The 112,531-nt window shown below is 43.6% G+C and carries 129 protein-coding genes, 4 tRNA genes and 2 riboswitches (2 of these 135 only partly in view); of the genes, 49 read left to right on the top strand and 84 right to left on the bottom strand.

The window, feature by feature from the left end:
* Positions 1 to 257, bottom strand: partial view of an aspartate-semialdehyde dehydrogenase gene (asd, locus tag BSR11_RS06955; RefSeq protein WP_072669712.1) — the 5' end (the start) only. The gene continues 859 nt to the left of window position 1, outside the view; only the first 257 of its 1,116 coding nucleotides appear in the window; the start codon lies at positions 255 to 257; its stop codon lies beyond the left edge, outside the window.
* Between the two features lie 387 nt (positions 258 to 644).
* On the opposite strand from asd, the gene nhaC reads away from it, so the two are divergent.
* Entirely contained in the window at positions 645 to 2,087 is a 1,443-nt protein-coding gene (gene nhaC / locus BSR11_RS06960) for a Na+/H+ antiporter NhaC (RefSeq protein WP_072669713.1), read from the top strand.
* A gap of 115 nt (positions 2,088 to 2,202) precedes the next feature.
* Here nhaC and yejK read toward each other — a convergent pair whose 3' ends face one another.
* Entirely contained in the window at positions 2,203 to 3,204 is a 1,002-nt protein-coding gene (gene yejK, locus BSR11_RS06965; protein ID WP_072669714.1) for a nucleoid-associated protein YejK, read from the bottom strand.
* An 84-nt stretch (positions 3,205 to 3,288) separates the two neighbouring features.
* Between yejK and BSR11_RS06970 the strand changes: the two genes are divergently transcribed.
* The 3 genes from BSR11_RS06970 to BSR11_RS06980 all read left to right on the top strand — a co-directional run bounded on the left by BSR11_RS06970 (position 3,289) and on the right by BSR11_RS06980 (position 5,475).
* On the top strand, positions 3,289 to 3,504 hold the full coding sequence (locus BSR11_RS06970) for a YejL family protein (RefSeq protein ID WP_072669715.1): 216 nt from the start codon (positions 3,289 to 3,291) through the stop codon (positions 3,502 to 3,504).
* Positions 3,505 to 3,536: 32 nt separating this feature from the next.
* Positions 3,537 to 5,336 carry a DUF3413 domain-containing protein gene (locus BSR11_RS06975; RefSeq protein ID WP_072669716.1) on the top strand — a complete coding sequence of 600 codons (1,800 nt, stop codon included), beginning with the start codon at positions 3,537 to 3,539 and terminating at the stop codon, positions 5,334 to 5,336.
* Positions 5,337 to 5,398: 62 nt separating this feature from the next.
* Positions 5,399 to 5,475: transfer RNA gene (locus tag BSR11_RS06980), tRNA-Pro, on the top strand.
* Positions 5,476 to 5,569: 94 nt separating this feature from the next.
* On the opposite strand, the gene BSR11_RS06985 is transcribed toward BSR11_RS06980, so the two are convergent.
* The 7 genes from BSR11_RS06985 to BSR11_RS07010 are packed head-to-tail and all read right to left on the bottom strand — an operon-like array spanning position 5,570 to position 12,685.
* Positions 5,570 to 5,833, bottom strand: a complete 264-nt coding sequence (locus tag BSR11_RS06985; protein WP_072669717.1) for a phage tail assembly chaperone — start codon at positions 5,831 to 5,833, stop codon at positions 5,570 to 5,572.
* Positions 5,823 to 6,161, bottom strand: a complete 339-nt coding sequence (locus tag BSR11_RS06990; RefSeq protein WP_072669718.1) for a hypothetical protein — start codon at positions 6,159 to 6,161, stop codon at positions 5,823 to 5,825. Before BSR11_RS06990 ends, BSR11_RS06985 begins: the two co-directional genes overlap by 11 nt.
* A 3-nt stretch (positions 6,162 to 6,164) precedes the next feature.
* Entirely contained in the window at positions 6,165 to 7,145 is a 981-nt protein-coding gene (locus BSR11_RS06995) for a hypothetical protein (protein ID WP_072669719.1), read from the bottom strand.
* Positions 7,138 to 7,293 (bottom strand): hypothetical protein, encoded by a 156-nt coding sequence (locus tag BSR11_RS17280; protein WP_167363650.1) that lies wholly within the window; start codon positions 7,291 to 7,293, stop codon positions 7,138 to 7,140. The genes BSR11_RS06995 and BSR11_RS17280 overlap by 8 nt, the downstream gene beginning before the upstream one ends.
* Positions 7,294 to 7,334: 41 nt before the next feature.
* A complete protein-coding gene (locus BSR11_RS07000; RefSeq protein WP_072669720.1) occupies positions 7,335 to 8,438 on the bottom strand; it encodes a DUF6453 family protein in 1,104 nt (367 codons plus the stop codon).
* A complete protein-coding gene (locus BSR11_RS07005; RefSeq protein ID WP_072669721.1) occupies positions 8,435 to 12,061 on the bottom strand; it encodes a TipJ family phage tail tip protein in 3,627 nt (1,208 codons plus the stop codon). Before BSR11_RS07005 ends, BSR11_RS07000 begins: the two co-directional genes overlap by 4 nt.
* A gap of 18 nt (positions 12,062 to 12,079) precedes the next feature.
* Positions 12,080 to 12,685 (bottom strand): tail assembly protein, encoded by a 606-nt coding sequence (locus tag BSR11_RS07010; protein WP_072669722.1) that lies wholly within the window; start codon positions 12,683 to 12,685, stop codon positions 12,080 to 12,082.
* Between the two features lie 143 nt (positions 12,686 to 12,828).
* Here BSR11_RS07010 and BSR11_RS07015 point away from each other — a divergent pair, with 143 nt between their 5' ends.
* Positions 12,829 to 13,713 (top strand): exonuclease domain-containing protein, encoded by an 885-nt coding sequence (locus BSR11_RS07015; RefSeq protein ID WP_083544886.1) that lies wholly within the window; start codon positions 12,829 to 12,831, stop codon positions 13,711 to 13,713.
* Positions 13,714 to 13,721: 8 nt separating this feature from the next.
* Positions 13,722 to 14,231: a hypothetical protein gene (locus BSR11_RS07020; protein ID WP_072669723.1), complete on the top strand. Its 510-nt coding sequence runs from the start codon at positions 13,722 to 13,724 to the stop codon at positions 14,229 to 14,231.
* Positions 14,232 to 14,243: 12 nt separating this feature from the next.
* On the opposite strand, the gene BSR11_RS07025 is transcribed toward BSR11_RS07020, so the two are convergent.
* The 40 genes from BSR11_RS07025 to BSR11_RS07220 form a co-directional block, all read right to left on the bottom strand.
* Positions 14,244 to 14,975, bottom strand: a complete 732-nt coding sequence (locus BSR11_RS07025; RefSeq protein WP_072669724.1) for a C40 family peptidase — start codon at positions 14,973 to 14,975, stop codon at positions 14,244 to 14,246.
* A gap of 2 nt (positions 14,976 to 14,977) precedes the next feature.
* A complete protein-coding gene (locus BSR11_RS07030; RefSeq protein ID WP_072669725.1) occupies positions 14,978 to 15,724 on the bottom strand; it encodes a phage minor tail protein L in 747 nt (248 codons plus the stop codon).
* Positions 15,725 to 15,734: 10 nt separating this feature from the next.
* On the bottom strand, positions 15,735 to 16,073 hold the full coding sequence (locus tag BSR11_RS07035; RefSeq protein ID WP_072669726.1) for a phage tail protein: 339 nt from the start codon (positions 16,071 to 16,073) through the stop codon (positions 15,735 to 15,737).
* Positions 16,074 to 16,076: 3 nt separating this feature from the next.
* Entirely contained in the window at positions 16,077 to 18,932 is a 2,856-nt protein-coding gene (locus BSR11_RS07040) for a phage tail tape measure protein (RefSeq protein WP_072669727.1), read from the bottom strand.
* A 42-nt stretch (positions 18,933 to 18,974) separates the two neighbouring features.
* A complete protein-coding gene (locus BSR11_RS17285; protein ID WP_167363651.1) occupies positions 18,975 to 19,136 on the bottom strand; it encodes a hypothetical protein in 162 nt (53 codons plus the stop codon).
* 92 nt (positions 19,137 to 19,228) lie between these two features.
* Positions 19,229 to 19,672 carry a phage tail assembly chaperone family protein, TAC gene (locus BSR11_RS07045; protein ID WP_072669728.1) on the bottom strand — a complete coding sequence of 148 codons (444 nt, stop codon included), beginning with the start codon at positions 19,670 to 19,672 and terminating at the stop codon, positions 19,229 to 19,231.
* A 10-nt stretch (positions 19,673 to 19,682) separates the two neighbouring features.
* A complete protein-coding gene (locus tag BSR11_RS07050) occupies positions 19,683 to 20,159 on the bottom strand; it encodes a phage tail tube protein (RefSeq protein ID WP_072669729.1) in 477 nt (158 codons plus the stop codon).
* 103 nt (positions 20,160 to 20,262) lie between these two features.
* Positions 20,263 to 20,631 carry a DUF3168 domain-containing protein gene (locus BSR11_RS07055; RefSeq protein WP_072669730.1) on the bottom strand — a complete coding sequence of 123 codons (369 nt, stop codon included), beginning with the start codon at positions 20,629 to 20,631 and terminating at the stop codon, positions 20,263 to 20,265.
* Positions 20,628 to 21,092 (bottom strand): HK97-gp10 family putative phage morphogenesis protein, encoded by a 465-nt coding sequence (locus tag BSR11_RS07060; protein WP_072669731.1) that lies wholly within the window; start codon positions 21,090 to 21,092, stop codon positions 20,628 to 20,630. The genes BSR11_RS07055 and BSR11_RS07060 overlap by 4 nt, the downstream gene beginning before the upstream one ends.
* Before the next feature lie 29 nt (positions 21,093 to 21,121).
* On the bottom strand, positions 21,122 to 21,484 hold the full coding sequence (locus BSR11_RS07065) for a head-tail adaptor protein (RefSeq protein WP_072669732.1): 363 nt from the start codon (positions 21,482 to 21,484) through the stop codon (positions 21,122 to 21,124).
* Positions 21,484 to 21,777, bottom strand: a complete 294-nt coding sequence (locus tag BSR11_RS07070; protein ID WP_072669733.1) for a head-tail connector protein — start codon at positions 21,775 to 21,777, stop codon at positions 21,484 to 21,486. Before BSR11_RS07070 ends, BSR11_RS07065 begins: the two co-directional genes overlap by 1 nt.
* A 17-nt stretch (positions 21,778 to 21,794) precedes the next feature.
* Positions 21,795 to 22,061 (bottom strand): hypothetical protein, encoded by a 267-nt coding sequence (locus BSR11_RS07075; protein ID WP_072669734.1) that lies wholly within the window; start codon positions 22,059 to 22,061, stop codon positions 21,795 to 21,797.
* 71 nt (positions 22,062 to 22,132) lie between these two features.
* Positions 22,133 to 23,320, bottom strand: a complete 1,188-nt coding sequence (locus BSR11_RS07080; protein WP_072669735.1) for a phage major capsid protein — start codon at positions 23,318 to 23,320, stop codon at positions 22,133 to 22,135.
* A gap of 4 nt (positions 23,321 to 23,324) precedes the next feature.
* A complete protein-coding gene (locus BSR11_RS07085) occupies positions 23,325 to 24,197 on the bottom strand; it encodes a head maturation protease, ClpP-related (protein WP_072669736.1) in 873 nt (290 codons plus the stop codon).
* A gap of 2 nt (positions 24,198 to 24,199) precedes the next feature.
* On the bottom strand, positions 24,200 to 25,507 hold the full coding sequence (locus tag BSR11_RS07090) for a phage portal protein (protein WP_072669737.1): 1,308 nt from the start codon (positions 25,505 to 25,507) through the stop codon (positions 24,200 to 24,202).
* Entirely contained in the window at positions 25,507 to 25,707 is a 201-nt protein-coding gene (locus BSR11_RS07095) for a hypothetical protein (protein ID WP_072669738.1), read from the bottom strand. The genes BSR11_RS07090 and BSR11_RS07095 overlap by 1 nt, the downstream gene beginning before the upstream one ends.
* Entirely contained in the window at positions 25,707 to 27,422 is a 1,716-nt protein-coding gene (locus tag BSR11_RS07100; RefSeq protein WP_072669739.1) for a terminase large subunit, read from the bottom strand. The genes BSR11_RS07095 and BSR11_RS07100 overlap by 1 nt, the downstream gene beginning before the upstream one ends.
* The gene (locus BSR11_RS07105) at positions 27,419 to 27,892 is read right to left on the bottom strand and encodes a phage terminase small subunit P27 family (RefSeq protein WP_072669740.1); all 474 of its coding nucleotides are present in this window, start codon (positions 27,890 to 27,892) and stop codon (positions 27,419 to 27,421) included. Before BSR11_RS07105 ends, BSR11_RS07100 begins: the two co-directional genes overlap by 4 nt.
* A gap of 5 nt (positions 27,893 to 27,897) precedes the next feature.
* Positions 27,898 to 28,257, bottom strand: coding sequence for an HNH endonuclease (locus BSR11_RS07110; RefSeq protein WP_072669741.1), 360 nt, complete (start codon positions 28,255 to 28,257; stop codon positions 27,898 to 27,900).
* Positions 28,257 to 28,586, bottom strand: coding sequence for a hypothetical protein (locus tag BSR11_RS07115; protein WP_167363652.1), 330 nt, complete (start codon positions 28,584 to 28,586; stop codon positions 28,257 to 28,259). The genes BSR11_RS07110 and BSR11_RS07115 overlap by 1 nt, the downstream gene beginning before the upstream one ends.
* A 275-nt stretch (positions 28,587 to 28,861) precedes the next feature.
* Positions 28,862 to 29,065, bottom strand: a complete 204-nt coding sequence (locus BSR11_RS07125) for a hypothetical protein (RefSeq protein ID WP_072669744.1) — start codon at positions 29,063 to 29,065, stop codon at positions 28,862 to 28,864.
* Positions 29,066 to 29,432: 367 nt separating this feature from the next.
* Positions 29,433 to 29,714 carry an Acb2/Tad1 domain-containing protein gene (locus tag BSR11_RS07130; RefSeq protein WP_072669745.1) on the bottom strand — a complete coding sequence of 94 codons (282 nt, stop codon included), beginning with the start codon at positions 29,712 to 29,714 and terminating at the stop codon, positions 29,433 to 29,435.
* A gap of 6 nt (positions 29,715 to 29,720) precedes the next feature.
* Entirely contained in the window at positions 29,721 to 30,215 is a 495-nt protein-coding gene (locus BSR11_RS07135; protein WP_072669746.1) for a lysis protein, read from the bottom strand.
* A 13-nt stretch (positions 30,216 to 30,228) separates the two neighbouring features.
* Positions 30,229 to 30,708: a lysozyme gene (locus BSR11_RS07140; RefSeq protein WP_072669747.1), complete on the bottom strand. Its 480-nt coding sequence runs from the start codon at positions 30,706 to 30,708 to the stop codon at positions 30,229 to 30,231.
* Complete coding sequence (locus BSR11_RS07145) at positions 30,701 to 30,880, bottom strand: hypothetical protein (protein ID WP_233268175.1); 180 nt, start codon at positions 30,878 to 30,880, stop codon at positions 30,701 to 30,703. Before BSR11_RS07145 ends, BSR11_RS07140 begins: the two co-directional genes overlap by 8 nt.
* Before the next feature lie 136 nt (positions 30,881 to 31,016).
* On the bottom strand, positions 31,017 to 31,685 hold the full coding sequence (locus tag BSR11_RS07150) for a hypothetical protein (RefSeq protein ID WP_072669749.1): 669 nt from the start codon (positions 31,683 to 31,685) through the stop codon (positions 31,017 to 31,019).
* A 413-nt stretch (positions 31,686 to 32,098) separates the two neighbouring features.
* Entirely contained in the window at positions 32,099 to 33,109 is a 1,011-nt protein-coding gene (locus BSR11_RS07155) for a DUF968 domain-containing protein (protein WP_072669750.1), read from the bottom strand.
* A complete protein-coding gene (locus tag BSR11_RS07160; protein WP_240004050.1) occupies positions 33,103 to 33,396 on the bottom strand; it encodes a DUF4406 domain-containing protein in 294 nt (97 codons plus the stop codon). Before BSR11_RS07160 ends, BSR11_RS07155 begins: the two co-directional genes overlap by 7 nt.
* The gene (locus tag BSR11_RS07165) at positions 33,397 to 33,648 is read right to left on the bottom strand and encodes a hypothetical protein (protein WP_072669751.1); all 252 of its coding nucleotides are present in this window, start codon (positions 33,646 to 33,648) and stop codon (positions 33,397 to 33,399) included.
* Positions 33,645 to 34,148 (bottom strand): hypothetical protein, encoded by a 504-nt coding sequence (locus tag BSR11_RS07170; protein WP_072669752.1) that lies wholly within the window; start codon positions 34,146 to 34,148, stop codon positions 33,645 to 33,647. Before BSR11_RS07170 ends, BSR11_RS07165 begins: the two co-directional genes overlap by 4 nt.
* On the bottom strand, positions 34,141 to 34,467 hold the full coding sequence (locus BSR11_RS07175) for a hypothetical protein (protein ID WP_072669753.1): 327 nt from the start codon (positions 34,465 to 34,467) through the stop codon (positions 34,141 to 34,143). Before BSR11_RS07175 ends, BSR11_RS07170 begins: the two co-directional genes overlap by 8 nt.
* A complete protein-coding gene (locus BSR11_RS07180) occupies positions 34,467 to 34,673 on the bottom strand; it encodes a hypothetical protein (protein WP_072669754.1) in 207 nt (68 codons plus the stop codon). The genes BSR11_RS07175 and BSR11_RS07180 overlap by 1 nt, the downstream gene beginning before the upstream one ends.
* A 175-nt stretch (positions 34,674 to 34,848) precedes the next feature.
* Positions 34,849 to 35,514, bottom strand: coding sequence for a phage antirepressor KilAC domain-containing protein (locus BSR11_RS07185; RefSeq protein WP_240004051.1), 666 nt, complete (start codon positions 35,512 to 35,514; stop codon positions 34,849 to 34,851).
* Between the two features lie 225 nt (positions 35,515 to 35,739).
* Complete coding sequence (locus tag BSR11_RS07195) at positions 35,740 to 36,432, bottom strand: replication protein P (RefSeq protein WP_072669757.1); 693 nt, start codon at positions 36,430 to 36,432, stop codon at positions 35,740 to 35,742.
* Entirely contained in the window at positions 36,416 to 37,246 is an 831-nt protein-coding gene (locus tag BSR11_RS07200; RefSeq protein WP_072669758.1) for a helix-turn-helix domain-containing protein, read from the bottom strand. Before BSR11_RS07200 ends, BSR11_RS07195 begins: the two co-directional genes overlap by 17 nt.
* Complete coding sequence (locus BSR11_RS07205; RefSeq protein ID WP_072669759.1) at positions 37,243 to 37,527, bottom strand: hypothetical protein; 285 nt, start codon at positions 37,525 to 37,527, stop codon at positions 37,243 to 37,245. Before BSR11_RS07205 ends, BSR11_RS07200 begins: the two co-directional genes overlap by 4 nt.
* Positions 37,528 to 38,166, bottom strand: coding sequence for a DNA N-6-adenine-methyltransferase (locus tag BSR11_RS07210; protein WP_072669760.1), 639 nt, complete (start codon positions 38,164 to 38,166; stop codon positions 37,528 to 37,530).
* Entirely contained in the window at positions 38,166 to 38,291 is a 126-nt protein-coding gene (locus BSR11_RS17520) for a hypothetical protein (RefSeq protein WP_259741280.1), read from the bottom strand. The genes BSR11_RS07210 and BSR11_RS17520 overlap by 1 nt, the downstream gene beginning before the upstream one ends.
* A gap of 14 nt (positions 38,292 to 38,305) precedes the next feature.
* Positions 38,306 to 38,551, bottom strand: coding sequence for a hypothetical protein (locus tag BSR11_RS07215; RefSeq protein WP_072669761.1), 246 nt, complete (start codon positions 38,549 to 38,551; stop codon positions 38,306 to 38,308).
* A gap of 2 nt (positions 38,552 to 38,553) precedes the next feature.
* Positions 38,554 to 39,006, bottom strand: coding sequence for a YmfL family putative regulatory protein (locus BSR11_RS07220; protein WP_072669762.1), 453 nt, complete (start codon positions 39,004 to 39,006; stop codon positions 38,554 to 38,556).
* 292 nt (positions 39,007 to 39,298) lie between these two features.
* Here BSR11_RS07220 and BSR11_RS07230 point away from each other — a divergent pair, with 292 nt between their 5' ends.
* Together BSR11_RS07230 and BSR11_RS07235 are read left to right on the top strand one after the other, a co-directional pair.
* Positions 39,299 to 40,084, top strand: a complete 786-nt coding sequence (locus BSR11_RS07230) for a LexA family transcriptional regulator (protein ID WP_083544894.1) — start codon at positions 39,299 to 39,301, stop codon at positions 40,082 to 40,084.
* 32 nt (positions 40,085 to 40,116) lie between these two features.
* Positions 40,117 to 40,671: an Ail/Lom family outer membrane beta-barrel protein gene (locus BSR11_RS07235; protein WP_072669764.1), complete on the top strand. Its 555-nt coding sequence runs from the start codon at positions 40,117 to 40,119 to the stop codon at positions 40,669 to 40,671.
* A 40-nt stretch (positions 40,672 to 40,711) separates the two neighbouring features.
* On the opposite strand, the gene BSR11_RS07240 is transcribed toward BSR11_RS07235, so the two are convergent.
* A complete protein-coding gene (locus tag BSR11_RS07240) occupies positions 40,712 to 42,043 on the bottom strand; it encodes an IS4 family transposase (RefSeq protein ID WP_072669765.1) in 1,332 nt (443 codons plus the stop codon).
* Positions 42,044 to 43,370: 1,327 nt separating this feature from the next.
* On the opposite strand from BSR11_RS07240, the gene BSR11_RS07245 reads away from it, so the two are divergent.
* The 23 genes from BSR11_RS07245 to BSR11_RS07345 all read left to right on the top strand — a co-directional run bounded on the left by BSR11_RS07245 (position 43,371) and on the right by BSR11_RS07345 (position 56,330).
* Positions 43,371 to 43,817 carry a hypothetical protein gene (locus BSR11_RS07245; protein WP_139299814.1) on the top strand — a complete coding sequence of 149 codons (447 nt, stop codon included), beginning with the start codon at positions 43,371 to 43,373 and terminating at the stop codon, positions 43,815 to 43,817.
* A gap of 310 nt (positions 43,818 to 44,127) precedes the next feature.
* A tRNA-Asn gene (locus tag BSR11_RS07250) sits at positions 44,128 to 44,202 on the top strand.
* 4 nt (positions 44,203 to 44,206) lie between these two features.
* Positions 44,207 to 44,274 (top strand) — tRNA-OTHER (locus BSR11_RS07255).
* Between the two features lie 39 nt (positions 44,275 to 44,313).
* A complete protein-coding gene (locus BSR11_RS07260; protein WP_072669767.1) occupies positions 44,314 to 44,514 on the top strand; it encodes a hypothetical protein in 201 nt (66 codons plus the stop codon).
* Positions 44,482 to 44,566, top strand: a tRNA-OTHER gene (locus tag BSR11_RS17290). The genes BSR11_RS07260 and BSR11_RS17290 overlap by 33 nt, the downstream gene beginning before the upstream one ends.
* 187 nt (positions 44,567 to 44,753) lie before the next feature.
* A complete protein-coding gene (locus tag BSR11_RS07265) occupies positions 44,754 to 45,149 on the top strand; it encodes a YfdP family phage-associated protein (RefSeq protein ID WP_072669768.1) in 396 nt (131 codons plus the stop codon).
* Between the two features lie 61 nt (positions 45,150 to 45,210).
* Positions 45,211 to 46,035 (top strand): DUF2303 family protein, encoded by an 825-nt coding sequence (locus tag BSR11_RS07270; RefSeq protein WP_072669769.1) that lies wholly within the window; start codon positions 45,211 to 45,213, stop codon positions 46,033 to 46,035.
* Between the two features lie 63 nt (positions 46,036 to 46,098).
* Positions 46,099 to 46,830 carry a hypothetical protein gene (locus tag BSR11_RS07275; RefSeq protein WP_072669770.1) on the top strand — a complete coding sequence of 244 codons (732 nt, stop codon included), beginning with the start codon at positions 46,099 to 46,101 and terminating at the stop codon, positions 46,828 to 46,830.
* Between the two features lie 2 nt (positions 46,831 to 46,832).
* The gene (locus BSR11_RS07280; protein ID WP_238116698.1) at positions 46,833 to 47,054 is read left to right on the top strand and encodes a hypothetical protein; all 222 of its coding nucleotides are present in this window, start codon (positions 46,833 to 46,835) and stop codon (positions 47,052 to 47,054) included.
* Positions 47,055 to 47,071: 17 nt separating this feature from the next.
* Positions 47,072 to 47,962: a 3'-5' exonuclease gene (locus BSR11_RS17455; RefSeq protein ID WP_240004052.1), complete on the top strand. Its 891-nt coding sequence runs from the start codon at positions 47,072 to 47,074 to the stop codon at positions 47,960 to 47,962.
* Positions 47,962 to 48,222: a hypothetical protein gene (locus BSR11_RS07290; protein WP_072669771.1), complete on the top strand. Its 261-nt coding sequence runs from the start codon at positions 47,962 to 47,964 to the stop codon at positions 48,220 to 48,222. The genes BSR11_RS17455 and BSR11_RS07290 overlap by 1 nt, the downstream gene beginning before the upstream one ends.
* A gap of 8 nt (positions 48,223 to 48,230) precedes the next feature.
* Positions 48,231 to 48,587, top strand: coding sequence for a DUF7694 domain-containing protein (locus tag BSR11_RS07295; RefSeq protein WP_072669772.1), 357 nt, complete (start codon positions 48,231 to 48,233; stop codon positions 48,585 to 48,587).
* Between the two features lie 39 nt (positions 48,588 to 48,626).
* Positions 48,627 to 50,141, top strand: coding sequence for a DNA cytosine methyltransferase (locus tag BSR11_RS07300; protein WP_083544897.1), 1,515 nt, complete (start codon positions 48,627 to 48,629; stop codon positions 50,139 to 50,141).
* Entirely contained in the window at positions 50,138 to 50,368 is a 231-nt protein-coding gene (locus BSR11_RS07305) for a hypothetical protein (protein ID WP_072669774.1), read from the top strand. The genes BSR11_RS07300 and BSR11_RS07305 overlap by 4 nt, the downstream gene beginning before the upstream one ends.
* Positions 50,355 to 50,543 carry a hypothetical protein gene (locus BSR11_RS17125; RefSeq protein ID WP_139299815.1) on the top strand — a complete coding sequence of 63 codons (189 nt, stop codon included), beginning with the start codon at positions 50,355 to 50,357 and terminating at the stop codon, positions 50,541 to 50,543. Before BSR11_RS07305 ends, BSR11_RS17125 begins: the two co-directional genes overlap by 14 nt.
* Positions 50,533 to 51,177, top strand: coding sequence for a hypothetical protein (locus tag BSR11_RS07310; protein ID WP_072669775.1), 645 nt, complete (start codon positions 50,533 to 50,535; stop codon positions 51,175 to 51,177). The genes BSR11_RS17125 and BSR11_RS07310 overlap by 11 nt, the downstream gene beginning before the upstream one ends.
* A 225-nt stretch (positions 51,178 to 51,402) precedes the next feature.
* Positions 51,403 to 51,654: a hypothetical protein gene (locus BSR11_RS07315; protein WP_072669776.1), complete on the top strand. Its 252-nt coding sequence runs from the start codon at positions 51,403 to 51,405 to the stop codon at positions 51,652 to 51,654.
* A 6-nt stretch (positions 51,655 to 51,660) separates the two neighbouring features.
* On the top strand, positions 51,661 to 51,870 hold the full coding sequence (locus tag BSR11_RS07320) for a hypothetical protein (RefSeq protein ID WP_072669777.1): 210 nt from the start codon (positions 51,661 to 51,663) through the stop codon (positions 51,868 to 51,870).
* The gene (locus BSR11_RS07325) at positions 51,854 to 52,252 is read left to right on the top strand and encodes a hypothetical protein (RefSeq protein ID WP_072669778.1); all 399 of its coding nucleotides are present in this window, start codon (positions 51,854 to 51,856) and stop codon (positions 52,250 to 52,252) included. The genes BSR11_RS07320 and BSR11_RS07325 overlap by 17 nt, the downstream gene beginning before the upstream one ends.
* A gap of 60 nt (positions 52,253 to 52,312) precedes the next feature.
* Positions 52,313 to 52,522 carry a hypothetical protein gene (locus tag BSR11_RS07330; RefSeq protein ID WP_072669779.1) on the top strand — a complete coding sequence of 70 codons (210 nt, stop codon included), beginning with the start codon at positions 52,313 to 52,315 and terminating at the stop codon, positions 52,520 to 52,522.
* A 1-nt stretch (position 52,523) separates the two neighbouring features.
* On the top strand, positions 52,524 to 53,702 hold the full coding sequence (locus tag BSR11_RS07335; protein WP_072669780.1) for a phage integrase Arm DNA-binding domain-containing protein: 1,179 nt from the start codon (positions 52,524 to 52,526) through the stop codon (positions 53,700 to 53,702).
* Between the two features lie 616 nt (positions 53,703 to 54,318).
* On the top strand, positions 54,319 to 54,678 hold the full coding sequence (locus BSR11_RS07340) for a diacylglycerol kinase (protein ID WP_072669781.1): 360 nt from the start codon (positions 54,319 to 54,321) through the stop codon (positions 54,676 to 54,678).
* 2 nt (positions 54,679 to 54,680) lie between these two features.
* Positions 54,681 to 56,330 carry a phosphoethanolamine transferase gene (locus BSR11_RS07345; protein WP_072669782.1) on the top strand — a complete coding sequence of 550 codons (1,650 nt, stop codon included), beginning with the start codon at positions 54,681 to 54,683 and terminating at the stop codon, positions 56,328 to 56,330.
* 130 nt (positions 56,331 to 56,460) lie between these two features.
* Here BSR11_RS07345 and mgtE read toward each other — a convergent pair whose 3' ends face one another.
* Together mgtE and BSR11_RS07355 are read right to left on the bottom strand one after the other, a co-directional pair.
* Entirely contained in the window at positions 56,461 to 57,804 is a 1,344-nt protein-coding gene (gene mgtE, locus BSR11_RS07350; RefSeq protein WP_072670058.1) for a magnesium transporter, read from the bottom strand.
* Between the two features lie 112 nt (positions 57,805 to 57,916).
* A riboswitch (M-box (ykoK) riboswitch) is annotated at positions 57,917 to 58,086 on the bottom strand.
* A gap of 474 nt (positions 58,087 to 58,560) precedes the next feature.
* Positions 58,561 to 59,001 carry a YcgN family cysteine cluster protein gene (locus BSR11_RS07355; protein WP_072669783.1) on the bottom strand — a complete coding sequence of 147 codons (441 nt, stop codon included), beginning with the start codon at positions 58,999 to 59,001 and terminating at the stop codon, positions 58,561 to 58,563.
* 186 nt (positions 59,002 to 59,187) lie between these two features.
* Here BSR11_RS07355 and BSR11_RS07360 point away from each other — a divergent pair, with 186 nt between their 5' ends.
* A complete protein-coding gene (locus tag BSR11_RS07360) occupies positions 59,188 to 59,403 on the top strand; it encodes a YkgJ family cysteine cluster protein (RefSeq protein WP_240004057.1) in 216 nt (71 codons plus the stop codon).
* Between the two features lie 89 nt (positions 59,404 to 59,492).
* Here BSR11_RS07360 and recR read toward each other — a convergent pair whose 3' ends face one another.
* From recR to BSR11_RS07390, 6 genes are all read right to left on the bottom strand, one after another.
* Entirely contained in the window at positions 59,493 to 60,104 is a 612-nt protein-coding gene (gene recR, locus BSR11_RS07365; protein WP_072669784.1) for a recombination mediator RecR, read from the bottom strand.
* Positions 60,105 to 60,122: 18 nt separating this feature from the next.
* Complete coding sequence (locus BSR11_RS07370; RefSeq protein WP_072669785.1) at positions 60,123 to 60,452, bottom strand: YbaB/EbfC family nucleoid-associated protein; 330 nt, start codon at positions 60,450 to 60,452, stop codon at positions 60,123 to 60,125.
* Between the two features lie 74 nt (positions 60,453 to 60,526).
* Entirely contained in the window at positions 60,527 to 62,545 is a 2,019-nt protein-coding gene (gene dnaX / locus BSR11_RS07375; RefSeq protein WP_072669786.1) for a DNA polymerase III subunit gamma/tau, read from the bottom strand.
* 21 nt (positions 62,546 to 62,566) lie between these two features.
* Positions 62,567 to 63,112, bottom strand: coding sequence for an adenine phosphoribosyltransferase (apt, locus tag BSR11_RS07380; protein WP_072669787.1), 546 nt, complete (start codon positions 63,110 to 63,112; stop codon positions 62,567 to 62,569).
* Between the two features lie 137 nt (positions 63,113 to 63,249).
* Complete coding sequence (locus BSR11_RS07385) at positions 63,250 to 63,645, bottom strand: YbaN family protein (protein WP_072669788.1); 396 nt, start codon at positions 63,643 to 63,645, stop codon at positions 63,250 to 63,252.
* A gap of 44 nt (positions 63,646 to 63,689) precedes the next feature.
* On the bottom strand, positions 63,690 to 64,793 hold the full coding sequence (locus BSR11_RS07390) for a response regulator (protein WP_072669789.1): 1,104 nt from the start codon (positions 64,791 to 64,793) through the stop codon (positions 63,690 to 63,692).
* A gap of 459 nt (positions 64,794 to 65,252) precedes the next feature.
* Between BSR11_RS07390 and BSR11_RS07395 the strand changes: the two genes are divergently transcribed.
* Positions 65,253 to 66,128, top strand: a complete 876-nt coding sequence (locus tag BSR11_RS07395) for a LysR family transcriptional regulator (protein ID WP_004394894.1) — start codon at positions 65,253 to 65,255, stop codon at positions 66,126 to 66,128.
* A 76-nt stretch (positions 66,129 to 66,204) separates the two neighbouring features.
* Here BSR11_RS07395 and fadJ read toward each other — a convergent pair whose 3' ends face one another.
* Positions 66,205 to 68,331, bottom strand: a complete 2,127-nt coding sequence (fadJ, locus tag BSR11_RS07400) for a fatty acid oxidation complex subunit alpha FadJ (protein WP_072669790.1) — start codon at positions 68,329 to 68,331, stop codon at positions 66,205 to 66,207.
* Entirely contained in the window at positions 68,331 to 69,638 is a 1,308-nt protein-coding gene (fadI, locus tag BSR11_RS07405; RefSeq protein ID WP_072669791.1) for an acetyl-CoA C-acyltransferase FadI, read from the bottom strand. Before fadI ends, fadJ begins: the two co-directional genes overlap by 1 nt.
* A 623-nt stretch (positions 69,639 to 70,261) precedes the next feature.
* On the opposite strand from fadI, the gene BSR11_RS07410 reads away from it, so the two are divergent.
* The 3 genes from BSR11_RS07410 (at position 70,262) to cobO (ending at position 74,093) form a co-directional block, all read left to right on the top strand.
* Entirely contained in the window at positions 70,262 to 71,518 is a 1,257-nt protein-coding gene (locus BSR11_RS07410; RefSeq protein ID WP_072669792.1) for an outer membrane protein transport protein, read from the top strand.
* Positions 71,519 to 71,816: 298 nt separating this feature from the next.
* Entirely contained in the window at positions 71,817 to 73,115 is a 1,299-nt protein-coding gene (locus BSR11_RS07415; protein ID WP_072669793.1) for an outer membrane protein transport protein, read from the top strand.
* Positions 73,116 to 73,487: 372 nt separating this feature from the next.
* Positions 73,488 to 74,093: a cob(I)yrinic acid a,c-diamide adenosyltransferase gene (gene cobO, locus BSR11_RS07420; RefSeq protein ID WP_004394889.1), complete on the top strand. Its 606-nt coding sequence runs from the start codon at positions 73,488 to 73,490 to the stop codon at positions 74,091 to 74,093.
* 80 nt (positions 74,094 to 74,173) lie between these two features.
* Here the strand turns inward: cobO and BSR11_RS07425 are convergent, their stop codons facing one another.
* From BSR11_RS07425 to apbC, 3 genes are all read right to left on the bottom strand, one after another.
* Positions 74,174 to 76,273, bottom strand: coding sequence for an AsmA family protein (locus BSR11_RS07425; RefSeq protein WP_072669794.1), 2,100 nt, complete (start codon positions 76,271 to 76,273; stop codon positions 74,174 to 74,176).
* A gap of 89 nt (positions 76,274 to 76,362) precedes the next feature.
* Positions 76,363 to 77,004 (bottom strand): uridine kinase, encoded by a 642-nt coding sequence (gene udk, locus BSR11_RS07430; RefSeq protein WP_072669795.1) that lies wholly within the window; start codon positions 77,002 to 77,004, stop codon positions 76,363 to 76,365.
* Between the two features lie 253 nt (positions 77,005 to 77,257).
* Positions 77,258 to 78,334 (bottom strand): iron-sulfur cluster carrier protein ApbC, encoded by a 1,077-nt coding sequence (gene apbC, locus BSR11_RS07435; protein ID WP_072669796.1) that lies wholly within the window; start codon positions 78,332 to 78,334, stop codon positions 77,258 to 77,260.
* A gap of 158 nt (positions 78,335 to 78,492) precedes the next feature.
* Between apbC and metG the strand changes: the two genes are divergently transcribed.
* On the top strand, positions 78,493 to 80,559 hold the full coding sequence (gene metG, locus BSR11_RS07440; protein WP_072669797.1) for a methionine--tRNA ligase: 2,067 nt from the start codon (positions 78,493 to 78,495) through the stop codon (positions 80,557 to 80,559).
* 310 nt (positions 80,560 to 80,869) lie between these two features.
* Positions 80,870 to 81,676 (top strand): hypothetical protein, encoded by an 807-nt coding sequence (locus tag BSR11_RS07445; RefSeq protein WP_072669798.1) that lies wholly within the window; start codon positions 80,870 to 80,872, stop codon positions 81,674 to 81,676.
* Positions 81,677 to 81,761: 85 nt separating this feature from the next.
* On the opposite strand, the gene udp is transcribed toward BSR11_RS07445, so the two are convergent.
* The 8 genes from udp to moaA all read right to left on the bottom strand — a co-directional run bounded on the left by udp (position 81,762) and on the right by moaA (position 88,649).
* The gene (udp, locus tag BSR11_RS07450) at positions 81,762 to 82,523 is read right to left on the bottom strand and encodes a uridine phosphorylase (protein WP_004394883.1); all 762 of its coding nucleotides are present in this window, start codon (positions 82,521 to 82,523) and stop codon (positions 81,762 to 81,764) included.
* A 229-nt stretch (positions 82,524 to 82,752) separates the two neighbouring features.
* Complete coding sequence (locus BSR11_RS07455; RefSeq protein WP_072669799.1) at positions 82,753 to 85,041, bottom strand: zinc/cadmium/mercury/lead-transporting ATPase; 2,289 nt, start codon at positions 85,039 to 85,041, stop codon at positions 82,753 to 82,755.
* 180 nt (positions 85,042 to 85,221) lie between these two features.
* Positions 85,222 to 85,638: a CBS domain-containing protein gene (locus BSR11_RS07460; RefSeq protein ID WP_004394881.1), complete on the bottom strand. Its 417-nt coding sequence runs from the start codon at positions 85,636 to 85,638 to the stop codon at positions 85,222 to 85,224.
* A 283-nt stretch (positions 85,639 to 85,921) separates the two neighbouring features.
* A complete protein-coding gene (moaE, locus tag BSR11_RS07465) occupies positions 85,922 to 86,371 on the bottom strand; it encodes a molybdopterin synthase catalytic subunit MoaE (RefSeq protein ID WP_072669800.1) in 450 nt (149 codons plus the stop codon).
* A 5-nt stretch (positions 86,372 to 86,376) separates the two neighbouring features.
* Complete coding sequence (moaD, locus tag BSR11_RS07470) at positions 86,377 to 86,622, bottom strand: molybdopterin synthase sulfur carrier subunit (protein WP_004394879.1); 246 nt, start codon at positions 86,620 to 86,622, stop codon at positions 86,377 to 86,379.
* A complete protein-coding gene (moaC, locus tag BSR11_RS07475; protein WP_072669801.1) occupies positions 86,619 to 87,098 on the bottom strand; it encodes a cyclic pyranopterin monophosphate synthase MoaC in 480 nt (159 codons plus the stop codon). The genes moaD and moaC overlap by 4 nt, the downstream gene beginning before the upstream one ends.
* A gap of 9 nt (positions 87,099 to 87,107) precedes the next feature.
* Positions 87,108 to 87,620 carry a molybdenum cofactor biosynthesis protein B gene (gene moaB, locus BSR11_RS07480; protein ID WP_004394877.1) on the bottom strand — a complete coding sequence of 171 codons (513 nt, stop codon included), beginning with the start codon at positions 87,618 to 87,620 and terminating at the stop codon, positions 87,108 to 87,110.
* 39 nt (positions 87,621 to 87,659) lie between these two features.
* Entirely contained in the window at positions 87,660 to 88,649 is a 990-nt protein-coding gene (gene moaA / locus BSR11_RS07485) for a GTP 3',8-cyclase MoaA (RefSeq protein ID WP_072669802.1), read from the bottom strand.
* A riboswitch (molybdenum cofactor riboswitch) is annotated at positions 88,638 to 88,791 on the bottom strand. It overlaps the preceding gene by 12 nt.
* Before the next feature lie 180 nt (positions 88,792 to 88,971).
* Here moaA and BSR11_RS07490 point away from each other — a divergent pair.
* Complete coding sequence (locus BSR11_RS07490; RefSeq protein ID WP_072669803.1) at positions 88,972 to 89,862, top strand: YvcK family protein; 891 nt, start codon at positions 88,972 to 88,974, stop codon at positions 89,860 to 89,862.
* A 102-nt stretch (positions 89,863 to 89,964) separates the two neighbouring features.
* Here the strand turns inward: BSR11_RS07490 and BSR11_RS07495 are convergent, their stop codons facing one another.
* Together BSR11_RS07495 and BSR11_RS07500 are read right to left on the bottom strand one after the other, a co-directional pair.
* Positions 89,965 to 90,936, bottom strand: coding sequence for a lytic murein transglycosylase (locus tag BSR11_RS07495; RefSeq protein ID WP_040904182.1), 972 nt, complete (start codon positions 90,934 to 90,936; stop codon positions 89,965 to 89,967).
* 20 nt (positions 90,937 to 90,956) lie between these two features.
* Positions 90,957 to 91,247, bottom strand: coding sequence for a YcgL domain-containing protein (locus BSR11_RS07500; protein WP_072669804.1), 291 nt, complete (start codon positions 91,245 to 91,247; stop codon positions 90,957 to 90,959).
* Positions 91,248 to 91,546: 299 nt separating this feature from the next.
* On the opposite strand from BSR11_RS07500, the gene minC reads away from it, so the two are divergent.
* From minC to minE, 3 genes are read left to right on the top strand one after another with little or no spacing between them, the layout of a single operon-like run.
* Entirely contained in the window at positions 91,547 to 92,209 is a 663-nt protein-coding gene (gene minC / locus BSR11_RS07505) for a septum site-determining protein MinC (protein ID WP_072669805.1), read from the top strand.
* 21 nt (positions 92,210 to 92,230) lie between these two features.
* Positions 92,231 to 93,043 (top strand): septum site-determining protein MinD, encoded by an 813-nt coding sequence (minD, locus tag BSR11_RS07510; RefSeq protein ID WP_072669806.1) that lies wholly within the window; start codon positions 92,231 to 92,233, stop codon positions 93,041 to 93,043.
* Positions 93,044 to 93,049: 6 nt separating this feature from the next.
* Positions 93,050 to 93,313: a cell division topological specificity factor MinE gene (gene minE / locus BSR11_RS07515; RefSeq protein ID WP_004394871.1), complete on the top strand. Its 264-nt coding sequence runs from the start codon at positions 93,050 to 93,052 to the stop codon at positions 93,311 to 93,313.
* 100 nt (positions 93,314 to 93,413) lie between these two features.
* Here minE and rnd read toward each other — a convergent pair whose 3' ends face one another.
* The 8 genes from rnd to BSR11_RS07555 all read right to left on the bottom strand — a co-directional run bounded on the left by rnd (position 93,414) and on the right by BSR11_RS07555 (position 101,218).
* Positions 93,414 to 94,532, bottom strand: a complete 1,119-nt coding sequence (gene rnd, locus BSR11_RS07520; RefSeq protein ID WP_072669807.1) for a ribonuclease D — start codon at positions 94,530 to 94,532, stop codon at positions 93,414 to 93,416.
* Between the two features lie 97 nt (positions 94,533 to 94,629).
* The gene (fadD, locus tag BSR11_RS07525; protein WP_040904178.1) at positions 94,630 to 96,327 is read right to left on the bottom strand and encodes a long-chain-fatty-acid--CoA ligase FadD; all 1,698 of its coding nucleotides are present in this window, start codon (positions 96,325 to 96,327) and stop codon (positions 94,630 to 94,632) included.
* A 110-nt stretch (positions 96,328 to 96,437) separates the two neighbouring features.
* Positions 96,438 to 97,295 carry an alpha/beta hydrolase gene (locus BSR11_RS07530; RefSeq protein WP_072669808.1) on the bottom strand — a complete coding sequence of 286 codons (858 nt, stop codon included), beginning with the start codon at positions 97,293 to 97,295 and terminating at the stop codon, positions 96,438 to 96,440.
* The gene (locus tag BSR11_RS07535; protein ID WP_072669809.1) at positions 97,295 to 97,852 is read right to left on the bottom strand and encodes a Slp family lipoprotein; all 558 of its coding nucleotides are present in this window, start codon (positions 97,850 to 97,852) and stop codon (positions 97,295 to 97,297) included. The genes BSR11_RS07530 and BSR11_RS07535 overlap by 1 nt, the downstream gene beginning before the upstream one ends.
* Before the next feature lie 14 nt (positions 97,853 to 97,866).
* Entirely contained in the window at positions 97,867 to 98,175 is a 309-nt protein-coding gene (locus BSR11_RS07540; protein WP_004394866.1) for a hypothetical protein, read from the bottom strand.
* 89 nt (positions 98,176 to 98,264) lie between these two features.
* Entirely contained in the window at positions 98,265 to 98,975 is a 711-nt protein-coding gene (gene tsaB, locus BSR11_RS07545; RefSeq protein WP_072669810.1) for a tRNA (adenosine(37)-N6)-threonylcarbamoyltransferase complex dimerization subunit type 1 TsaB, read from the bottom strand.
* An 8-nt stretch (positions 98,976 to 98,983) separates the two neighbouring features.
* Complete coding sequence (gene yoaA, locus BSR11_RS07550; RefSeq protein ID WP_072669811.1) at positions 98,984 to 100,912, bottom strand: DNA repair helicase YoaA; 1,929 nt, start codon at positions 100,910 to 100,912, stop codon at positions 98,984 to 98,986.
* A 102-nt stretch (positions 100,913 to 101,014) separates the two neighbouring features.
* A complete protein-coding gene (locus tag BSR11_RS07555) occupies positions 101,015 to 101,218 on the bottom strand; it encodes a hypothetical protein (protein WP_004394863.1) in 204 nt (67 codons plus the stop codon).
* A gap of 185 nt (positions 101,219 to 101,403) precedes the next feature.
* Between BSR11_RS07555 and purU the strand changes: the two genes are divergently transcribed.
* Positions 101,404 to 102,237 (top strand): formyltetrahydrofolate deformylase, encoded by an 834-nt coding sequence (purU, locus tag BSR11_RS07560; RefSeq protein ID WP_072669812.1) that lies wholly within the window; start codon positions 101,404 to 101,406, stop codon positions 102,235 to 102,237.
* Between the two features lie 92 nt (positions 102,238 to 102,329).
* On the opposite strand, the gene BSR11_RS07565 is transcribed toward purU, so the two are convergent.
* Positions 102,330 to 104,333, bottom strand: coding sequence for an NADPH-dependent 2,4-dienoyl-CoA reductase (locus tag BSR11_RS07565; RefSeq protein WP_072669813.1), 2,004 nt, complete (start codon positions 104,331 to 104,333; stop codon positions 102,330 to 102,332).
* 183 nt (positions 104,334 to 104,516) lie between these two features.
* On the opposite strand from BSR11_RS07565, the gene sppA reads away from it, so the two are divergent.
* Together sppA and ansA are read left to right on the top strand one after the other, a co-directional pair.
* Positions 104,517 to 106,367 (top strand): signal peptide peptidase SppA, encoded by a 1,851-nt coding sequence (gene sppA / locus BSR11_RS07570; protein WP_072669814.1) that lies wholly within the window; start codon positions 104,517 to 104,519, stop codon positions 106,365 to 106,367.
* Positions 106,368 to 106,529: 162 nt separating this feature from the next.
* A complete protein-coding gene (ansA, locus tag BSR11_RS07575; protein ID WP_072669815.1) occupies positions 106,530 to 107,543 on the top strand; it encodes an asparaginase in 1,014 nt (337 codons plus the stop codon).
* Positions 107,544 to 107,668: 125 nt separating this feature from the next.
* On the opposite strand, the gene BSR11_RS07580 is transcribed toward ansA, so the two are convergent.
* On the bottom strand, positions 107,669 to 107,953 hold the full coding sequence (locus tag BSR11_RS07580; protein WP_072669816.1) for a YeaC family protein: 285 nt from the start codon (positions 107,951 to 107,953) through the stop codon (positions 107,669 to 107,671).
* Positions 107,954 to 108,070: 117 nt separating this feature from the next.
* Between BSR11_RS07580 and BSR11_RS07585 the strand changes: the two genes are divergently transcribed.
* A complete protein-coding gene (locus BSR11_RS07585) occupies positions 108,071 to 108,895 on the top strand; it encodes a DUF2989 domain-containing protein (RefSeq protein WP_072670059.1) in 825 nt (274 codons plus the stop codon).
* 41 nt (positions 108,896 to 108,936) lie between these two features.
* Here BSR11_RS07585 and msrB read toward each other — a convergent pair whose 3' ends face one another.
* Positions 108,937 to 109,350 carry a peptide-methionine (R)-S-oxide reductase MsrB gene (msrB, locus tag BSR11_RS07590; protein ID WP_072669817.1) on the bottom strand — a complete coding sequence of 138 codons (414 nt, stop codon included), beginning with the start codon at positions 109,348 to 109,350 and terminating at the stop codon, positions 108,937 to 108,939.
* 333 nt (positions 109,351 to 109,683) lie between these two features.
* On the opposite strand from msrB, the gene gap reads away from it, so the two are divergent.
* The 3 genes from gap to rlmA all read left to right on the top strand — a co-directional run.
* Positions 109,684 to 110,679 (top strand): type I glyceraldehyde-3-phosphate dehydrogenase, encoded by a 996-nt coding sequence (gene gap, locus BSR11_RS07595; RefSeq protein WP_004394856.1) that lies wholly within the window; start codon positions 109,684 to 109,686, stop codon positions 110,677 to 110,679.
* A 161-nt stretch (positions 110,680 to 110,840) separates the two neighbouring features.
* Positions 110,841 to 111,722 carry a D-hexose-6-phosphate mutarotase gene (locus BSR11_RS07600; RefSeq protein ID WP_072669818.1) on the top strand — a complete coding sequence of 294 codons (882 nt, stop codon included), beginning with the start codon at positions 110,841 to 110,843 and terminating at the stop codon, positions 111,720 to 111,722.
* Positions 111,723 to 111,807: 85 nt separating this feature from the next.
* Positions 111,808 to 112,531: the 5' portion of a 23S rRNA (guanine(745)-N(1))-methyltransferase gene (gene rlmA / locus BSR11_RS07605; protein WP_072669819.1), read on the top strand. Its footprint extends 95 nt past the window's final position; 724 of the gene's 819 nt are visible here — the first part of the coding sequence; its start codon is at positions 111,808 to 111,810; its stop codon lies beyond the right edge, outside the window.

Genomic DNA, 112,531 nt, shown 5'->3' on the forward strand with positions numbered 1-112,531 from the left:
TGGCGTAAAGCAGGATAAACCTTTTCCGTATAGGCACCGCCCTGACAAGTGATGATGGCATCTAACTGCTTCAAACTATCAATATCATAGGCATCTTGCAGCATTCCAGCGTCTTTCCCCAAGTTAGGGGCTGCAATGCCAATTTGTGACGTACTGTAGAATACTGGCTCAATGACATCGAAGTCTTTTTCTTCGACCATGCGCTGCATTAATACAGAGCCAACCATACCACGCCAACCGACTAAACCTACTCTCATCGCACTACTTCTCCGTGTGTTCAAATAAAAAATCAACTATCGCCCTGCAAAGGCTGTAATAGCATGTCATGTTATCTACTGTGCTTTATCGTCGATTTAAGTTCAAGCCCCGAAAAAGTCTAACTTGGCGTTTTTTAGCGTTTATTAATTAAAACTTCACTTAATCACTCAGATCTTGCAACACAATAATTTCATGCTACAAACTGTTTCATTTCATTAATGTTTCCAAAAAACAACATTTAACACTACAGTAATGTTTTTAACTGATACAAATCACAACAACTCGCTTTAAGTTCGATATGTAACAACATTTCATGTAAAGTCGCAGCCAAATAATAAGGATGCTTACCTCTCCTTGGTAATATCATCGAACTCGAGGTTCTAAACATGACACAAGCCCCCACACGCTTACCCAGTTTGTTGCAAGTTATTGTGGCACTGGGGCTGTTTTTATTATTAGCATTTTCTTTTACCGCTCAACTTGATTTACCCATTCAATTAGCACTTTATATTGGCTGGTTTATCATTATGGGATTAGGAGTTCGCCTAGGACACCAGTATAAAGAGCTGGAAAAAGCCGCGTTAACCGGTATATCTAACGGTTTAGGAGCGGTATTAATTCTGCTTGCCGTCGGCGCTTTAGTCGGTACTTGGATTGCTGGCGGTATTGTACCAACCATTATCTACTATGGCCTACAAGCCATTCACCCTTCTATTTTCCTGCTTGCCACGATGGTGATCTGTTCTTTAACAGCACTGGCTACAGGAACATCTTGGGGAGCGGCAGGCACGGCTGGGATTGCGATGATGGGCATTGGCCAAGGCCTTGGCGTTCCTGCTCCCGTCACCGCTGGCGCAGTATTATCGGGCTGTTATTTTGGCGATAAAATGTCACCACTGTCTGACTCGGTGATTCTAGCGTCTTCGATGTCGAACGTCGAAGTGATGGAACACATTAAAGGTATGCTACCGATTGCTCTGATCAGTTATGTGATTACTGGCATCATGTTTACTCTATTTGGTTTTCATTACGCTGGTAACGTCGATATGTCACAAGTGCAGTCGGTCATCACCGCAATGGAAACCCAGTTTTATATAACCCCTTACTCTTTCATTCCTGTGCTGATCGTTCTTGGTTTACTCGCCTTGCGTATGCCTTCGTTTCCTGTGATTAGCTTTGGTTCATTGTTAGGTATTATCTGGGCAGTCATGATCCAAGAAGTCGATTTCTTACCCGCCTTTAATACTGCTTGGGCTCCATTTAGTATCACATCAGGTGTTGATTTTATTGACTCAATTCTCAACCGAGGCGGTATGTCTTCGATGTTGGGATCCGTTGCAGTGATCATCTTTGGTCTCGGCTTTGGTGGCTTATTGGATAAAGTCGGCGTACTCGAAACGATTGCCAAATTATTTGAGCGCCGCGTCACCAATAGCGGTTCATTAGCAACCAGTACCATTGGTACGGCTTTTATGGGCAACGTATTTGGTTCCGCGATGTATGTTTCACTTATCCTGACACCAAAAATTTGTGCCAAAAATTATGACCGATTAGGCTATCAACGTAAAAATTTGTCACGTAATGCCGAGTTTGGTGGCACGCTAACGTCTGGAATGGTGCCTTGGAGTGATAATGGTATCTATATGGCCAGTATCTTAGGCGTCGCAACCTTATCTTATGCGCCATTCATGTGGCTAAGCTTTGTTTGCATTATTGTCACAATTTTTACCTCTTATATGGGATGGTTTGTCGACAAATGTGAGCCAACTGCGACGGCGAATGAGGTGTTAACTGACGAAGAGGTTGTGGTTCAACATCAATCGGTTTAAGGCTGCTGTCACTAATGCCCCAAAAAAACAAGGAGCACATTATGTGCTCCTTGTTTTTAGCGGTATCGACTGCTCACTCTATCAATACATAAGCAAACCAATACTCATCAGATGGTTAACCCTTTCGGGTTAACTGATCGCGTAAATTTGGTGGCGTACCTTTAATGGTTAATGTATCCGTTTCCGGATCATAAAAGACACGTTCCCCCATTAACAAGCTATCAAAGCTGATGTTCAATCCACCACCAGCCCCTACATACTTGGTGAGTTTGCGTACCGTTGCGCGATCACCAGGAAAGCTTTCTTCCAGTTGGTAACCATGCTCACGAGTAAATTCCAAGAAGCTGGTCCCTTCATGACTGGCAGGTAGCTCACTTGATAACTCTTTAACTTGAACTTCGTCACCGGATTTTATCTGGTCATTACAGTAGTCGTAGACCTGTTTTTTGTAGTTAATCGCTTCTTCTTTTTCAAGTTTGGCATCACTACAAAAATCTTCTACGGCTTGCATCAACACTTGATTTTGCTGTTTCGGATCAAGTCCGACTTCCGCTTGTAAAAAATCCAAGAAAAAATCAGACACTTTACGCCCAACTCGCCCTTTAATATAAGACAGATAGCGATTAGAAGATTTATCCGTTTCAAAGCTCGACAAGTCGACCCGCGCAGCAATATCCATTTTATTGATATCAAGGTAATCGGTAGCGCTGATGTCTAAACCCTCTGTCACTTTTAAGCTTTGATTGAGTGGTAATAAACCAATAAACAAATAGTGAGTCGCTAAAGATTGGTATTCCGCCAACACCAAAATACCTTCGTCAGCAAAAGGATACTTAATCAACTCTTGTTTAAGACGCTCGGCGCTTTGTTGTGAGAAAGTGTAAAAATCTTGTTCTCCTTTTCGCAACGCCTGTAACCAGCGTTGTACATCACTGTCCGCTTTAAAAGAGCCAAAGCCCTTTCCTGCTTTTGCATTAAACACGCGATGTAGCTCAGAAACTAAGTTTTCGGTTGAGGTATCATTATCAAGCGATTGAGTCCGGTAATTAACCATTAACTCATCGTTATCGTTTTTGCATAATTGATGCAAAATGACATTGGAAAGGTGCAAACTCATAGTGAAATAATCATCGTACTGGTTTCAGTTGTCAGGCATAGTAGGTTATCATAAGCCGCTTTTACTATCATCTATAGAGTCTTTATGCCTATTACATCGAAATACAGTAACGAACAAGTTGAAACTATCCTAACCGAAATCGCTGCCGTGCTTGATAAACATAATGCGTCTTCGGAACTTACGTTAATGATTGCTGGTAACATCGCGACTAACGTGCTTAACCAAAATGTGGCATTGGCCCAAAGAAAAGTGATCGCAGAGAAGTTTGCTCAAGCCTTGATCTCTTCTCTAGAAAAATAATTTTACTGACCGAGCGGATAATAGAAAAATTCATGGTAGATAGCGGAAATACATATGGTGAACGAGTCTCACGTCTAGTGAGCTGGGGGCATTGGTTTGCTTTCTTCAATATCATTGCAGCGATGCTGATTGGTACTCGTTACATCACTCAAACACCTTGGCCAGATACTTTTTTGGGGCAACTCTATTTAACCGTCTCTTGGGTCGGCCATTTCAGTTTTCTGGTGTTTGCTCTCTACCTACTGATTCTTTTTCCGCTCACTTTTTTAATCCCATCACGGCGGCTATTTCGTTTTTTTGCGGTCTGCTTTGCCACTTTGGGATTAACCGTATTATTAATCGACACCCAAACTTATCAAACAATCAATTTACACTTAACACCTGTTGTCTGGGAGTTAATGTTCAGCGATGAAAGTACGATTAGCGCCGATCTACAACATCTTTTTGTCGTATTACCACTGATCTTCCTCATACAATTGGCACTCTCTGAATGGGTCTGGCGTAAGCAACGTAAATTGTCCCATAAACGCATTGGTCGCCCAATCGCTGCCGTCTTTTTTTTCAGTTTTATTGCTAGCCATTTAATTTACGTCTGGTCGGACGCTTATTTCTATTCACCAGTCACCAGTCAAAAATCAAATTTCCCTCTTTCTTATCCAATGACAGCAAAGTCATTTATGGAAAAGCATGGCCTATTAGATAGAGACGAATATTTAAAACGACTACAGGAAAGCCAGTACAACGTCGATTTGGTCAGCTACCCATTAGAAAAAATTGAATTTGGTCGTCGCCCTAATCAACTCAATATCTTGGTAGTAAGCGTTGATAACTTACGTGCCGATGTACTGAATGAATCGCTGATGCCAAACACCCATCAGTTTGCGGAAAAGGCATTAACCTTTAGCAATCATTACAGTTCAAGTAATGATATGTATGGTATTTTCGGGCTATTTTATGGATTACCTAGCAGTTATGCAGGTAGCATTAAAGTACAAGGAACTTTACCAGTACTGATTGATGTATTAAAAAATCAAAACTACCAATTTGGTCTATTCAGTAGCGATAACTTCTCTGAGCCTCTGTTTCAAGAATCCGTTTTCCGTGGACTCCCGTTAGTGAAAATACCGTTTGCAGAGACACCAAGCGTTGATCAACAAACGATTAGCCATTGGTCTCAATGGGTACAACAAACTCATTCACCTTGGTTTAGCTTCATTGAACTTACTACGGTTGATAAATTTAATCAGTTGCTCCCACACGATAAACAAGCCACTACAACGGATAGATTTCGTCATAGCTACCATCATTCGGTCACTCAAGCTGATCTTGAGTTAGCGACTTTGTTTGATGAGCTGACAACCTTGGCTTTACTTGATAATACTATTGTGGTGATCACCTCTAACCACGGTACTGAGTTTAATGAAACCAGAAGCAATAGTTGGGGCGCTAACAGCAATTTCAGTCGCTACCAACTTCAGGTGCCCATGGTTATCTATTGGCCTGGTAAGGTACCAGCTATGTTTACTCACCGTACTAGCCACTTAGATTTTTCCGTCACTTTACTGCAAGATTTACTCGGAGTATCGTCTAACCCAAGCGATTTTAGCAGCGGTAAAAACTTGTTTAACGAAAGCAAAAGACGCTGGATTCTAGCTGGAGATACTCGTGAGCTCGCGCTGATTTCTGAGCAACAAACGACGGTCATTGATAAATTTGGCAACTTCAAGCTCTATGATGAACATTATCAAAGACTCACTAACGAGAATCCTACGCTACCCATTTTGATGCAAGGTTTAACCGAATTGCAGCGTTTTTATGCAAAAGATAATTAAATCATGGCGTTAAACATTTTTACACTTGACGCTGTAATCAAAAGCCAGTACATTACGCCCATCGGACTGTAGCGCAGCTTGGTAGCGCACCGTCATGGGGTGTCGGGGGTCGGAGGTTCAAATCCTCTCAGTCCGACCAAATTACCTCAATAAAACCAGCCACTTAAGGCTGGTTTTATTTTATAAAAAATTTGAGGTGGTAAAATGATGGTAAAACTATGGCAAAACATCACTTAGCGATTCATCAAATCCGGCTCAGTGGGTAGCTCAATCCCCCACGGAAAACCCTCCTGATCTGTCACGTCAAGCAAATCACGTCGATACACTGCAAGCACCTGCTTGCTCTCATCCGATAACTCCATCCAGCGAAGTGGATTCATTACGAAGTTATCCAGCTCTCTAAGCTTCATATCTCGCAGTGAACGCACTCGCGCAGCTTCCGACTCATTTCTCTCGCGTTCTAAATCTTCTGCTGTTTTTATATTCTTAAACGTCATTGATATCACCTTCAGTTAAAGACTCCTCTTGTGGCTCAGGTAGCCAGCGAATAGGGCAAGGAACTTCTCCTTGTTCAATTTCGAATGTGTAATCTACCCAGTCAGTAGATTGTTGAGGTTCAGCTTTGCTTGAGTCATAACAGTAGTTAATCGTCACTTCATCACGAGTAACAATACCAATGAATGGGCTTCCTTCTTCCGCCTCTGCTTGGCCTCCGTCAGGAATTTCAGATAAATCATAATCAACCCCATCTATGGTAACTACCAAGCCGTTTACGGATACTTTTGTGTTGTGCCACACTGGGCATGGGTTTAATTTGATTTTCATACTTTAATACCATGGTCCTATAGCTGTTATATCGATTGAAAAAGAATCTTGGGTAGCACCATTTGAGTATGCAGAGTAATTATATGCTGTGGCTGTTCTCGCCCAGACGCTAGCATTGCGCGCACGATTTCCCACGGCATTAGCCGTGACTTTTGGCGGAGAAGCAAAGGGGGCCGGATATGACAGATTTATTCCAATGGCTTTTTGCATTACGCCAGCTGTCGAGCCGTAGACATTAGATTCCTGTTCAGTTGTTGTCACATTAATTGTCGTTAAGCAAATCTGTACGTTAGCTGCAAACCTTAAAAAAACACCGTTTGGTGTTTGACCGTACTGCATCAACCCCCCAGTTGGGATTCCCTCTACTTGAGAGACATTACTCACTGAATTTGTTTGAGAATAAATTAAAATCCACCTACCAAAGGTTATCGTGTCAGTTGAAGTATCTCTACTAACCGTCCTTGTGAATTTGTTCCCATTAATATCCTCTACTAGTACTGAGTAGTTCCAATATGAACCTCCTGTTAGCCTTCCATGTACTTTCATAAACCACCAGTTAGCAGCAGAGGGCGGTTTGTTGGCAGGGTTAAATGAGGAACCATGCTGTATATTGATATATGTAACAGTGTTACTCGCTGGATAAAGAGTTGGATCATTGAAATTATTAAAAGAAACTGGGTTAGTACCCAATCCTGCAAAACCCACAGGGACAAGATGATTGATGTTTATATTGCTAAAGTTCGCGACATGCCTGCTAGCAGCAGTTCCCATTCCTTCCACTGACGCCCTTGCTGTGTTGTCATAGTCGTTAGTAGATAAGCCTTTCCCCGCTTCCGCCGGAACAAACCCACCCTCAATCTCTTCAAGAGCTTCGTTGTACTTAGTAAACGCAGCGCGTGGGCTTTCGCCTCTTCTTTTTTCTCCGTTCGGCCCGTCAGGCTGCGGCGTGTCTAGGTCAACTTTATAGAGTGACAAATCAGGCATCTTGTTTCTCGCTCTCTGGTTGTGGTGGAAGTGCTTTTTCTAATATGTAGTGAAATCGCGCTTGCAGCCCCGCGATCAACTCTGGCGTTAGCCGGTTGCCAGCGTTCGCCATGAGCACATCGGTAATTTCTTGGTTCGGTGTTTTCATAAAAACTCCAGGTATTAAAAAACCCGCCGAAGCGGGTTTGGTTAGAAGTAGTCATCTTCATGGATGTACATTATTGGAGAGTTATTAGAGTTCTCGCCCCAATAACCAAAAAAACCGCCAACAGGTAAGCTGCCTTGCCCTTTCCTTAAAACTCCGCAGGTCAACGATCCATTCGATTTTAGCCAAGTACTTACCGGAAATGGCAACCCACTTAATTTTGATATACCAATTAGCCTAGCTTTTATCATTGGCTTTTTTGTTGAAAAGTCTGGAATCATTTGAGCGTTAGAGTCACCAATTGAGTGCCATCCGGCACTGCCAGGAGGGTTAACTACTGGCGAAGGTGGAGATAAATACCCTCTCGGCATTTCCGGTATGAAGTCTGATCTGAAAGCTACCCCTCCATCATCGCCAAAAAATGCCATGCCGTATTCTGGAACGGACTGAGGCGGATCTCCGAACGCTATTACCTTTACTTCTCCAGATCTTGGGTTCTCTTCAGTGTATGTAAAGTCAACATAATATCTACCACCCGCTCTCATTATCATTACATGCCAAACTCCTTGCGACTGAAAAAGATAGCAGGCTATTGCGTTGAATCCGCTGTCGCTAATATAGACACTGGGAGCCGTTTCGGATGCGGGGATTCCTGTCGACACTGTTAGCTCTTTGCTCGATGTTGATAGCGCTGTTTTAAATCTCACTACGTTTAGCCGAGACGTGTTTGAAAGCGCAACAGAAACACCGCTTCCAGCTAACAATATTCCATAATCGTTTAACGCAGAAGTTACTGGATAGTACGCATATATATTAAATGACACATACTGATTATTCAGAGGCGAGCTTGAATACCCGTACCAAAGCTCTTGAGATATTGATACCAAACTGCCTGAAACTGTTGTTCTTAGCACGTACCCGCTAAATACGGTTCCAAACGAATCTGTATAAGCGATATGTCTTACCGCTGGACCAGCCGGCTGAACGAAAACAAGACATCCAGCAGGTATGTCAAACTCTTGAGTGATTGTTGGGGATGACAAATACTTAACTTGGAATGTCATTGTCCCCTTGTATGACATAGGGAACCATCCACTAGAAATATTAAGGGATTTATCTAGATCATAGATAGACAGACCATAGCTCATATTAGCCTCCCAAGTCTCACCCTAAGCAGTCCGCTTTCATCGTATATGTCAATTCTGTCATTGCTAATATCCATACCGCCGCTGCTTGTCGATGAATTTATTTTTATGTCACCATTTCTAAAGTTCATTCTAAGAATTGGTTCGTTATTTTGGTTTTTTGCATCAGACTCTAACCAATCTGTAAATTTTGCAGATCCGATTGATGCATTACCAATAATCGCCGAATTCAAAAACGCCGTATCGTTAACAGTGTCGAACACAAATGGAGCGTGTATCTCGCCGTTAACTGTGTTTAAGAATCCGATTGTATCGGCCATGACCAAGAATTCAGAGCGAACTTGACCATCCGCACCAATTGACGCGCCGAGCCCAACCCCTGCTTGCACAACTTTACCATCTGCACGAACCTGAGTTTTAACTTGCCAGTTCGCTTTTACAGAGCCGTCTAACTCCGCCAAAGCTTCCGATGTTTGCTGCACGACCGATTCCGCTTCGCCTATCTGAGCAGCAAGGGTTTGGATATCCTGAGCCAATGCAGAGTCCGCATTAGCTCTAGCCGTTTGTTCTGACAATATCGCCGCTGCATTGCCATCGACTTTGGCTGTCAGACCGCTTATATCCTGAGCCAATGCAGAGTCCGCATTAGCTCTAGCCGTTTGTTCTGACAATATCGCCGCTGCATTGCCATCGACTTTGGCTGTCAGACCGCTTATATCCTGAGCCAATGCAGAGTCAGCGTCAGCACGCGCGGTTTGTTCTTCAAGTATCTTAGCCGTGTTATCGTTAACTGTTGTAGAGATCGCGACAATAGACTGAGCTAAAGCCTCATCTCTCGTTACTGATGTTGCGTCCACTCTAGCTATATAAGCTTCGTTATCGCCGACTCTCGATGCTAGTATAAATATCTGCTTCGCTTTGGAGTAGTCCAAGCTGTTGTAAGCTGATGTTATGGTTCTCGTTCCAACAAACGTGTCTTGAGATCCGTCGTCACCTGCATACCAAAGGACATCATCTGGCGCGCTTTCATCGTCCCCCGTCAGATAGCCTATCAAGTTGCTTTCTATTTTGCCGCCAATCTCACCAACAATGCCGCTAGCAACGTCTTCTTGAATTTCTTCAACGAGACCGGGGGCAAGTTCGCCTGAGCCGATTTGCCCTTCTAAATAACTGAGAAGCTCGTTAGCGTCGGTCGATGATTTTCCATACGTCCAATCTGTCCACGGGCCCACGTTGCCGGTTCTGTCTTTTATTCTGGCTCTAAACCAAAATTCAACACCAGACGACAACCCCATCATCAAATGATCGGTAGTTGGATACGCATAACTTCCTAAAGCGATAGCGTTGGTGCCTTGAGCGTTATCTGCATATTCAATTTCAGTGAGAAGCGTATCTTCTGAACCTGAACTAAACCCCCAAGAAAGATAGATTGAAAAAGCTTTACTTGTTGTTGTGAAAATAGCTAAAGCTGGTGGCTCACCTATTTTACCGACAATGTCGGTCAGTGCCGATGACTTGGGGATAGATGCAACATCTGCAGAGTTTATTGCTCTTACTCGTGCTAAATATTGACCAGTGTAAACCCCTTTTATATCAACGCTAAGCTGCCCAGTTCTTGGCAGCTTTATCCACTCGCCAAAATCTTTTCTCCATTCAACTTCATAAGAGACGGCATTTTCAACAGCTGACCATTTAATTGACATGGTTGTTACAGCCATTGTCTGCTCTACATAAACAGACTGTCCTATAGTTACCTGTTCAGGTGGCTCTTGACCGCCTACTGGTATTGCACTGATAGGCCGATCTTCAATCCTTGCACCGGTATCGATGAAATTAAATTTACTCGGGTTATATTCAATGCCAGCAAACTCATATTCAATACTTTCACTATCTGCTTTATTTACCGAAATAATTTGAAATAGCTGGTAAGTTAGTTGATTACTTTCCAGAGTCCACTGTAAAAACTTAATAGGATGACCGCTGTATGAAAGTGACACTGTTACAGAACGACCATTAACAGCATTAATTGTACGAGATTCAGCCTTGCCAGTTGGTAAGTTAATAGCTAACCGGTCACCAATGTTTGCCGTAACATCTCTGTCCAGCGTGATCGTTAATCCATCGTCTGAAACGTCGCTAATTCTGCCGCCAATTTTTACGCCAGAGATAAGATCGTCCGCAACCCCCACGATATCACCGACCATGGGAATTTCACCTTCCATCCCCGTCTTGAAAGATACAGCACGATCGTTATTGTTGGTGTAGATGGCCCATTTTCCGCGCCGCTGAGCTTCTGATTCACGAGTACAGCCAAATGCCGATAGTTCTACGACATTATAACCATAGCGGCGTTGCAATGCGTTGTCGTAAGTCGTCGTAACATCCGACTCGTAGCTATTATCAGGATTGTCATAACTCACTAATGCCCGAGTGTATTTTACTCGCTCATCGCTACCTGAATAAGTAAATGCACCATCAATAACGTTAGCGTTAGTGAAGATGTAATCCATGTCTCTTGGCATATCAGCACGAACCGTCATCTGGCTCTGCATCCAATAAATCATACCGCGATAGATAGACGCGATATCTCGAAGAACCTGCCAAGCCTCAGCTGCTGTTGCGATATAAATATTACATTCGTAGCGGTGTTCGGTGCCGCCTTTGCCATTTGGAACAAGTTGATCACAATATTGAGCAATTCTGTATAACTCATATTTATCGACAAACTGAGGACCAACTTTGTCGCCGATTGAAAAGCGGTTTTCAATAATGATGTCATACGTAACCCATGCAGGGTTATTGCTGTAAGCAATCTTAAACCCACCAGACCAAACACCTGAATAAGTGCGAGTTTCTGGATCGTAATTATCCGGTACACGAATTTTACGCATCTTAGCAAGAGTGCTGATGGTCGGTATATTGCTAAACTGACTAGCGTCAAACTGAATGCCCAACAATGCCGTATTAGGGTAGCGCATTTTGCGGTCAATGACTTCAGTGATCGCTGCAATGTACATCGCGTCTGCAACACGAAGGCTATTTTTGTTTGGCGTTAATCGAGTAACCCTTATTGTCCAGTTATCACCTGCTGGTAGATCAACCCTAATACTTCTTTCGTAGCTGTTAACCGCTCTTCCGGTAACGCTGGGCTCGCTTACTGTAGCGTAACTTCCTCCATCGGTAGAAACTTCAATCCGAAAACTGATTGAATAACCAACCAAGTCGTTATTATCTTTTTGCTCCTGCAGCGCTGGCCAGTGAAAACGGATAATAACTGCTGAGAGCTGGTTATCTGTCAGAGCTTTAGTCCAAGCCGCATCACTGGTTAACTCAACCCCAACTATTGTTTCCGATTCAACTGCAGGGAATCCTTGTATGTACTCTTGATCGACAGTGCCAGGACGGAAGTCCCACTTAACGCCAGGAAAATTACTTGTACCGTTGGCTGAAACTAGTGGAGTTCCATCAAGGAATATTTTCTTTTCATCGACCCCGCCTTCAAACTCCCCTTCTCCAAGCGCCAACAAAATTCGAGCATTCGCAATTGATCTTAAATCGCTCGGGGCTTCGTAAGGAGTTCTTGCCTTTGAATCACCCGCTTTTTTTCCTGAGATAGTCTTATTCATGAATAACTTGACCTTAAGTTAAGCTATATCTTCTGCGTAAATGCCAGCGCTAATCACGGCGCCACCAATAATTCTTTCACCATATCCTATACCAACGATATGGCCTGAAGCGGTGGTATTCACCGCACCACCAAAGGCATAACTTGGCGAATTCTCTGATGCCTCCCTTGCGGAAATTCCTTTTTGTTGGGGAGAGATCATTTGCACAACGCCCCCAATCGTCATTGCTAACCCGACTGAAGCCGCCGTTCCCCAAGCACCAGCACCAGCTGCAAATGCAGCCCCAACACCACCGGTTGCTATTGCTGCTGCAGCAATGATCGCTACACCCAATACCGTTTGTAGAACTCCTGCTCTTTTGCTTCCATCAACCACCGGCACAATACGAACCTCTCTGGTTCCTGCCATTGTGATGTCTTGATCGGTAATGTTTTCTCGGTTTCGAAATATTGCGTAGCGAATACCTTTTTTTGATTGCTGTTTAATAAATTGCTCAAAACCATCTACAGTGTTTTTTAGTGCTGAGAATGCCTCTTTCGTTGTGCCGGAATCTAAGTGATAAGAATGCTGGCGCCCGAATCTCTGCGCTAGAGAACCGGATAATAGAATGGTTGTATATGACATTTTCTAAGGTTCCGTTGTTAAAATTTGGATACAAAAAAAGCCACATAAGCGGCGGAGATCAACTATTTAGTTATCGGTACTATGAACTGACTATTTCATTGGTATAACTTAACAAACCTAGTTGCATAAAATAAGGGACGTTCGTGGGCATTAATGATGTAGTAGTAATTGATGTAGAAACATCAAACCCTAACTTATCCTCTATCTGTCAGATAGGGGCGGTAAAATGGACAAATGGAGAAAAGCTCGAATTATCAAGCCTTATCAATCCAAAAACTTACTTTTCAGAAGTAAATAGTCATATTCATGGGATCAGTGAACATGATGTGGCTAACGCTCCAGATTTCGCTGAGTTTTTACCAACTTTCATTGATTTTGTTGGCGACCGTATCATTGCTTCTTATGGAGCGTTTGATCGCTCTGCGATTAATAAAACACTTGAACTACATGAACAGACCTTGTTGAGTAACCAATGGTTAGATATTTCCACTGTCGTTCGTCGCACGTGGCCAGACAAATACGCCCAAAAGGGTTACTCTCTTAAAAATGTTACTAAAGATCTAGGCCTTAATCTTGATAACCATCACGATGCGCTTGCTGACTCCATAGCCGCTGCTGAGGTGCTTAATGTGGCGGTTTCGCAAAGCAACACTCAAGCAACAGAATGGTGTGAAATTCTTAAGAAAAGAAAGTCTAAATACCATATTGACTACCCAGATTCAGGAACGAAGGCTCCACCACCCAATGAAGATGGGCCACTCTATGGCGAAGTGGTAGTATTTACGGGCGATTTATCTATACCAAGACCACAAGCTAAAATTGCCGCTGCAAATGCAGGCTGTGAAGTTAAAAGCAGCGTTAGTCGCAAAACTACGCTTATTGTTGTGGGCTCTACTAACTTTGCCTTAATTGGTGACAAAGGGAAAAGCAGTAAACAAATCAGAGCGGAAGAACTAGCCGCTCAGGGTTTTCCGATTCGCTTTCTAAGTGAATCAGATTTTATGACAATGTTACACACTGAAAATTAAGGAATATAATGAATAAATATCTCACTATGGCTCTTACTGTCTTACTTTCTGGCTGCACCAATAATGTAATGGAGCCAACTGTAATAGAAAGAATTGACTTCCCTACTCATGAATATGAAGCCTTAGAAAAAGAAGGAACAGGTAAAGTTTCTGGTCAAGTATTCCTTAAAACCAAGGGGGGAGATGTAAAATACGGTGCTGGATCTAAGGTTTGGTTACACCCTAAGACATCATATAGCGATCAATGGTATTCCATCCACCAACAAAATAATTTTAAAGTTTACGGCTACGGATTAAAGACATTAAGTAAACCTGATAGCAGAATTGCTCCTTTTGTCAGAGAAACACAAGCTGATGGTTACGGATACTTCTCGTTCAGTGAAGTGCCCGCTGGGACTTTCTACCTTTCCAGCGGTGTAACATGGGAGATACCAGGAGCTGCGCCTCAGGGAGGTGTGATCATTCAAATCGTCGATGTGGAAAATGACAAAGAAAATAAAGTTATGTTAACTAGATAGCTTAAACGCAATCTAGCGATGTCTGACCACTAATCTGGTGTTTCTTTTCCAGTAGCCACCATAAACTTCTCGCTTGCTTAGCCTTCCGTATAGATGGTGAATAATTTCTCCATTTCCAACATAGACGGCGGCATGGTTTACTCGCTTGCTGCGAATTTGCATAAGAACAACATCCCCAACTTTGAATTCAAAGTTGGCTAAATCATCTGGAGAGCCTGTACTCACAGGCTTAAAACCAGCAGATTTAAAGTTCTCGAGATAAAGCTCTTGATCACCCTCCCACCAGCCATCTTGCCTTTCATAGTCTGGCAGCGTTATTTTCAACTCTTGGCTGTAGTAATCACGAACTAAGGTGTAACAATCCCAGACCCCATGAACGAACTGCCTCCCAATCAATGGAGCTGGTTCACTGCTTGGCGTGAATGCATGCAAATCACCTTCTGGCCAGCTGAATATATACCAATCAGCTTTCGGGTATTCTGAATGCAGACTGTGAGCTTTAGCTAGATCGGTCAAACTTGGATTGCTTGTTGAGTCTGGGTGACTGTGGCAAATACCTAAAATATCCCCCATGAATTCACATGCGCTTAGATCAGCAGGATGAATAATAAAATCATTCTCGGGTTCTGGCGCACTGTTCCTGCACGGAACGTAAACCATATCATTATCTTGCTCGATTAATAATCCACAGCACTCTTTGGGGTACTGCAACTTTGCGTGCTCTATAAAGTCGAACTGCCACATGCTTATTTCCTTATTAATCTCACTGCCGGAAAACCACCATGAGGTAACTGGTTATTTTCGCCAAACCGTAATGCACACCCAGTTAGTGTCCCTGAACATTTATCATTAGCTGGATCATCTGTTGGTTCGTCATTATCAGTAAACATGGCTGAGCCGCTATAGCCGCAGTCTGCGCCGCGATACTGCCCTTTTAGGCACCACTGGCAATATGCAGTCATTTTCCGGCCGATTTGGATACCACCCACATCGGCTGGGCTCGACAACTCAAACGTAACAGCCGTTTTATCTTCCGAGACCTTGCGCCGGATATACCAGATCTCTACGTGCTCTTGTTCAGGATCTGCTTGATCGTTCCCATTTGGAAAATTTTCAGCATCAAGATATTTACTCAGCGTTCTGCGTATTGTCACTTTTGCTTGAGACATGTCTTGATAAGCCAAGCACAGAGCTGTAATAGATCCATCAACATTGGCCACACTTAATGTTGGTGATGAGGGGGATCCATCACTAGTCGCATTTAGCCCCGTTATTTGGCAAGGCCAACTGTAATAACGTTCGCCCCGCCAAATGATCGCCTTAGAAGTCAACGCTTCCCCTGTTGTAAGTGAGACTTGTATTTCTTCTTCGCTATATGGCTCAAGGTGGGATTGAAATCGAAGTATATCAGCGTCAAACTCCGAGCCATCTACCTCAAAAAGTACTATTTCACTGCCAGGTTCTAACGTTTGGATATCCGTTGTTAATGACATTATCGTTACCTTATGGATGAAAAGCTTCAATAAATGTTGCGCTTATTCGGTACATTCCTGCCCCCAGTGGGAGCAAGGAATACTCTTCGACTTTGTAAAGACCAATAGGAGATAGCGGCGGCTTCCATGCAAAGGATTTATACCCTTCGTGATCATCAAAAAACTGTTTGATCGCTCCAGCTTCGGCTTTTCTCTTGGTAAAGCTTAATGGCCAGCTTTGTTGGCGGTTGTTAATTCCATCCCCTGCAGATTGGGTATAACCATCACCAAATTTGGCGCTTCTCACTCTAAAGTTTGTGCTTCCTGTCGCTTCTTTGTCCGCGCAAAAGGTGAATACACTAATTGCCATAAGTTACCTTCCGTTTTGAGCACGCCAAATTAAACCGCCGGGCCTTAACTGCTTGGCAATTTCTTCTCTGGCTCCCATTTTTGCCGAATCTGCATAGGCTTTAGCAATAGACTGCTGATCGATACTTGCGCCGTTATTGCTTTGTGAATCTGGGATATTGATCTCTTGCTGAATAACCACACTGGAAGGGGACGAGACAACTGTATTTATGGCAGGAGCATTTAAACCAACCGCCCCGCCAGAAGAGTAACCTTTTAAGCCTTCTTTGTAGTTAATCACCCCTTTGCGCATGGCTTCAACAATACCAACCCCACCAGCTCGAGAAACATCAGCTTGAGACCAAACAACTTCCCCTTTGTGAACGATACCTGCTGGTTTATTTTTATCTCCGGGCCCTGTATATCCACCGGAACTAAAGCCTATGCTGTCAAATGATGAACCGCCAAAGCCGTTACTTAATCCAGTAGAAGGCGCTGATGCTGCACCAGCTGAAAAAAACGAAACACCAAGACTTAATATTCCGACAGCCGCCTGTTGTGATGCTATTCTCGCCATGTCTTGTAGTATCGATTCCGAAAAGTCTCTAAATGACGCTTTACCATTAACAGAAAATTTATAAATAGAATCTTCCATTGCAGTAAATGCACTAGTAAAAAAACCTTGAGTTATCTTGGCGGCTCTATTTGCTTCGTAAACGTAGTTATCAAATGCGGCTTTGGCTCCATTTTTCCAATTGGACTCTAGCTCATCAAGCTGTTCATAATACTTACGTTGCGCCTCAAGTCTTTCCTCCAAGCTTTGCTCTAATATCTGCTTTTGAGCATCCAGCTCATCGTTTGACATTTTGCCCGCTAAATTGCTTGCCGTGGCTCGTTCAATTTGCTTTGCAATATCATTGCGAATTGCCTGTTCTTCTCTAAGACGTTTTAGTACTTCATCTCCAGCGCCGTAATTTGCTAGTGAGTTTTGGTAATTTTGAACATCGCTGGCTAGTTGAGCCGTTGTTGATGCTTGCATATTCTGAATGCGAATCACTTGCTCTCGAAGCGCTAATTCAGATTCAATGGCAATATTTTTCTTTAATTGTTCTCGAATGGTATCTTCTTCGGCAATCAAGCTTTTTTGCTGAGCGGTAAGAGTTTTCTTCTCTTTTAGATCAACAATCTGTTGCTCAAACTTGACCAATTGTTGCTTTGAAGAAGAGAGTTTGGCATTGGTATTGAGTTGTTCATTAAGTGCTGCCTCTTGCTCTCTTAAGCGCATTAGCATTTGCTGAGCCGCGCTGTCATTAACAGCTTTACTTGAATCTTTGAATTGTTTCTCTATGTATTCAATATCTTTTTTTATTTGTTCTGGGTTTAGAAGTTGACTGTTAGGGTTGGCGACCCTAATAGCTTCAATGCTGGATAAATAATCTTCGACTGCTTTTTTTCTTTTTTCATCAATAGACAAGCCTTCTTGTCTTATCTTATTTACAGATGAAATGCCTAGTTTGGCTTCTGATTCAATCTTGTTTATTCTGGCTTTTCTTTCAGCTTCATCTTTATCAAGCTCTGAAATAATAAGTAGCTCATCGCGTTGCTGCTTTAATCGTTCAAGTCTCTCATTATCGGCTTTTGCCATTTTTTGCAATCGATTTGAGTCGATATAACCAAAATTTACATTTCTACCGCTAAGAATAGAGTCTCTGCCCTTGCTTATTGCTTCTATCTTTTTGATTTCTTGCTCTATTTTCACAAGTTCTTCGGATGAAGTATCTTTTCTTCCTACGTTTAAAACTTCATCCCACGCATCAGCAGCAGCAGATCTTATAGATTTCCACGCTTTTTCTATATAACCAAGATTATCAGTGATCTCACCTGTTCTCTGATCAATGGTATCAGCATATGTTTTTACAGCTAACGAGACCGCTTCTTGTTCTCTGCCCTGCATTTGCAAGGCTGTGATTTGCTCATAAATAGAAGATGTTAAAAAGTTTTGGGCTTTATCTAGTTCAATAATTGCCTTGCCAGGCTCCTCAGAAAGCCTGATAAACTCTGCAATCGTTTCAGATACAGCCTTGCCTGTTGCAGACTCCATTTTTACAGCTGCAAGCGCGACCATTTCTATTTGATTAGCTGAAAAAATAGCACTATTTGCAACTTCAGCGATCGCTTTTGCTGCATTGCGCTGAGTGCCAGAAACCTCATCAAGGCGCTTGGCCATTTGAGATAGTTGATCTGATGTAACACCTGATGCATTGCCAGTTAAAATTATAGCGTTTTTATAACGGTCTGCCTCTGCACTGCCTTGATAGTAAGCAAGAGCCAAAACTCCTGCGGCCGATGCTGCGATAGTAAATGGATTGACAAGCCCAAGTACATACCCTCCCATGGCTTTAGCTGCGAGTCCGATACCGCCGAACATATCTTTAATCTGTCCGCCTTGCTGTAATAATACGGTCAGTGGCTTTTGTCCGCCCTGCAATGAAACTGCGATATCAGTAAACTGAGCTGGCAAACCTCGCATAGCAAATGCCATTTCTTTTGCGGATTTACCATTCTTTCCAAACTCAATAGATGTTTTACCAACTGAATCGCGCATTTCTTTAAGCTTGCCAAGATAAATGTCATAATCATCTTGTCCTATTGTCCCAGCCTTGCGGTGCTTACGAAGCTTTTCCTCCATTTTATCAATACGATCATACTCAGCAACAACAGGGTCAATCTGTGCAACTAACCGAGACAACTCATCTCTTTGTCTTCTTGCTGATTTGTTTAGACGCTCTACAGCTGCTTCAGCCCTGCCGGCACCTTGAGTAAAACTGCCAGTATTCATCACCATATTAACGGTTAAATTACCGAGAGAGCGAGATGACATGAAACGATCTCCAGTTGAGAAAGCCCAGCAGTGCTGGGCCGTTTATTTTTTTTCGGTTTGTTTTGCTACAGCTTTAAGTGCAGCAAAAATATCATGAAGATTTGCTGATTCTTCTGGTATTGAATTATCTTCACTACTTGAGGGGTAAATATTTATATCTTCCGGCTTAAGGTTCGTTTTATTTATCGCTGCAATTAAGAACATCAAGCTTTCAGTCGCATCAGTAATACGTCGCTGATTACATAGTGGTCCGTGTTTAATTCGATAAGACTGCCAGTCGATAACCTCTTTATAAGTTAATTTTTGCTTAGCCTCTTCGACCGTGGTCCCGCCAATTCCAGCGAGGACGAGTTCTTGCCAGAACTCACACTCTGGCTCGATGGCTTTGGGTCTGCCTTATTCCCTAAGCCATTAGCATCGTAAATAGCATTGAGTAATGCCATGGCAAGTGAATCACAGATAGGTCCATGTTCTTCGTTTCCAACGATGTCTTCAACCTTAAAGACTGGTGAACCATATTCATCAACCACACTAGACGAGATCCTAGACGCCATAACAAAAACAGAATCGGTGCCTGATTGACTCTCTTCAATCAGCGTTATAAATGACTTCTTCCGAATATAAACAACGGCCTCATGGAGCTTTTTGTCGTCAGTGATCCATTTGATTTCACGACGTTCTGGTTTGGCTGGCGCAAAAGCACCAGCATTTTTCAACATATCAATACTGAGCTGTTGCATTAATTAATCCTTATTCTTTTGGAATTAAAATAGGGTCGCCAGACACTTGAATGCCTACGGTTGATGCGACCACAGCATTCAATGCAAAGCTAAATGGATAGCTATTCATGAACCCTTCAAAAGCAATCCAACTTCGCGTTGCCGGGAGGGTGAATTCAGCGGCTTCATTCTCTCCGGAAACCGTTGGAGCGATACCTTTACCATCAGACCACCCAATAACCCACTTCAAAGTAACACCTTGGGTTTTTAGTTGGTGTAAGCGAACGTGGCTTGCATCTTTTGGATCGACGTTAATACCAAACGTGGCCGTTCCAGGCGTTGCCATTCCAGATTCATAGGTCCGAGCATCACCTTCTAAACATGATGTTTCGATCTGATCTAAGGTTGAATCAATACCGTCAATTGATGTAACACAGCTTACAGCTAAAAGAGAACCGTCTGCTGGGTCAATCGTATATAGAGATGTGCCTTGTGTCTTTATGGCCATGTTTTGTCTCCAATTGGTGCCGCATAGTGCGGATTTTTTGATGCACAGGAAAAATAAAACCCGACTCATTGGTCGGGTTCTAAATTGCTTTTGTGTATTTTGGTTATCTATCGACTAGCCAATCAACATCAAAACCACTGCGATAGTTCATGGTTTCGCTGTCTCGGTGCTCTCCTCGATAACTAGTTAACATGCAGTAGGGTTCGATGGCATGGCGAATCGCCCCTGCCACCTCTCTAACCGATGATACGGAGTCTCCATATACATCGATTTGAAGTGTGTAATCATCGATATCTGGTCTATTGTCCATATAGTTTTCAGGCTGACCTGTTATGACCTGCCAAACAGCATAAGGCTTTACTGGTGTTTGAGGCGCAAGCCCAAACATATAAAGCCTAACTGGACTGCTTCCAAGTAAAGATGTAACAAGTGGATCTTGGCTGCAAATAAGATGAATAGGGGCGGTGTTCACTTGTATAGTTCCTTGGCGATTTCTCTATCTAATTCATGCATAAGTGTATCGATCGCTTGTTGCCGTTTTTCTGCAAGCGCAGGGCGCAAGAAAGGCTTTGCTCTGCTGTGCTCGGTACCTAACTCGATTAAATGCCAGTGAGGAGTGTTTCCTTTTGCACCTTCGTCAGGGTTCCCTTTAGGAATCCGGCCTTTAAGAGTGGATACGCCTATTCGATACATTAGATCGCCAGTCTGTTTATAATGTCGACTGGCAAATTGAAGTCGGATGTTGTCTCGGATTCTTCGAGCGGTATTTGGGTCATCAACTAAGAGTGCGTTTTCTTTAGCAGCTGCCGCGATCACGTTAGCTGCTTTTCTTAACGCTCTTCGTCCCGCAGCATCACCCACTTCTCGATCTAATCTTGCTAATTTATCTTTAATTTGATCTAGACCGTGTATTGCAAACTCTACATTTTTCATTCAACACCTCTCATGTGTTGATTTGGATATTAAATGCCGCTAGTGCTGACACCTGCTTTACACTTAAATCTCCACTCCTGCCGAGCAGTTTTATCTGTTTCGACTGAAACTATGCCAAATACTTGACCTTCCCATAGTATTCGACACTTATATAAACTTTGTTGGTCATAGGGAAACCAGCGCATGTTAATTCTTGCGTCTACTTCGGCATGTTTAGATGCAGAAGATATCACTTCTCGACCTGCACCCGTTAAAACCTCTGCGGGGATGTTTGGTTTACCAGGTGATAATTCAATATTCACCCAGATGATTGTCATTTCGCCCGTTAGTGGATTTTGTTCCTCTATTGGCTCCTGAATATTTACTGAATGGATTAAGCGATGCGCTAACATTAAACACCCCAGTTAATGCGAAATGGTGTAAGTTTAATTTCTGCACCTTTGCGCAATTTTTCCGCATCATCAGGTGATGCTTGGTAAGAGGCTTGCATGAGCATAATAACCCCAATTTTTAATGATGCTGGAAGTTCGCTCTCACCTTCTGGGATTACGCTAGCTAGAGGCTGATCGATAAACTGCTCCGCTTCCGATTCCGCGCCATCGAGTAACATTTGCAGTTTTTCATCTTCAAAGTCATGAATGACGCTTAGGCATTGCTTGGCGCTTTCAAGGGTAATTATACTCATGGGTTATCTCGTTTAACTTACGACTTTGCTGTCGTTTTTCTTCCGCGCTTTTTGGGTTCAGCTGCTTCTTGTTCTTCTTGAGATGGCTCTTCATCTTTCGAAGGTTCAGCTGCTTCTTGTTCTTCTTGAGATGGCTCTTCGGCGAGATAAACCATTCCTTTCGCGTTAAGCTGCTGATATTCCCATTCAGTAACTTCAAACGGCTCTGAGCTTGGCTTCTTCATTTGATTGGCAAATCGCCCCCAGTAGAAACATTTCTTTGCCTTAACTGTTACTTTTTTCATTTCGATTACTCCAAATAATAAAGGCCGAACTAGCGGCCTTTATGGTTGTTTTGATTAATCATCCCTTGCGATTACGCTTCTTTTAGTTCGCCAGTCACAAACGCTTCAGGGCGATACACCGCGAACGCTAAGCGCTCTTCGGCACGCAGAGTAACCATATTGTTTTCAAAGTCTTTATCGTTTTCTGTCGATACCAGAACTTCGATGTCCATGCGGTCGAAGATCTGTGCAGCAAGGTTAAACGCACCCGTTAAGAAGGCGTTTTGGTTGATGGACTGAGTAGCCACAACAGGTAATCGCCACAAGGTTGGCGTGGTACCGTTTTGTGGGTTACCGATGATGTATTTACCGGTACTGTCTTTCAGCAGTTCGATCGTTGCCCAGTCGGTAGGGTGAAGAACAATGCCAGTTGCTGGGTATTCTGCCAGTGCGGCTTGAAGAATAGCCAAGCGCAGGCGGTCAATGCGCTGCTCTGTGGTCACTTCTGCACCTGCTGGCGCTGCATAAGCGGACGCTTGCGGAATAATGCCATGCAAGTTTGCGCCTGTGCCGTTTCCGTACAATAGCTGACCTTCTTCTTTGATCATCAAGCCGTAACGCGCTCGCGCATCAATGAAGCTGGCTAGAGCGGAAGCGTCATCCAGAATTTGGCGTGATGCCTTCATCAAATGCGCAATGGTTTGCACGCTGGCATTCTCCATTGCGAAGTTGATATCTGAATAGGGTTTTGATGTGTTTTCAGCCACTGGAGCGGCGTTGTTGGTAAAGCCCGTTTCTTTGACGTACTGAACCATGTTGCTGGTTGTGGTTCCTGGTGCTATCAAATCACGAATCGTCATTTGACGCTCTGGAATAGCGATGATTCCCGCTCGGCGATCTGGCGCGACTAAACCGCCGCCTGAACCTGTTGCTGAGGTAATCGCTGAGCGCGGCATTTGGATGCGTGTTTGTCCACGAAAGTTAGATGCAACACCCTCTGCTGATAGTTTTTCAGCTACGATGTTTCCGGCGGAGCGAAATTCTTCTTCGCCGTTTTCTTTTCCGGCGTTAAGCATTTTCTGCTCTGCTTCTTGTAGGCGCGCTTGTAGTTCGCCTTGCTTGGTTAGGATTTCATCCACTGAGGCACGGGTTTGTGCGCTCATTTCGCCAAGGCGAGCAACTTCTTTATTTGCTGCTTCCGCCTGAGCTTTTACTGCATCGCCAATTTTATTAAGGCTAGATTGCAATGTTTCTACTTGTTGTTCTAATGGTGCTGACATGGTTTTAGCTCCGTAGTGATTCAAGAATGTCATTTGCCGCGCTCAAAGAGGCGGAGAGATCGATTTGAGCGACAGCGTTTTGCGTGCCGGTCGTGATAGCGCTAGGCGTATCACCGCCACCAGCGTTATGCGTAGTGGACTTGAGGTTTGAAAAGAGTTCGCGGCGCTTAGCGCGTGGCATGCCTGTTTTGGCGAGTGCCATGTCCATCGCTTTTAGTGCGTTGGCCTGTTTTGATTCCTCATCATTGGTTTCTTTCACTTCGGATGGGTCAATGATCGAAGTGCAAAGCCCAAGCTCTACCGCTTTTTTGCCCCGGATGTAGCTTTCTGCATCCATCATGCGGCTCATTTCTTCTACTGGCTGGCCGCTGGTATCGGCATAGACATCCGCCATTGCTGCATCGAACTCTTCCATGGTGTCTGCCATTTCGCGCAGGAAATGACGATTGCCAGCCAAATAAGTCCAGCAGTTGTGGATCATCAAGAAAGAACTTGTGGCGATTTGGCGGTCATCACTTGCCATGGCGATGATCGAGGCCGCTGAGGCTGCAATGCCGATCACTTTGATGGTGACTTCTTGAGAGTGCTCTTGCAGTCGGTTGTGGATGGCGATGCCTTCCCACATGTCGCCACCTGGTGAGTTGATGTAAACGGTAACCGGCTTGTCACCGATTGAGCGCAATGCTGCATCAATGCGTTTTACAGTGATGCCTTCACCCCACCAATCTTCACCGATCACGCCGTAAATGGTAATGGTGGTTTCAGAGTCGTAACCTTCTGCTCGGATAGCTGGGTTCCACATTTCCAGCGCTTTAGGGCTAATGTCGCTGTGCATTTGGCCTGACTTCATCAGCCAGTTTTTCAGATTAATTGGCATAGCTACTCCTGATTATTGTCAAGCCAACTTTGTAGAGCTGCTCTGGCGGCTTGGCTTGGATTTGATTCGCCAAGCTTATCGAGCGGAACTAGGTTTGATTGCACGGTCAGTTTGTCGGCGTTTCCGCCTTTTCTCGGCAAGTTTTCTTTTTCTCGGCAATCATCTCGGGTGTAGATGCCGTTTTGCGTCATCGAGCTGTAGAAGGACGAACGCGCCGCGCTATCAGCTTTCAGGAACCCTTCCAGTGAGAATTCGCTGTAATAACTGACGCGCTGCTCTGGCGTTAACAGCTTTTTGTTGACACATTGTTGAATGGAGTTAGTAAAGGTGCTGATGCAGAAGGTTAGAAACCAGATTTGCTTTTGTTCTAAACCTGTACCCCAGTTTGAATCTTTGGAGCCGTGAGCCACCATCGCAGGATCCACACCAAACCAGCGGCAAATCTCTTCAATGCTGAATGAACGAGATTCAAGAAGCTGAGCATCCGCTGGAGGGATGCCTATTTTGTCTGCGCTGACGCCTTGCTCTAGAACTGGCGATTGACCCGCATTCAGTGCGCCGGTAATGGTTGCTATATACTTTCTGAACGCGCTGCGTTGTTCTTCTTTCAGTACGCGGTCAACTTTAAAAGCGACCGTTGGCATCAATCCGTTTTTGAAGGTTGAATTTGCGGCATCCTCAGCAGAAAGCGCTGAACCAAAAACGTTCACACCGTAGTTGATCGCCGAAAGGCCGATCCTGCCATCGAGCGTAAATGCAGGTATGTGCAGCATGTTCTTTTTCAGGATTTCGCGGCGTGGTCCCTTCTTCGGTTGATAGTAATAACGCAGCCTGCCCGCGCTATCTTCTTGCAGAGTTATCCGGCTTGGCAGCAAGAAATCAATCGCGATGGGTGTTTTGCCTGACCAGTGAATCTCACAGTAGGCGTTACCCCATAACAACATTGAAGCCACAACCGCTTGCCAGAACTGAAAGGCGGTCATGTCCTCGTTTGGACTGTTGTGAATGATGTCGTAAACGTTAATTTCTTTCGCTGGCTGTCTGCCGCCGTCCGGCATTTTTTTGTAAACGCCAAAGGGCAAACCTGCCACGGAAGTGGAAACTAATCGCACACAAGCCCAAACCGTTGAAAGCTTCATCGCATTGTTGACGTTTACGGTTTTGCCGCTACTGGACTGAAACCCTAAGAACTGCGACCAGAAATCACCATCACTTAAACCAATACTTCTTCCTGCCCAATCTGAGAGCGAGGCGGAAGGGGTTGTGATGGATTGACTAATGACGTCGAAAAATGATTTTTGCTTACTCATTAGTCACCTTTGGGTGGTTGTTTTGTGTTTTGGCCGCTTTGCACCCTAAGCGCACGGCTCATAAAAAGCGACATGGCAAGAAATGCAACGCCTGCCGCCAAGAGTGCATAACCTTTGCCTTGCAATACGTAAACGCCTGAAACCAAGCATGCCAAACCGGCTAGGGCGAAAATTAGGTATGCGATGATTGCGATTTTCATTAGAAAATTGGGTCCATTATTGCGTTCATAAAATCTTCGTCAGAATCACCAGCTGGAACCATGATCCTTCCGACACCCATGATAAGCGTTACCGCGCCGTCGATTTTGTTATCATTACCCTGTTTGATTGGCCTAACCACATCGTCGTTACCGGGTAGGTATTTGCCGATCACGTTTGCCATACACCAAGTCATAATCGGGTTGCCATCGTGATGGAAGCGGCCAGAAGCAATCGCCGCTTCGATTTCTTTCATTGGGTCGCTCATATTGGTGTAGTTCTGGACGATGGTTACTGGCTCCAAGCCTTCATCATCAAGTTGATGCCCTAAGTTTGTTGCGCCAAATGGATCAATGGGAGACGAAAGTACAGGGTTAATTCGATTTGCCTCTTTGGCTTCTTCGAGGATTTCTCGATAGTCCACTTCGGCTCCATCAGTCGCGTAGAGCAGACCTTGGTTTACCCATTTTTGGTATTTTTCAGCCAGCTTCTGGTTATCGTTGTCGAAAACGGTATCTTCTGGAACCCAGAACTTCGGCGCAACGCTGTAGTAATGCCGCTTGCCACCAATATCTCGCCAGAAAATTCGAGACATAGAGTTCATATCGAGTTTTCTTGCTAGGTCAAAACCGAGTACGCAGGGTTGACCTTCGAATTGATCTAAAGTCAGAGTTTCGTCTTTGAGTTTTTCCCACTGAGCCATGTTGAAGAAGCCCGTTTTTGCGGTTACCCAAATTCCCAAGTGCTTGGTTTTGAATTTGTTGGTAAATCGCGGCTGCTTAATCGCTCGCTGCTGCTGGCTGATTAGGTATTCTTTATAAACAGAAACCCCAATGTTGGGGTTTGCTTTGGCAAGAACTTCTGGGTTTTTCCAGTCGTCTTCTTCGTCTATCGTCCATATCCAGCCAAACAGCTCATCACTCGGCACTAGGCCTTCAAGCATTTCAATTACTTCTCGGCGCTTGTCGTAACATGGGCCTTCGATATTTGCGCCTGCCGTGGTAATGATCAGCATTAGCGGCTGTTTACGAGCCCCCATCCCCGTCAGCATGGTTGTGTAAAGATTATCGCTGTCGTGTTCGTGGTATTCGTCAATAAGTGCGCAAGAAGGCGAAGCACCATCACCTGGGTTACCGATGATAGGCTCAAATCGCGCTCCGTCTGATGGCCGGTTAAGATTTGATGCGTTGATCTCAATACCAGCTGCATCAGCAAGCAATGGTGTTCTTTTTACCATCAAGCGAGCTGGCCTAAATACTTCCCATGCTTGCTTTTCGGTTGTTGCACCTGAATAGACCTCAGCGCCAAATTCCCGATCTTGTACAAAGCAGGACAGTCCAATACCTGCTGCTACCGCTGACTTCCCATTTTTTCGATTAACTTCCCAGTACGACTCCAGAAAGCGACGCATCCCATCAGATTTTCTTTTCCAGCCAAATGTCATGGCAATGCCAAACTTCTGCCAAGGCTCTAAAGTTAGAAGCTGGCGTTTAAACGCCCACTCTCCTTTGGTGTGTGGAAGCAACTCAATGAAGTCTATTCTTCGTTGAGCTTCAGATTTATCAAACTTATAGGGATAGTCTTTTTTCTTTGATTTTGCGACGTCATCGAAATGCCTTTGACATGCAAGTTTTACATATCGACAAGCTGGTATTTTTCCGGCCAATACATTTTTGGCAAATCTCTCAGCTTGATCTACTGCAGGGTATCTACTCACAACAGATCCTTAAACTGATTACCCCCTTTTTCTTTATTGCCGCCAATAATTCTTTGCCGGCTTGAGGGGTCTAAGCCAAGCATTCCTCCAAACGAAGACATTTGCTTTATCGCTTCATTTTTAGCGGTAAGTGCTGGATTTTTTACAGGCCCGCCAGTGGCACCAACAACAACCAATCCGAACTCTTTAATGTTTTCTTCACATTTTCTGAATTGATCGTAAGCGGAACAGTAAACCTCAAGATTTTGAATGTCTGTAGCACAAAGGACTTTTTCTTTACAGAGAAGAGGAACAACCGTTTCCCATAATTCTCGACCGTAATCTCCAAGCCATTCTGGACACATTATGTTTGTGACTAAACCAAAGTCTGGTTCGTTTTTGTTTAATGCTCTTTTGCCCGGGTTTCCAGCTAACTCTTTTTTAGCAGTTGGCTTGGCTGGTCTGCCAGATCGCCCTTTTACTCCGGCCATTAAAGCTACCTTTTGGATTCACTCCGAGTTTTCCCTTTGTGGCACTGTTTACAAAGTGATTGCAGGTTTGACTCTGCATCAGTTCCACCACAAGCTTTGTTGATAATGTGGTCTACGTCAGTAGCGGCAGTGATCTCGCCATTTTTTAAGCACTCTTGGCAGAGGTAAGCATCGCGCTTCAGTATTTTTTCTCTCAATATTCGCCACGAATAACCGTAACCACGCTCTGATGAGCTGCCATTTTTGTCCTGCGTTCTTTTCCAACCAACAGCGTGCTCTGCGTGTTCGTCGCAGTATCCGTTTTTGTTTCTTGTGAGAGTGTTACAGGTTTTTAATCGGCAGGGCTTTTGTATTCTCCGTGGCATTACATATGCTCTGGTTCTGTATCATCAAATGATGATGCTAGCTTCTGAGGCTCATCTTCAAGATCAGAATGCTGATCTATTAACTCATCGAGGATGGCTATATTGCTTCCTACTAGATTATTGATAGCTTCTGTTTGCGCTTTGATAGCTTCAACCAATTCTGAAATTGGTTGGTGATACTCTGGTTCGATCGATGAATCAAAAACAAGCGTATCAATGCCTAGATGCTTAACTTGTTTATTTAGGCAACTCTGAAGATCCGCTAACTTTTCCATTGACACTGGATGATTTAGCTTTGCTATCAGCAATGATTTTTCTTGAGCGCTCATAAGCAATTTTGCTCCATTTAATTAACCACTCACGCCGTTTTTGGCAACCTGAACAATTTGAGATCATTTTATAAGTTCCACAGTCACTAGCCCCTTTAAGATTCTGGTATAAACAAAATCAGAACCCTTTTTGATTCTTATGGGGTGAGGGTGATATTTGACAATGCCTTTCTTAGTATCAGCATAAATTACATGATCGATTTTGTTTCCGTTAACGAAGACATAACGTCCACCACGACCATCTGATGGAGTGTGTATATGACTATTGCTTGATTTCATAGCAGCGTTTCTCCGGTGTATTCACTCCAACAGCGCTTTGCTCTTGCCCAACTGCCAAGCATTCTCTTTACGCCGCCGGGCTGACCGATCGACAACACAGATTTTTCGAAATCCAAAGCTAGCGATCTTAACTTGTGATCATCAGGCAAATTATCTGCATCAGCGAGATCAATCATTTTTCTGGCTAGTTCGGTATCCATTCTCGTAAACCTAAGTTATCCACAGGGAGTAAAAATCCGAGCCCAAAAACGACAGGAAAAATTTTCCGATTTAAATTTCATTTTTCGCGGCTGTAAAAATTTACTGGAGGGCGCGGTCTCGGGGGAGGGGGCCACAAGGTTTCGACCCGCCCTCCCCCTTGCGTGATTGTTGCGCTGAGCTCGCATGTGCGAATTAGAGCCGTCAAAAACAAATGAGGCTTGCTTGCACAGTAAAACAAAAAGCGCTCTTAGGGTTTGCCTGAGAGCGCTTGAGCAGCATTAAATATCTATTGAAAATAAACTTATAATGAGTTGCCACGCTTGCGTAGGTGCTTATCTCTTAAGCGGCGCTTGTTTCTTTTCATTGTTAAAAGCTTCCTGGAAGCGCAACGGCGCGAACAAGCCACATCTGTCCAGTCTGCAAATTATCTTTCGCCAATTGCAGACAACGAATTGACTCGAAAGATTGTTGGTAGCTAATCTCGGTTCCAGTTATTTCAAATGCAGCAAGTTGACTATCCCTAAGATCAAGCAACTCATCAATAAGAGCCTTGGTTTGCTCTCCGTGTTCTTTGATGCGATTCATTAAGTCAATTTCCTTCTGACTCAAATCTCGACAGCCTCCTATCTTTCGGTGTTGATTGTCCATGCTTTGTTACCTTATGCATTGGGTTTTGATGTAATCCTGCAGATACTTCGTCTGCTTCTCGTTCTCTACCATCATCATTCTGAGGCGTAGATAATCTTCTGTAGCTGTGTCGCTAAGTCTTGCGGCTCCTGCATCGCCCACGCCTCCGGCGCTATCGGTACTGGGCATTGCTGGTGGACAACTTGCCTTGACGTACACGCGCTTAGGGCCAGCGCGCACGCTATCACTAAGCTGTTGTATTTCAGCTTTTGCATTGGCGAGCTCCTCGGAGTATCTGGTGCTTAATTGATTAAATGCTGCGATCTTCGCTCTTTGCTCTTCCATCTGATATTGCAGCGCTAATACATCATCGAGCGCTGATGTGAGCTCTATCTGCTTCGCGGCCAGCCTTGCCTCTGTCGCGTTTAGCTTTGCTCTCTCGGTTGATAACAACAAAGTCAGTGCAACCGATGTCAACAAGAGCGCCGCTAGCGCCATGTATTTCAATTTTGCTAACGGCATACCAACTCCTTTGTTAAATCGCCAACTTGCAGACTTCCATTTCAACATCGCGCCGCGTCATTAAGCCTTTCCACTTGCGGCCGCCAGCGTAAACCCATCGCTTAAGCTGCTCGCATGCACCGTTCATATCGCCGTCATTAAGCTTTTTTAGCAAAGTTGAACGAGAGAACGCCCCAACGCCGACGTTGTAAGTAAAAGAGTAAAGCGCGGCTTTTGTGGGTTCTGGTAATGCTGGCTTTATCATCGGCAGTATTTGTCGCTCAATCTGCTTCAAGTCTCGCTCAAGAAAGTAATCGCACTCTTCTTGAGAGTAAGTCTTACCCTCAATCACGTCTGGGCCGGTCGTGCCATAGCAAACCGTTAGAACACCAGCTACATCATAATAAGGAACGTACTTTATTCCCTCTAACGGGATGACCATCGATGCGGCTATAACCAGAGCGCCAGCGCCACCAGCAATTAGTGATGCAGTTATATTGCTAACTCTACTCATCGCCGAACTCCGCCTTAAATCTTTTTTTGTGCCAATAGTTGTTTATGTATGCAGTGATTAGCATGCCGAGAAGAGCAATGAAAATCATGTAAGCATCTGTAGAGACTGAGCCGAGAAAGCCTATAAAGCCGTTCCACCAGTAAGAAAGAGAGCTGGAGATTTTTTCATTCATGCGCATATCCACCCCCAGCGGAGTGTCCTGTTACTGTTGATGGGAATAATGGTTATGGAATTTCAGGTACAAAAAAACCGCCATTGCGGCGGTTCTTATCATTTAAGTACAGTTATCCATACTAGATATTCATATACTAATTCGCCCCCATTTCTTTTGCAAGCTCTTCTTTGAATCTTTTTTGGGCAATTCTATCGTACCGCATTAGTATCATTTTAATTGTGTCAATGTGAACTGAAATTCTAGGCCAGTGTTTTTGATAATATATGGTGCGCTTTTTTTTTAAAGAAAGGCTGTCGTCATTAGCTTCCTTTACATCACCAGAAACGAGCACTTCAATTAATTGACTTTTCGTTGCAACAGGAGAGTAAACAAGTTCACCATTAACTTTATTAATCTCAGCTCCACTAGCTTGCTCAAGGGCAACACCAGCGGCGATCAATGGAATCAGAGGAACTATTTTATTGTATGTTCTTATCTGGACTAGTTCATTATATTGCTCGTATCGACTGAACACCCAATCATAAGCTACGTTATCAATAAGTCGCTCGGTTAATCTGGTTGAACTCCACCCTGGAGATGAATATGCGAACAAGCACCAATCTGATAAGTGACGAGCATGCTTAGACATCCTATCAATCGCTGAAAGTACTTTAGCGCCATCCAGTTTAGAGCCTATTTCTCGGTCTGCAGCTCCAAACCCGCCGCCACCACATTCTGGATTGTAATTAGCTCTAACGCCTTCTGTTGCCAAAGCAATAGCAGCTGGCATCGGCCAATGTTCAATGTTAATGACTAGTCCCATATCCCCTCCGCACAGTATGAGCCCTTACAATTATAGCTGTAAATGCAAACAGCCTGTATAAAATATCATATCTTTGGGTAGTATGCTCATGACGGTCAACGATAGAAAAGTCTCTTTTATAACGAGCTGTTATGAAAATAAATGGTTAAATATACACCCATCAACGATTAGTGGTGAAGAGCATATCATTAAGGAACTCAATCACCATAGAAACAAAATGATAACCTTTGTTATTCCATATAAAGACGCTCCCGATACAATATTTAACTTACCAACTGACAATTTTAGTCCTATATATAATTCAATTGACAAATACGTAAAAGAAGCCATTCAATAAGCGCCTATTTTATCTTGTGCAGACTGTTCAGAGATGGCCTGCACAAGGATAAATACAATACTTCAAATAATTTATTTTATAACAAAGCCCCCAAATCCAACGCTTTCTTTATCGTCTGCTTTACGTAAAACAACTGTGAACCATGTTGAGTTTCCCATTTTTTAGGATCATCATGAAAGCGGCGGTGCTCATCAATATGAAGAGGCATAGTGAATAAATCATGAGCTTTCGCGCCTATCTTGCCCTCTCCATGCCCTATTAGATGGTGAGCAACAACATCAGTTGTCTTACCTGTGATAACGCAAGGTAGTGATCGAACAAATTTAAGGTATTTCTCACAGTGCCATGTCAGTTCTTTTGGTCTGGCCATAAACAAAGCTGGTGGCTCATCATCAACTCTTAGGTCGATTTTTTTTACTCTATCTCCCAGCAGGTTTTTACTGTCAATTAGGAAACGATCATCGTTTTCTTTACGTGTTAACCCCTTTGGAGCCTTTGGGTGAATGAAAGAAAAAGCTTCATCAACAACAGATTGTGGTAAATGCTCATGTACAGCATTAATAACGCTCCACCAGCAAACTTCTGGCAAGCTAAGTGCGTGCCCTTGATCTAAATTGAGTTGATAGCAAATTCTTTCCATAGCCCACAGCATCACGTTTCTTTTTGCTATATCTTGACTGCGAACTGTTGGTGTTACTCTTTCATGGTTATCATGATGCCAGCAGACGCGAACCCCTCCGACATCAAGATTAAGCGTAGTAAGGTTCTTATCACAATAACCTTCATCCGAAAGCTGGCAGTGTGGAATGCGATCAAGCCAATACTGGAAACCACCCAGCCGCTTTTGCACTTCTGGATAAATGAAAAATTCAGCAAGTCGGTGATCTCTTATTAATGGCTTATCAACATCTGGCAGCGCTGGTTTGTTGAGTTTTCCGCTTGGCACATTAACAAGCTCGTCTGGTAAAGGCATAAGTATCAGCCTATTGCCTTGGCTCATTTTTACTAATTCAGAGAGCAAAGTTTTACCAGGCTTAAACATGACAATGCCCAGATCAGGCTGTAAAAAAGGCTGTAACACTAGCATTCGTAAATAACCTCTAGACCCATATCTAGAGCGTAATCATGCTCCATATTAGCTCCTTTGGAACTTTCCCACCCTTTCAGCATATAAACAACATCAGAGACGCGCACCATTGGAAGACAGATCTCCATATATTCATGATGCTCCAATCCATCAGGAAGAATAGCTGGATTAAGAACGGTATAGTTCTCACATCTCAATTTAAACTCTGTTTTGAAAAACTTAGGTTTATTGAAGTCAGGCAATCCAGTCATTGGTCCTGCAATATAAATTTTCTTTTGTTTAAGCACTCAGAATTCCTTTCGCTTAATATAGATGCGCCAGTTCGTAACACCCCGATCTCTCAGCGCAGAAATAAAAACATTGTTTATTGCTCTTCTTGCTAAGTTGGCTTTCTTTATATCTGGTGCATCTCGTGCCGATTCAGCAGCAGAATTCAAAGCAAGAGACTTAACTCGTTTAAACTCACTTTTACCAAGTACGGTTAAACAAACATCAAATAGAGCAATATCATCTTTATTGATTAAATCGCTTAGTTTCACGCCATCTTCCTTTTTGCTGATTTAGGGATGTATGGCTTCATAGCCATCCTCAAGCTGAAAGAGCTGCCTAATCCTATAAAACCAAAGTAAGCCGCGCTGCGTGTATCTTTTGTACTGGTTCCCTTCCATCCCGTTGCTGCTTCAAACTGTTTCCTCTCAGCTTGAGACTTCCAAGCGCTGCTAATGTTGTGATGAGTATATGGAACGCCTAACTTATCGAGCATTCTCTCAACTTCAATTTGGGCTTGCTTACACTTGGCAACATTCTGACTGGCCATGCCATAAGATTTCTTGCTTTGATCTTCAGCATGCCAAACAGCTTTTTTTCCGTTCATGTTTTCAATGTGAACATGGATAGAGCCATCCTTTTTTAGATCGAGTAGTAAATCCATGAAATGCATTAAATTTAGAGCTTGAAGATCAACTAAATTTCCGTTTTTATAAACAGCAATGCCATGATATTTAGAGTCAGGATCGCAACCAATTGAGTAACTATTCATAAACACCACCGTTCCTTCTATATACGTCAACCATATTTTCGATAAAAAGCGACCGCCCAACTCCTGGATTAGGATAAGTAATATCTATCGCATACACAGCGGCATAAAACATTCGATCAGCAGTGTCTTTATGCACCTGATATATTAAATCCTGGTAAGCTTTCTCTATAGCTTCTGATCGCTCTTTTTTAACAGCGAAAACAAACTTTATAACGAAACACAGCGCTATATAAGTCAAATAAGCCTTAACGAAATAACCAAAAGACATTGATGAAAGCTGAGCCGAAAGATCGGTAATAAAATTATTAATAAATTCCACTACTCATCCTCTCCAGAAAGCCCATCTTTCTCAATTCTTGCTTCCTCAGAAACCATATGAAGAAAATATGCAGCAAGACAAGCGACGGAATAAACCAAAACCATCTTCCATTGATTGTTGATATCGATATTTGAAACCCAAGCTCCTAAGGTCATTACCAACACTGCGGCAACAAAGTAAATTGAAAATAGCTTTACCTTTATCATTCTTACCCCCAAACAGGTTGTAATTTGGCTTCAATGCGCGCCGAGCGACCCGAACCAGAAACCTTTAACGATTTGACGAAATAGTCTTTACCATCGTGGTGATAAATGCACTTCCTCTCATAGCAAACACAGAGCGCATCGACCGCCTTACTTTTTGGTAGAACTCTAATCACCATCATGAAGCCACCGCCTTGAGGTATCCCTCATCTAGCAATTTCTTACGCAACCAGATCTCGCCTTTACCAGTAATAATTGTTGTGTTCGCAATCCTGTCTTCTTCGCCAGCTCTGAATGAGCGCTGGGTAACCGTGAAATAGCCCCGATCGATGTAATTCTGGTATGGGAGATTAAATGACTGACCCTCTGAGATTAGAATGTTGAGTTCTCTTAGGATTTTAAAAATAGTCACAGGGCCAAGTCCTACAACCTTAGCGAACTGACCAAGTAAAACTCCACGCTTTGTGCTGGCAATAGCTTCAGCAAATTCAACCTTAGGGGCTACTAAAGCAAGCTGACGAGTAACTTCCTCATTTCGCTTAGCTAGATCAGCGGCTAGTTGTAATGCCTCTGGCAACGATTGAGGTATTCTGAATTGGTCAGCTTCTTCAAGCTCCTGCCAACGATCGACAAGACGAGCAGTGAATTCAGGTGATAGTTGAGCAACAACAATGTAGCTATCTCGCTTATTTACATGGTAGATCGTGATAGGCTTTCCGCCGCCTAAAGTCGGTTCCTCCATTGGAGTAAACGAAATTATTTTGTTACTTGCCATTCTTTCCATCGACCTTTTTACGTTGTCATGCCTAGAATTGGTAAGATCTGCAATTTCACGACTACTCATTGTGACGGTTCTTTGATTGCTTAAATTAAACACTCTTAACGCTCCAACCATAATTTACTTGTCCCTGAAAGCACCTCGCCGCTTCCCCATTGGATCGACACCCCAGAATCTTTAGCTGCTCTGATCATTTTCGTTAATTCGCAAACGTGTACACCAAGTCGAACGCAGAGCTCTTGGTGAGTCCAAACTTTTTGTTTGGCCTCCATAACAGACAATAATCGCTCTTCATTTGTCATTGCCGCCCCGCTTAAAAAGGTTCTGCCTAAGACTTTGGATTGTAGAAAGACCGTTTAGCCTCTCTTGGTCTTTTTCATCTTGAGTTTTTGTTACCTTGTCGGCAGGTAACGCCCTTGGGCACAAGGAGGAAATGTCTTCGCCGCGAGAAGCTTTTTCGATAAGTTTTTGATAGTGGGATTTAAAGATCGGGAAAAGCTCTTTTTCGGTTAAGTGCGTTAAATCCCAATGCTGTATTTGATTGAATGCAGCTTGGACAACCTCAGGTATTCTTTGACGCATATCTGGGTATCTCATCATGCCTATCATGGCAAAAGCTTGCTCAATCGACGGCAGTCCAAGATCTTCAGCAGACGGGCGGCACCAAGACATAAACTGACCAACACTTGGCATATGTGGGCTACCGGAGGCGCGAGCCTTGCGAAGTCCAGCCTTTATCTGTACCCCGTGATGAATTCCATTCTCAAACAACGCAAGAGTCCAAGTTCGTTTAGCATTGTCGAGCGTAGCTTGTGTTGGGAATGCTAAACGCCATGCCGGGAAAATAACCTGAAGCTCAGCAAATAAATTATTTACCAACACGACCGCCGAAGTAGGAACTGATGTTGCCGGTTCTTGACATCCACCAGCATGACCAGCGACAGAAGCGGTGAAGCCACTTGCAATATTAGCGATAGATTTCATGATCACCACCTAGCTCTAAACCGTTTGCCCAAGTTGTATCTCCGCTATGAAAGTTTGGAGCTTGTGAGTAAGACGACTGGCTGTAACCCTTGTCCTGCTCCTTGCATAGCCATGAGTGAATAAACCGATTAATCCCCTTGGCTGTTTTTTGTTTCGTAGGATTCCCCCTGCACCAGCCGATCATGTTTCGAATTTGCTGATTAATATTCACTTTTGGATAAAGCGCTGACCAATCCTCAATCTCCGAATGTCGAATCAATCTGCTTGATGTTTTTCCTTTGAGTGGGATTTCAAAAACCACCGGATCTTCACTGCCAGTTTCGAGCTGGCTCGGAACAAGATCTTTACATGGTTCTATGACCGGTTCTAATGACTGGTTCTGAGTACCGTTTTCGGGCCTATTCAAAGTACCGTTTTCGGGCCTATTCAAAGTACCGTTTTCGGAATCATTCCAATTTTGGTACTGTTCCGAATTTGGGCTTATTTCATCAATTTGGTTTGCGAGGGTGGTTTTCGGTGTTCTTGCATCTAAGCAAGTAATACCACTATCAACACCAACTAATTTATATACGACGACGCGCATTGTTCTCCCCCGCTTTTCACCAGTGTCTTTGAGAACGCCGCATTCGATCAGTTTTTTTATTCCTGCAAGAATTGTTTTCCGGTTTAATCCAGTGTCCTTCTCTAAGCGAGCGATTGAAGGAAAGCAACAATGCTCTTCATCTGCTCTATCAGCCATTGATAGAAGCAGTAGTTTTAAGCTCGCTGGCTTAATATTTAAAGACCAAGCCCAGTCGTTCGCGGCTCTGCTCATAATGAAGCACCAATCCCAAGAGCAATTCGCCATAGCTTTGGCATTGCGTGTGGCTGACGGATAGCGATATAAGAAAGATTTGGTTCGCTATACTCGGTGTTCTTGACGTTAGAAGCCTGCTGAAATTTGGATCTTTCATGTAGCGGCGCATTAATCGCCTCCTCAATCCCCATGCCGCGCTTTCTAATGCGGTAAGCAAGGGTTTGTGGACTGATGTTATAAGCTTCAGCAATGGCTCTAATGCCTTTCAAGCCTTTATATTTATAAACTAATGACATCATTTACCCCCGATCAACCTTGCCGTACTTAGAAAATATCCGCTCAATCTTTTCGAGCTCCATTCCCGCAAAAGTCAGAACGCATCCTTTGGTTGCCCCCTTCACCTCATTACCGTTTGCATCAAGGAAATGAACTCGCTTGTACAGCCAGCATCTTGGGAATTGATACAAGGGCTTAAACCAATCTTCTGAAGTGCTTGCAAAAGTGAGTGCGACGCCGCGGCGAAATTTGTCCGCCTCATACTGTTCAATGAAGCGGTTGATCCAGTCTGAATTACCAGGAACATAGTGCTCCGTGTGGTGACCTCTCTCTTTGCATATTTTTTTGTTGCAAAGAAAACGGGAAGGATCGGTTTTGCTTCTCACACAAGCCTGTTCCGGCTTACCGAAAGGGTGATTCATAAACACATTGCCAAACCAATCACGACTAAGCCCGTCATCTTCTTTTGTGTAATAACACGTCGCACCAACCGTTTTATTAGCGACTTCACAAGAGGCAGGATCTAAATCAATGCCGCCCATCAGTTCAGAACAAAGCGATGTTAACCACGGTGGTGTGTACCACTCGATGCAGCCAGAACTTTGGTTGACTAACTGATCAGCCGTAAGAGGTTTATCTAAAATCAATTCGGCATTCGACATCAGATCGCTCCTTCATATACGGCTTTTGCAAAAGCTCTGCTGATTTCTACTGCCTGACCTTTTACAACAACAAAGTAATGCCATTGCTGTTTCACAATCCGCGCTTTTAGTGGTAGTCTTTTCATTGCCTAAACTCCTGCTATGGGTTTGTTTTGGTATGTGAAAATTCCTCGCAAGAACTTTCACCCGGCTTTAAGTCGTTCCCGCGGCTTAAAGCCTCTTCTTTCAACTTTGCCAACTCGATTTCACACTTCTTTTTTAAATTTCGAATTTGATCACGTTCAAAAAACTGAGTTTCCTGTCCTTGGCTGGTGGCTACACGGCAAGAACTGATTGTGATATCCGACATTTGCTTAACGTTTTCCCAGAAAGATTCTGTTTTCATGACTACTTAACCTCCGAATACAACGCATCCAGTTTCAACATGAAAGCTTCAAAAGTGGCTTGGTACTCTCGTTTTAAGCTTCTAATGGCCTTGCGTTCTTTCTCATCGAAAACACCATCTTCCTTTGCCTCTTCAATCGTTTTATCTAGAAGCCCTTTGACTGCATTTAAATGCAAATGACAATCAAACATGTCAACGCTATCGAGCTCAGCAACTTCTGGAATTTCAGTGACAATGTGGTTAACGCGGCTAGCAAAATAGTCTGCTATGTACGGCGTATTAGTGAACTCAGACATTTCCACCAGCTCATCAACACTAAAAAATCGTTGCCCTTTCTTTTCGTATAAATGGTTATTAAAGGCATCTACCGACATGCCTAGAAAAGCCGCGACAACCTCTTTACCACCAGTTACGCCAGCAATTGTTTTGTTAATCATTTCTTTCTTATTCACCATTTGCCCCTTAATTTGGTGGTTACATTTAATTCTTTTATATTGGAGAATTGATCTACCGAGGGATGTTCAATAGTTGCTCTTTGCTATATTTGCCTTCTGACAACGTTTCAATTTGCTCTGCATAGTTCGTTTCCCCGGTGTACTCCGTTCTAGGAAGGACGCCTTTTTCGCACCACTTATACACAGCTCGAACACTGACTTTGCACCTGTTAGATATTTTCTGGACACCAATAGATGTAATCGCTTCTCTCAACATATTTAAAACCAACAAAATGAACAATAAGTACATAATATGACAGAACTGATAGTACATGCAAGAAGCTTTAATATTGAACTCATGGTTCAAAGTGAAATTGTGCGAAAAGAATTCTCCCACAGGCTTGCACAGGCCTGCTCAGAAGCTGGGATAGAAGAACATGGACGCGGAGTTGTTTTAGCTAAACGCTTGGGTGTAACACCAAAAGCTGTTAGTAAATGGCTCAATGCGGAATCAATGCCGCGCCGAAATAAAATTGCCGAACTAGCTGAATTTCTTGGAGTTAGTTTGTTTTGGCTTGAGTACGGGAAAAACGAGCAACACCAGCGCCAAGGAAATGCTGAAGTGCTCGGAAATATGCAAGTTTGGGATAGCAATACGCCAATTGGTGATGATGAAGTCGCTTTACCATTTTTGTCTGATGTTAAATTGTCTGCTGGCAATGGATTTATTAGTGATATAGAACATGATAATGGATTCAGACTACGCTTTGCTAAATCCACACTAAGACGATATAACGTTACTCCTGAGAACGCTGTTTGTGTTGCTGTTTACGGCAATAGCATGGAGCCAGTTCTTCCAGATGGCTCAACTGTTGGCATAAACACAGGCGATAAAGTGCTGGTAGACGGAAAAATATTCGCCATCAATCACAATGGTGAGCTCTTTATTAAGCGCTTGTACAAGTTGCCAGGTGGCGGCATGCGCATATATAGCTTTAACGAACTTGAATACCCTCCTAGGGAATATACAGATTCCCAAGTGTTAGAGCAGAACATTACGATTATAGGTCGAGTGTTTTGGTACTCGGTTATGCTTTAGTCAACTACGATAAGTAGCAAAAGGATAAGATAATGAAAAAAACAGTCACTTTGGTGATCCTGAGCGCTCTATTCTCAAATTATGGTTTTGCTTACGATAATGAAAATCGACTTAAGAGCGCAATTACGACCGGGTTCTCACACAGTACCGTTAAAACATCTGCGCAAGATCTTAATGATAACCCGATGGGGTTTAATATTAAGTATCGTAAAGACATCACTAGTAATTACGGTTTAATTGCATCATTTACTTACACTGGAATGGACAAAAGCTACCCTGCTGCAAACTCTTCTTTAATTTTAGATCTAGATTACTACTCGTATATGATAGGTCCAACCTTTAGAGCAAATGAAAAGTTTAGCGTTTATGGTCTTGTGGGAATGGCCAGCGGAAAAGCAAAAGCATTATCAGCACAGAATAATAAATATACTGTTATCCTTAGCGAAAGCGAGACGGACATAGCTTACGGGGCTGGACTGCAGTTTGATGTAAGCGAACGCTTCACAATAGATACTTCTTACGAATACGCTAAATTCAACGAAGTAAAGGCTGGGACTTGGACTGTTGGTGTTGGCTACCGATTCTAAAATTCTTCACATTAAAGAGCCGCGTAATGGCTAACTCCTATCACTTAACGTGTTTGGAGCGAACAGGGTAGCGAGTTTTACTCATACGAACGGTCCTGGATTTGGGCCGTTTTTTTCGTTCTGGCAGAATGTAACGCTTTACTCGCTCTCGCATTGCCCTCAGCTTTTTAGGGATTGAGCCGGGTGAGGCTATCGCACACCACATCAGTTCATCTTGGATATCTCGAAGTGCCATCATAAAGCTTATCCGAAGAGGTGATACCTTGGCTTCTTTCGCAATGCGGCTGATTTCTAAGCGAACCAGATTGTAAGCAATCAGTATTCCCCATACCTCTTGTTCTATCCCTTCTACAGACTGGCTTCGGAGAAGAAGTTCATCCTCTAGCATGTCGTGCTTTATCTCTCCATAACTGCTCTCAATTTCCCAACGTTCGAAGTAAACATCCAACAGGGATTGAAGGTCATATTGGCTATCTGTTAAAGAAGTGAGTACGCCTTTTATATGGGTAGGTTGCTCTGATTCAGGATATAAGGCCAATCTCGCTTGCCATTTCTCTGGGAGAGTTGGGGCTTGCTTGCGCGCATGTTGTGAAACATCCATTTCGACAATTAAATCTCGTCCCTCCTTGTCTAGTTTCCTAATGACCTCATACTGTGTATTCGATTTTATTGGGGTCATCCAGTGACTAGAGCCGTGTTGACGCTGCCAGTTAATCATTAGCTCGGCACTTAAATAACATCGGTCAAAAATTGTGAGGGAGTTAGGCATTGTTGATGAGATTAACTGTTTAGCGTAGCTCACTTCTCCGGTTGAACTAGGGCCAAAAGCGACATCATGGAGTAAGCGGCTGCGAAGAGAACAAAGCGCGCATAGCCGAACAATAGGGTATTCGGTGTGATGATTTTTACTGTGCTTTACGTACTGATAATGCTCTGCAAGCGCCTCGGTATCATGGGTTCTAAATTGAGTTCCATCAACTGAAAACAGTCTTAAACCAAACCATTTATCCTCACTATCTTCGGACTGGGTCCAGTGTTGAGCAGTCATAGTAAATAGCGCTTTTAGTGGCTCTGCCGTGAGACGTTTTCTGGCTTGAGGAATGGCACTTGGCGCAATGGATTCACCTAAAGAGCTGGACAGTTTTAAGTCTAACTTGTCCAAAACGTCAGTAATCGGTCTGTCGCGATATAAGCCAATACCCACTAGCAGCCACACGACCAACTCAGCAGGTAGCTTTCGTCTTCTCATGCTGGCTTTATTCGTTTCATCAAGTGCTTGATTTATCCATTCCAATGGAAGCTCTTTTTGAAAAAGCGCAAGTGAATCAGGAGAAGCGAAGTCATCAACATCAATAAGCCAGTGAGCCAACATAAAAAATACCCTCAAACATGAAATGCTTGAGGGTATTTTCAACCAATCACAGGATCGTTCAACTGATCATTTGCTTAACTGATCGGTGTTAGCGTAATGGCGGTTTTTTTGTGCCTGAAATTTGTGACTTTAGTCATAGTTCATATAAAAAGGAAAATAATGTACTTTTGGTTCTTTACAATAATTGTACTTGTGGTACATTTTGATCATCCAAGGCACAACGCCTTAGCTCTTTAACAATTTGCGCCATGAACGATTACTTATGGTACCGACATCGATGACGGTACCAAAGAGGTCACACCGAGCAACCGCTAGCGGTGGAAATGAATCTAGCGAAATTAACTACTCACCCCTGCGGCGACCGGGTATCAGGACTTACAGATAATAGAAATGATATTTGCTGGATGGCTTAACCGAGAGGATGACCCGATAAGTGAGCAAGCACCGCCTAGTTTCGGCGGATAGGTAGAAACAAAAATGAATAACCAATAATCCGAGTTTTCTTGCTGTGATAAGCAGATAGAAAACAAATCTGACCCCGATAACTTGGGTGTGAAGCCAACACATAAAAATACAAAACCTTACTCAGTTGGGAGTAAGTCCAGTAATCACATATGGTGAAGTGCATTGGCAGTGCGCTGAAAAATAGCTGGCATCCCGAATTAAGAATGCATATGTCTCGGATTATTTTTTACGCTCTGGAAACAGAGCCAATTTGAAAGCCCTTTATTTCCCACACAGCGGAGGCAATTAGCCGTAGATTCTGTTTAAAGGGCTTTCAAATCTAAGGGTGCTTTGAGTGAGTGATTGTAAAATCCTTTTAACTATTGGTTTTTTAATATTGACTTTCACTCACATCAAAGCATCTTGGATGTGCTAGCAAAAGACGGGTAAATCGAAGTTGATGACGTAAACCGCGCCCTGCTGTGGGGAAACTGTTGACTAAATTCTCTTTCCACGAATTTGGTACGTAGACTAGCAGTAAATCACAACGGAATGCGCCGAGTCCTCCTTGCTTGGTGAGCATTATGACAGCGGGAAAGACTGCAAAAATCGGTTTGTTGGTTAGATCGCTTATCGCGTTGCCAGCGCAAACTACGGACGGCGTAACCGTATGACTCCTCGGAAAGTCGGGGATTTTGAAAGCGGTCTGGCGCGAGAGACGCGAGACTCATATGGAATTCAAATAGGAAAAGCAAACTCAAGTCATCGAGGCTGGGGTGTGAAACTGAGAAGATTGATCACTAAGCCCGTTTCAATATCGAAGCCTGTTAGCCACTCCAGACCGCTTTCAAAATACAAAATTTACGGTTTTATGAGGTACTTCATGAACGTTGATTGGAAATATTTTAGCCAAACCAAAGGCTACAAATCTCTGAAAGAAGCGTACATGAGAGACGCTCGAAATGCTGGGAAAGATTCTCGTCCAATGCGTGACAAAAACGAGCTTTATAAACAATTCCAGTGGGTAATAAGCCGTTGCATTCACTATGGGCAAGCATTAAATAAACAGCCTTGGGATGTTCTTGAAGAATGGGAATCTAAGCGTGATTACTGGTGGCTGAACTATTACCAAGAATCAAATCAGCCAAAGATTCGCCCTGAATCAATATCAAAAAAGCCAATGCACATCCGAGGCATTAAGAAGTATTACAAGAATGGTCGTCTCCCTGACTCAAACACAAGAGTCAACCAACGAATTGGCGATCACCTTAGAAAGCAAAGAACAAAAAAACCTCGATGGAGCGCAATGCGCAAAAATCGGGGGTATTAACCGAGTCTGTAAGTTAGAACCTCGAAGGGAAAGCGCTCATTTGGGTGAACAGGTAGAGCTAAGTAGCCCTGTTGTGAGCAAGTACCAGATTGGCTGGGGAAAAGCATCTGAACTCTAATAACGATGTGTAATATCCGCCTTGTGTAGACCGAGTAAACCGATGCCAGATACACCTTCTCGCGCTAACGTGACGACAGTTGTTCTAACAGGGTGCTGGTATCACCTATTTTTAAAGCGGTTTGAGTCACCTATATGATCAAACAAAAATAGCTAGCTCTGACAACCTAGCGCAGACCGCTTTCAAAAAAACGCAAGTTTAGCTCAGTGGTAGAGCGAATGATTATTTAATCATTATGTCGTCGGTTCGATTCCGCAACTTGCACCATTTTGCCCGTTAGCTCAATTGGAGAGAGCACTTCTAATCCGAGGGTTACAGATTCAAATTCTGTACGGGGCTTCATTCACTCAAACCACTAATGAAATGTAGGGAGGCACAATGAAATTAGAAGACTTGTCAGATGATGCTAAAGAATCGTTGGCAGCAATGATTGAGTACTGCACTTCTCATGGAATTGGCATGGGTATGGATGAAGGGCTTGATGCTAACGACAATAAACGTCAATTTCGCATTGAACTAGAAACATTAGCCAAAGAATTAAATATTGCCCCGTATGCCAACACTAGCCTTCTAAGCTAGTACGTAAAAAGTTGGAAGGACGTGAGAGGTTCGATTCCTCTACGGGGTGCCATCTAACTTACCACTGACTTTCGCCCCCGTTCCTGGGGGTTCTTTTTAGGCGGAACCTATGCGAAATAAAAACCAATCAAACTTTGAATGGGAAGCAAAGAGAGCCAAAGAAGCAAGAAAGCTATTGGTGGTAACTCTAATCGCTTTTTTACTGATCATTTCAGCTTACTAAACAAGAGGACACTAAAATGTCAAAGCCAGAAGCCGGAAACCTCAGCATTGAGGACCGTACAACTAACTATCCTAAATTAATGCAGGAGCTAGATGGTGGAGTTATCTCCAATGTCGTTGGCCTTGCGCTATCAAACGTGTCACGCGCTGTTTCATACAGCGATAAAGTTGGCAACGTGAAAATAGACATGAAACTTAAGCCAATGGGTACCAACAACGAAATGGTCGAAATCACATTTAACATGAGCGTGAAAGAGCCAAAAACGGGCTTTGGTAACAAAAGTGAAGATTTCCAATACCAATCTGTTGCTTATATCGGCAAGGGCGGGAAGCTGACCTATGACCGTCCGAAAGAAGATATTCGCGGGCAAATGGTAATTCAAGAAGAAGGAAAGCTCCGCGAGGTACGCTAATTCCACCAGCCGTTAATTCATCAAGCGCCAATCAAACAACCATCAATCAAGAGAAATTAAAATGCTAAACAAAGAAGCCATTGAACATATCCAGCACATCGGCCATGCACCAGAGTTTTTAGACGCACTAGCCAAGCACGAAACCTTCCCTTCTATCGCTCTGCCTGAGTCTTATAAACTTGTCGATTTGGAACACATGATGCCAAATCGCAATCAGTTTCGCGGCACGTTACATACTGCAAATTTAGATGAGTTTGTTCGCTATCACGAAAATTACCAGCTTGAAGGCAACCAATGTTTTGTTGATGCGGAAAAAATGCGCGCACAAACAATCTTTGATCTTGGAACTCAGTCCACCCCCGGTCACTGTAAGCATCGTGCAAATCTACAACTTAAGAAGACGTCACTATTTAGCAATCTACTCTCTATCAATGAACGCCAACAGGGTCAAAAAAAGCTGGCGGAGTGGATTGAAGACTATAGCGATTTTATCCAAGTATTTACTGCAGCAGGTGAAAAGATCGAAAACGCGATCGCATCATCAGCAGTGCGCAATATGACCTTCGAAGCAAAACAAGGACGCGAAACCTCGGTTGATGATTTTTCTCATCACCAAAGCGAGTACGAATCTATGGCGGTGCGAAGCAAAGGCGAACTACCAATGCCAGCAGTGTTCAAGTTTACCTGCGTCCCCTATCTTGGGCTCAAGGAGCGCACTTTCGAAATGCGTATGAGCGCCATTAGCAACGAAGTGCTTGTTCTTCGCATTAAGAAGTTAGAGCAACATGAAGAAGAAATGGCTGAAGAATTTAAGGATAAGCTGATCGGTGAGTTCGCCAAGAGCGAATATGAATTGGATACCTTTATTGGTACGTTTGAATCTTAATCATTAGTTTACTTTAACACTAAGCCCTCGATGTGAGGGCTTTTTCTTGCGAGGAATTTACTAGTGAACACTTTATACAATGCTAATGGCGAGCAAATCCCGCCACGTCCAGAGCTTACTGATGATATTAAGAAGGCCGGCGCTCTGAAAGCTGTTAGCAGCATGCAAAACAGTATTGATGACGATGATATCAAGTACTTTGCGAAAGACATCGCCAATTTTTATGAGTACGGGATTGACCCATACGAACTGGCAAAGAATATGGACGTCTATGGTTTATGCTGGGATGTTGATTTGTCGTTCGTTGAAGACATGGAAGTCGTAGACAGATGTATCCGTGCTGAACTCGATAACGCTATCAAAGAATGGTTTGAGACTTACAAACCTGTGCCACCGTTTGAAATTGGTACGGAGTTAGAAGTGTACTCGCTTTCAACTGATATCCACGGCGGTTTTGTCGATGGTATTTGCCAGCACAGTCCAGCAACGTATTTAGTCAAAATGCATGACCGTGCAGAAGATGATACCTCTCGCCGACTAGTCAAGTTCGAGGACGCAAGATTGCGGCATTTAAATGTTGGTGACGTAGTTGCACCAATAAAGCCTGATTATCAATTGGCTAGTGGCTGCGGTCGATACGATAGCGCCGTGGTCATTTCTGTAGAACCCTTTGTTATCACTTCTCACGCTGCTGATATGCGTTGGCAATCAACCGTGAAGCGTGAGCAATTCAAAATCGTTGGCAAGGTAGAAGGTGAAGCTCTAGATAAATGTATGAAACGCTTGGATGGATAGATATGAATATCGGAATGGAAACCCATCAAACAGAGTTCGGGCAAGTGAACATATCCGCCCCTTACTTTAGTTTTATAGCATTGAGAAACGTTCGAAGCTTAACGTTAATTAAAACTGAAAATAATGGAAGCGGATGGGGAGTCAGTCGAGAGCTGCCAGAAGGGCTAACCATCACGCCTGAGTTTTTAAATATGTTTGCTAAAGAAGCAAGCGAGTTAATGTAAATAAGAGCAATCAAATTATGACCATTAAAAAACTACCTGTAGAACGCGATGGAATGGGATTTTGGACTCATCCTGAGCTGCCGAATTTTGGCGAAGTTGTATCACTTCCTGAGCTTTATGCTTTCGAGGTTAAAAATGGCATTGCCATGAAAATAGTGCCAATGGAATCAGACGCAAGCGAAAAAGTGATTAGCAGATGGTTCGATGATGGTGACTCCTGCCTTGATTGGGAGCCAACGCCACCATCAAAGTCATCGTTCATTCTATCTATACATGATACAGAAGATGGTCCGCATGTTTGGTGGGCGGTTCCAAACCCAGTAGAGATCATGCTCGATATCGAATGCATGGGCAAAGGAAGCAAAGCCTCTATTACGAGTTTGGGGGCGGTTGTATTTAATCCAAACACTGGCGAAATCGGCAATGAGTTTTATGCCGTTGTTAACCTATGCAGTTCGGCATACTACGGTGAAATGGACGCTTCTACCGTTGTTTGGTGGCTTCAACAGAGTGATGAAGCGCGAGCGATTTACGCCAAGGACACTCCAAAGCTTTCTCTTAGAGAAGCGCTAACAAAGTTTAATGGCTGGCTAGCTGAACAAGGTGAATCAAATGATCTGTATCTATGGGGTAACGGCAAAGAGTTTGACAATGTGATTGTGCGTAATGCATTCGAAGCATGTCGCATTAAACCTAACTTCTCGCATTGGAATGATACAGACGTTCGTACCATCGTAAAAATGGGACGAGATATTTTAGGTATCAATCCAAAATCCACATTAGTGCGTGGAGGGGTTCATCACTCCGCATTAGACGATGCCAGATTCCAGGCAACTTATGTTTCTGCTATTTGGCTGCGTTTTAAGCAGCTTCAGGGATACGGCATAACAAGTGGAGTAGTTGAATAATGACTGACATTCAAAAAGCTGTTGAAGGCGTAATGGCTTTACGCCCGGGTCCCTCTTTGGCTAACCAAAGATCAAATCGTGACACAAGAAAAGCAGAAGCGCTAAAGCGAATTAGCGATCTTGAATTTCAAAATGAGATGAAGGCTATCATGGAAGGTGACCAGTCAAGCAAATCTCTCTTTTTCTTTAGTAATACTGATGCTAGTAAAGGAGGGAGAAAGAATGCCAGCTTCAATATGTATGCTGGGGAAAAGGAGTGAGAAAATAAATGCAACTAAAGCCATTCAAATCAGTACCAAAATCACAATGGCCACCAGCACGAGGCAAACAAGAACCTATTTTTGTTTACCTAAGCGCTCAATTTTTAGTTCAAATCTTTATGGAAAAAAATGGCGTTATTCGTATTTCCATCAACAGCACAAAGCGTAAAGGTAAAAACTGGAAAGACGGCTTAACATTCGATGAATTACAAGCGATTAAGTCAGCTGTTGGTTACGGAGATTCGCTTGCTGTCGAAGTTTACCCCGAAGATTCCGAGCTAGTTAATGATGCCAACATGAGGCACCTTTGGGTTCTACCAGAAAGACCGCCCTTTGCATGGACAAGGCGAAAACTGATTACTTAATAAAGCGCTTACGGCGCTTTTTTCTTGCGAGGAAATAGTGTGTTTATTCCTGAAATAGTTGTAGATAATTTTGCCGGCGGTGGCGGCGCATCCACCGGAATGGAGCTTGGCCTTAATCGTCATGTTGATATCGCGATTAATCACGATCCTGCTGCGATTGATATGCATAAAATGAATCACCCAGAAACGAAGCACTATTGCGAATCGGTTTGGGATGTTGATCCAGAAGAAGCATGCGAAGGGCGTCCGGTTGGTTTAGCTTGGTTTTCGCCGGATTGTAAGCACTTCTCTAAAGCCAAGGGTAATCGACCCGTTGATAAAAACATTCGCGGACTTGCTTGGGTTGCTATTCGGTGGGCCGCACTTGTGCCGGTTCGCATCATCATGCTTGAGAACGTTGAAGAATTTATGACTTGGGGGCCAGTTGTTGAAGTTGAAGAAGGGAAGTTCAAGCCATGCCCTGATCGAAAAGGTGAAACGTTCGAGGCTTTTGTAAAAGTACTTACTACTGGATTGGAGAAACAACACCCAGCATGGGAAGAAATACGCTATGCGCTAGGGGAAACCTTTCCGTATGAAAAACTTGAGAAAGGGCTTGGTTACAATGTCGATTATCGAGTTCTTCACGCTTGTGATTACGGTGCGCCAACCATTCGTAAGCGCTTTTTCCTAGTGGCTAGAAACGATAAAAACCCAATTAACTGGCCAGAGCCAACGCACGGACCAAAGGGTTCTGGTCTAATTCCTTACGCTACCGCAGCAGATATCATTGATTGGTCGATTCCAGTCAAATCAATATTCGGCAGAGAAAAGCCACTTGCCGAAAAAACAATGGAGCGTATCGCAAAAGGTTTGGAAAAGTTTGTATTCGGTACAGATTCACCATTTGTCGTTAACGGCGAATGTGCATTTATTGCCAAGCACTACACAGGCGTTACTGGTTCAGATTTAAGAGAGCCATTAGCGACCGTGACAACGACAGATCATAACGCACTGGTTATGGCGTTTATGACAAAGTTCCGCTCTGGAAGCGTTGGTTATGATATTGAAACGCCAGTTCATACCATCACATCCGGTGGCGAACAAAAAAGACCTGGCACAGCAAATACGCAAGCACTAGTAACCAGCCACATGGTTAAACTGCGTGGAACAAACGTAGGTCACCCAACAGATGAACCGCTGCACACAATTTCAGCCGGCGGTTTACACCTAGGCGAAGTGAGAGCCTTCCTAATTAAGTATTACGGCACTAGCTTCGGTGAAGATCTTCAATCGCCACTGGGGACTGTAACAACAAAAGACCGCTTTGGTTTAGTTACGGTTCGCGGTGAGCAGTATCAAATTGTTGATGTCGGCATGCGTATGCTTGAGCCACATGAGTTATTTGCAGCTCAAGGTTTCCCGTCTGATTACAAAATCACTCATAACTCACAAGGCAAGAAAATAAGCAAAGCAAGCCAAGTGGCAAGATGTGGAAACTCCGTACCTCCTCCAGTTGCTCAAGCGCTTGTTGAAGCTAATATTCATTCATTATCAAAAGGCAAGGCAGCATGAAAACACTAAACATTCCAACTAATAAAGGCCGCGCTGATGTTCCGGCCTTTTTTGTTGATGGAGTTAACGGTTTATGCGTGACGATGGTTCAATTCGGGAGCTTTGAAGTTACTCACGCCAAATCAGGGCGCAAGATCATCGGTGGATTTGAGCGATTCGCCAACGCTGTTCATCATATGCTCTCGATTTATCTAGCTATGCAAGAGGCAGGGATTGAGCCGCATTGAATCAGAGCATGAGTGCAAGCATTTGGATGGTTTATCCATTAAGGGTTACATCAACATTATGAAACCAATAATGGGATTTAGCGGCGAATTTCCTTGGGAAGGTGATGACGAAAGTCCGCATGCCAAGGTTGAAGAATTGATGAAGGAAATTGAAGGACTAAAAAATGAAGAATAGATTCTACAAAGCTAATGGACACGTTGGCTCTACCCTTCTATTTTGGGCAATTAATGACTGCGGATACACAACCAACATCGATCAAGCCGAAATATATACAAGAGAGGAAATGCAGAGAGATGTCGATAATGGATATCTTCGTAACGAAGATGAATTGCCACTCTGCGCTGAGTCAGCAAACGCACTGGCTCAATGGCGAGTTGATTGTCAGTACATCGAGAAAACCTACCCAGAGTTTACCGATCCTAACGATGAGTATGTTGCTTATCTTGCAGGTAAGTTCGATGGAAATGACTTAGCCTTTGCTAATGGTAATGACCATTTTGATTTCGACTACAAAAATGCGTTTAACTATTCATATTTTGACGCCGAATATTGCATAAAAGATTCGAGCAATAAGCTTGTTTTTGTTCCGCGCTATCACACTGACGAAATTGCACGCCGAACATTCCAAAAGCAAAACATCAACCGAAGAAAGATGATTACCGCTGCTGGAATTGTTGGCCTAAGAAAAAAACGCAAACGTCAATCTACGGGAAAGACTCGATTTAACTGCATTTGTTGCGGGAAAATCATTTGGGAATTCGCTCATCCTGATACCCCAATTAACTGCTGTAGCGGCTCATGCTGCTAATTTGGCTAAGTAAAAAATAACGCCAGACGTGAAGCTTGGCGAAAAATCCACGACCAAAATTGAAGAGAACGACCATGTTCCCAAAAAAATCTAATCATTTATCGCGTTAACCGCGATGTTCAATTCAATCCCGACGTAACTGAAAAGCGCGGAGTTCGCGCTAACCCATATCGGCAGTCAAGATAAGAAAAAATAAACTTGTATAACTATAACTTGGAGATCGGCATGATAAACCAGCAAGAACCTTTTTTAGACATGAATCCTAGCGAGGCTCTTCGTGATTATGCAATTAGAAAAGCCCATGAGGCAGAAAGAAGCCAAAAAGAGGTCGCAAATCTCCGAGATTGGATCCATGAGATAGCAGTAAACTCAGGTAATGAGCAGTATGTTATCGATGCAACAAGCTCGGCCCTTTCTGGTGATGAATGCGGAATATTTAACACAACATTATTTCTTCCATTAAATCATAAGGGGTAGCTAAGAATGAACTCTGATCAAGAGCACACTAAAAACATCAAGGTTCTCATCAATTTTCAGCGTTACCGAACTGGTGAAGACAGCAGAACATTTGAAGAGACCGGGCTCAATCCAAAGCAAATTACTCACGCCATAGATTGGGCAATTGAAACCCTAAGTAAATCACACCCAAACAAAAAAGAAATGGATGAACAAAAGCATGGAGATCGAACGTAAAATAGTCCACCACCAAGGAACCAACGGCGGCGAGGCATACAAAGCTAAATGCCACCACTTTTGGAAATCAGTAAGATTTCATGTTGAACTTGCTTACTTAACTGAAGGATCATTCGCTGGAGCTGCCCGCGAGTTAAATCGTAAGCGGATTAAAACAATGAAAGAAGGTGGCAAGTGGCACCCTTATACCGTGCAAATGGCTATCAATCACTACGAGAATTTTGATGTGGAAAATGATTCAAAAATTTATAACGAAGAACAAGCTAAAGAGCTATGGGATCAAGGTTTCGATATGGTCGAGATAACAAAACTTGATGATGATGAATCAAAATTTGTGATTGGGTTTGATAACAACCCAACCTACCCCATACACAACCACTGACAACCATTCAAACAAATCTTAAATCCGCTCCTGCGGATTTGTTTCTTTATTGGAGGCTACATGGCTAAACTAATGAAAGCATCCTTGTGGGCTAGGCGTGAGTTTGAAATTAATTCCATCCCCGACAATAGAACAATAAAGCGCTGGATCGAAATAGGAAAACTTAAAGGAAAGATTGTGGATGGAGGCGCATGGGTGGCATCTTCCGAACGATGGGGGGTTGACTCTGATATCTCATCGGCTGTTAACCAGTTAATTGGAGAAAGCTGAAATGGCGGCAAGACCAAGAAAAAGAAATAACCGGCATCTTCCTGATTTCTTGTATTTCGAGAAGGACACGGGCAAATATCGATTTACTCTTATTAACGGGAAAAAGAAAACCCTTGGCTCAGATAGAGCTATTGCCATTGCGATAGCAAGAGAATACAACGCTAGGTTACGCCCTGAAATAACAGTATCCGTTGATTCTCTTGTGAAAGAGTCAGGAGGAAAGTCCGGCGAAGGTAGACCTCTTGCTGATTACATAGATCAATTAATGGCAAGAATTATTGAAGATGAAGCACCAGCGGCAAACACACTGGCGGATTGGAAGAATGACGCCGAAAGAGTGAAGGCGTTTTTTAGTTCACTAGCATGTTGCGATATTGAGCTTGAGCATGTTAATGAATACATAAAAACTTATCATGAGTCTGCGTCTGCAAATGTGCAAAACAGAAAGATCTCGTTTTTGAAGAAGATATTTAGTTATGCTGTCGATCAATCGCTTATGCTTGATAACCCAGCAGCTCGAAAGAAAATGCGCAGAACGGCTCCAAAACAACGAAAACGGCTTTCACTTGACGATTTTATTGCGATAAGAAATGCCGCTGATTTGTGGCTAAAGACAGCCATGGAACTGGCCATGCAAACCACGCAAGCGCGTTTAGAAGTTTCCAGAATTCGTTATTCAATTAAAAAACCGCAAAACGGTCTGTGCGGCTGCGTCTGGCATGAAGTGCCAGAAAATGGCATTTACGGAATACTTTATATTCATCGACAAAAAGTACAGCACAAAGAAGCAGCGCATGTCGCAATCCCGATCGGGAAAACGCTAAAAGCCATTATCGATGAGAGTAGAGATAGCATAGCAAGCCCTTACGTTGTTCATCGACTACCAACAAAACGAAGCAACAAACAGAGCAAAGAAGTTGATCATTTAACCCAAGTTTCGCCTGATTATCTTAGTCGAGCGTTTTCATCATTAAGAGATGAGCTTGGTATAGCATCAGATTTGCCGATCGAACAAAGACCAACATTTCACGAGATACGCGCGCTGGCTGCTCACTTATTCGAAAAGCAAGGCGTTGATCCTCAATCTCGAATGGCTCACAGCGATGCTAAATCAACACAGATATATACGCGAAACCACATTGATTGGGTGCATGTGCCCCACGCTGAAATCGCCGTATAGCCACGGTAAAACCTCTCGTAAGTCATTGATGTATATAATGCGCACTTTGCAAATAAAGCACTGTTTGTATATACAGGAAAAGTATATATTTTTAATTTATTTCAACAACTTAAATAAACATAGCTCATTGTCATGGGGTGTCGGGGGTCGGAGGTTCAAATCCTCTCAGTCCGACCAAACACCTAGAAAAAGAGAGCTTCGGCTCTCTTTTTTGCTTTTAGTACTGAATAAACCTGAGCTTAAGCCTATCTCAATTTTATATCCTATCAGCCACTTACATTATCTTTCTTAATCATTAATTGATGACTCATCGATAGGTTTACTCTTGCTTATCACCTCTATAACGCCTCCTCCCCCCTCAAAAATAAAGTAACGATTCGACTAAAAAACCTACTTTTCATACATATCCATACAAACGATGACGCATTCAGACGGTGTCTTCTCATAAAAACCTGTAGATTCCATTACTGATAAAACAAGTGACAAAGAAATAATAATTTGTGAATCATTTCAACTTTTCTCATCAATTCACAAGACTTGAGCGGCATTAGAGCTGTCTTAAGGCTTGTCAAAAACACTTTACCCTTAATGAGTTAACTTTATATAGGCTACTATTGTGAAACCTGGAAAAACTGGCCTCTCACGTCTCATAGACGCGATGGGTTATTCGATAAAGGGGCTAAAAGCTGCATGGCTTTATGAAGCCGCTTTTCGTCAAGAGCTACTCGCCTGTGTTGTATTGATAATGAGCACTTTCTTCATGTCTGTTTCAAATATTGAACGAATCTTACTTATTTCTAGCTTACTTCTGGTACTGACAGTTGAGCTGATAAATTCAGCGATTGAAGCTGTCGTTGATCGTATTGGTGATGAGTGGCATGAATTAAGCGGACGAGCCAAAGATATTGGTTCTGCAGCCGTCTTTATCAGTTTATTACTAGCCGGTTTCGTTTGGCTCTCTATTCTAGTGAAATAATCATGAATAATATCAAGTCTCTGCTTAAAAAACACATCTCGTACCATACCTTTACTTTATTGATTGCCTTTTACTTTGCAACGATAATTAATCTTCCGGTTTATAAATCGTTATTTTCGATCATTAGTAATCTTGAAAGCGTTAAAATAAGTTTTATTATTTCTATTCCACTGTTTTTCTTTGCAGTTTTAAATTTTCTCTTTCAATTGTTTAGTTGGCCTTGGTTGAGTAAACCTTTTTTCATCATTCTATTATTACTGTCATCGCTAGTCAGTTATGCAGGATACAATTACGGCACCATATTTGACACAACGATGATCGCCAATATTATAGAAACAGATAGCAGTGAAGCAGGATCTTATCTTAGTGGTTACTCTATCTTATGGACACTAATTATTGGCGTAATACCAGCTATTTTTATTGCAAAAACTTCTTTAACGCTTGGTGGTTCATTTTTCAATCTGATAATAAAGAAACTAATCAGTTTATTAGTTTCACTTTGTATTATTTCTCTTATCGCTATATTTTATTATCAAGATTATGTTTCTGTGGGTCGAAATAATTCCTATCTTAATAAAATTATTATTCCGACACACTTTATTTATAGTACAGTAAAGTATTTAAATAATAATTACTTTATTACCCCCCTACCGTATCAAGAAATTGGTCAAGATGCGCAACAATCTGCTCAGGCTATAAAAAGTGCAGAGACTAAACCGACTCTTGTTGTTTTCATCATGGGTGAAACGGCGCGATCACAAAACTATCAATTAAATGGCTATCCACGAAAAACCAATGCCTATACCGATGAACTTCCTATCGTTTCATTCCAAGATGTTAGTTCATGCGGTACTGCGACCGCAGTATCTGTTCCTTGTTTATTCTCTTCAATGACACGCACCAATTTTGATCGTCAAAAAGCGGATAACCAAGATAATGCTCTCGATATTCTAAAGCGTGCAGGCATCTCATTATTATGGAAAGAAAATGATGGTGGCGATAAAGAGGTAGCTAAAAATATTGATATTATAACCATTGATAGAACGCAAAAAAACCAACTCTGTAATGGTAAAACCTGCTACGACATGGCACTTTTAGAAAACTTTGAGCAAAATGTAGAAAACATGCAGGGTAATCGATTCATTGCATTACATCTCATTGGAAGTCATGGACCAACTTATTTTCAACGCTATCCCAATGACAAAGCAGCATTTATTCCTGACTGCCCACGCGCTGATATTGAAAACTGTTCAGTAGAACAAATCGTCAATTCCTATGATAATACAATTTTGTACACCGACTATGTTTTAAGACAAACCATTGATAAACTTAAAGCATTACAAAAAAGCTATCATACTGCATTAATCTATGTTTCTGACCATGGTGAATCACTAGGCGAAAATGGGGTGTTCTTACATGGAATGCCTTATCGTTTTGCTCCTGAATACCAAACTAAAGTACCACTAATGGTATGGATGTCTCCCAGTTTTCAAAAAATCAAGAATATTAACTATGATTGTCTTCAACAATCAGCAAAAAAAACCGGAATTTACTCTCATGATAATATATTTCATTCTCTACTAGGAATTATGGATGTTAATACCGACGTCTATCAGCCAGAACTCGACATATTTAAATCATGCAGAAACTAACTTTTAATTATTTATTGAACAATAATTTTCATATTCAAACCATTAGATTATTAATATAGTAAATTAATGATAAAAATTTAAAATATTATACCCCTATCATATTTTTTACTAAATGATAGGGGTATAATAGTTAGGCTAACTGGGGCAATGTTAACTTGGCGATTTCAAAATAGATAATCAAACCCGTTCCATCCACTAAAGTTGCAATAAAAGGGGCAGACACAACAGCAGGATCAATATTCAATCGACGTAATACCATTGGAATAATTGAAGAAACTAAAGCACTCCATAGTACAATTGCTAGAATAGTTAGCGTGACGACTAAACCTATTTCAAAACCGACACCAAGTGACCAAGCACGGATCCAAGCGGCAACCGCCATTGCTGCGGCAATTAAAGTGCCTGTGGATAATTCTTTCCGTAATACTGTGCCTAAATTACGTAAACTAACTTCACCAACCGCCATTGCGCGAATAATAGTTGTAGTAATTTGCGTTCCACTATTACCACCAGTACCGATTAATAGTGGAATAAAAAAGGCCAATGCAATTGCCGCCTCAAGTTGTTCTTCAAACGCTCGCAGCACCGTTCCGGTATAAGCTTCAGCAACAAAAAGTACTAATAACCATACAATACGCTTTTTCCATAACTCCCAAGGTGTAGTGTCTAAATAGCTACCATCAAGAGGAATAGTACCGCCTTGCATTTCAGCATCTTCTGTCGTTTCCTTTTCCAAAATCGCAGCAGCATCTTCTAGATAGAAAAAACCCACTAATTTTCCTTCATAAACGACAGGAAGTACTGGAACATTATGTTCAAGAAGCAAACGGGCAGCATTCTCTTGATCAACCATCGCATCAATCACGAGCTTATTTTGTTCAACCATCGTCATTAATGACTGTTCTGATGAAGCAACCAACAATGCTTTAGGACTAATTTCTCCCAATAATGCCCCTTGTTCATTCACAACGTACATGTTGTGTAATAAGTTTGGCATATCCCAAGCTTCATAAAGTGTTTGCTTGGCTTGCTCTACCGTTTGAGTAATTTGTAACGTGATGACATCTGAACGCATATGTCGACCCACTGACTCATCTGGCCAAAATAATGCTTCACGATAATACTTTAAATCCTCTAATGGCATCGCTTCAAGCACAACCTCACGCTCTTGTTCATCGAGCGTACGCATTGCATTCTCAATAAATTTTGGCGAAACCAAAGGTAATATTTCTTTCAGTTGTTGTGGCTCAACACACAGTAATAATTCTCCTGTGACATTGGCAGAAATCGTACTAAATAATTCAGAAACTTCATGACTAGATAATGATTCTAATACAATTTTTATTTCTGAATCTGAGAGTTTTACAAGTTTATCAACCCATTTATCACGATAGCGTGGCTGAATTAATTTTTTAGAAAATTCATTAAGTTGTTTAACTTGTGCGGTCTCAATAATTGAGTGGGTGTTTTTCATTACATTTGCATTCATCACATTAACCTCATGTGACTCAGGAATATCCTGAATTGATTGATCTATGATGTAAGAAAACAGCCGTTATTTGACGAGCGAAAGGAAATAGTAGGATAATTCATCCCCGAGTCCCAGCTTCAGCACTATACAACGTATTCGCAAACGCGAAAGCCACTTGGGTTAACACCTTAATCCGATGAAAACTGTCCTGATCTTGGGCATCTCTGGATGTCGTGAGATCAGTGGCCTATGTTTGTACAGGAGCCTCGCCTAACGAGATGCTGTAATTACACAGTCTGTTCATTAACTGAACGGCGCGGATTATAGGAGGGTTAGTTAAAAAAGGTCAATGTAAATATGATTAATATTCAATAAAAAATAAAGCATGAGACAATAAATATTTTTTATTAAAAATAAAAAATACAAATTATGAATACATTAAAAATACATAAAAAGTAAAATATATTAATTTTGCTATGAATTTTTATATCATTGATGCCTATAGGAAATAACTAATCCAGACTAGGACAAATAATTCATTAACCATTAAAATGGTAAAACTAATAACAATACATCGACAATGGCCAATCAAGTGCATAGTTAAAATATATCAATGATAATTAATAGCAGCTCTCAATCTATTTCGATTTGGTGTATTAGCCGCCAGTGTAGCCTATCTAAAAAATTAACCGCCGTTAAAAATGGGGGGGGGGGCAAAACAGCGATTAATAGATAAGAGATTGAAAACTCTTGATACCGCTAGTTTCTGTTAGGATGGTTTATAATGTGATCTTCCCAGTCAATAACATCGATTTCATAAACAACTTGATTACGCACACTTTGCCCTGCTGCATGCATCGCTACTTTTGACCCAGTGATCAAAGGATGCCATTGGGGTAACGGTTGCTTATCGGCCAGTAACCGATAAGCACAGGTATCGGGTAACCAATGAAATTCCGCTATCTTATCACGTGTGAGCTTTAAACATTCTTCACCCGATTGGAAACGATTAGGATAGTCTTTGCATGAACAAGTATCGCTATTGAGCCAGCTGCAAGCGACATTGGTGTAGTATACCTCGTCGCTATCTTCATCCATCAGCTTATGTAAGCAGCATTTACCACATCCATCACATAGTGATTCCCACTCTGCTTCGGTCATTTGTTCTAAAGATTTACGTTGCCAAAATGGGATGCTCATGATGTTTACTGCCTAGTTACGATTTCAGCCGGGTGTTATACCTTCCCCATTGATAAACTGCAAGATAACAACGTGATAATTTCGCTGCCGAGAACGAAAAGATCTGCTAGGATCGGCGCCCGCATTAAATGGGTAATCACCAAAAGGTAAAAAATGAACTGTCGTCTCGGTTGTGCTTGATGTTGTATTGCCCCCAGTATTTCTTCGGCTATTCCCGGCATGCCTAATGGTAAACCTGCTGGAGTACGTTGCATCCAACTGAATGAGGATAATCTGTGCCAGCTATTTGGTAAACCAGAAAGGCCAACCGTGTGCCACCAATTCAAACCTTGCCCTGTCGTTTGCGGTGACAGCAATCAACAAGCATTACAAAATCTGATCGAGCTAGAGCAACTAACCTGAATAATAACAAAGAAAAGAGTGAAAAGATAAAAACCTCAAAACAAAGCTAATCAGTCTGTTTCGAGGTTCTTAAAGGTAGGTGGTGGGAACTAAAAGGTAGTATTAAATTTCTGTCTTCCCAGCAGAGAATGAGACAATGTTGTTCCATCGACCAATTCTAATTCTCCACCAACAGGGACACCGTGTGCAATACGACTGGCACTGACCTGATGCTCATGGCACAACTCTGCAATATAATGTGCCGTCACTTCTCCTTCTACCGTAGGGTTGGTAGCAAGAATGACTTCTGAAATACCACCTTTTTGCAGTCGAAAATCCAACATATCAAGACCGATATCACTGGGACCAATACCATCTAACGGTGATAGATGCCCCATCAGTACAAAATAGCGGCCTGAGAATTGCCCTGTAGCTTCTAATGCTGCAATGTCTGCTGGACTTTCAACCACGCAAAGTTGACCATTTTCTTGTCGTTTCGGATTACGGCAAATATCGCATACTTCTTGTTCAGTGAACGTTCGACACTCGGCACAATGCCCCACTTCAACCATGGCCTGATTCAGCGCTTCTGCTAACTGTAAGCCACCTTTTCTATCTCGCTGTAACAAATGAAAGGCCATACGTTGCGCTGACTTGGGGCCAACCCCAGGTAAACAACGTAAGGCCTCCATCAAATGCTCCAGCATATGACTGGTTCGCATTACTAACCTACTTATTGATTAGAATGGTATCTTCATACCTGGTGGTAATTGCATACCCCCAGTGACAGCGGCCATTTTATCTTTTTGTGTTTCTTCTACACGACGAGCGGCATCGTTAAACGCTGCCGCGATCAAATCTTCCAACATCTCTTTGTCGTCTTCCATTAAGCTTTGATCAATCTCAACGCGACGTACGCTATGGCTACCAGTGATGGTCACTTTTACTAATCCAGCGCCCGATTCACCGACCACTTCCATACTTGCGATTTCTTCTTGTAGCTTTTGCATACGATCTTGCATTTGCTGGGCTTGCTTCATTAAGTTGCCCATACCGCCTTTACCAAACATAGATTATCTCTCTGGTCTGCTTAAATTATTCTACGATAGATGGGGATGAAAATAGAAAATCTCAACCCCGATGGTTAAACTGGTCGCACACTATCATGATCAAGTTGAGCATGAAAACGGCGCTCAATAAATTGTACGTTAGCATCTTGTTTTAAGCTTTCTAGCGCCTGAGTGAGCTTTGCTTGATAGAGACGCTCTCTCAGCTCAAGCGGTGTTTCACCGGATTCACCGATATGAACACTTAAATGACACTCTTCTTGTAATTGGTCATTAAGAGCTTGTAAAAGTTCACTCTGAGCTTTCTCGGTATTTAAGTGAGCATGAGAAGGACGAAGCGTCAGCTCAATCTGGTTTCCCTGCTTATTAAAAGTTGAATTCAAAGCAAGTTGTTCTACTAACTTAGCCGTCTGTAGCTGAGTAATCAACTTAGCCCATGGATCCAGTTCCGCAGCTTCAATGATCAGTTTTTCGATCATCTCTGCTGTTTTTTCGTGTTCTAACGCTCGCTTGATTTGCGTGGGCGTCAATTCATTAGGTGTCGCTTGAGTTGCCTCCTCTAGCGAACGGGTTGACGGCCGCCATTGATAAGTTTGGTCTTGCTCGGTTGGTTCTTGATTAAATATCGAAGACTCATTCGGCGGTATCGGCGTGGACGTCGATTGGGCTCGCTGTGCTACGCGATCTAAAATCGAAGCCGGCTTTGCAGATACCGCATCATGCTTTTTTACTGGCGTACTTTTCGGAGTCAGCCCTTGCCGCTGAGAGCGCAACTGATGACGTAACCCGGCGACAGGCGGTACAACCACCGCTTGTTCTTGTGCTCGCGTCTCTGGCTGAACAACTGGCGGTTCTGGCTCTTTTATCGCGGGTTGACCATGCTCTACCTCGGGTTGAGGTGATGTTGCCAGTGCCGTCACTGGCCCCTGCATTTGAGCACCCGAACGCTGTGCTGGGTTATCAGAAACCGGCTCAGCGGCTGGCATGGCTAAGCTATGACTCACCGTAACCGATGTCGGTCGAAACGCCATCATACGCAATGCAACCATTTCGATACCAATTCGCGCCGTTGGAGCTAATGGAAGATCCGCCCGACCTTTTAGTACAATTTGATAATAGAGTTGTACTTCTTGTGGAGCTAAAATTTTCGCTAAATGGTAAATAGAATCGGCATCAGGTTGAGCCTTATCCACGCTACTGGGCAAGGCTTGACACATAGCAATACGATGCAATTGTGTTGCTAATTGCTGGAGCAATCCATCCCATTCAACCCCATTACTGGCTAACTGTTCAATACACGCCATCATGACCTGTGGCTGCTGACTGCTGATCGCTTGTAATAAATGCAATGCTTGATCAGTATCCAGTGTACCGAGCATATGCGAAACAATATCATGTTCGATAACACCGTTACCAAGCGCAATAGCTTGATCGGTCAAACTTAACGCATCGCGCATACTGCCATCAGCGGCATGCGCGATCATGGCGAGTGACTTACTATCACTGTGCACGTCTTCGGCTTGCAAGATATGTTGAAGTTGTTGTTGGATATTCTCAACGCTGATCGGCTTAAGATGAAATTGTAGGCAGCGTGATAGAATCGTAACCGGTAATTTCTGTGGATCCGTCGTCGCCAGCAAAAATTTGACGTATTCTGGTGGCTCTTCTAACGTCTTCAGCAAAGCATTAAAGCTATGCCGAGATAACATATGAACTTCATCAATCAAGTAGACTTTAAAGCGTCCGCGCGCCGGCTTGTATTGAACGTTATCAAGCAGATCACGAGTATCTTCAACTTTGGTGCGCGATGCGGCGTCAATTTCTAATAAATCGACAAAACGCCCCTGATCGATCTCTTTGCAGGTCGCACATTGGCCACACGGGTTAGCTGTGATGCCTGTTTCACAGTTTAAGCCCTTGGCAAATAAACGCCCAATCGTGGTTTTCCCCACGCCACGAGTACCACTAAATAAATACGCATGATGCAAACGATTCTGCGTCAGTGCATTTTCTAAAGCGGTTAATACGTGAGCTTGCCCTACCACCGCTTTAAATGTGTTAGGACGCCATTTTCGTGCTAAAGCAAGATAACTCATGAAACCTTCCGTTATGGATATTTAGTGACCGTCAAACTCACAAATGCTATAGACCTCTAACCCTAAAGCTTCAAGACGTTTATCGCCACCAATTTCCGGCAGGTTAATCACAAATGCAGCGTGTTGAACAACACCCCCTAATTGACGAATAAGCTGTGTTGTCGCCTCAATCGTGCCACCAGTAGCCAGTAAATCGTCGACCACTAACACTTTGTCGCCTGGTTTGATAGTATCGACGTGAATTTCTAACGTGTCCGTGCCATATTCTAAATCGTACGATTGGGCGAGCGTTTTACGCGGCAGCTTTCCTGGTTTACGAACAGGAACAAAACCGACTCCAAGCTCTAAAGCCAATGGCGCTCCAAACAAAAATCCGCGCGCTTCAGTACCCACCACTTTGTTAAAACCCATGGCTTGATATTTTTCAACTAACAAACGAATGGTGGCTTGATAAGCAACGGCGTCTTCCAACAAGCTGGTGACATCACGAAATAAAATCCCTGGCTTTGGATAGTCGGCAATGGTTTTGATGCTAGATTTGATAAGAGTAAGTGTTTCGGTTGTCATAGCTACATTAACTTCGATTGATTGAGCATGGTGATCATCATCATGGCCAAGAATTAAAATTTATACGCACAAATCAAACTGCACGTCGATTAAAAAGCAAAAGCCCACTCGAAGAGCGGGCACACTTCCCCATAATGCTAGTGATTTTCTTGTTGGTTAGCAACCAACTCATACGTTGGTAAACGAAGAAACCAACTGAGTAGTATCACTAACAGCCCCAAGAGCATTATTTTTAACCACATCAAGGGAACGATAGAAATAGACAAAGCAAAACTTGCGACCATACACAGGGCGCCTCGCCATTTTACTCGCTTAGAAACGGCGCGGTTCTGTTGCCAATTAAGTAAAATTGGCCCTAGTGTAGCATGCCGATGTAACCATGAGTGAAACCTCGGACTACTACGCGCAAAACAAGCACTGGCCAACAACAGAAATGGCGTCGTTGGTAACAGGGGCAATACCACACCTAGAAGGCCAAGTGCTACGCTAAGACCACCAACAACATTGAGTAAAACATGACGAATATTGATGATGGGCCTCGCTGAACATTGAGTGAATATACCATCGGTAAAAGCGGTTAACTCTTATTACCTTGATAAATATCTAATGTAAAACTACTGGAACCAAGGCAACTGATCGATACTTGGCAAGCACTTTGGATTGGTAAGTCTTTGGTAATGAAGTTCTTTAAGCAATTATCCCCTAATTTTACGCCGGGAGCAATTGACTGAGAGAGGTAACCATTAGACCAATGGCATCCTAAACCTGCGGGTAAAATAGACAAGGTCTTATCGGTTAAATCAGCAATACCAAACAAAGCACAAACGGGTACCCCACCGTCAGAACACTCGATACCTCGCTCAAAAATTTCGGCCAGATCTTTTAAATCAGCGCTAAAACTACGCAAGTTACGCAAATAGTCATTAAATAAGGCACGGATCAATAACGTACTCGCGACACCTAACTGCTGATCGCTCGACGAATCAACGATATAAAATGCAAACTGCCCATTGATTAACCAAGCGTAATCAAAGACTAATGGCATGGCTTCTGTCGACTGTAACAATCGATAGCTGCACTTCCAAGCACCTTGTGAAGTATCATTATCAGGTAAGAGTGCTTGTAATAGCTCTCTCGCCGTATTGGGGTTTTCTCGTAAATGCTCAAGATGCCAATGCAATTCCTGCTCTTCAGGAAGCTCACCACCCCCATCAACTCGAAACCACTGACTCGAAAAATCACGTTGATCATTAAGGTGATGCATCGCATCTTCTAATGTATTTTCAATCGCACAACTTAGATTTTCATGATTACCAATCGGTTTGGGTAAAAAGTCTTTGATTCCATAGCGAAGTACCTTAGCAACATCCGACATTTCTCCCGTGGCTGACACGACAATCATAGGCAACGACGGATACTCCAAACTCACTTCTTCAACAAACTCAATACCATTGAGTACCGGCATAGAGAGATCACAAAGTAATAGGTCTGGCTCGTTTGAACGTAGTTTTTTCAAGCCATCTAAACCATCTTTAGCTTCAACGACTTTATATCCTTTGGCAGCCAAATAACCACTGGTGACTCGCCTGAAGATAGGATCATCATCAACCAGCATGATCAGCTTCTCTTGGCCAGCATTATCAGCAGATAGATCCCTAGCTTTAATATAATCTTTATACATAGCACCTACTCCACTATGTGCCCACGATTCGTATGATTAGCTCATCAATCTCTATCCATGCTCAGGCTATCTAGCACTCATTTAAGCCATCTGATTGATTAGCCAGAATTCACCGACGTTACCTGATTTCTCTTCTATCAAACCCTACGAATAACATCGTGTACTTGCTCATTAAAAATAGTCTTTAAACGACATTTATACAAATATTCCACTTTTTATCTGCATCACATACTATATGTATGATTTACGAGATTTTACTGGTAAAAATAACCAGCCAGATACCATGCATAAATACGATAATTTACAAAATTAGTTACCATAACGCTAATCAATCTATCATTAAGCAGGCGAAAAAATAGAGCGACCCGACAAATCGTTCTACAAGTTGATATGACTCAAGCCTTACTGGCTGATATCCGTATAAATTAACCAAAACGGTAAAATAATGTGTCAGGAACAATGAAATTAGATGACTTAAACCTTTTTCGACTGGTTGTTGAACACGGCAGCTATACCGCGACCTCCCGTAAAACCATGATACCGGTTGCGACGATTACCCGACGCATTCAAGCTTTGGAAGATTCTTTAAACCTAAGATTGCTCAATCGGCACGCTCGAAAGCTGACTTTAACTGAGGCTGGTGAGCGTTTTTTCAGAGATTGTTCACCGTTACTGCAGCGTTTAGCCAGCATGGCAGAAGCGATCACCGATGAATGCCGGGGGGCATCAGGAACGATTCGACTTTCCGCACCAGAGAACTTAACCAAGCGGATGATGATGCCAATGTTTAATGCCTTTATGCATCAGTATCCAGATATTAATCTTGAATTAACGACCAGTAACCATGCCGTGCAGCTCGACCCTACCGAATGGGATGTTATTTTCCGAGTCGGGCCACAACGTGATTCCAGTTTAATCGCCAGAAAGATCAGTGAAGTTAAAGATATTTTAGTCGCCAGCCCTCTCTATCTAGCTAAACATCCCACTCCCACTCACGCTGAGCAACTCAGTCAATATTCATTACTCAAGGGGGATCCATTACTCAAATGGCAATTATGTAATGATAAAGGGGAAACGTGCATCAATAACGATGTGGGAAGATTTCAAGCCAGTACCCTCAATGTGGTGCGTAGCGCTTGTTCGGATGGATTAGGCATTACTTTAATGCCTGATGTGATGTTAAAAGAATTTCTTGCGGACGGTAGTTTGGTACGTGTGTTACCTGATTGGAGTGCGAATCCACGAGATATTTATATGCTGTACAACCATAAAGACCATCTACCAGAAAAGGTCCGTTTGTTTATTGATTTTGTGATTGCTTATCACATCCACTGATCGATGGTTAGAAAAATAAAGAGGAGAGGGGCGATTGACCACTCTCCTCTTTTTTCAGTTGTTAATCGAGCATCGCTTATGAGTAGAAACGCTCACCTACACTCGCTCGAGTGATTAACGCATCACACGGTGCGAAATGGTCGCCATATTTTTGAGCGTGTTGCTTCATCTGCTCAATCAGTTTATCCAAACCAATTTGATCCATATAGCGGAAAGGGCCACCAAGGAAAGGAGGAAAACCAATCCCAAAAATCGCCCCAATATCGCCGTCACGTGGAGAGTGGATGATCCCCTCATCCAAACAACGAACGGCCTCATTAAGCATGGGTAACACACAACGCATGGCTATCTCTTGCTCATCCCACTTTGATTCTGGAGTTAGATTCAACAATTTGTAAACTGACTTATCGACCTCTTTTTTCTTACTGCCTTTTTTGTAACTGTAGAAGCCTTTACCTGTTTTTCGTCCTTTACGATTATCGTTTAATAAAACCTCAAATACGTCCGGTCCCTTAAAACGCGGTCCAAGCTCATTGACCAAAATAGGCATAATCTTTGAGCCAACATCGATCCCTACTTCATCCAATAACGTAATTGGCCCAACGGGGAAACCAAAGTTCAGTAACGCTTTATCGATTTTTTCTATCGTTTCGCCAGCCATCAGTACATTAGCCGCTTCATTCATATAAGGTGCTAGAATACGGTTAACATAAAAACCAGCGCGATCTTTGACTACGATCGGGGTTTTACCCTGTTTTTTCGCTAACGCCACGACGGTCGCTATCGTTTCAGGTGACGTCGTACTATGTGGGATCACTTCCACTAATGGCATCTTCTCAACCGGACTAAAATAATGTAGACCAACGATGTTTTCTGGCCGAGTGGCCTTTTCGGCAATCTGCGCAATCGGTAATGACGAAGTATTAGTTGCAAAAATGGTACTGGGTTGAGCGTGTTGCTCGACATCCGCTACCATCTGCTGCTTGAGCGCCAAATCTTCAAAAACCGCCTCGATCACCACGTCTGTTTGTTGAAAACCTCTAAAGTCAGTGCCACCAGCAAGCTGCATCATACTGTTTTGCAGTTGTGCTTTACTGATGATTTTGCGTTTACGCTGCTTTTCAAATAAACCATAGTTATAACTTAAAGCATTAAGAATGCCGTCGTTAGATACGTCTTTTATTCTCACTGGCAGTTTTGCTTTAGCCACGCTAACGTGACTGATCCCCGCGCCCATTAAGCCGCCACCTAACACACTAACGTGTTTAACAGGCTTAGGTTCAGCATCACTACCGTGTTCTTTTTTCATTTCCGTGGTAGCAAAAAATATCGAACGTAATGCTTTAGATTCATTGGTCATCACCAACTCACCAAAGCGCTTCGCTTCTTGCTCCAAACCTGCTTTCAATCCTTTATTCAGCCCATGCTCAATGACTTCTAAAATGGCCTTAGCAGCAGGATAATTACCGCGCGTTTTCTGTTCGGTTTTCTTGCTCGCTTGGTCAAAAATAATTTTGCGACCAAGGCCCGTATTGGCAAGCAGTTTTTCTTTTAAAGATGGTTTAGCGTGGCGACGTTTCTTACTATTGTCACCGACAAAACGTAACGCCACCTCTAATAAGACACTCTGAGGAACGCAAGCATCAACAACGCCTAGTTTATAAGCCTTTTTAGCGCGCAGTTGTTTACCAGTCAAAATTAAATCTAACGAAGGAAGTAGACCTATCAAACGAGGTAAACGCTGCGTGCCTCCCGATCCGGGCAGTAAACCTAACATCACCTCAGGTAAACCTAAACGTGTTTTATCATCATCCGTACACACACGATAATCACACGCCAGTGCCAGCTCTAATCCGCCGCCTAAGCAAGGCCCATGAATCGCAGCCACAACAGGGAATGGTAAATCTTCTAGCTGTTGGAACATCTGCTGCCCACGTGTGGCTAAAGCCTGTGCTTCTTGAGCAGAGGTACAGGCATCCAACATTCGAACATCCGCGCCGGCAATAAAGTTATCCGGCTTTAACGAATGGATCACTAGGCCTTTAAGCTGTTTTTTCTGCTCATTAAGCTGGTTAAATACCGCTAACATCTCATCGGCAAATGCGGCCTGAAGAGTGTTCATTTTTTCACCGGGAACATCAATCGCGAGCCAAGCAATATGCTGCTCATCAATCGTCAAGTGAAATGCTTTTGCCTCGCTCATTATTCAACCTCCAAAATCATTGCCGCACCTAAGCCACCAGCGGCACAAGCGGTATTCAATGCTAGCCCACCACCACGACGTTGTAATTCACGCAAGGTTTGCGTGATCATTCGCGCTCCCGTCGCCGCAAAAGGGTGACCATAAGCAATCGAACCACCAAGCACATTGAATTTATCCATATCAATTTCACCAATCGCTTTACTGCGGCCCAAGTATTGCTGAGCAAAACTATCGCTAGCGAACATTTTCACATTGGCTAAGGTCTGCGCCGCAAACGCTTCGTGCATATCGATTAATGTTAAATCTTTCAGCTCGATCCCGGCTCGCTCTAGCGCTAATGGCGTCGCGAAAGAAGGCCCCATCAACATATCTTTTTCAACGCCTATCGCCGAAAAAGCATAAGAACGAATGTAGCCAAGAATATCTAAACCCAACTCTTTAGCTCGCCCTTCGCGCATCAACAGAATAGCTGCCGCACCATCAGTGAGCGGCGTACTGTTAGCCGCAGTCACACTGCCATATTGGCGATCAAACGCAGGACGCAGCTTAGCGTAACCCTCTAAAGTAGAATCAAAACGCACATTATTGTCTTTATCGAGCCACTTCTTATACGGCTCAGGGAAAGCGGTCATCACCTCACCGGCTATCTTGCCTTCATTCCATGCTTGGGCAGCCAAGGTATGAGAACGATGCGCTAAGGCATCTTGATCAGCGCGTGAGATACCGTGCGACTTCGCCATTTGTTCGGCAGTCTGTCCCATCGATAACCCTGTAGAATATTCGGCAACGGCAGGCGGAACTGGCATTAAGTCTTTAACTGATAATGACTTTAATACGTTGAATTTTTGACTGAGTGTTTTCGTTTTACTGAGCGCTAATAAGCTCGCTGCCAGTTTTTTAGAGACACCAATCGGTAAAACAGAAGAGGAATCCGCGCCACCAGCGATACCAATATCAATAGTACCAGCCATAATGCTTTCAGCGACGTTAACCGCGGATTGAAAACTGGTTGCACAGGCACGAGTCACACTGTAAGCGTCCGTATGAATATTCATCCCCGTACCGAGTACAATTTCCCGAGCGATATTGGGGGCTTCTGGCATTTGCACGACCTGACCAAAAACCAATTGCTCGATGAGCTTTGGATCGATCTCTGTTCGTGTGAGCAGTTCATTGACCACCATTTTACCTAAATCTATCGCGGGTACTTGTGCAAACTCCGTACTTTGACGTGCAAAAGGGGTACGAATACCTGCAACAATAGCGACACGCTCTCCTGAGCGTGTTCTGACTTCCTGCTTGCCCATTATTTCTCCTTAGAATAAGAGGTCTGACCTGGAAATCATTGTAATCAAATTGTTACATCAATCAAACAACTGTTTAAATAAACGTGATTGCGGCAGCGAAAGCAGGCAAAAAAAAAAACCACACAAAACTGTGTGGTTGGAATGTAATACAAAACAATTAACCTAAGCCAATTGAAATAATCAGTTTCCTGATTAGGAGAAAGTAAAGTCAGCCTTCAAAAGGAAGTGTCATCTTGCTCAACATGTTAGCCACTAGAGCTAACGAGATGACAAGAGGTAATATAGCGACTTAAACAAAGCATAGTTTGCATTAGATCAAGTTTATGCGGGTTTAAACCACCAATACCTGCGAAAAATTGTCCTAGATCAATCTTATCTGATATCCACCCGATTCTCGGCTGGTAACAACGGTCAGAAAAGCGCCTCTTTAATAGAGCCAAGACTCTATTTTTAACTTTTTGGTTACATTTTAATGCCAATTTGCTAGCAATTTTAAAGATTTAATAGCGTCTTAGACAATGGTCGGATTTCTATCTCCTATACTTGCGACTAGTATCAGCCAGCCACTGAGCTTTTGCTCAACACAACGCCCATTAGAGGCGATATAACAAGGAAAAAGCACCATGAACAAGACGCGTCTGTTTAAAAAGTCACTACTTGCTGTGACCATCTCTCTTGCTACTCAACAAGCTATGGCGGCGGGCTTTCAGCTCAACGCCCAATCGGCAACGGGCCTTGGCCGTGCGTTTGCCGGTGATGCCGTGATTGCCGATAACGCCGCCGTGATGTCACGTAACCCTGCCGCGATGGCTCTCTTTGATAAAATGGAGCTCTCACTCGGTTTTGAAGCCATCATGACTGACATTAAAGTTAAAAATGCTACGTATAAATCACTACCAGGAACAGGATTAGAGCAATCTAGTAGTGCTAATTATGATGATGCAGGCGGAACTTCTATTGCCCCTAACATCCATTTGATTGTCCCAGTCAACGAGCAATTCGCTTGGGGGGTAAACGCCTACTCTAACTTTGGTACTCGTACCGATTTTGGCTCCAACTACGCTGGTGGTGAATATGGCGGTGAAACAGAAATTCTCAGTGCAAACTTTGGGGTATCAGGTTCTTACCGTATCAACGATCAATGGAGTGTCGGTGCGGGGCTGGATCTGATTTATGGTCAAGGTACATTGAAACGCTCACTAAGCAGTGCCCTTGGTGGAAACAAGGTTTTAGACATCGACAAAGCTGATGGTTTTGGGGTTGGCTTTAATATCGGTACCGTTTATGAATTGGATGAGAATAACCGCTTTGGTCTTTCTTATCGTTATAGTCCAACCATTACCGCTAAAGATGGCGATAAAGAAGTCAAATTACCACTCCCAGATATGGCCGAGTTTTCTGGTTACCACCGTATAGACAATACCGCCTTTGCAATTCACTATAGTGTGCAATACATTGGTTGGAGTGCTTTTGATAAACTAGAATTTAATAATCGAGCACCTAAAGCCTACGAATGGCAAGATGGTTGGCACTACTCTATTGGCGGTACTTACTTCTTAAACCGCGACTGGACACTGCGTGCTGGCTATATGTACGACACTAGCGCGCAAGATAAAATCACCTCAATTTCAGTACCGGATTCCGATCGTCAATGGTTATCAGCGGGCTTTACTTACCAGATTGATGACAAATCTAATTTCGACTTTGGTTTTACTTATTTGATGGGTAAAGATGTAAAAGTCAATGAAAAAACAGAAAATCCAAACTTCGGAAACCCTAATGCTGGCGCAATGGCAGGTGTTGAGTATTTATCCTCCATTTCTGGTACCACCAAAGCGGATGCAATCTTAGTCGGCTTACAATACAGCCGTAGTTTCTAAGTTTGGTTTAATTCAAATACGTATCTTAATGGGCTGAATCATCAGCCCTTTTTTATTTATTCACCTCACAGGCACTCTTTTAAGCTTACAACTGTGCTTAAAAGGGGCAATTACATCCTACATCTGTTCGCTGAACTTTTACCTCACCAGAACACCAGCTAGATTAATAGGAAAGTTAATAATATAAAAACGATATAAAACTCTAAATATTGATAATTTATTGTTTTTATTTGTTAAGGCAACTCGCTCTCTTTACACTTTTCGCCACTATTGACTAACCATTTCAGCGAACATAACCATGAACAATAATCAAAAAACGTTATCGATAGCCGTTGCGTTCGGCTTGATGGGACTACCAACCTACGCTCAAGCTGCAGGGTTTCAACTAGCTGAATACTCAGCAACAGGCCTTGGTCGAGCGTACGCGGGTGAAGCCGCCATGGCAGATAACGCAGGATCTCAATGGCGTAACCCTGCAATGTTAACCTACCTGCCCGGCACGCAATTTTCTGCCGGGGCGATTTACGTTAACCCTAACATTGATGTCAATGGCACAGTAACCCACCCAAATCTTGGACAAACCACCGCGACAGCAAAAGACTTCGCCCATGACGCTATCGTGCCGAATGCTTATTTCTCTCATCAATTGAATGAACGAACCTTTTTAGGTTTAGCTATCGGCACCAATTATGGCATGGAAACCGAGCTACCTAACTTTGCTGCCAGCCACTTTGGCGATCAGGCGAAAATCATCACCGCCGAAGCGAACGTTAACCTCGGCTATCAACTGACCGATACAATCAGTGTCGGGGCTGGTGTACGCTATGTGATCGGTGAAGGTCATTTTGGGGCCAGTGTGCCGGAAAAAAATATCGTTGGAATGGATGGAACAAATCCAATAAAGGCACCTCAAGGAACTATTTTAAAATATATGGAAGGGGACAATACCAGTTGGGGCTGGCAGGCTGGTACCGCTTGGCAAATCAACCCAAATCATCGAGTGGCTTTTACCTATAAATCACAAGTCGTGATGGACTTTGATGGTCATGCTGAAGGTCTGCCATATGGGAAACATAAACCGGGGCAACTCGCTGTAACTTTACCAGCAACGGCAGAGCTAGCCAGCTTTCACCAATTAACCGAACAATGGGTATTGCACAGTAGTATTAACTGGACGGATTGGAGCAGCTTTGATCAATTGGTGGCTAACTTTCATGATGGCACTCCTAATGACTTGATTAAGTTAGAAAACTGGAAAGATAACTACCGTTTTGCATTAGGGACCAGCTACGCTTGGGATCAAGATTTGACCCTACGTGCAGGTATTGCCTACGACTTATCCGCGGTAAGTACAAAATATCGTACAGCGACCATTCCAGAAACCGATCGTACTTGGTTAAGTATTGGTGCGGGCTATCGAGCCACGAAACAACTGACCCTTGATGCTGGTTTTACCTATATTTTTGCTAAAAAAGCTTCGCTGTATGAGCCTCGTGATGGTTCAGATAACCAAGCCGCAGCGATTGGTGGCGCGTTTGCTGGAGAAGTGACTGGACACGTATGGTTAGTCGGTGTGCAAGCCAGCTACACTTTCTAAACATCAACCAGGTTGAAGAAACCTTCCTCTAACAACACGGTAGTAACACAAAGAAGAAGACTGAGGCAAATACCTCAGTCTTTGATTGGCAAGCAAAGGAGTTCATTGAATCGTTTTTGTTGTTACTTTTTTACCATAGTGCTCCGCAGCCCGTTCTGCCACTGATTTTAAAAAATCTTCTTAAACTCTATAATTCCTCAACTATTTATGAAAACGATGAATTTGTTAATTACAAAAGCATCTAGCGATTTCAAAATTCTTTGTATTAGCCACTATCACAGTAACGAACAGGATGAATGCTTTCGGTAGAAAGCGATAAAAGACTTACGCTATGATGTGGTTCATTATTTTTCTAAAAAAGAGCTCAACATAATGTCTAGTGAAAACATCAAGCAACAGCGTCATCAACAACGCCAACAAAAAGTAAAAGAACAAGTTGATGCGCGTATTGCCAATGCTCAGCAAGAAAAAGGCTTATTGCTGGTGATCACTGGCAATGGTAAAGGCAAAAGCACATCAGGCTTTGGCACCATTGCACGCGCCGTCGGCCACGGTAAACAGTGTGCTGTTGCACAATTTATCAAAGGCACGTGGGAAAATGGGGAACGTAATTTACTTGAAAAACTCGGTGTCGAGTTTCAAGTCATGGCGACAGGCTTTACCTGGGATACGCAAAATAAACAAACCGATACCGAAGCCGCTCAACAAGTATGGCAAGAGTGTCGACGCATGCTTAACGATGAATCCTTAGATGTCTTACTGTTTGACGAGCTGACCTATATGGTGAGCTATGGCTATCTTGATCTTGATGAAGTGGTTGAAGCGTTACAACAACGCCCCCCTATGCAATCCGTGATCATCACGGGACGTGGTGCTCATCGAACACTTATCGAACTCGCAGATACCGTCTCTGAAGTCAAAAACATCAAACATGCTTTTGATTCAGGCGTCAAAGCCCTAAAAGGCGTCGATTGGTAGTCGTGGATCGCCCAATAAAAAAGCTGGAGTTATCCAGCTTTTTTAGACATCAATGAGCCTTTAACTCAAGGTTACTACGCTTAGCGTCGCAATAACCCTCTCAAGGCCTCCACCGCTTGTTTCGCTTCTTCACCTTTCACTTTATCACCGAGCTTCTCAATACCGCGGTCAATCTCCTGTTGCGCTCTTTGCTTAAGCAGATCATCAAACACTAATCGGTATCTCGGTTCAGTCCATTGGCCAGAAATATGAATCGGGATAGTCACGTCTCGCAACTCGTCGATATCTTTACCACCTTGCCCTTTCAGCGTCCCAACAATGGATGTGCGAACCACAAAATCAACCGTTTCGTTTAAGTAATTGGCTTTACCTTGACCACGAATTCGTAATAACGGCGATTGCATCGCTAAATTATTGGTCGACACTTCACCCTTATTCAGTTGCAGCGTCGCCGTCAGCGCACTAAAGTCAGTTTGCTTCACTGCCTCAGATTCGTCTAACGTTTGCCCTCTCAAACGCGCATGATTGGTGCGAATTAACTGAGCGATATTAATGCCATTGACAGCACCATCAGCGAAGTTAATTGTGACCGTTCCCTGCAAGTTTTTCTGAATACCGCTTGTGGTTAGGCTACGACCTTGTACATCTACCGTAATGTTACCCGTTCCCTGTAGTAAGTCATTGTCCGCCACATCAATCAACAATGGCTGAACTTGAACGCCTGTAATGGTTTTCTTAACATGATAGGTTGCTGGTGTTTTTCGTGCATCAACCTTGGCGCTCGCTTGGATCTTACCCTGATAAAGCTCAGCCGTTAGCGTATTAAGATCGATCACACCTCGGTTAACAGCAAAACGAGTATGTACACGCTCAAGCTTGGCATTGCCTGCTTTAAACCGATCAATGGTTATTTCTCCAACCACATCTAAGTCTTGTAAAGCCGATAAATCTGGTTCAACCTCTACCGGTGGCGAAGTGGGTGCATTCACCGATGGCTGGGCAGCAGAGTTTGACGCCGCTTGATCGAGCCCTAAAAATTCATCGAGATCAATCACAGGGCTATGCAATTGAAAACGGATTTTAGGTATATCCGCCAAATGAATGTTCGCTTGTCCAGATAACGCTATTGCGTTGGCCATCAACCTATCTAACACTACATCCAGCGTACTGTTGGTCACATCAAACACGATACGAGACGCCATTTCTACCTGCAGCGGTGATTGTGGTAAAGCCGCACCTTGTAATGTCGAATTCAGAAGTAACTTATCCAACGAAACGGTACTGATCGCCGCATCAACCTGCAACTGCGCTTGGCCGCTAACGTCAAATGCCATGTCGGCTGCGTTACCTTTCACAGCAAAAGTCATCGCATTGTCTTGATCAAATTCAAAAGTCGCGAGCTTAAGTTGTAAAGCGTCTATCTGTACTGATGGGTCTTCGAACGTACTATTAAGCGTAATATTGCGTAGAGCATACTGTTTAAAGTCTGCAGAAAGTTTTATCTCCGCTTTCCCGCGTACACTAAACCGTTGTTGGTTCGCACTTCCTTTGGCCGAAAAATCCACGCTGGTCCAACGATCGGCGGCAAATTCTGACACCGTAAGATCAACGTCATATAAGGTACTGTGTGTGCCCGTTTGCTGATCAAGTATTTCTAATCGTGCCTGACTAACAGTCACGCCAGCAAGGCTCAAAGTCCAAGCTTGATCGGCGGTTGTCTCTTCTGGCTGGCTAGATGCTGAGTCGGTCAACACCTCCTCCACCTGTGTGGATGGTTTTTGGTTTTGTGCTTGAGTCAAGCTATCTAAGTTAGAACGACCATCCGACAACGTTTCTAGATAAAATTCGGCTCCTTCAAGGCGAACATTACCAATATGCAGTTGATGACGAAAAAGTGGCATGACCGCGATATCAATCCCAACACGATCGACCTTAAATAGGTTATTTTGAGTAAATCCGTCAGGATTTCTTAACTCGGTTTTACCAAGTTCGAAACCAATCGCTGGAAAGAACTGCCAGCTGATATCGCCTTCAATGACTAACTCAAGGCCCGTTTGTTGTCGGGTTTGCTCAATGATCAGAGGTTTAAATTGATTCGGATTGACGAAAACCACTAACGCGACCACTGCCGCGATAACCATCACCAGCAGCGCCGCAATGAATAGGGACAGTTTTTTCATCTGCTTTTTCCTTGCTTGACGAAAATAAAAAAAGTGGCATCTAAGGTGCCACTTTAATCGGAAAAGATAAAGTCAACGATCAGTAAATTTTATGATTTAAGTAATTTTGCGATATGGGCTTTCAAGACATCAATCGCAATGCGGTTTTTACCACCACGTGGAACAATAATATCGGCGTACTGTTTAGACGGTTCAATAAACTGCATAAACATCGGGCGAACGGTTTTTTGATACTGTTTCAATACCGATTCCATAGTACGTCCACGCTCTTCGACATCACGCTTGACTCGACGTAATAAACAGATATCAAGCGGTGTATCCATAAAAATGGTCGCATGCATTAAATCACGCAGACGAGGATCGGTCAGGAGTAAAATCCCCTCCAAAATGATCACTTTTTTCGGTGTCATGGTACTGGTATTAGCCGTACGCGTATGCTCACTGTAACTGTATTCAGGAACTTCAACCGCTTCGCCGCGGACTAAAGCTTGCAGATGATCGCAGAGTAGATCGTGATCCAGGGCATTAGGATGGTCATAATTGGTTTTGACACGTTCGTCCATGCTCAGATGGCTTTGGTCTTTGTAATAGCAATCTTCCGTGATCACACCGATTTGATGGTCGCCTACTTTCGCGCGCAGTTCATTATAAATGGTACTGGCAATAAGGCTTTTCCCAGAAGCAGAAGCGCCAGCAATACCGACGATGACGCATTGATTATTATCAGACATGGTTCAGTGTACCCGATACGTGTATGTGAGGAGATAAGATAAACCGCCTGATTATAGGGAGTTCGTCGGTTAGATACCAGTTCACTCAACGGTAAATATCCGTATTTTCTGACAGTGAATAAAATTAACCCAAAGCAAACGATTACTTCTCTGAACAAAAATAAAGGCAGTGATATTGGTTGCTTAACATGTTGGCTGATTTAGCGGCGGTTCACTAACTAAGTCTTACCAGCCGCCAAGTTTAATTCTGCTTTTAGTCGACAAAAGTTAAATCGATGATTTGCGGTTTCGCTTTGCCTTGCCAATACAAGCTGGCACAAATCCGCTCGGCGAGCGCATAATATTGTTGACTATGTTCACTGTCAGGACGAGCAATCACTGTCGGTTTGCCAGCGTCAATATCTTCCCTGAGTGTGACATGCAACGGAATTTGCGCCAGCAATGATAAACCATATTCAGTGGCTAATGTTTGCGCACCACCAACACCAAAAATCGCTTCTTTTTCACCGCAATGACGACAAATGTGATAACTCATATTCTCAATTAATCCCACCACGGGCACGTCGACTTTAGCAAACATTGCCGTCCCTTTTCGTGCATCAGCCAAGGCGAGATCTTGTGGTGTGGTGACAATGACCGCGCCTGTCACCGGAATTTGCTGAGATAACGTTAATTGAATATCGCCGGTACCCGGAGGCATATCCACCACCAAATAGTCCAACTCAGGCCACTCAGTTTCATTAACAAGTTGGGCTAATGCTTTTGATGCCATTGGACCGCGCCAGATCGCTGCGTCCGCTTTATCGACTAAATAACCTATCGAATGGGTATAGATACCGTGCGCTTTCACTGGCTGCATCCATTTATTATCACGCACACTTGGCTTGGCATCTTGAGTGCCAAACATCATCGGCACCGAAGGGCCATAAATATCCGCATCCAATAAACCAACTTTGGCACCACTGCCCGCTATAGCGAGCGCCAAGTTAGCGGCTGTGGTTGATTTACCCACCCCACCTTTCGCCGACGTGACGGCAATAATATTTTTCACGCCTTTAACACCATGTGGAACTTTGGTGATCAAGGCCTTAGGAGTAACATTGACTGAATAATCAAAAGCGGCAACGGCTTTCGTTTGCTGCTGATTAGTTATCCAAGCTTGCAGCTCTTGGCGCAGAGCGTGAGCAGCAAATGGGATATGAATTGCAAATTGCCCAGATGCCGTTACTTGAACCACGCCCGGAGAATGCGCCCAATCACTAATTAAATTGGGGTGAGAAAACTGATTGAGCCAAGAACAAAAATCGTGTTTGGACGTAAATGTGAGCATAAGCCCTCCTTTTTTGTTCATGCTACCACTCAATCTGCCCACACTGAACCCCAAAAAAGTTAAGGCCTTATCATGACTCACGCCTTGGCGTGAGTAGCTTCATCAGGTAGTATTGAAGGCTATTTTCAATACCTATCAAACATAGCGAATAATTAAGTATGGCAACTGAACCAAGAAACGTTTCTCCAAGGAAACTGCTGGTAACTTGTGCCCTTCCGTACGCTAACGGTTCCATCCACTTAGGTCATATGCTTGAGCATATCCAAGCGGATATTTGGGTGCGCTACCAACGCCTACGCGGCAATATTGTAAATTTCATCTGTGCTGACGACGCTCATGGCACACCAATCATGCTTAAAGCGCAGCAGATGGGTATTACGCCTGAAGAAATGATTGCCGCGGTTAGCGAAGAACATCAGCAAGATTTCGCCGGGTTTGATATTAGTTTTGATAACTATCACAGCACCCACAGTGAAGAAAACCGTGAGTTGGCTTCGCATATTTATCTTGAACTGAAAAAAAATGGCTTTATTTCTAGCCGCACCATTTCTCAGTTATTCGATCCTGAAAAACAGATGTTCTTACCGGATCGCTTCGTCAAAGGCACCTGCCCAAAATGTAAGTCAGAAGATCAATATGGCGACAACTGCGATGCTTGCGGCGAAACTTACAGCCCGACGGAACTGATCAATCCTAAATCTGCGGTCTCAGGTGCAACCCCTGTGATGAAAGATTCTGAGCACTTCTTTTTTGACTTACCACAGTTTGAAAGCATGCTTAAAGAATGGACTCGTTCTGGCTCGCTGCAAACCGAAACCGCCAATAAAATGCAAGAGTGGTTTGAAGGTGGCTTGCAGCAATGGGATATATCCCGAGATGCCCCTTACTTTGGCTTTGAAATCCCCGGTGAAACCAACAAATTCTTTTATGTGTGGCTCGATGCGCCGATTGGTTACATGGGATCATTCAAAAATCTTTGCAGCAAGCGCAATGATTTAGACTTTGATGAATACTGGCGTAAAGACAGTCAAACCGAGCTTTATCACTTTATCGGCAAAGACATTGTTTACTTCCATAGCCTATTTTGGCCAGCGATGCTTGAAGGCAGTGGTTTCCGTAAACCAACCAATGTTTTTGTGCATGGCTATGTCACGGTTAATGGCGCGAAAATGTCGAAATCAAAAGGGACGTTTGTCAAAGCGAGTACTTACTTAAAACATTTAGACCCTGAGTGCTTACGTTACTACTATGCGGCAAAACTGAACAACCGTATTGATGATCTCGATCTAAACCTTGAAGACTTCACACAGCGCGTCAATGCTGATGTGGTCAACAAGATTGTTAACCTAGCTTCACGGAATGCTGGCTTTATCAGTAAACGTTTTGATAATCAGTTATCGGCAACCTTTGCAGAGCCTGAATTGTACGCCGAATTTGCCGCGGCCGCTGAACGTATTGCTGACCTTTACGAAACTCGTGAATTTGGTCGCGCAATTCGTGAGATCACCGCACTAGCAGATAAAGCTAACCAATATGTGGATGAAAAAGCGCCTTGGGTTGTCGCCAAGCAAGAAGGCCAAGACCAAGCGCTGCAAGATATTTGTACTGTCGGTATTAACCTATTCCGCGTATTAATGACTTACCTCAAGCCTGTAATGCCAGCGTTAGCTGAGCGGACGGAAGCGTTCTTAAATCAAGAACTAACTTGGGATGGTATTCAAACACCACTGACGGCTCATAGCATAACGCCATTTAAGGCGCTGTTTAATCGTATTGACCCTCAGCATGTTGAAGCGATGATTGAAACCTCAAAACAAGAAGCAGCACTGGAAAAAGCCGCGATAGAAAATGCTCAACCCGTTAGTCAAGCAACAGAGTTAAGCAAAGATCCCATCGCTGCAGAAATCGAATTTGACGATTTTGCTAAAGTTGATTTACGGATTGCCAAAATCCTCTCTTGTGAAGCGGTGCCAAAGGCCGATAAGTTACTAAAGTTCCAGTTGGATATTGGTGGTGAGACACGCCAAGTTTTCTCTGGAATAAAAGCCGCCTACTCGCCTGAAGAGCTGGTCGGTAAATACACCGTGATGGTGGCTAACCTAAAACCACGCAAGATGAAGTTTGGTATGTCAGAAGGCATGATCCTCGCGGCAGGCCCTGGCGGTGACCAGTTGTGGATTCTTGAGCCTCATGAAGGTGCACAAGCCGGCATGCGCGTCATGTAACCCCTTACTAACGTGATTGGTGATAGCCCTCTCAAATGAGAGGGCTTTTTTATTGCTCTTGTTCACACTTTTAGCGCAAATTGCACCCTTTTGGTGCACAAATACCAGCAAGAAAAATGTAACCAATTGATTTTTAATATATAAAAAACTGGCATTAAGCATGCAATATCCAACTCCGGGGAATACTCAACCTAGGTGACGTCGTGATATCTGCTCATCAATAGTGATGATCATTCGGTTAACGCGTCAACAACCTACATTGAGAAAGGAATCTCTGTTCTGAGCAAGCCACACATACAAGGAGTGGATTATGTTTGTCTTTATTTCCATGCTTATCTCTATCGCGATTCTTGGCGGATTATTTTTCTTTGCTAAACAGAAAGAATCCAGCCTACAACGTAAATATCAACTCTTAGTTGATTTACGCGAGTTACTTTATCTTTGTCGTCAACATCGTCAAGCTACCCATCATGAGCTGATGTTTGGTCAAGATCGTCAACAACAGATTCATTCTCTTCAATCTGCTATCGATCAGACTTTAAATCATTTGATTGCCCATGCTCATTTTGATAACAAACCTCTGTATCGTATTTTCCAAGCTAAATTAACCGCCATTCGCCATGAATGGCCTGACTATAGCGTAGCAAGGAACCAAGTGGCTCACGGCAAAGCGATTCGTCATTGTTTATTTTTAATTGATGAAATTGTTCTCGCTTGGTTAGCTGAATCGCATCGAGACGACCTGAGTGATGAATATCATATGAATTGGCAACAAGTCATCGATAGCATGGATTCACTGACTCAGTTACGTTTGTGTATTGAAGAAATGGGGAGTCAAGAGGGACGGCTTCGTCTTCGTCATTACAGTGAGCTCATGCGACGAAAACTGAGTCAACTCGCGCTGATCAGTCCTTTATCGATAGCCTCACCAGCCTGCTCCGAAGCCATGCACCAACTGAGTGAGATCCATGATAATCCGCATTTAGAGCTCGATGCGAAGCAGTTTTATCAACTAACTTCTGAATTATCGCTAACGATCGCTCAAGTGTACGATCAAATGCTGTCCGAAGTGACTGAAAGCCTATACTTACCGTTACCACAACTCGCGCTGGCTTAAAACGCTGCACCGAGACCTAACATTCAAATAGCAAAAGCGCCACGATTGTGGCGCTTTTTAATACTAACTCAATCAATGATAGCGATTATTTAAGCATCTTACGCGCTGCTTCAACCACCACTTTAATTGAACGAGCTTCGGTCTCTTTTAAGGTGGCGTGATCTGGGATCTCTTTTTGAGTACGGTTAATAATAACGCCCGCTACACAGCCTGCTTTTAAACCAGAGCTAGCACACATGGTTAATAGCGTCGCAGATTCCATCTCAAAGTTCAGCACGCCCATCTCTTGCCACTCTTTCATTGAACCTTGAAAACGGCTAACAACACGACCGGTGAATGTGTCATAACGCTCTTGACCTGGGTAGAACGTATCACTTGATGCCGTTACCCCCATGTGAACGGTAGCGCCGCTCTCTTCTGCGGCTTCTTTCATCGCGGTTGCTACTGCAAAATCCGGTACCGCAGGGAACTCCATCGGTGCAAAGTGTAGGCTAGCGCCATCAAGACGTACTGAGCCAGTGGTAACAATCATGTCGCCGACGTTGACGTGTGGTTGAATTGCACCAGTGGTACCAACACGTAAGAAAGAGCGCACACCTAATTGAGCGAGCTCTTCTACCGCAATCGACGTTGATGGACCACCGATACCCGTTGAACAAACCACAACGGATTGACCATCTAACTCAGCGCGATAGAGCGTGTACTCACGATGACTAGCAAGAAAAACAGGATTTTCCATTAATTCAGCGATTTTTTGTACACGTGCAGGATCACCTGGGATAATCGCCAACGTAGCACCATTTAGATCGGCTTGGGTCACTCCTAGGTGAAAGACAGCTTGAGACATAAGTTACTCCTTGATTGCGGCTTGTTCAGCTCATCATTAATTTCGGGTACCACGTGACTCTATCCCAGTCCACAACAACATTTAGTGACAAGCATCACAACTACGCCAGCAATAAAAATCAACATTTCAAAGAAAAACGGTTTGCATCACAAAAATGAGCAATTCAAATGCAACTCAACACTATTCGCTCGTGATTCAACTCAAATGACTTTAATCCCTATGGCTCACTCTAATCCGCTACTGATGGCTTAAAGCGTAGTAAACGCAAAGCATTTAGAGTAACCAACGCCGTCGCACCACTATCAGCCAATACTGCCATCCATAATCCCGTGATACCAAGTAAACTGGTCACCAACAAAATGGCTTTTAAACCTAAGGCTACTGTCACATTTTGCCGAATATTATTTAGTGTAGCGCGAGATAATTCGACCATTCCTGCCAACTCAATGAGTCGATTATGGGTTAATGCTGCGTCCGCCGTCTCTAACGCCACATCGGTACCGCTGCCCATCGCAATACCGATACTGGCCTGCTTCATCGCAGGAGCATCATTAATGCCATCCCCCACCATTGCAACCGGTTGAAGCTGTGATAATTGCTCGACCACTTGCACTTTATCCTCAGGCAATAAACTGGCTTGAAAATCCATACCGAGCTTATCGGCGATAGCTGCGGCACTGCGTGGGTTATCCCCGGTCAACATGATGCTGTTAATGCCGATTTTTTTCAGTTGTGCAATCGCGACTTGCGCCTCATCACGTAATGTATCTTGCCAAGCAATAACGCCTATCGGTTGCTTGTTTTGTAAAGCAACCGCGACCGTTTTCCCTTGCGCTTCGAGTTGCTCAATCGATTCAGTGACAGCGGCACTAACCACCACATCGAGCTGAGTTGGCGACAACAGTGAATAGCGTTGACCGGCAACTAAGCCTGTAATACCGCGCCCGGATAAGGCTTGTTGCTCAGATGCTGAGGGGATAACATAACCTTGAGCTTGCACTTTATCTACTAACGAAGTGGCTAAAGGATGGCTAGAGCCTTGCTCAATAGCCGCTACTGCCGCTAACCATTGAGACGACGGCAGCTCCGTTAAGCTGATCATATCCGTTACCTGTGGCTTTCCTTGCGTTAGCGTTCCGGTTTTATCAAACGCCATCATGGTCACTCGGCCAAGCTGCTCAAGTGCCGCTCCCCCTTTGATTAAAGCACCGCGTCTTGCTGCCGCCGCTAAGCCAGAGGTAATCGCCGCAGGGGTTGAAATCACTAACGCACACGGACAAGCAATGAGTAATAACGCCAGTCCACGGTAGGTCCAGGTTTGCCATGGCTGAGCAAACATTAATGGTGGAATGAGCACAACCAATAAAGCAATCAGCATCATCAGCGGGGTATACCAACGGCTAAATCGATCTAAAAACCGCTCCAAAGGCGCTTTACGAGATTCAGCTTGCTCAATAAGGTGTAAAATACGGTCAATGGCATTTTGTCCCGGTAATGAAGTTATCTGCACTTGGATCAAACGATCAACCACTACAGAGCCCGCAGCGAGCGTGTCACCAACTTGCTTTTCAACCGGAATCGATTCTCCGGTTAATGCACTTTCATCAATGCTCGCGGCTTGATCCATCAACTGCCCATCAGCAGGTAAACGCCCGCCAGGAGCAACCTCAACGTGATCACCAGGTTGCAGATCTTGCACATCAACTAACACGCGCTGGCCGTGTTCTATTTTCGTCGCTTGATCAGGCACCAGCGCCATCAGCGCTTGAACTCCTGAACGCGCTCGTGCAGCCGCAATGCCTTCTAAGCGCTCGCCAACCAAAAACAGTAATAACACCATCGCCGCTTCTGCCGTCTCACCAAGATACAAAGCGCCCAGTGCGGCGACAGTCATTAGCGTTTCAATCGCAAACGGCGTACCTGACTTTGCCAATTGCCAAGCTTTACGCCCAATCGGAACCAAGCCTAACAAACAGGTTAGTGTAAATATCCACTGCGCTAACTCGCTCGACCACTGAGTCATTAGAGCAGCGACTAGCATCGCTGAACTGATCAAAACCAGACGTCGATTGTCTGCTTGTGTTAACCACGTTCGAGGGGATGAGTGAGAAGATGCGACTTTAGAGGTCGAGTGCTGGATCTGAAAACCAGCACGACTAACGGCTTGTTCAACCGCCGCAACCGTTGCTTGCTGATTAAACTGCACCACCAACTTTTCTGTCGCAAACAGAACCTGGGCAGTGACAATATCTGGAATTTTCTGTAACGCCGTTTCTATTTTCCGCGCACACGATGGGCAATCCATCCCCACCACTTGCCAACTGCGTTGGAACTTAGCAACCGAGTCATGCAAATTGTCCGCAGCACTGCGCGTGTTTTTATCTTCAGTTGGTTGAGCGCAGCAAGCAACCTCAGGTTGCACTTGATGGGTGGTTGACGCTGCAGAACAACAAGACGCCTGACTATGAGTGGCATGAGAACCATGAGTGACACCGCACCCTGAATGCTTAACAGACATCAATCAATCTCCTAATTTGATGATGTGTTGAGCTTACACCTTGGAGCTAACTCCAAGGTCAAGTGTTTTTTGCGCATTTAACTATAGGCTCTTGAGCTAAGTTCAAAAAGAGAGAGCGAGTCTCTACAAAACCTTTATCCCACCCTATAAGCCAATGTTCTCACTTTAGTTGTTTAGCGATTAAACTGGATGTTTAAAACTGGTGGCGAGGTTTTTACCGATCGCTAACAGTACATTACGACGGGTAATGATACCCACTAACTTTCCTTGCTCTATCACCGGATAGACTTTCGGCTTACCGACTTTCATCATATCAGCCAGTTCGATGATTGACGTCTCCGGAGAAACCGACAGCACTTCTTGATGCATGCAGTCACTTACCGTATGAGAGTCATGGCAGAAGTAACTGGCTTTAACTAATTTATCGAGCAAATCTTGTTCAGAAAGAAAGCCGATCACTCTCTTTTGATCATCAATCACTGGCCCACCAAGATGTTCAGAACCACTTACGCGCTCTAAAGCCGCACTGAGTGACATCTCAGGACTAAAGGTCACCGCTTTGACGGTCATGTAATCTCTTACTTTGAGTGAATCCATTACTATCTCCTTGGCGTTCTTAACCATCTCTATGCCATGAGCACATCTCTGAGCTTAGTGATGGCTATCCCATAATGATTAAATAGACAAATAAATCCTTAATGACACTCCGAGTCAATTAAGGTGCCTATAGTAAGTGTTGACTAATTTCTTGATTTTACTAGAGAGGAAGACGATTTTTTTGTAACAAAGCGAACGTTTTAAGCGAGATATTAAGGCCGAGCCGTTTTAGAGAGGGAACGCCCCAAGTCAGCCAAACAAAAAGCTGGCTCGGGGTTTTGATTTACCAACGTTTAGCCGCCTGATGATCGGATTCGCGCGATTCTATCCAGCGTTCAGAGTGTGTGGTGCGTTCTTTCTTCCAAAACGGGGCTTGAGTTTTTAAGCTATCCATAATGAATTCACAAGCAGCAAAACTCGCACCGCGATGGGCACTCGCAACGCCAACAAACACAATTTGCGCACCAACATCCAAATCACCAACCCGATGAATGATACGAACGTGTTGTAAGGGCCAGCGCTGTTGGGCTTGATCACACAGATGACTGAGCGCTTTTTCAGTCATTCCTGGGTAATGCTCAAGACGCAAGCCGATCACATCATCACCGAGGTTGAGATCACGAACTTTACCGACAAATGTGACAACTGCGCCAGCAGCACTGTCTTGCGCTAACGCCGCATACTCATCGGCCAATGAAAAATCAGCCGTTTGTACAGAAACTCTGCTATCCATCGGTCTCACCCGCCAGTAACTGGTGGAAAAAAGGCCACTTCATCACCCGACTGCAAAGGATGAGTCATAGCCACAATGGTATGATTAACAGCAACCAGTAACTTATCCGCATCTAACGCTAGTGACCACTTATCGCCTTGCAGCACAAGATGCTGCCTAAGAGCCTCAACGGTTGCAAAATTGGCTGGCATCTCGACCCGATCACAGCCAACCAACTCACGAGTCTGTGCAAAAAAAACAACGTTAATCATCGCGTAGCCTTAAAATGCCCGGACTTACCTCCGGTTTTTTCTAATAAACGCACCTGTTCAATGACCATGTCTTTTTGTACCGCTTTACACATATCATAAATAGTCAAAGCGGCAACAGATGCTGCCGTTAACGCTTCCATCTCAACACCAGTTTTCCCTGCTAGCTTACACACGGATTCAATTCGTACACAACTTTCAGCTTCGATAGCTTGTAAATGAACTTCCACTTTAGAAAGCAACAACGGGTGGCAAAGAGGAATTAAATCCCACGTTTTTTTAGCGGCTTGAATACCAGCAATCCGTGCGGTAGCAAACACATCACCTTTGTGATGCTGCCCAGAAATAATTAACTGCAATGTTTCTGGTGCCATACGAATATAAGCTTCTGCACGTGCTTCACGCACACTATCGAGTTTGGCCGATACATCGACCATATTCGCTTCACCGTTGGCATTAATATGGCTAAATTCAGTCATGTTTTTCTGTTACCCAGCGAGATGAGGCATAAAGTTACATGGACGGTGGCTCGCATCTAATTGCTGCTGGATAATTTTCGTCCATCCTGTACGGCAAGCCCCCGTCGAACCCGGCATAGCGAATATCACCGTGTGATTGGCAAATCCCGCTAAGGCTCGTGACTGAATCGTTGAAGTACCAATTTCTTCATACGATACCATTCTAAACAGCTCACCAAAGCCCTCGACCTCTTTATCAAAAAGCGGCTTCAGCGCTTCAGGGGTACTATCACGAGCGGTAAAGCCTGTACCACCAGTAATCAAGATGGCTTGAATCGCCTCGTCAGCAATCCACTGTGACACGATGGCACGAATTTTATATTTATCATCGATCACAATTTGCTTATCCGCCAATAGATGCCCCGCAGCTTGCAATTGCTCAGCTAAATAGCCACCAGAGGTATCGTTTTCTTGCGTACGTGTATCGGATACGGTTAGTACCGCAATGTTAGCGGGTTGAAATTTACTTTCTGCATGCCCCATGTCATCACCTTATCTTTTTCATTGTCTGTCCCCAAAAGGCTAGCCACCAATGGATGCCAAATGGGGAGTTATACCTGTATTACCGTCATGTAAAAAATGACTAACAGACTTATGTTGTAACTGGGTTTGAATACGTTCAATTAATGCTGATTGCTGGCTATCTTCTTGTAATAGATCGCGTAATGAGAGACCTTGCTCACCAAAAAGACAAAGATGCAGCTTACCTAACGCAGAGATGCGTAACCGATTACAGCTATGGCAAAAATCTTTCTCGTAAGGCATGATCAACCCTACTTCGCCTTGATAATCAGGATGCCAATAAACCTGAGCTGGCCCATCGTGGTGCGCTCTTACTTTTAGTAACCAGCCATCGGCAATCAGTTGATTGCGCAGGGCGACACCAGAAAGATGATGACGAGCAAATAAATCATCCATCTCCCCTGTCTGCATCAGTTCAATAAAACGCAGTTGGATCGGTCGATGTTTAATCCACGCCAAAAATTGAGGCATGGTGTGCGCATTAAGATCTTTCATCAATACGACATTAACTTTCACTTGCGCAAAACCAGCCTCAAAAGCTCGCTCGATTCCCTGCATGACTTGATAAAAACGATTTTCACCGGTGATCTGCTGAAACATCCTCGGGTCTAAACTATCGACACTCACATTAATATCGGTCAATCCCGCCTGCTTCCAAGCCATAATATGATCAGCCATCCGGTAGCCATTGGTGGTGGTGGCAACTTTATCTATCCCATGCTGCTCAGCGACCGTCTGAATAATGTCGGTAAAATCTTTGCGTAAACTCGGTTCTCCCCCAGTAATTCTCACTTTAGAGGTTCCACAACACGCAAACGCCTTCACCACGCGTTGAATCTCAGGCAGAGTTAAAAAAGCAGAGTTTTTGGTTCCCGAGGGTCGGTACCCCTCTGGTAAACAGTAGGTACACTTAAAATTGCAGACATCAGTCACAGACAGACGTAAATAGTAAAATTTACGCTGATATTTATCTTCGAATGGTTGCGCCACGGAACACCTTTCCAAATACGGGAGGCAAAAAAGTTTCCCACTTTGCCCTTGTGGATCAATGCCACTGGCTTAAATGACTTATCTTCAAAAACGTTGCGCTTAAGAAAACTTAGTGCAGATAAGCTCGGAGTTATGGCAACAATAAGCGTACGCTCGACGCTTATCGGTTGCAGCGAACGGATAAAATACTTAAATATTGTGTGTGTTTCCAGCTTCTACTGAAAAAAAACGGTTTTGATGCATAAATTACCACAAAATGAGTACCATCCGCTTGAGCATTACTCTAAATTGTAGGCCATCAAAGAACAACTCGAAATATAACATGTCCCTCTATGATGATAAAAAAGTGGTCGCCATTGGTGGCGGCCACGGATTAGGCAGAATACTCGCTGCATTAAAAGTCTTTGGTTCTAATGCGACAGGCATTGTTACTACTACTGATAATGGTGGTTCTACTGGGCGTATCCGCCACTGCCAAGGGGGTATCGCTTGGGGAGATACACGCAACTGCATTAATCAGTTAATCACAGAGCCATCCATAAGTTCGATGATGTTTGAGTACCGTTTCAAAGGCGCTGGTGAACTGAACGGGCATAATCTTGGCAATTTAATGTTAACCGCCTTAGACCACCTCTCGGTACGCCCGCTAGAAGCGATTAACTTGATCCGTAACATGCTCAAAGTCGATGTCAATATTGTACCAATGTCAGAGCATCCAGCTGACTTAACCGCCCTATCGGTAGAGGGGAAATGGGTCACAGGGGAAACCAGTGTTGATGAAATGGCCCAAGATCTACTGAGGCTGGATCTTGATCCAGAAGTACCAGCAACCAAGGAAGGCGTCCATGCTATCTCTCAAGCGGATGCGATTATTCTCGGTCCGGGCAGCTTTCTCACCAGTATTATGCCACCGCTATTATTACCTGAAATCGGCCAAGCGATCGCAGAGAATACCCGCGCCAAATTGATTTTTGTTGAGAACCTTTCCCCAGAATATGGCCCAGCGGGACGCATGAGTTTGCAGCAGAAACTAGAATGGTGTGAACGTGCTTGTAGCGCTCGCCATATTGACGTAGTGATTGGTGCCATTGAGCATCCAGAGCTCAATCATCAATGGAATTGTGTCACTCGCGATCTCGCTTCTCCCAATCGTGATTGGCGGCATGATCGCGTCAAGTTACGCAACGCAATTGAAGAGCAATTGATCGGCTAAAAGCGACAATCCACTTTTTATCAATCACCAAGTTACGAGAATAAAAAGGGCTGTAATTGAACAGCCCTTATCGAAGAAACTAACCACTTCGGTGACTCATGGTTAAAATTTGATTCTATCGGCTAAATGACTGACTGCAACCGCGAAGTAGTGCGAGCGGTTCCATTTCATCAACACATTATAATTGTTATAAACCAAATAAATTCGCCCACTTTCATCATCTGGCATAATGAGCCAAGCTTTGATGTCCTCTTTCAACTGTGGTAGCGGTTGACCATCATAACGAGTGATACCAAGCTCACTCCACTCGCGCAGCAACTTGCCTTTTTCAGCCTGACGGCCTTCCAAAGCTTTATCAAAATTAGCTGGAATTTTTACCTGACGCCCCCAAGTATAACGATCATCCCAACCGGATTTACTTAGATAATTAGCAGTTGACGCGAATACATCTGCCTTGGTGCCCCAAATATCTTTTTTACCGTCACCATCACCGTCTGCGGCAAACGCTAAAAAGGAGCTAGGCATGAACTGACATTGTCCCATCGCCCCTGCCCATGAGCCTTTCATTTCATCAACCGTAATATGCCCTTGTTGCAAAATTTGTAATGCAGCCATGGTTTCCTTACGGAAAAACTCTTCACGCCGACCATCATAGGCCATTGTTGATAAGGCATCGATAACAGGGAAATTGCCAGTAAAACTACCGAAATTACTTTCCACGCCCCAAAGTGCCACAATAAAACGCGGCTGAACACCATATTGCTTACCAATACGCTGTAATTCATCATAATGCTTTTCATACAGGGCTTGAGCTTGTTTGACTTTCCAATCAGGCACTGCACGAGGAATGTATTCATCTAAAGTTAAACGTCTTTCCGGTTGATTACGATCTGCGGTGACGGCTCTAGGTCGATATTCCACATTAGCAAACGCTTCTGCCAATATTTGCTCAGAAATGCCTTCTTGACGCGCCTGTTGCTTTAACCCTTCAAGATATTGCTCAAAACTCACCGTATTGGCTAGCAAAGGAGCCGATAGCGTTAACCCTAAAATAACTGACAGTAATTTTCTCAAGATGCCCTCCTCAAGCGATCCTAATCAGCAGTGGTTTGTCTACTTTGTGCTTTCTGCTGTTTATGTATATCCAATAAATTTTCTGTTGGTGGGGGAAGCTGTAAGAAGAACCCCGTTTCTTGCAACGCTGTCTTTACCTTATCCACATCCACTCGAGCTAGCTGACGATTGGTCAAGTTGACTAACATGACAAAGATAGGTTTACCAAAGGTCTCAAGTAAAATGTCAGGAACTTGTGAAAAATCATCCCTTTTCGGAATATACAGATAAGTCCCTTCTTTTTTCGAACTTTTATAAATAGAACAAAGCATGCCAACCCTTTTGTATTGTGTTATCTGCGAGAGATGCGGTCAAAGAGAGTATACACCCAAGTGACTTGGATATATTTTGAATAACCACAATGAAAATTGCGAGTAAATCACGTATTTGACCGCAAGATAACTTGCTGTCACTGAGCGCTGAATATAACATGACAGCCATTGTCTCCGACAACGCTAATTATTCTATACCCAAGTAACCTCAAAATAAGTATGCTCCTTTTTTTCGAGTGTTATGAGCTGATTTGGGTATATAACCAGCGTTACCAACGTTTATTGAGGTCAACGTTATCATGTCTCATACACCTGACCTAAAAGGCAGCAGCTTTACTTTATCTGTATTGCACCTTGCAGATCATCATGTTGCCACTGCGATCGATTTTCTTAAACAAAAAGCGGATCAAGCTCCTGCTTTTTTTGCTAATGCACCAATTGTGCTTAATATTAATAAAGTCGTCGGTGAAATGGATTTTCATGCTCTTAAACAAGGCATTCGTGAAGCCGGCTTTGTCCCCGTTGGCATTACTGGCTGTAAAGATAAACGTTGTCAACGTCAAGCATTCGAAGCGGGCTTTGCCGTTATGACAGCCAGCAATACGCCAGCAAACGCGCCGGCAACAATGGCGCCGACGAAAGTGATTCATACGCCAATCCGCTCAGGCCAGCAAGTTTATGCTAAGGATGGTGATTTAGTGATTCTTAGTCATGTCAGTCCGGGCGCAGAAGTCATCGCCGACGGTTCAATCCATATTCATGGTACATTACGTGGCCGAGCGATTGCTGGGGCGAGTGGTCAAAGAGAAGCAAAAATAATTTGTAATGATTTACAAGCCGAGCTGGTGTCTATTGCAGGAAATTACTGGCTAAGCGATCAAATTGATAGTCAATTTTGGCAAAATAAAGTGATGCTCAGCTTAAATGATGAGTCACTGCATTTTGATAAATTGACAATTTAGATTCGAAAGGAAATTAATTAAATGGCACGCATTATTGTTGTAACGTCAGGAAAAGGCGGAGTGGGTAAAACCACTTCCAGCGCAGCCATTGCCTCAGGGCTGGCGCTGAAAGGTAAAAAAACCGCGGTGATTGATTTTGATATCGGGCTGCGCAATCTCGATTTAATCATGGGGTGCGAACGACGAGTGGTGTATGATTTTGTCAATGTTCTCAATGGCGAAGCCACTCTGAATCAGGCGCTGATCAAAGATAAACGCAATGAAAACTTATTTATTTTGCCAGCTTCACAAACGCGAGACAAAGACGCTCTGACCAAAGAAGGGGTACAGCGTATCCTCAATGAGCTTAATGAGATGGGGTTTGAGTTTATTATTTGTGACTCTCCTGCAGGTATTGAGCAAGGCGCGTTAATGGCGCTCTATTATGCAGATGAAGCGATTGTCACGACGAACCCTGAAGTCTCTTCTGTACGTGATTCAGACCGTATTCTCGGAATTTTAGATTCAAAATCACTGCGTGCCGAACAAGGTCTTCCGCCAGTTAAACAGCATTTACTATTAACACGTTATAACCCAACAAGGGTTAATCAAGGCGAGATGCTCAGTGTTGAAGACGTTGAAGAAATTTTGCATATTCCGCTGCTGGGGGTTATCCCTGAGAGCCAAGCCGTATTGAACGCCTCAAACAAAGGTGTCCCAGTGATTTTTGATGAGCAATCTGACGCAGGTCAAGCCTATGATGATACAGTCGAAAGACTGCTTGGCCAGCAAGTAGAGTTTCGTTTTCTTACTGAGCCGAAAAAAGGCATCTTTAAACGACTTTTTGGAGGCTAAATTAGTATGTCTTTACTTGAGTTTTTCCGCCCACAGAAAAAAAACTCGGCTAGCTTGGCTAAAGAGCGCTTACAAATTATTGTTGCCGAGCGCCGCAGCCAAAGCGATCCTGCGCCAACCTATTTACCACAACTTAAAGAAGACATTCTGAAAGTGATTGCTAAATACGTTGCGATTGATCCATCGATGGTTGAGCTTTCTTTTGAGCATAAAGATGACGACATTTCTGTTCTGGAGTTAAACGTAAAACTCCCTGATGAAGAGAAGTAAGTCAGCGCACCAATACTGACGCAGCTTTATCAACAGGCCATCCCAACAGAGCAAAGGTTGGGATGGCTACTGTCGACTGCCACTTAGTAGCTGATAAATGTTATCCGATCAGCTTATTGAGTCGCTCACCGAGTAAAGGTAAACGCCAATTTTGCATTAAGTCTGGTAGGTTATCTGGTGTTCGCTGCTGGTTCCAAACCCAGCTCACTAACTGATTTAACTGCTTTTTCGATGCTAAAAACTCGCTGGCTAAACCTGAGGTTTGCGATACTACCTTAACCTCATCTTTGAGTTTTTTGAATAGCTGCTTATAACCAGGGTAATCCATTAACGGCACGATCGCCGCAGGATAACTCTCTACAGGTGTCTGTTTCGCTTGTTTAACAATCGTTGCTATCGCATCACTATGACGACGAATCACATGTGGGTCTATTCCCGCTTCTTCCATTCCCTTTGGCGAACTCAGTGCTAGATGGGCAATCGTCAGTAAATCATGCTCACGGATGACAAAATTTAAAGCTAAATCGCGTTTAACCGCTTGTTGATAACGCCAAGTGGCAAGCGGTTTTAAAATCGCTAACTCTTTAGGTTTGAGTTGCCAAGCCCCTTTGATCTCAAGGTAAGCTAATTGTGCATCAAACACTCGAGTCCGTTTTTCAACCTGCAGTTGTGACTCTTGTAAAACGGCATCCCACCAGCCAGCTTGCGTGACTTTATCGAGTAGCTGTTCATACATCGGCAGTAAATAAAAAACATCCGCGGCGGCATACTCTAGTTGTTTTTCAGACAAAGGCCGCGCAAGCCAATCGGTGCGAGATTCACTTTTATCTAACTCAACATTGAGTAAATCATTCGCCAAAGCAGCAAAGCCGGTTGATAAGCCATAACCAATAAAGGCCGCCATCAACTGAGTATCCACCATCGGAAATGGCACACAACCTAGACTGTTATGAAATACTTCCAGATCTTCCCCGCAGGCATGCAACACTTTTAAGACAGAAACGTCTTGCAGCAGCTCAATAAATGGAGCCATATCCACCATCGCCAGCGGATCGATAAGTGACAGCGTCTCTCCATCAAATAGTTGGATTAAACCTAATTGCGGAAAGAACGTCCGGGTGCGGACGAATTCAGTATCAAGCATGACAACGTCTGCCTGACGAGCAAGTGCACACACTCGCTGTAACTCATGCTGCTGATTAATAATTTGATAATTCACAAATGGCTCACTCTGCCTGTGTTGATTTGGGGGCGCTAAGATAAAAAAATGCCGACGAGAATGGTCGGCATTGTAACATTAAAACGCTATTGCGCACTTAAGCACATTTCGACTTTTCTGCCAGTTGCGCATCGTTTTCTTCACGCAGTACGCGACGTAAAATCTTACCAACGTTAGTCTTAGGCAGCTCTTCTCTGAACTCAATCAGTTTAGGAATTTTATAACCCGTCAAGTGCTTACGACAGTGAGTAATAATTTCTTCTTTCGTTAAACTTGGGTCGCGTTTAACCACATAAATTTTAACGACTTCACCAGACACTTCATGCGCTTGACCAATCGCCGCCACTTCTAGCACTTTGCCATGCAGTGCAACAACATCTTCTATTTCATTCGGGTAGACGTTAAATCCAGACACAAGAATCATGTCTTTTTTACGGTCAACGATGTAGATCATACCCTCTTCATCAAAGCGCACAATATCCCCTGTCGACAACCAACCATCTTCATTAATCACTTCTTTGGTGGCTTCAGGTCGCTGCCAATAGCCTTGCATTACCTGTGGGCCACGTACTTGAAGTTCGCCGGTTTGATCATTGGCCACGACGTTCCCTTCATCATCAACCATACGAACTTCAGTCGAAGGCACGGGTAAACCAATCGCGCCAGAGTAATCGGACAAGTCATAAGGGTTACCGGTGACCAAAGGTGAACATTCCGTTAAACCATAACCTTCGAGTAAATGGATACCGGTGATCTTTTTCCATTTTTCAGCCACTGCGCGTTGTACGGCCATACCACCGCCAACCGACAATTGGAGATGACTAAAATCCAGTTCATGAAAATCTTCATTATTCACTAACGCATTAAACAGCGTATTCACACCAGTAATCGCCGTGAATGGATATTTTTGAAGTTCTTTGATAAAGCCGGGGATGTCGCGAGGATTGGTGATCAGTAGATTACGCCCCCCCATTTCGATAAACAGTAGACAGTTTACCGTGAGTGCAAACACGTGATAAAGCGGCAATGCCGTTACCACCAATTCACGTCCTTCACGTAAAACCGGACCATATGCACCCTTGGCTTGCAATACGTTAGCGACCATGTTGCGATGAGTCAAAATCGCACCTTTCGCTACCCCCGTTGTCCCACCGGTATACTGTAGAAACGCAATGTCTTCACCGGACATAAAAGGCTTAACGTATTGTAAACGACGCCCCTTATGCAATGCCTTACGCATTGATATGGCGCCCGGTAAATCATATTTAGGAACCATACCTTTGACATACTTGACCACAAAATCAACCAAGGTCCCTTTAGCGCGAGGTAACATTTGCCCAAGACTGGTCAAGATGACATGCTTAACTTGAGTGTTCGCGACAATTTGCTCTAAAGTATTCGCAAAATTGGAGACGATTACGATCGCACGAGCATCGGCATCATTTAATTGATGTTCTAATTCACGTGGGGTGTATAGAGGGTTGACGTTAACCGCGATCATTCCTGCTCGTAATACGCCAAATAGAGCGACGGGATATTGCAATAGATTCGGCATCATCAACGCTACTCTATCGCCCTTTTTCAGCTTTAATTCATTTTGTAAATAAGCAGCAAATGCTCGACTGCGCTCTTCCAACTTACGAAAAGTCATTACCGACCCCATATTCATGAATGCGGGTTGGTCAGCGTATTTATGGACAGATTGTTCGAACATTTCGACCAATGATAAATATTGATCGGGATTAATCATTTCTGGTACGTCAGTGGGATAACGTGAGAGCCAAGGTTTATCCACAGTAATACTCCTCGTAATAGGCTGGCATAATCAAGATTATCTTTGTTATAAAAATGATCACTATTACAGCACAGCCAGAGCGCTTGAGCACGAAAGACTCAAACACTTGTTTAAATTTTGTTAACTAAGCCAAGAATTAGTTCTGCGACCTGTAAAGGTTGTTGAAGATGACAATGATGTCCACCAGCAATAAGTGATGATTGACCATGCAGCCCACTATAATGAGTTAGATCTGTTTGCAATGAAGCAAATCCTTGATCTCCTAAAATAACATGATGTGGACAAACAATATTATCCATCACCGCTTGAGCGTGCTGCAAAGTTTGGCGATACAATGAATCGCACAGTAACTTATTATCATGACGCCACCGCCACTGAGCTCCCACTTGATGAAGACCTCGTCTCACCACTGGTTCAATCAATTCATCAGGCAGTTGATTCACCCGAGCACGATGCTCAATCGCCTCCTCGACGCTAGAGTAAGAACGAGTTGGCTTACGCCTTATTCGTTGTCGACTCAACACCCCTTTCCGTAATCGTTGGACACTATCCACCGCATCTTCCGTTAAGGGTAAAAAACCTTCAATTTGCACTAATCCTGCGACTTGTTCAGGAAAGGCGGCACTATAGCAACTTGCGATTAAAGCACCAAGTGAATGCCCCACTAGCACCAGTCTGTTTGGCGAAAGATTGTGCAATACTTGATAAACATCATCGATATAATCATGAAAGGAATAATAATTCGCCGCAGGTTTATGGCTTGATAAACCATGCCCGGGCAAATCAATAGTACAAAAATGCCCTTCAGGGGCAAGTTGCTGGAGTAATGAAATAACCGGAATAAAGCTGGCGGCATTGTCTAACCAGCCATGTAAAAAAAGGACACTGTAGTCAGATTGCCGTACATCACCTACCGTTAACCCAGCAATCTCACCATAAGCAATAGTAAAAGTTTCGCTGCGGAGCATCACTTCACTTCTTGAATCACTCGGCCACTACGCGGAAAGTCCTCAACGTGACGGCAATAGAAACTCCGACATGGGAAAACATAAGGCGTAATGTCATCAATAATGACTCGCTCTTCTACTCGCCATAAATGTGAACCACGTACCTTCATCACCGGGAACGTATACTCAAATTCGCCAACGGTACCCATTTCTGGTTGAGTGGTAGTGCCAATAAAAGTCACTAATCGACCTTGACCATAAGCAATCGGGTCGACAAAACCATCAATATAGCCAATAAAACGACCTTGAGGCTCATCCGTTAGTAGCGGCTTACCAGCCTTATCTATCGGTAAATTGACCACTTCAATACGGGTTCTATCGACCAAATTTGTTACCTGAGCGATAACGCCGCCTAAACGTACCTCATTAACGGTATCGCTGGGTTGAGTCAACCACTGTTGGTAATCAGTAATCAGCGCATCGTTGTCCGTCGCTAAGGTCGGTGGTAGCGACGAGCAAGCCGTCAATAAACTAAGTAGAGCGCAAGCAGGTAAGAATAACCAACGGTTGGATAACATAAAAAGCCCCTTAATTAGATATACAGATCGACACCGAGCATTTGTGTAAGTTCCTCTTTCTTAGCATGATTCATAATATCTAAATATTCTTCCATTGCCTTACGCGCTCGACCTTCGGGTAAATCATAATGCAGTTGCGCGCGGTGAATATCTGCCGAATCCATTTGGCGTATTGAATGAGCAACCGCCTCGGCGACTTTGCTGGTTGAAGCCGCCGAAGATGAAGAATGAGAGACTTGGTTTTTCTTCGCTTTTGACGCCCGTTGAGTATTAGTAATTCGTCCTGGCGGCAAGCCATTGATTGAACCATTAATCGCTACCATAATACTCCTTATCTACCTGTACGGGCCAAAGAAGAAACCGATCTTTCCTGAGACACTTAAACCGACTTTATCTTAATAAAGCATAGTGGTTATTCTCGTCCTGGCAGTTTTTTCCACGCGACTGTATCTCTTAAATAACAAGGCGTGGCTTGCTCTACAGGGACATACTGGCCTTTTTTCCATGCCTGTTGTGCCAATACCACCATATCTTGCGCTTGAGGATACAACACCTCGCTTTGTGCTGTACGCAATGGCAAAGTCGCGAGGGTTTCGGCATAAGCTTGCCAACCGGTTCCCGTCATCGTCCAACAATCCTTATCCTCTGCTTGAGCCGCAAGATGATCAAGTAGCCGAGAGGGAGCAATCACACACTCAGCGTCAAGTTCAGACCAACTGCCGTCGGCTTGGCGAACAAAACGCCCCCAGTAAACCTCACTCATTCGTGCATCAATGGCACAAGCGGCGTGAGTCGCGCCCTGCTCTCGGTAAGCGGCTTGTGCCATCGCAGCTAAAGTCGAAATACCGATCATCGGTACATCAGCACCAAAGGCTAAACCTTGTGCAATTCCGATACCAATCCGGACTCCGGTGAAACTCCCAGGGCCACGGCCAAACGCCAGTGCATCTAACTCTTGCAATGTGATGCCCGCTTCTTTAAGCACTTCATCGACCATCGGTAGAATTTTTTTGGTGTGATCTCGTGGCGCCACTTCACTACGTGAGTAAAGTTTATCACCGACCATCAAAGCAACCGAGCACGCCTCGGTTGCGGTATCTAAAGCAAGAATGGTTGCACTCATGAATATCTCTAATTAGTGTTTGTTACAGAAAGAGATTGCAGAAAGTCTTTTACCACCGTCAAATCACGTGTTCGTGGTATCGGAGGCAAACTAGCTAAAAATACGCCGCCATAATCACGGGTAACTAAACGATTATCACAGATAATCAATACGCCTTTGTCTTTCTGATCTCGAATGAGTCGTCCTACTCCCTGTTTAAGAGTAATGACAGCATCAGGTAATTGGACCTGAGCAAAAGGATCGCCACCGCGTAAACGACAGTCCTCAATTCGCGCCTTTAATAGCGGATCATCTGGAGAAGTAAACGGCAGTTTATCAATAATAACACAGCTTAGGGTATCGCCTCTAACATCAATCCCTTCCCAAAAAGCCCCTGTCGCGACTAAGAGCGCATTACCAAGCTCCATAAATTGCGCCAGCGTTTTTTGCTTACTGGTTTCCCCTTGCAACAGTACCGGAAGGCTCAAATGCTCACGAAATCGCTCACCCAACTCGCGCATCATAGTATGTGAGGTACACAAAAAAAAGCAGCGTCCTTGGTTTTGTTCAATTACCGGGGCGAGCATTTCAACCAACTTATCCGCTAACCCTGCACTATTGGGTTCTGGCAAGTAACGGGGGACGCACAGTTTCGCTTGCTGTTGATAATCAAAAGGGCTCGGTAAGGAAAATTGCTCACTGGGTTTTAGCCCCAAACGCTGGGTGAAGTGTGCAAAATCTTCATTTACGGCTAACGTTGCCGAAGTGAAAATCCACGCACCGGATTTAAGATTAATTTGCTCTTGAAACTTATCAGCAATAGATAATGGCGTAATGTGTAAACTAAAATGCCGCGGCGTGGTATCAAACCAATAAGAGTATCCAGTAATCGAAACATCACAGACCCGAACAATACGTGCTTTTAAGGTATTCGCGCGCTCAAAAGCGGTATCAAGCAACTGACTTCGACCTAGGGCGAGTTTTAACACGTCGATAGCAAAGGTTAAACTCTCTTCTAATCGCTCCACTTGCTGAGCAATACTGGGCACCGCCAGCGCGTCTCGCCAATTGCCGCGAAAACCAGAGTCCCCCAATAGTACGCGCAAATCCATCGCCGTTTGCTGGAGTTTATCGCCAACTTTTTGCAGTTGGCGCATATCTTTTGCTTCAGTACGATAGCCAATTTCAATATCTTTGGCTAAGTCTTGGATCTGCCGGCTTGACACAGATTGGCCAAAATATTGACTCGCAATATCAGGTAACTGGTGCGCTTCATCAAAAATAAACACCTCAGCTTCTGGAATTAGCTCACCAAATCCGGTCTCTTTGATGGCCAAATCCGCTAGGAAAAGATGATGATTAACGACTACGATATCGGCGTCCATAGCCTTACGTCGCGCTTTTGAGACAAAGCAATCTTGATAACTTAAACACTCTTTGCCTAAACAGTTATCGTTGGTCGAAGTAATGGTCGGGATGATCATGCTATCTTCCGCCAACTCATCACACTCACCGAGATCGCCGCTTTTGGTCGATGATGACCAACTGCGTACTTTAACCAATTGGGTTAATAATGTTGGATCGCTTTGCGCATGATGGCTTTCAACCATTTGTCGGCTCAGCCTATCTAAACAGAGATAGTTAGCACGCCCCTTCAAAAGCGCCACTTTGCCATAAAACCCCAACGCATTGACCATTAAAGGTAAATCTCGATGAAATAGCTGCTCTTGTAAGTTTTTTGATCCCGTACTGATGATGACTTTTTTGCCACTCAGTAATGCAGGAACCAAATAAGCAAACGTTTTACCCGTTCCCGTACCTGCTTCAACCACTAATTGTGATTGATTCTCTATCGCTTTAGCAACGGCCAACGCCATATCAACTTGAGCTTGACGCCCCTGAAAACCAGGAATGGCTTTGCCCAAAGCCCCATGTTGAGAAAAGGTTTTAGCGATCATGACAGCAATAATGACGGTGAGGAATGGAGCGATTATGGCAGGTTTGTTACGACAGCGCGAATCGAAATCCGCTTCGCGCTGAGAGGATAACTAAAAAACGTTTTATTTGCGATTGAGATAACGCGCTAGCCAAGGAGGAGCGTCGTAACCATTACTGGCTGTCGGCATCATGGCTTTTGCGGCATCCACTGGGGAAGCTTTACTTTCCCACATCGCATCCAATAGTGCTTCATCAATTGGATTTTCACCCATCAGAGCATGCACACGCTCTACATATAATTTACGTGCAAGTAGTTCTTTGTCCATACACACCACCTTAAATGGTACTCAGCAAAAGACTGAAAGAGGAAGCCGCTTGGATCTAGCCGTGATAGTTGTTGAATCCTTATTAATAATAGATTAATTATAGTCGCTACAGTGTGGTCTGCATCACCGTTCTTGCAGCCTTGATTTATTTTACAGACCGAGAAAAATACTCACGGAAGTTATCAATGGAAAAAAAAACCCTCCTGACGCATTGCAGTGATGCCCCAGGATTGATCTCAAAAATCACTAATATTTGTTATAAACATCAACTTAACATCATTCATAACAATGAATTTGTCGATAATACCAGCGGTCATTTTTTTATGCGCACCGAGTTAGAAGGGTATTTTAATGACACCACATTTCTCGCCGATCTTGATCAAGCTCTACCACCGGGTACCAAACGCAAACTGATAGGTTCGGCTCGTAAGCGCATCATTATTATGGTGACCAAAGAAGCACATTGTCTTGGCGATATTTTAATGAAGACTTACGATGGTAGCTTAGAGGTGGACATCGCGGCTGTGGTCGGCAATTACGATACTCTGCAAGGCCTGACTGAAAAATTTGATATTCCTTATCATTATGTCTCTCACGAAGGACTTAATCGCCAAGAGCATGAACAGAAGATCCTCGACGTCATTGAGCCTTACTACGTCGATTTTGTTGTGTTAGCCAAATATATGCGGGTACTCACGCCCGGTTTTGTGGAAAAATTCCATCATAAAATCATCAATATTCATCATAGTTTTTTACCGGCTTTCATCGGTGCAAAACCTTATCAACAAGCTTACGAGCGTGGCGTTAAAATCATTGGCGCAACCGCACACTTTGTCACTAACGATCTCGATGAAGGGCCAATCATTAAACAAGATGTGATTCCGGTTGATCATACCTTTAGTGCACAAGACATGGCTCAAGCGGGTCGTGACGTGGAGAAGAATGTACTCAGCAAAGCCATCAACAAAGTGATTAATGATCACGTGTTTGTTTATGGTAATAAAACTGTGATTTTATAGTCGCCCAGACCAAATCGCGACGCTTCAGATAGATAAACTAAGGGGCCTTATCAGCCCCTTATGTTTTTATATTCTAATGATTAATGGCGCACTTACAATTTCACCGCTAACTCGACGCCTTGGCGAATCGCCCGTACCGCATCAAGCTCTCCGGCAACATCGGCTCCGCCAATCACATGCACTTTATCCCCCAAACTTGCCCATTGATCAGCAAACGGTCGAACCGACTCTTGCCCAGCGCACACAATAACCGTATCAGCGTCTAACAGTTTCTGCTGACCATCCAATGTGATGTGTAGCCCTTGGGCGTCTATTTTCTCATAGCCGACCCCACCTAACATATTAACGCCACGTTTCTCTAGCGTACGTTTGTGGATCCAACCTGTTGTTTTGCCTGGGCCTTTACCCACACGTCCTTTACGACGCTGTAGCAGCCAAACTTGCTTATCACTGACCGCATCAGGATATGGGTATAACCCGCCTGGGTGGACAATCTCTTTATCAATTCCCCACTCATGTAACCAGTCATCTAAATCGTGATCCGTAGGCTCGGTTATCATTGTCGCAACATCAATACCAATACCACCAGCACCAATAATAGCCACCTTTTCACCTACAGGTGTCTTTTCGCGGATTAATGTCTGATAATCAATCACTTTCTCTGGGTTATCTAGCCCTTCTAAATTGATCTTTCTGGGTTCGACTCCTGAAGCCATCACGACTTCATCGTAACCGTCCAACATATCGAAAGTAACCGCTTGGTCTAAATGCAATTTAACCCCAGTCTGATCGATACGATTGGCAAAATAGCGAATGGTTTCACGAAACTCTTCTTTACCTGGAATTTGCATCGCTAATCTAAATTGTCCGCCGATACGATCATTACGTTCAAACAAATCGACCTCATGACCTCGCTCGGCCAATGTCGTTGCACAAGCAAGGCCCGCGGGACCTGCGCCCACTACCGCAACTTTCTTTTTATGGGTAGCTGGTTGGATACGAATTTCGGTTTCATAACAAGCGCGAGGGTTCACCATACAAGTGGCTCGCTTAGCCTGGAAAATATTATCTAAACAGGCTTGGTTACAACCAATACAGGTATTGATCAGTGCCGCTTTATTTTGCTCAGCTTTACGCACAAAATCAGGGTCAGCCAAGAAAGGACGGGCCATTGAAACCATATCAGCTTGGCCACTAGCCAGTATTTTTTCCGCTTGTTCAGGCGTGTTTATCCGGTTACATGTCACTACTGGCACCGTAAGATGCGATTTGATTTTTTCCGTCACCCAACTGAACGCCGCACGTGGTACTTGCGTGGCAATAGTCGGGATCCGCGCTTCATGCCAACCAATTCCGGTATTAATGATGGTCACTCCCGCTTTTTCTAATCCCTTAGCGAGCTGTAAGACCTCTTCAAAGGTACTGCCTTCTTCAACTAAATCGAGCATAGATAGACGGAAAATAATGATGAATTCTTTACCGACCGCTTCGCGTATCGCACGTACGACTTCAAGAGGAAAACGCATGCGATTTTCATAGCTACCGCCCCAATCATCGTAACGAACGTTCGTTCGTTTACAAATAAACTGGTTAATGAGGTAGCCTTCAGAGCCCATGATTTCAACCCCATCGTAACCCGCTAACTGAGCTAACTCAGCACTATGAGCAAAGGCTTGAATAGTATTACGTATCTGTCGAACACTCATTTCACTTGGGGTAAATTTAGCAATCGGCGCTTTAATCGCCGAGGCACTCTGTGCGAACGGATGCATCGCATAGCGTCCAGCATGCAATAGCTGCAGCGCAATCTTGCCACCATGACGGTGTACCGCCTCAGTCACCACTTGGTGTGCTTTGGCATGCTTAGTCTTGCTAAATTCAGCACTAAATGGATGCAATCGACCACGTAAGTTTGGCGAAAAACCACCGGTGACAATTAAGCCAACGCCACCTTTCGCTCGTTCTTCATAAAAAGCAGCCAATTTACTTAGTCCCTCTTTATGTTCTTCAAGTCCAGTATGCATTGATCCCATTAATACGCGATTACGCAGTTGAGTAAATCCTAAATCTAAAGGCTGTAATAGGTGTGGGTACATGGTGACATCACTTTTTTGTTATCTTTATGGTCGGACCAGAATAATCCTGCCCATAATAAAAATCAAACAAGTGTTTACATTTTTATAACACCGATCAATCTTGCTGTTGTTTGACCTTATGAGATCACGTAGGATGATAGGAATAATTATCGACACGCCGTCCTGCATTGCATCGGAGATACAATGAAACCACTATTTCGATTTATTGGGCTGATTTTCAAAGGGATTTGGAAAGTTATTACCTTTATTCGCCTTGCAATAACCAACCTTTTCTTTCTACTCAGTATTGCCGTTATCTATTTTCTCTATCTAAGTGCTGACTCATCCGCTCCAGTGGTTAAACAACCATCCGCCTTAGTCGTCAATCTATCTGGCCCAATTGTCGAGCAAAGCACTTCCCTTAACCCAATGGATTCGTTAACCGACTCTCTCTTCGGACGAGAAATGCCTCGAGAAAATGTCCTATTTGAGATTGTTGAAACACTGCGTTATGCCCAAAATGATGACAACATCACTGGTTTAGTCTTAGCTTTGCGTGACATGCCAGAAACCAATCTCACTAAGCTGCGTTATATTGCGAAAGCCATCAATGAATTTAAAGCCTCTGGTAAGCCAGTTTATGCGGTCGGTGATTTTTATAATCAAAGCCAATACTATTTAGCCAGCTACGCGGATAAAATTTATCTTGCTCCGGATGGTGCAGTGTTACTTCGTGGTTACAGTAGCTATAACCTTTACTACAAAAGCTTGTTAGATAAATTAAATGTCAATACTCACGTATTTCGAGTCGGTACTTACAAATCGGCTGTTGAACCTTTCATTCGTGATGATATGTCAGACCAAGCTCGTGAGTCTGCTTCTCAGTGGCTGAGCCAATTATGGGGGGCTTATATCGATGATGTTGCGACCAATCGCCATATTGACGCGCAAACTCTCAATCCAACGATGGACGAGTTTTTAGCGCTCATGAAACAGGCATCTGGAAATCTTGCCGATTTATCACTCAATATTGGCTTAGTCGATGAATTAGCGACCCGCCAACAAGTTCGTGCGCAATTGGCCGAGGTCTTTGGTCATCACGGCGAAGATAGCTACAACGCGATCAGTTATGATCAATATCGTCCAACAGTGAAACTTCGGGCTAGACCTCAAGCAAAAGATATCGCCGTTGTTGTCGCCAGTGGCGCTATCATGGATGGTAAACAATCACGCGGTAATGTCGGTGGCGATACTGTTGCTAACTTACTGCGTCAAGCGCGCAATAATGATCAAGTCAAAGCGGTCGTATTACGTGTCGATAGCCCTGGGGGCAGCGCATTTGCCTCAGAGGTGATCCGTAATGAAATTGAGGCGCTTAAAGCCGCAGGGAAACCCGTCGTGGCATCAATGTCCAGTTTGGCTGCTTCTGGTGGCTATTGGATTTCAGTGAGCGCTGATCATATTGTTGCTCAACCAACCACCTTAACCGGCTCTATCGGCATTTTTAGCGTCATTACCACCTTTGAAAAGGGGCTCAATCACCTTGGTATTTATACTGACGGTGTTGGAACCTCGCCATTCTCGGGTGTAGGGGTAACCACTGGATTGAATGAAAAAGTCAAAGACGCCATTCAAATGGGCATCGAAAATGGCTATCAACGCTTTATCTCTTTAGTCAGTGAACAACGTGGATTACCGTTAGAAGAGGTCGATAAAATAGCTCAAGGCCATGTCTGGACAGCAAAAGACGCGCAACAAGCGGGTTTAGTCGATACTTTAGGGGATTTTGATGATGCGATACAAATTGCCGCAGATCTCGCCCAATTAGAACACTACAACCTATATTGGATACAAGAACCACTTACACCAGCACAACGCTTTATCAAAAGCCTGTTTAGTGAAGCACACGCCCAACTTGGGGTTAACCTATCGAGCCTCATTCCAAGTGCTTTACAACCAACCACGCAGCAACTATTGCAAGATGCTAACTTATTGAGTCAATTTAATGATCCTAAAGGATATTATGCATTTTGCTTACCTTGCCAAATAGAATAATTGGCACCGTTGAACGCGAAAAAGAACAAGAGCTAACCACCTCTTTCTTGCGCAAAAACATCAAACCATAAAATAAGGGGCGCTTTGCAACAAGCGCCCCTTTTTATTGTAGTGGTTTTCGCTATAATTTTGGCTCTGTTCCCTACAATAAGCGTTGCCTCTATGACTAGAAAGCATATTTATATTGCCTACACAGGCGGTACCATTGGTATGAAAAAGTCGGATCACGGCTATGTTCCCGTGGCTGGATTTATGGAAAAGCAGCTAGCTGCCATGCCAGAGTTCCATCGTGATGAGATGCCAAAATTCACTATTCATGAATATGATCCTCTGATTGATTCTTCCGATATGACCCCTGAAGATTGGCAATTTATTGCCGATGATATTCGTGATAACTATGACAACTATGATGGCTTTGTTATTTTGCATGGTACGGATACCATGGCTTATACCGCATCAGCCCTGTCATTTATGTTAGAGAACTTAGGCAAACCCGTGATCGTTACTGGTTCACAAATCCCTCTTGCCGAACTGCGCTCTGATGGGCAAGCCAACTTACTCAATTCACTGCATCTTGCGGCCAATTATCCGATTAATGAAGTCACCCTATTTTTCAACAATCAGTTGATGCGTGGCAACCGAAGTACCAAATCGCATGCCGATGGTTTTAGCGCCTTTACGTCCCCCAATTTACCTCCCCTACTGGAAGCAGGAATCAATATTCAAATTAGTAAAGAGGTGACGGTGGGGGCAAAACCGGAAGGCGCATTTCGTGTACACAACATCACACCACAACCGATTGGTGTGATCACCATGTACCCAGGCATTTCACATGAAGTGATCCGTAATACATTACTGCAACCTGTCAATGCGATGATTCTTTTGACCTTTGGTGTCGGTAACGCGCCACAAAACCCACAACTATTGGCACATTTAAAAGAAGCCTCTGAACGGGGTGTGATTGTCGTTAACCTAACCCAGTGTTTGGCCGGTAAAGTAAACATGGGAGGATATGCGACAGGCTGTGCACTTGCAGAAGCCGGTGTGATCAGCGGCTATGATATGACACCAGAAGCCGCTCTCGCTAAATTGCATTTCTTACTAAGTCAAAATTTATCTTATCAAGAAATAAAACACAAAATGCAACAAGTGCTCCGTGGCGAGATGAGTTTATAAAAGTATGTGATGCTCACTCATGGCAAGCAGTAAATTGGCCTCCGAATAGGAGGCCAATCGTTCTTTACCTAAACAGGATCACATTACAGGCGGGCAAACAGTCGTATCCTCCAAGAAGACAACCATTATTCTTGGTTTGGATTGACACGAACGATATCTTCTTGCCCATCTTGGAAACGTTTTTTCAATTCTAGTTTCGATTTTAAGACCATTTCACCACCAACGCCTATACTCATATGGTCAGCCTCTACATTATGCCGAGATTGATACAACATCACAGCTTGCATACAAGAATCTCGCTGCGATTGAGAAAGTGGTGTACCTTCTGGCCACTTACCCGTTTCAACGGCAAACAGCAGACGTTGGTAAGCTTCCGGGGTGATAGCATCAACTAACTGATGGGTATCCATTATTTTATCCTTGATGACGAAATGACTGAGCATTACTAGCACCACAACAATAGCGACCTAGCGTAGCGAGTCAACACCAGCCAAATAAATAAGCGTATTGGATCACAAGTGATGATAATGAATGGGATAAAAATTAGCACACTGATTTTAATGACCGTGTTATTGAGCGGTTGCCTAGAGAATCGCAATAATACCGATAAACTGTGTAACGACAATCCAGGCCTACAGTGTGAAAAACTCAATTTAAACGATGGTCAATGCCGCTTACCTAGAACAGATTTAATCTGGCATCGTTTTGAAGTACTCAAAAACCCAACCGTCGATAATAAATTGGAAGAGTATCGACTCGTTCGACTCTATCGCCAATGTTTAGAGTTAGCCTCTCAAATTCAAGTACTTAATGACCCACTACTAACACAAAATCGTTTTAATGCTTTAGTACATTCAGGTGAAGAACTCGATAGATTAACCAAAGATCTTCGACAGATGCGCACTCCTCATGCACTGTATTTTTTATGGAGTCAAACGGGGGACAATATTGCTCGCCGAGAATTTCTTCGTATGGAAGGCTCACCAGAATTAGACACGGCTGAGATGCAATACGCGCTTGCAACTTTCTACATTTCGCGTGATCGAGAAAAAACCATTCAACTGCTCACTCGAGCTTTAGAGCTCAGCTCACCAAGAGCAATCAATACTGAGATTTTTCAGTCACTGGCTAGCACCCATCAGGCGCTTGGCCATCAAGAACTTGCCTACTTATGGGCAATGGTAGGTAAACAATTTGATGTCCCTGTTGCCTCTCCTGCCGAAATGGCGCTGCTTTATCCTTTTAATGCAGAACAGTTTCAACAGCTCGATAACCAAGCCAATCAGTTAGCACGAACGATTCGCCGAGGTGAGTTTTCTCGCCATAGTGTGCCGAGTTTTGATGGACGCTAAATGTAATATTTCAACCATCAATGACGAATTTTCACCCATTATTACGGCTTTTTGGTGAAAGTTAACGACACTGAATTAACGCAGAAACGCTCACCTGTCGTCGGAGGGCCGTCAGGAAATACATGCCCTAAATGGCTGTCACATTGCGCACACCGAATCTCCGTACGAGTCATTCCGTGACTGAGATCCTCTAAATATCGAATAGCCTCAGGATCCAGAGGCGCATCAAAACTAGGCCAACCGCAACCTGAATCATACTTGCTCTTCGAGCTAAACAGTGGAGCTTCACAGCAAGTACAATGATAAATTCCCGTTTGCTTATTATGCAGTAACTTACCACTAAAAGGAGCTTCTGTTCCCTGCTGGCGGCAGACATAATAGGCTTCCTCACTTAGGGTTTCTCGCCAGTAATCATCAGGCTTAATACTATTTTTGCTCGAATCGTTGAACGCCATTCTTATTCCTCTTTACTTCACTCAACACGATGCTTTTTTATCTGCAAAACTTGCCTATTTTACACTTTGTAGCACATACTTTCTTTCCGAAATTCGAATGATATTTAACGTATAACACTCGACGTTAGACTGACTATTCTACGTCAATTGGTAGGGATAAAAAGCAGCATCAAGTCTAAATATTAACCACTTGCAACTGATTGTTAAAAAAAACGATGCTTTTTTTTGACTTTAAACAAGTTAAGTCCGATTATCTGTTGCAGACATTTACTGGATTCTGTAATTTTACTACCAGTTATCTTTAATCAGAAATTAAGTTGTGGAGCAACTATAATGACTATCAAAGTAGGTATTAACGGTTTTGGCCGTATCGGCCGTTTTGTATTCCGTGCAGCACAAGAGCGCAACGACATTGAAGTAGTTGGTATCAACGACCTTATCGACGTTGAATACATGGCTTACATGTTAAAATATGACTCAACTCATGGCCGTTTCAACGGTACCGTTGAAGTAAAAGATGGCAACCTTATCGTTAACGGTAAAACCGTTCGCGTTACTGCTGAACGCAACCCAGAAGATCTAAAATGGGACGCAATCGGTGTTGACGTTGTTGCAGAAGCAACAGGTCTATTCCTAGACGACGCCACTGCACGTAAGCACATCACTGCTGGTGCGAAGAAAGTGGTTCTAACTGGTCCTTCAAAAGACAAGACGCCAATGTTCGTAATGGGCGTTAACCACAACAGCTACGCTGGTCAAGACATCGTTTCTAACGCTTCTTGTACTACTAACTGTCTAGCGCCTATCGCTAAAGTACTAAACGACAAGTTTGGTATCGTGTCTGGTCTAATGACCACTGTTCACGCAACGACAGCGACTCAAAAAACTGTTGATGGTCCTTCTGCAAAAGACTGGCGCGGTGGCCGTGGTGCTTCTCAAAACATCATCCCATCTTCAACTGGTGCAGCAAAAGCAGTAGGCGTTGTTCTTCCTGAACTAAACGGCAAACTAACTGGTATGGCTTTCCGCGTACCAACGGCTAACGTATCTGTTGTTGACCTAACTGTTAACCTAGAGAAAGGCGCTTCTTACGCTGAAATCTGTTCAGCAATGAAAGAAGCTTCTGAAGGCGAACTAAAAGGCGTACTAGGCTACACTGAAGATGCAGTTGTATCTCAAGACTTCATCGGTGAAGTGCAAACTTCTGTATTCGATGCTAAAGCAGGTATCGCGCTAACTGATAACTTCGTTAAAGTTGTATCTTGGTACGACAACGAAATCGGTTACTCAAACAAAGTTCTAGACCTAATCGCTCACATCTCTAAGTAATGTCGTGATTAGCGAAGTCATTCGTTGAGCAACAAAATTAACTAAAAGGCGGCCACAGTGTCGCCTTTTTCGTCTTTTTTATTCACGAGATCTTGTTAGCCCTTTACCATCGATATTAAGTGCTGAATGTCTTAATATCCAAACATCAGGAGCTTATCTTTATGGATTTACTACCACTTCCAAGCCTAACGGTACTTTCTGACTGCGTCACGATTGTTGAACAGGATAACGTAAAAATCGTTCGCGTTATTCATGATAAAGCGGTAGCCGGTATTGCGCTGCACGGTGGTCATGTCGTGTCTTTTCAACCTACCGGTCAAGACGACATGATCTGGATGAGCGATAAAGCCATATTTGATGGAAAAGCAGCACTACGAGGCGGAATCCCCATTTGTTGGCCATGGTTTGGCCGCATAGCGACTCCAGCTCATGGCTTTGCCCGCTCAAGTCAATGGCAACTCATCGAACATCGGGAAAACGAGCAAGGGGTGATCGTCGTCCTTGGTCTCGACAGTAACCAGCAAACTCGCTCAATATGGCCGCATGAATTCCAACTTCGTCTGTCTATCGAAATCTCTGATAGCTTAACCGTGCGTTTGGCCATTAAGAACACCGACCAAAAGGCATGGGCCTTTTCAGGGGCTCTGCACAGTTACTTAAATGTGGCTGATGTACGAGAAACAACCATCACTGGAATGGGCAGTGACTATATTGATAGTCTGCAAAACGATCAGTGTTGCCAAGGGGGAAAAACACTAACCCTACACGATAGCATTGATCGGGTTTATACTAAGCCACACGCTCACATTCAAGTGCGGGATCATCAACGTCAGCGTACTTTAGTAGTAGAAAATCAAGGGCATAACTCTGCTGTGCTTTGGAACCCTTGGATTCAAGGTGCTCAATCAATGACTGATATGCAAGACGATGGTTATCTGACCATGCTTTGTGTCGAATCAACTTGGCATGCACCGAGCCTTGCTGAAGGTAAAACACTACAGCCAGGTGAGACTCATCACCTAAGTACACGGATTACGGCTTAATCTTGATTAGGGCGATAGTAACGCCCTTTTTATTTCGAATAAATATCGCTAAACTTGCCGACTTGATTTTCTCTTCGAGAGCGTTATGACTTATCAATGCCCCCTGTGCCACCACTCGTTAACTCTTCATCAACGCAGCTATCACTGTGCAAATCATCATCAGTTTGATCAAGCTAAAGAAGGCTATGTCAATTTGATGCCTGTACAGCATAAACGTTCAAAAGATCCCGGTGACAACAAAGCAATGATGCAGGCAAGGCGACGCTTTCTCGATGGAGCGCATTATCACCCAATGCGCAGTGCAGTGAGCGATCTATGCTCTCGTTACTTGGTCAATACCAACCACCAATTACTCGATATTGGCTGTGGTGAAGGTTATTACACCCAATATATTGCTAGTGCGTTACTTGAACAAAGCCCTCAAGCTAATACCTATGGTCTGGATATCTCGAAAACAGCGATTCGTTTTGCTGCGAAACGTTATCCACAGGTGGACTTTGTTGTCGCCTCCAGCCATCGCTTACCATTTGCCGATAAATCTTTAAACGCTATCGTGCGCATCTATGCGCCTTGTAAAACAGAAGAGCTGCAGCGCGTTCTTGACGATAATGGCGTAGTCATAACCGTCACCCCAGCGGCTCGCCACCTTTATCAGCTCAAAGCGTTGATCTATCCGCAAGTACAACTGCATGACGAAACAGCAGAAATCATCGATGGTTTTGAGTTAAAACATCAAGAATCGCTGCACTACACTATGACACTGTCAGGAACAGAGGCGTTTGACCTGCTACAAATGACGCCTTTTGCTT

Source organism: Vibrio injensis (genome assembly GCF_001895205.1).
Classification (GTDB): Bacteria; Pseudomonadota; Gammaproteobacteria; order Enterobacterales; family Vibrionaceae; genus Vibrio; species Vibrio injensis.

What these genes read in the sequence shown, in the direction of transcription:
- BSR11_RS07130 (WP_072669745.1), bottom strand. Translation starts at nt 29,714, where the DNA reads ATGGACAATCAACACCGAAAGATAGGAGGCTGTCGAGATTTGAGTCAG.
- BSR11_RS07085 (WP_072669736.1), bottom strand. Translation starts at nt 24,197, where the DNA reads ATGCCAATTAATCTGAAAAACTGGCTGATGAAGTCAGGCCAAATGCAC.
- BSR11_RS07135 (WP_072669746.1), bottom strand. Translation starts at nt 30,215, where the DNA reads ATGCCGTTAGCAAAATTGAAATACATGGCGCTAGCGGCGCTCTTGTTG.
- BSR11_RS07150 (WP_072669749.1), bottom strand. Translation starts at nt 31,685, where the DNA reads ATGGGACTAGTCATTAACATTGAACATTGGCCGATGCCAGCTGCTATT.
- BSR11_RS07230 (WP_083544894.1), top strand. Translation starts at nt 39,299, where the DNA reads ATGACAGAACTGATAGTACATGCAAGAAGCTTTAATATTGAACTCATG.
- BSR11_RS07210 (WP_072669760.1), bottom strand. Translation starts at nt 38,166, where the DNA reads ATGTCGAATGCCGAATTGATTTTAGATAAACCTCTTACGGCTGATCAG.
- purU (WP_072669812.1), top strand. Translation starts at nt 101,404, where the DNA reads ATGGAAAAAAAAACCCTCCTGACGCATTGCAGTGATGCCCCAGGATTG.
- moaD (WP_004394879.1), bottom strand. Translation starts at nt 86,622, where the DNA reads ATGATTAACGTTGTTTTTTTTGCACAGACTCGTGAGTTGGTTGGCTGT.
- BSR11_RS07555 (WP_004394863.1), bottom strand. Translation starts at nt 101,218, where the DNA reads ATGGACAAAGAACTACTTGCACGTAAATTATATGTAGAGCGTGTGCAT.
- minC (WP_072669805.1), top strand. Translation starts at nt 91,547, where the DNA reads ATGTCTCATACACCTGACCTAAAAGGCAGCAGCTTTACTTTATCTGTA.
- BSR11_RS07580 (WP_072669816.1), bottom strand. Translation starts at nt 107,953, where the DNA reads ATGGATACCCATCAGTTAGTTGATGCTATCACCCCGGAAGCTTACCAA.
- BSR11_RS07065 (WP_072669732.1), bottom strand. Translation starts at nt 21,484, where the DNA reads ATGTTAGCGCATCGCTTAATCCATTCAGTAAATATTCAGGAGCCAATA.
- BSR11_RS07490 (WP_072669803.1), top strand. Translation starts at nt 88,972, where the DNA reads ATGTCCCTCTATGATGATAAAAAAGTGGTCGCCATTGGTGGCGGCCAC.
- BSR11_RS07345 (WP_072669782.1), top strand. Translation starts at nt 54,681, where the DNA reads ATGAATAATATCAAGTCTCTGCTTAAAAAACACATCTCGTACCATACC.
- cobO (WP_004394889.1), top strand. Translation starts at nt 73,488, where the DNA reads ATGTCTAGTGAAAACATCAAGCAACAGCGTCATCAACAACGCCAACAA.
- minE (WP_004394871.1), top strand. Translation starts at nt 93,050, where the DNA reads ATGTCTTTACTTGAGTTTTTCCGCCCACAGAAAAAAAACTCGGCTAGC.
- BSR11_RS07355 (WP_072669783.1), bottom strand. Translation starts at nt 59,001, where the DNA reads ATGAGCATCCCATTTTGGCAACGTAAATCTTTAGAACAAATGACCGAA.
- BSR11_RS17285 (WP_167363651.1), bottom strand. Translation starts at nt 19,136, where the DNA reads ATGTTCTTAATTGCAGCGATAAATAAAACGAACCTTAAGCCGGAAGAT.
- BSR11_RS07265 (WP_072669768.1), top strand. Translation starts at nt 44,754, where the DNA reads ATGTCAAAGCCAGAAGCCGGAAACCTCAGCATTGAGGACCGTACAACT.
- BSR11_RS07180 (WP_072669754.1), bottom strand. Translation starts at nt 34,673, where the DNA reads ATGATAAAGGTAAAGCTATTTTCAATTTACTTTGTTGCCGCAGTGTTG.
- BSR11_RS07295 (WP_072669772.1), top strand. Translation starts at nt 48,231, where the DNA reads ATGCAACTAAAGCCATTCAAATCAGTACCAAAATCACAATGGCCACCA.
- moaE (WP_072669800.1), bottom strand. Translation starts at nt 86,371, where the DNA reads ATGGATAGCAGAGTTTCTGTACAAACGGCTGATTTTTCATTGGCCGAT.
- dnaX (WP_072669786.1), bottom strand. Translation starts at nt 62,545, where the DNA reads ATGAGTTATCTTGCTTTAGCACGAAAATGGCGTCCTAACACATTTAAA.
- BSR11_RS07600 (WP_072669818.1), top strand. Translation starts at nt 110,841, where the DNA reads ATGGATTTACTACCACTTCCAAGCCTAACGGTACTTTCTGACTGCGTC.
- ansA (WP_072669815.1), top strand. Translation starts at nt 106,530, where the DNA reads ATGACTAGAAAGCATATTTATATTGCCTACACAGGCGGTACCATTGGT.
- udp (WP_004394883.1), bottom strand. Translation starts at nt 82,523, where the DNA reads ATGTCTCAAGCTGTCTTTCACCTAGGAGTGACCCAAGCCGATCTAAAT.
- BSR11_RS06985 (WP_072669717.1), bottom strand. Translation starts at nt 5,833, where the DNA reads ATGACGTTTAAGAATATAAAAACAGCAGAAGATTTAGAACGCGAGAGA.
- BSR11_RS07155 (WP_072669750.1), bottom strand. Translation starts at nt 33,109, where the DNA reads ATGCTAGTGTTACAGCCTTTTTTACAGCCTGATCTGGGCATTGTCATG.
- BSR11_RS07020 (WP_072669723.1), top strand. Translation starts at nt 13,722, where the DNA reads ATGAATAAATATCTCACTATGGCTCTTACTGTCTTACTTTCTGGCTGC.
- BSR11_RS07045 (WP_072669728.1), bottom strand. Translation starts at nt 19,672, where the DNA reads ATGCAACAGCTCAGTATTGATATGTTGAAAAATGCTGGTGCTTTTGCG.
- minD (WP_072669806.1), top strand. Translation starts at nt 92,231, where the DNA reads ATGGCACGCATTATTGTTGTAACGTCAGGAAAAGGCGGAGTGGGTAAA.
- apbC (WP_072669796.1), bottom strand. Translation starts at nt 78,334, where the DNA reads ATGCTCACATTTACGTCCAAACACGATTTTTGTTCTTGGCTCAATCAG.
- recR (WP_072669784.1), bottom strand. Translation starts at nt 60,104, where the DNA reads ATGCGAACCAGTCATATGCTGGAGCATTTGATGGAGGCCTTACGTTGT.
- BSR11_RS07455 (WP_072669799.1), bottom strand. Translation starts at nt 85,041, where the DNA reads ATGTCTGTTAAGCATTCAGGGTGCGGTGTCACTCATGGTTCTCATGCC.
- BSR11_RS17280 (WP_167363650.1), bottom strand. Translation starts at nt 7,293, where the DNA reads ATGAAAACACCGAACCAAGAAATTACCGATGTGCTCATGGCGAACGCT.
- msrB (WP_072669817.1), bottom strand. Translation starts at nt 109,350, where the DNA reads ATGGCGTTCAACGATTCGAGCAAAAATAGTATTAAGCCTGATGATTAC.
- yoaA (WP_072669811.1), bottom strand. Translation starts at nt 100,912, where the DNA reads ATGATCGCTAAAACCTTTTCTCAACATGGGGCTTTGGGCAAAGCCATT.
- metG (WP_072669797.1), top strand. Translation starts at nt 78,493, where the DNA reads ATGGCAACTGAACCAAGAAACGTTTCTCCAAGGAAACTGCTGGTAACT.
- BSR11_RS07425 (WP_072669794.1), bottom strand. Translation starts at nt 76,273, where the DNA reads ATGAAAAAACTGTCCCTATTCATTGCGGCGCTGCTGGTGATGGTTATC.
- moaC (WP_072669801.1), bottom strand. Translation starts at nt 87,098, where the DNA reads ATGACTGAATTTAGCCATATTAATGCCAACGGTGAAGCGAATATGGTC.
- BSR11_RS07075 (WP_072669734.1), bottom strand. Translation starts at nt 22,061, where the DNA reads ATGAAAAAAGTAACAGTTAAGGCAAAGAAATGTTTCTACTGGGGGCGA.
- BSR11_RS07000 (WP_072669720.1), bottom strand. Translation starts at nt 8,438, where the DNA reads ATGAGCTATGGTCTGTCTATCTATGATCTAGATAAATCCCTTAATATT.
- BSR11_RS07565 (WP_072669813.1), bottom strand. Translation starts at nt 104,333, where the DNA reads ATGTACCCACACCTATTACAGCCTTTAGATTTAGGATTTACTCAACTG.
- BSR11_RS07245 (WP_139299814.1), top strand. Translation starts at nt 43,371, where the DNA reads ATGAACGTTGATTGGAAATATTTTAGCCAAACCAAAGGCTACAAATCT.
- BSR11_RS07290 (WP_072669771.1), top strand. Translation starts at nt 47,962, where the DNA reads ATGACTGACATTCAAAAAGCTGTTGAAGGCGTAATGGCTTTACGCCCG.
- BSR11_RS07280 (WP_238116698.1), top strand. Translation starts at nt 46,833, where the DNA reads ATGAATATCGGAATGGAAACCCATCAAACAGAGTTCGGGCAAGTGAAC.
- BSR11_RS07010 (WP_072669722.1), bottom strand. Translation starts at nt 12,685, where the DNA reads ATGTCATATACAACCATTCTATTATCCGGTTCTCTAGCGCAGAGATTC.
- BSR11_RS07115 (WP_167363652.1), bottom strand. Translation starts at nt 28,586, where the DNA reads ATGAGCGCTCAAGAAAAATCATTGCTGATAGCAAAGCTAAATCATCCA.
- tsaB (WP_072669810.1), bottom strand. Translation starts at nt 98,975, where the DNA reads ATGAGTGCAACCATTCTTGCTTTAGATACCGCAACCGAGGCGTGCTCG.
- BSR11_RS07410 (WP_072669792.1), top strand. Translation starts at nt 70,262, where the DNA reads ATGAACAAGACGCGTCTGTTTAAAAAGTCACTACTTGCTGTGACCATC.
- moaB (WP_004394877.1), bottom strand. Translation starts at nt 87,620, where the DNA reads ATGGGGCATGCAGAAAGTAAATTTCAACCCGCTAACATTGCGGTACTA.
- fadI (WP_072669791.1), bottom strand. Translation starts at nt 69,638, where the DNA reads ATGGGCAAGCAGGAAGTCAGAACACGCTCAGGAGAGCGTGTCGCTATT.
- BSR11_RS07030 (WP_072669725.1), bottom strand. Translation starts at nt 15,724, where the DNA reads ATGTCATTAACAACGGATATCCAAACGTTAGAACCTGGCAGTGAAATA.
- BSR11_RS07050 (WP_072669729.1), bottom strand. Translation starts at nt 20,159, where the DNA reads ATGGCCATAAAGACACAAGGCACATCTCTATATACGATTGACCCAGCA.
- BSR11_RS07005 (WP_072669721.1), bottom strand. Translation starts at nt 12,061, where the DNA reads ATGAATAAGACTATCTCAGGAAAAAAAGCGGGTGATTCAAAGGCAAGA.
- BSR11_RS07125 (WP_072669744.1), bottom strand. Translation starts at nt 29,065, where the DNA reads ATGGATACCGAACTAGCCAGAAAAATGATTGATCTCGCTGATGCAGAT.
- gap (WP_004394856.1), top strand. Translation starts at nt 109,684, where the DNA reads ATGACTATCAAAGTAGGTATTAACGGTTTTGGCCGTATCGGCCGTTTT.
- BSR11_RS07585 (WP_072670059.1), top strand. Translation starts at nt 108,071, where the DNA reads ATGAATGGGATAAAAATTAGCACACTGATTTTAATGACCGTGTTATTG.
- BSR11_RS07040 (WP_072669727.1), bottom strand. Translation starts at nt 18,932, where the DNA reads ATGTCATCTCGCTCTCTCGGTAATTTAACCGTTAATATGGTGATGAAT.
- BSR11_RS07080 (WP_072669735.1), bottom strand. Translation starts at nt 23,320, where the DNA reads ATGTCAGCACCATTAGAACAACAAGTAGAAACATTGCAATCTAGCCTT.
- sppA (WP_072669814.1), top strand. Translation starts at nt 104,517, where the DNA reads ATGAAACCACTATTTCGATTTATTGGGCTGATTTTCAAAGGGATTTGG.
- mgtE (WP_072670058.1), bottom strand. Translation starts at nt 57,804, where the DNA reads ATGAAAAACACCCACTCAATTATTGAGACCGCACAAGTTAAACAACTT.
- BSR11_RS06970 (WP_072669715.1), top strand. Translation starts at nt 3,289, where the DNA reads ATGCCTATTACATCGAAATACAGTAACGAACAAGTTGAAACTATCCTA.
- BSR11_RS07530 (WP_072669808.1), bottom strand. Translation starts at nt 97,295, where the DNA reads ATGCTCCGCAGCGAAACTTTTACTATTGCTTATGGTGAGATTGCTGGG.
- BSR11_RS07205 (WP_072669759.1), bottom strand. Translation starts at nt 37,527, where the DNA reads ATGATGTCATTAGTTTATAAATATAAAGGCTTGAAAGGCATTAGAGCC.
- BSR11_RS07330 (WP_072669779.1), top strand. Translation starts at nt 52,313, where the DNA reads ATGGCTAAACTAATGAAAGCATCCTTGTGGGCTAGGCGTGAGTTTGAA.
- BSR11_RS07240 (WP_072669765.1), bottom strand. Translation starts at nt 42,043, where the DNA reads ATGTTGGCTCACTGGCTTATTGATGTTGATGACTTCGCTTCTCCTGAT.
- BSR11_RS07035 (WP_072669726.1), bottom strand. Translation starts at nt 16,073, where the DNA reads ATGGCAATTAGTGTATTCACCTTTTGCGCGGACAAAGAAGCGACAGGA.
- BSR11_RS07260 (WP_072669767.1), top strand. Translation starts at nt 44,314, where the DNA reads ATGAAATTAGAAGACTTGTCAGATGATGCTAAAGAATCGTTGGCAGCA.
- BSR11_RS07200 (WP_072669758.1), bottom strand. Translation starts at nt 37,246, where the DNA reads ATGAGCAGAGCCGCGAACGACTGGGCTTGGTCTTTAAATATTAAGCCA.
- nhaC (WP_072669713.1), top strand. Translation starts at nt 645, where the DNA reads ATGACACAAGCCCCCACACGCTTACCCAGTTTGTTGCAAGTTATTGTG.
- BSR11_RS07535 (WP_072669809.1), bottom strand. Translation starts at nt 97,852, where the DNA reads ATGTTATCCAACCGTTGGTTATTCTTACCTGCTTGCGCTCTACTTAGT.
- BSR11_RS07320 (WP_072669777.1), top strand. Translation starts at nt 51,661, where the DNA reads ATGAACTCTGATCAAGAGCACACTAAAAACATCAAGGTTCTCATCAAT.
- BSR11_RS07215 (WP_072669761.1), bottom strand. Translation starts at nt 38,551, where the DNA reads ATGAAAACAGAATCTTTCTGGGAAAACGTTAAGCAAATGTCGGATATC.
- BSR11_RS07445 (WP_072669798.1), top strand. Translation starts at nt 80,870, where the DNA reads ATGTTTGTCTTTATTTCCATGCTTATCTCTATCGCGATTCTTGGCGGA.
- BSR11_RS07185 (WP_240004051.1), bottom strand. Translation starts at nt 35,514, where the DNA reads ATGAGTAGTCGTGAAATTGCAGATCTTACCAATTCTAGGCATGACAAC.
- BSR11_RS06990 (WP_072669718.1), bottom strand. Translation starts at nt 6,161, where the DNA reads ATGAAAATCAAATTAAACCCATGCCCAGTGTGGCACAACACAAAAGTA.
- BSR11_RS07235 (WP_072669764.1), top strand. Translation starts at nt 40,117, where the DNA reads ATGAAAAAAACAGTCACTTTGGTGATCCTGAGCGCTCTATTCTCAAAT.
- BSR11_RS17520 (WP_259741280.1), bottom strand. Translation starts at nt 38,291, where the DNA reads ATGAAAAGACTACCACTAAAAGCGCGGATTGTGAAACAGCAATGGCAT.
- BSR11_RS07310 (WP_072669775.1), top strand. Translation starts at nt 50,533, where the DNA reads ATGAAGAATAGATTCTACAAAGCTAATGGACACGTTGGCTCTACCCTT.
- BSR11_RS07270 (WP_072669769.1), top strand. Translation starts at nt 45,211, where the DNA reads ATGCTAAACAAAGAAGCCATTGAACATATCCAGCACATCGGCCATGCA.
- BSR11_RS07105 (WP_072669740.1), bottom strand. Translation starts at nt 27,892, where the DNA reads ATGGCCGGAGTAAAAGGGCGATCTGGCAGACCAGCCAAGCCAACTGCT.
- BSR11_RS07145 (WP_233268175.1), bottom strand. Translation starts at nt 30,880, where the DNA reads ATGAATGAAAAAATCTCCAGCTCTCTTTCTTACTGGTGGAACGGCTTT.
- BSR11_RS07090 (WP_072669737.1), bottom strand. Translation starts at nt 25,507, where the DNA reads ATGAGTAAGCAAAAATCATTTTTCGACGTCATTAGTCAATCCATCACA.
- BSR11_RS07335 (WP_072669780.1), top strand. Translation starts at nt 52,524, where the DNA reads ATGGCGGCAAGACCAAGAAAAAGAAATAACCGGCATCTTCCTGATTTC.
- BSR11_RS06975 (WP_072669716.1), top strand. Translation starts at nt 3,537, where the DNA reads ATGGTAGATAGCGGAAATACATATGGTGAACGAGTCTCACGTCTAGTG.
- BSR11_RS07325 (WP_072669778.1), top strand. Translation starts at nt 51,854, where the DNA reads ATGGAGATCGAACGTAAAATAGTCCACCACCAAGGAACCAACGGCGGC.
- BSR11_RS07390 (WP_072669789.1), bottom strand. Translation starts at nt 64,793, where the DNA reads ATGTATAAAGATTATATTAAAGCTAGGGATCTATCTGCTGATAATGCT.
- BSR11_RS07025 (WP_072669724.1), bottom strand. Translation starts at nt 14,975, where the DNA reads ATGTGGCAGTTCGACTTTATAGAGCACGCAAAGTTGCAGTACCCCAAA.
- BSR11_RS07500 (WP_072669804.1), bottom strand. Translation starts at nt 91,247, where the DNA reads ATGCTTTGTTCTATTTATAAAAGTTCGAAAAAAGAAGGGACTTATCTG.
- BSR11_RS17455 (WP_240004052.1), top strand. Translation starts at nt 47,072, where the DNA reads ATGACCATTAAAAAACTACCTGTAGAACGCGATGGAATGGGATTTTGG.
- BSR11_RS07395 (WP_004394894.1), top strand. Translation starts at nt 65,253, where the DNA reads ATGAAATTAGATGACTTAAACCTTTTTCGACTGGTTGTTGAACACGGC.
- BSR11_RS07170 (WP_072669752.1), bottom strand. Translation starts at nt 34,148, where the DNA reads ATGAATAGTTACTCAATTGGTTGCGATCCTGACTCTAAATATCATGGC.
- fadJ (WP_072669790.1), bottom strand. Translation starts at nt 68,331, where the DNA reads ATGAGCGAGGCAAAAGCATTTCACTTGACGATTGATGAGCAGCATATT.
- BSR11_RS07220 (WP_072669762.1), bottom strand. Translation starts at nt 39,006, where the DNA reads ATGGTGAATAAGAAAGAAATGATTAACAAAACAATTGCTGGCGTAACT.
- BSR11_RS07305 (WP_072669774.1), top strand. Translation starts at nt 50,138, where the DNA reads ATGAAAACACTAAACATTCCAACTAATAAAGGCCGCGCTGATGTTCCG.
- BSR11_RS07460 (WP_004394881.1), bottom strand. Translation starts at nt 85,638, where the DNA reads ATGGATTCACTCAAAGTAAGAGATTACATGACCGTCAAAGCGGTGACC.
- BSR11_RS07415 (WP_072669793.1), top strand. Translation starts at nt 71,817, where the DNA reads ATGAACAATAATCAAAAAACGTTATCGATAGCCGTTGCGTTCGGCTTG.
- BSR11_RS07370 (WP_072669785.1), bottom strand. Translation starts at nt 60,452, where the DNA reads ATGTTTGGTAAAGGCGGTATGGGCAACTTAATGAAGCAAGCCCAGCAA.
- yejK (WP_072669714.1), bottom strand. Translation starts at nt 3,204, where the DNA reads ATGAGTTTGCACCTTTCCAATGTCATTTTGCATCAATTATGCAAAAAC.
- BSR11_RS07140 (WP_072669747.1), bottom strand. Translation starts at nt 30,708, where the DNA reads ATGAGTAGAGTTAGCAATATAACTGCATCACTAATTGCTGGTGGCGCT.
- apt (WP_072669787.1), bottom strand. Translation starts at nt 63,112, where the DNA reads ATGACAACCGAAACACTTACTCTTATCAAATCTAGCATCAAAACCATT.
- BSR11_RS06995 (WP_072669719.1), bottom strand. Translation starts at nt 7,145, where the DNA reads ATGCCTGATTTGTCACTCTATAAAGTTGACCTAGACACGCCGCAGCCT.
- BSR11_RS07315 (WP_072669776.1), top strand. Translation starts at nt 51,403, where the DNA reads ATGATAAACCAGCAAGAACCTTTTTTAGACATGAATCCTAGCGAGGCT.
- BSR11_RS07110 (WP_072669741.1), bottom strand. Translation starts at nt 28,257, where the DNA reads ATGCCACGGAGAATACAAAAGCCCTGCCGATTAAAAACCTGTAACACT.
- udk (WP_072669795.1), bottom strand. Translation starts at nt 77,004, where the DNA reads ATGTCTGATAATAATCAATGCGTCATCGTCGGTATTGCTGGCGCTTCT.
- BSR11_RS07070 (WP_072669733.1), bottom strand. Translation starts at nt 21,777, where the DNA reads ATGAGTATAATTACCCTTGAAAGCGCCAAGCAATGCCTAAGCGTCATT.
- BSR11_RS07540 (WP_004394866.1), bottom strand. Translation starts at nt 98,175, where the DNA reads ATGGTAGCGATTAATGGTTCAATCAATGGCTTGCCGCCAGGACGAATT.
- BSR11_RS07195 (WP_072669757.1), bottom strand. Translation starts at nt 36,432, where the DNA reads ATGAAATCTATCGCTAATATTGCAAGTGGCTTCACCGCTTCTGTCGCT.
- BSR11_RS07095 (WP_072669738.1), bottom strand. Translation starts at nt 25,707, where the DNA reads ATGAAAATCGCAATCATCGCATACCTAATTTTCGCCCTAGCCGGTTTG.
- BSR11_RS07060 (WP_072669731.1), bottom strand. Translation starts at nt 21,092, where the DNA reads ATGAAAAATGTAGAGTTTGCAATACACGGTCTAGATCAAATTAAAGAT.